95 protein-coding genes and 5 pseudogenes are annotated in these 113,973 nt (G+C 32.6%); 75 read left to right on the forward strand and 25 right to left on the reverse strand.

From position 1 onward, the window contains the following. The 16 genes and pseudogenes from COI44_RS01555 to pstA all read left to right on the forward strand — a co-directional run. Positions 1-215, forward strand: a pseudogene (locus tag COI44_RS01555) (DoxX family protein); the annotation flags it as partial. A 295-nt stretch (positions 216-510) separates the two neighbouring features. Next, positions 511-870 carry a LysM peptidoglycan-binding domain-containing protein gene (locus COI44_RS01560; RefSeq protein ID WP_179886971.1) on the forward strand — a complete coding sequence of 120 codons (360 nt, stop codon included), beginning with the start codon at positions 511-513 and terminating at the stop codon, positions 868-870. Between the two features lie 477 nt (positions 871-1,347). Continuing rightward, positions 1,348-1,476 carry a BA3454 family stress response protein gene (locus tag COI44_RS01565; RefSeq protein WP_098426346.1) on the forward strand — a complete coding sequence of 43 codons (129 nt, stop codon included), beginning with the start codon at positions 1,348-1,350 and terminating at the stop codon, positions 1,474-1,476. A gap of 556 nt (positions 1,477-2,032) precedes the next feature. Further along, positions 2,033-2,608, forward strand: a complete 576-nt coding sequence (locus COI44_RS01570) for a TetR/AcrR family transcriptional regulator (RefSeq protein WP_098426347.1) — start codon at positions 2,033-2,035, stop codon at positions 2,606-2,608. 291 nt (positions 2,609-2,899) lie between these two features. Then, the gene (locus COI44_RS01575) at positions 2,900-4,093 is read left to right on the forward strand and encodes an MFS transporter (protein ID WP_098426348.1); all 1,194 of its coding nucleotides are present in this window, start codon (positions 2,900-2,902) and stop codon (positions 4,091-4,093) included. 133 nt (positions 4,094-4,226) lie between these two features. Further along, a complete protein-coding gene (locus COI44_RS01580) occupies positions 4,227-4,925 on the forward strand; it encodes an SDR family oxidoreductase (protein WP_098426349.1) in 699 nt (232 codons plus the stop codon). Positions 4,926-5,270: 345 nt separating this feature from the next. Next, positions 5,271-6,626: an MFS transporter gene (locus COI44_RS01585; RefSeq protein ID WP_098426428.1), complete on the forward strand. Its 1,356-nt coding sequence runs from the start codon at positions 5,271-5,273 to the stop codon at positions 6,624-6,626. A gap of 200 nt (positions 6,627-6,826) precedes the next feature. Continuing rightward, positions 6,827-7,090 carry an ArsR/SmtB family transcription factor gene (locus COI44_RS01590; RefSeq protein ID WP_098426350.1) on the forward strand — a complete coding sequence of 88 codons (264 nt, stop codon included), beginning with the start codon at positions 6,827-6,829 and terminating at the stop codon, positions 7,088-7,090. A gap of 140 nt (positions 7,091-7,230) precedes the next feature. Continuing rightward, positions 7,231-7,359, forward strand: a complete 129-nt coding sequence (locus COI44_RS24415; protein ID WP_286163704.1) for a hypothetical protein — start codon at positions 7,231-7,233, stop codon at positions 7,357-7,359. 136 nt (positions 7,360-7,495) lie between these two features. Beyond that, complete coding sequence (locus COI44_RS01595; RefSeq protein WP_098426351.1) at positions 7,496-8,683, forward strand: MFS transporter; 1,188 nt, start codon at positions 7,496-7,498, stop codon at positions 8,681-8,683. Positions 8,684-9,254: 571 nt separating this feature from the next. After that, the gene (locus COI44_RS01600; RefSeq protein ID WP_179886972.1) at positions 9,255-10,067 is read left to right on the forward strand and encodes an SDR family NAD(P)-dependent oxidoreductase; all 813 of its coding nucleotides are present in this window, start codon (positions 9,255-9,257) and stop codon (positions 10,065-10,067) included. 654 nt (positions 10,068-10,721) lie between these two features. Further along, positions 10,722-11,546 (forward strand): phosphate ABC transporter ATP-binding protein PstB, encoded by an 825-nt coding sequence (pstB, locus tag COI44_RS01605; protein ID WP_098426353.1) that lies wholly within the window; start codon positions 10,722-10,724, stop codon positions 11,544-11,546. A gap of 25 nt (positions 11,547-11,571) precedes the next feature. Further along, on the forward strand, positions 11,572-12,225 hold the full coding sequence (gene phoU, locus COI44_RS01610; RefSeq protein ID WP_098426354.1) for a phosphate signaling complex protein PhoU: 654 nt from the start codon (positions 11,572-11,574) through the stop codon (positions 12,223-12,225). Positions 12,226-12,342: 117 nt separating this feature from the next. Next, positions 12,343-13,230: a phosphate ABC transporter substrate-binding protein PstS family protein gene (locus COI44_RS01615; RefSeq protein WP_098426355.1), complete on the forward strand. Its 888-nt coding sequence runs from the start codon at positions 12,343-12,345 to the stop codon at positions 13,228-13,230. Positions 13,231-13,318: 88 nt separating this feature from the next. After that, complete coding sequence (pstC, locus tag COI44_RS01620; protein WP_098426356.1) at positions 13,319-14,215, forward strand: phosphate ABC transporter permease subunit PstC; 897 nt, start codon at positions 13,319-13,321, stop codon at positions 14,213-14,215. Beyond that, the gene (pstA, locus tag COI44_RS01625) at positions 14,215-15,126 is read left to right on the forward strand and encodes a phosphate ABC transporter permease PstA (protein ID WP_098426357.1); all 912 of its coding nucleotides are present in this window, start codon (positions 14,215-14,217) and stop codon (positions 15,124-15,126) included. The genes pstC and pstA overlap by 1 nt, the downstream gene beginning before the upstream one ends. A 317-nt stretch (positions 15,127-15,443) precedes the next feature. On the opposite strand, the gene COI44_RS23990 is transcribed toward pstA, so the two are convergent. The 4 genes and pseudogenes from COI44_RS23990 to COI44_RS01640 form a co-directional block, all read right to left on the reverse strand. Further along, the gene (locus COI44_RS23990; RefSeq protein WP_353616000.1) at positions 15,444-16,253 is read right to left on the reverse strand and encodes a YitT family protein; all 810 of its coding nucleotides are present in this window, start codon (positions 16,251-16,253) and stop codon (positions 15,444-15,446) included. A 261-nt stretch (positions 16,254-16,514) separates the two neighbouring features. Further along, positions 16,515-16,676 (reverse strand): YtzI protein, encoded by a 162-nt coding sequence (ytzI, locus tag COI44_RS23815; RefSeq protein ID WP_142329207.1) that lies wholly within the window; start codon positions 16,674-16,676, stop codon positions 16,515-16,517. Positions 16,677-16,697: 21 nt separating this feature from the next. Further along, the gene (qoxD, locus tag COI44_RS01635) at positions 16,698-16,997 is read right to left on the reverse strand and encodes a cytochrome aa3 quinol oxidase subunit IV (RefSeq protein ID WP_098426359.1); all 300 of its coding nucleotides are present in this window, start codon (positions 16,995-16,997) and stop codon (positions 16,698-16,700) included. A 1-nt stretch (position 16,998) separates the two neighbouring features. Beyond that, a pseudogene (locus COI44_RS01640) lies at positions 16,999-17,268 on the reverse strand (cytochrome c oxidase subunit 3); the annotation flags it as partial. Between the two features lie 69 nt (positions 17,269-17,337). On the opposite strand from COI44_RS01640, the gene COI44_RS01645 reads away from it, so the two are divergent. Beyond that, positions 17,338-18,114 carry a GNAT family N-acetyltransferase gene (locus tag COI44_RS01645; protein ID WP_098426360.1) on the forward strand — a complete coding sequence of 259 codons (777 nt, stop codon included), beginning with the start codon at positions 17,338-17,340 and terminating at the stop codon, positions 18,112-18,114. A 238-nt stretch (positions 18,115-18,352) separates the two neighbouring features. Here the strand turns inward: COI44_RS01645 and COI44_RS01650 are convergent, their stop codons facing one another. Further along, positions 18,353-18,793 (reverse strand): PaaI family thioesterase, encoded by a 441-nt coding sequence (locus COI44_RS01650; RefSeq protein WP_098426361.1) that lies wholly within the window; start codon positions 18,791-18,793, stop codon positions 18,353-18,355. Between the two features lie 186 nt (positions 18,794-18,979). Here COI44_RS01650 and COI44_RS01655 point away from each other — a divergent pair, with 186 nt between their 5' ends. From COI44_RS01655 to COI44_RS01675, 5 genes are all read left to right on the forward strand, one after another. Then, positions 18,980-19,627 carry a TetR/AcrR family transcriptional regulator gene (locus COI44_RS01655; RefSeq protein ID WP_098426362.1) on the forward strand — a complete coding sequence of 216 codons (648 nt, stop codon included), beginning with the start codon at positions 18,980-18,982 and terminating at the stop codon, positions 19,625-19,627. Between the two features lie 180 nt (positions 19,628-19,807). Continuing rightward, entirely contained in the window at positions 19,808-20,893 is a 1,086-nt protein-coding gene (locus tag COI44_RS01660) for a GerAB/ArcD/ProY family transporter (protein ID WP_098426363.1), read from the forward strand. Then, positions 20,890-22,317 carry a spore germination protein gene (locus COI44_RS01665; protein ID WP_098426364.1) on the forward strand — a complete coding sequence of 476 codons (1,428 nt, stop codon included), beginning with the start codon at positions 20,890-20,892 and terminating at the stop codon, positions 22,315-22,317. The genes COI44_RS01660 and COI44_RS01665 overlap by 4 nt, the downstream gene beginning before the upstream one ends. Continuing rightward, positions 22,314-23,453 (forward strand): Ger(x)C family spore germination protein, encoded by a 1,140-nt coding sequence (locus COI44_RS01670; protein ID WP_098426365.1) that lies wholly within the window; start codon positions 22,314-22,316, stop codon positions 23,451-23,453. Before COI44_RS01665 ends, COI44_RS01670 begins: the two co-directional genes overlap by 4 nt. A gap of 630 nt (positions 23,454-24,083) precedes the next feature. Beyond that, on the forward strand, positions 24,084-24,488 hold the full coding sequence (locus COI44_RS01675) for a hypothetical protein (RefSeq protein WP_098426366.1): 405 nt from the start codon (positions 24,084-24,086) through the stop codon (positions 24,486-24,488). A gap of 136 nt (positions 24,489-24,624) precedes the next feature. Here COI44_RS01675 and COI44_RS01680 read toward each other — a convergent pair whose 3' ends face one another. Both COI44_RS01680 and COI44_RS01685 read right to left on the reverse strand, forming a co-directional pair. Next, positions 24,625-25,257 (reverse strand): LysR family transcriptional regulator substrate-binding protein, encoded by a 633-nt coding sequence (locus tag COI44_RS01680; RefSeq protein WP_098426367.1) that lies wholly within the window; start codon positions 25,255-25,257, stop codon positions 24,625-24,627. Positions 25,258-25,273: 16 nt separating this feature from the next. After that, on the reverse strand, positions 25,274-25,483 hold the full coding sequence (locus COI44_RS01685; RefSeq protein WP_098426368.1) for a LysR family transcriptional regulator: 210 nt from the start codon (positions 25,481-25,483) through the stop codon (positions 25,274-25,276). A 224-nt stretch (positions 25,484-25,707) separates the two neighbouring features. Here COI44_RS01685 and COI44_RS01690 point away from each other — a divergent pair, with 224 nt between their 5' ends. The 5 genes from COI44_RS01690 to wrbA (COI44_RS01710) all read left to right on the forward strand — a co-directional run bounded on the left by COI44_RS01690 (position 25,708) and on the right by wrbA (COI44_RS01710) (position 29,060). Continuing rightward, complete coding sequence (locus tag COI44_RS01690; protein ID WP_098426369.1) at positions 25,708-26,136, forward strand: MarR family winged helix-turn-helix transcriptional regulator; 429 nt, start codon at positions 25,708-25,710, stop codon at positions 26,134-26,136. A 57-nt stretch (positions 26,137-26,193) separates the two neighbouring features. Further along, positions 26,194-26,592 carry a DoxX family protein gene (locus COI44_RS01695; RefSeq protein WP_098426370.1) on the forward strand — a complete coding sequence of 133 codons (399 nt, stop codon included), beginning with the start codon at positions 26,194-26,196 and terminating at the stop codon, positions 26,590-26,592. Between the two features lie 90 nt (positions 26,593-26,682). Further along, positions 26,683-27,621, forward strand: coding sequence for a ring-cleaving dioxygenase (locus COI44_RS01700; protein ID WP_098426371.1), 939 nt, complete (start codon positions 26,683-26,685; stop codon positions 27,619-27,621). A gap of 118 nt (positions 27,622-27,739) precedes the next feature. After that, entirely contained in the window at positions 27,740-28,354 is a 615-nt protein-coding gene (locus tag COI44_RS01705) for an alpha/beta hydrolase (RefSeq protein ID WP_098426372.1), read from the forward strand. Positions 28,355-28,394: 40 nt separating this feature from the next. Continuing rightward, positions 28,395-29,060, forward strand: a complete 666-nt coding sequence (gene wrbA / locus COI44_RS01710; RefSeq protein ID WP_098426373.1) for an NAD(P)H:quinone oxidoreductase — start codon at positions 28,395-28,397, stop codon at positions 29,058-29,060. A gap of 155 nt (positions 29,061-29,215) precedes the next feature. Here wrbA (COI44_RS01710) and COI44_RS01715 read toward each other — a convergent pair whose 3' ends face one another. Further along, positions 29,216-29,635, reverse strand: a complete 420-nt coding sequence (locus tag COI44_RS01715) for an organic hydroperoxide resistance protein (RefSeq protein ID WP_098426374.1) — start codon at positions 29,633-29,635, stop codon at positions 29,216-29,218. Between the two features lie 439 nt (positions 29,636-30,074). Here COI44_RS01715 and COI44_RS01720 point away from each other — a divergent pair, with 439 nt between their 5' ends. From COI44_RS01720 to COI44_RS01745, 5 genes are all read left to right on the forward strand, one after another. Next, positions 30,075-33,323: an Ig-like domain-containing protein gene (locus COI44_RS01720; RefSeq protein WP_098426375.1), complete on the forward strand. Its 3,249-nt coding sequence runs from the start codon at positions 30,075-30,077 to the stop codon at positions 33,321-33,323. Positions 33,324-33,947: 624 nt separating this feature from the next. Then, positions 33,948-34,208 (forward strand): LysR family transcriptional regulator, encoded by a 261-nt coding sequence (locus tag COI44_RS01725; protein ID WP_098233770.1) that lies wholly within the window; start codon positions 33,948-33,950, stop codon positions 34,206-34,208. Positions 34,209-34,225: 17 nt separating this feature from the next. Next, on the forward strand, positions 34,226-34,549 hold the full coding sequence (locus COI44_RS01730; RefSeq protein ID WP_179886973.1) for a substrate-binding domain-containing protein: 324 nt from the start codon (positions 34,226-34,228) through the stop codon (positions 34,547-34,549). Between the two features lie 716 nt (positions 34,550-35,265). Then, the gene (gene nagZ, locus COI44_RS01740; protein WP_098426378.1) at positions 35,266-36,972 is read left to right on the forward strand and encodes a beta-N-acetylhexosaminidase; all 1,707 of its coding nucleotides are present in this window, start codon (positions 35,266-35,268) and stop codon (positions 36,970-36,972) included. Positions 36,973-37,236: 264 nt separating this feature from the next. Then, complete coding sequence (locus COI44_RS01745) at positions 37,237-41,610, forward strand: S8 family serine peptidase (RefSeq protein ID WP_179886974.1); 4,374 nt, start codon at positions 37,237-37,239, stop codon at positions 41,608-41,610. A 63-nt stretch (positions 41,611-41,673) separates the two neighbouring features. Here COI44_RS01745 and COI44_RS01750 read toward each other — a convergent pair whose 3' ends face one another. Beyond that, positions 41,674-42,075 (reverse strand): LysR family transcriptional regulator substrate-binding protein, encoded by a 402-nt coding sequence (locus COI44_RS01750; protein ID WP_098426380.1) that lies wholly within the window; start codon positions 42,073-42,075, stop codon positions 41,674-41,676. Next, positions 42,068-42,607: a LysR family transcriptional regulator gene (locus COI44_RS01755; RefSeq protein WP_098426381.1), complete on the reverse strand. Its 540-nt coding sequence runs from the start codon at positions 42,605-42,607 to the stop codon at positions 42,068-42,070. The genes COI44_RS01750 and COI44_RS01755 overlap by 8 nt, the downstream gene beginning before the upstream one ends. Before the next feature lie 789 nt (positions 42,608-43,396). On the opposite strand from COI44_RS01755, the gene COI44_RS01760 reads away from it, so the two are divergent. Then, positions 43,397-43,972 (forward strand): TetR/AcrR family transcriptional regulator, encoded by a 576-nt coding sequence (locus COI44_RS01760; protein WP_098426382.1) that lies wholly within the window; start codon positions 43,397-43,399, stop codon positions 43,970-43,972. Between the two features lie 414 nt (positions 43,973-44,386). Then, positions 44,387-44,602 (forward strand): Rossmann-fold NAD(P)-binding domain-containing protein, encoded by a 216-nt coding sequence (locus COI44_RS24420; RefSeq protein ID WP_353616001.1) that lies wholly within the window; start codon positions 44,387-44,389, stop codon positions 44,600-44,602. Here the strand turns inward: COI44_RS24420 and COI44_RS01765 are convergent. The 6 genes from COI44_RS01765 to qoxA form a co-directional block, all read right to left on the reverse strand. Continuing rightward, positions 44,589-45,410: a YitT family protein gene (locus COI44_RS01765; RefSeq protein WP_179886975.1), complete on the reverse strand. Its 822-nt coding sequence runs from the start codon at positions 45,408-45,410 to the stop codon at positions 44,589-44,591. The two genes, COI44_RS24420 and COI44_RS01765, sit on opposite strands and share 14 nt — an antisense overlap. A 360-nt stretch (positions 45,411-45,770) precedes the next feature. Continuing rightward, positions 45,771-45,932: a YtzI protein gene (gene ytzI, locus COI44_RS01770; protein ID WP_098426384.1), complete on the reverse strand. Its 162-nt coding sequence runs from the start codon at positions 45,930-45,932 to the stop codon at positions 45,771-45,773. Positions 45,933-45,987: 55 nt separating this feature from the next. Further along, the gene (qoxD, locus tag COI44_RS01775; protein ID WP_098426385.1) at positions 45,988-46,272 is read right to left on the reverse strand and encodes a cytochrome aa3 quinol oxidase subunit IV; all 285 of its coding nucleotides are present in this window, start codon (positions 46,270-46,272) and stop codon (positions 45,988-45,990) included. Between the two features lies 1 nt (position 46,273). Beyond that, positions 46,274-46,870 (reverse strand): cytochrome aa3 quinol oxidase subunit III, encoded by a 597-nt coding sequence (gene qoxC, locus COI44_RS01780; RefSeq protein WP_098426386.1) that lies wholly within the window; start codon positions 46,868-46,870, stop codon positions 46,274-46,276. A gap of 3 nt (positions 46,871-46,873) precedes the next feature. Beyond that, on the reverse strand, positions 46,874-48,811 hold the full coding sequence (gene qoxB / locus COI44_RS01785) for a cytochrome aa3 quinol oxidase subunit I (RefSeq protein ID WP_098426387.1): 1,938 nt from the start codon (positions 48,809-48,811) through the stop codon (positions 46,874-46,876). Positions 48,812-48,860: 49 nt separating this feature from the next. Continuing rightward, positions 48,861-49,757 carry a cytochrome aa3 quinol oxidase subunit II gene (gene qoxA, locus COI44_RS01790; RefSeq protein WP_098426388.1) on the reverse strand — a complete coding sequence of 299 codons (897 nt, stop codon included), beginning with the start codon at positions 49,755-49,757 and terminating at the stop codon, positions 48,861-48,863. A gap of 429 nt (positions 49,758-50,186) precedes the next feature. On the opposite strand from qoxA, the gene pdxR reads away from it, so the two are divergent. The 7 genes from pdxR to COI44_RS01815 all read left to right on the forward strand — a co-directional run bounded on the left by pdxR (position 50,187) and on the right by COI44_RS01815 (position 56,454). Beyond that, a complete protein-coding gene (gene pdxR / locus COI44_RS01795; protein ID WP_098426389.1) occupies positions 50,187-51,617 on the forward strand; it encodes a MocR-like pyridoxine biosynthesis transcription factor PdxR in 1,431 nt (476 codons plus the stop codon). Positions 51,618-51,904: 287 nt separating this feature from the next. After that, positions 51,905-52,576, forward strand: coding sequence for a deoxyribose-phosphate aldolase (gene deoC, locus COI44_RS01800; protein ID WP_098426390.1), 672 nt, complete (start codon positions 51,905-51,907; stop codon positions 52,574-52,576). A 16-nt stretch (positions 52,577-52,592) separates the two neighbouring features. Then, positions 52,593-52,715, forward strand: a complete 123-nt coding sequence (locus tag COI44_RS24920; protein ID WP_483295453.1) for a hypothetical protein — start codon at positions 52,593-52,595, stop codon at positions 52,713-52,715. A 64-nt stretch (positions 52,716-52,779) separates the two neighbouring features. Then, entirely contained in the window at positions 52,780-53,211 is a 432-nt protein-coding gene (locus tag COI44_RS01805; RefSeq protein ID WP_483295454.1) for a zinc-binding dehydrogenase, read from the forward strand. A 564-nt stretch (positions 53,212-53,775) separates the two neighbouring features. After that, positions 53,776-55,716: a fructose-1,6-bisphosphatase gene (locus COI44_RS01810; protein ID WP_098426391.1), complete on the forward strand. Its 1,941-nt coding sequence runs from the start codon at positions 53,776-53,778 to the stop codon at positions 55,714-55,716. A 7-nt stretch (positions 55,717-55,723) separates the two neighbouring features. Beyond that, positions 55,724-55,816 carry a hypothetical protein gene (locus COI44_RS24795; protein WP_353615999.1) on the forward strand — a complete coding sequence of 31 codons (93 nt, stop codon included), beginning with the start codon at positions 55,724-55,726 and terminating at the stop codon, positions 55,814-55,816. A 392-nt stretch (positions 55,817-56,208) separates the two neighbouring features. Continuing rightward, positions 56,209-56,454 carry a nuclear transport factor 2 family protein gene (locus COI44_RS01815; RefSeq protein WP_286163706.1) on the forward strand — a complete coding sequence of 82 codons (246 nt, stop codon included), beginning with the start codon at positions 56,209-56,211 and terminating at the stop codon, positions 56,452-56,454. A gap of 193 nt (positions 56,455-56,647) precedes the next feature. On the opposite strand, the gene COI44_RS01820 is transcribed toward COI44_RS01815, so the two are convergent. Together COI44_RS01820 and COI44_RS01825 are read right to left on the reverse strand one after the other, a co-directional pair. Further along, positions 56,648-57,478, reverse strand: a complete 831-nt coding sequence (locus tag COI44_RS01820) for a M15 family metallopeptidase (protein WP_098426392.1) — start codon at positions 57,476-57,478, stop codon at positions 56,648-56,650. A gap of 108 nt (positions 57,479-57,586) precedes the next feature. Continuing rightward, the gene (locus COI44_RS01825; protein WP_098426393.1) at positions 57,587-58,735 is read right to left on the reverse strand and encodes a CapA family protein; all 1,149 of its coding nucleotides are present in this window, start codon (positions 58,733-58,735) and stop codon (positions 57,587-57,589) included. Between the two features lie 1,096 nt (positions 58,736-59,831). On the opposite strand from COI44_RS01825, the gene COI44_RS01830 reads away from it, so the two are divergent. Then, positions 59,832-60,209 carry a response regulator transcription factor gene (locus COI44_RS01830; protein WP_179886976.1) on the forward strand — a complete coding sequence of 126 codons (378 nt, stop codon included), beginning with the start codon at positions 59,832-59,834 and terminating at the stop codon, positions 60,207-60,209. 770 nt (positions 60,210-60,979) lie between these two features. Here COI44_RS01830 and COI44_RS01835 read toward each other — a convergent pair. Beyond that, complete coding sequence (locus COI44_RS01835; protein WP_098233972.1) at positions 60,980-61,699, reverse strand: hypothetical protein; 720 nt, start codon at positions 61,697-61,699, stop codon at positions 60,980-60,982. A gap of 202 nt (positions 61,700-61,901) precedes the next feature. Between COI44_RS01835 and COI44_RS01840 the strand changes: the two genes are divergently transcribed. The 3 genes from COI44_RS01840 to wrbA (COI44_RS01850) all read left to right on the forward strand — a co-directional run bounded on the left by COI44_RS01840 (position 61,902) and on the right by wrbA (COI44_RS01850) (position 69,396). After that, positions 61,902-62,876, forward strand: coding sequence for an NAD(P)-dependent alcohol dehydrogenase (locus tag COI44_RS01840; RefSeq protein WP_098426395.1), 975 nt, complete (start codon positions 61,902-61,904; stop codon positions 62,874-62,876). A gap of 1,751 nt (positions 62,877-64,627) precedes the next feature. Further along, positions 64,628-68,170, forward strand: coding sequence for a S8 family serine peptidase (locus tag COI44_RS01845; protein ID WP_286163707.1), 3,543 nt, complete (start codon positions 64,628-64,630; stop codon positions 68,168-68,170). A 614-nt stretch (positions 68,171-68,784) separates the two neighbouring features. Beyond that, the gene (gene wrbA, locus COI44_RS01850) at positions 68,785-69,396 is read left to right on the forward strand and encodes an NAD(P)H:quinone oxidoreductase (RefSeq protein ID WP_098426396.1); all 612 of its coding nucleotides are present in this window, start codon (positions 68,785-68,787) and stop codon (positions 69,394-69,396) included. A gap of 157 nt (positions 69,397-69,553) precedes the next feature. Here wrbA (COI44_RS01850) and COI44_RS24925 read toward each other — a convergent pair whose 3' ends face one another. Next, the gene (locus COI44_RS24925; protein WP_483295456.1) at positions 69,554-69,946 is read right to left on the reverse strand and encodes a tyrosine-type recombinase/integrase; all 393 of its coding nucleotides are present in this window, start codon (positions 69,944-69,946) and stop codon (positions 69,554-69,556) included. 575 nt (positions 69,947-70,521) lie between these two features. Here COI44_RS24925 and COI44_RS01860 point away from each other — a divergent pair. The 8 genes and pseudogenes from COI44_RS01860 to COI44_RS01890 all read left to right on the forward strand — a co-directional run bounded on the left by COI44_RS01860 (position 70,522) and on the right by COI44_RS01890 (position 76,469). Beyond that, positions 70,522-71,097, forward strand: coding sequence for a TetR/AcrR family transcriptional regulator (locus tag COI44_RS01860; RefSeq protein ID WP_098426397.1), 576 nt, complete (start codon positions 70,522-70,524; stop codon positions 71,095-71,097). Positions 71,098-71,610: 513 nt separating this feature from the next. Continuing rightward, positions 71,611-72,783, forward strand: a complete 1,173-nt coding sequence (locus COI44_RS01865; protein ID WP_098233969.1) for an MFS transporter — start codon at positions 71,611-71,613, stop codon at positions 72,781-72,783. Between the two features lie 405 nt (positions 72,784-73,188). Then, the gene (locus COI44_RS01870; RefSeq protein ID WP_176525975.1) at positions 73,189-73,620 is read left to right on the forward strand and encodes a universal stress protein; all 432 of its coding nucleotides are present in this window, start codon (positions 73,189-73,191) and stop codon (positions 73,618-73,620) included. A 175-nt stretch (positions 73,621-73,795) separates the two neighbouring features. Next, positions 73,796-74,110, forward strand: coding sequence for an iron-sulfur cluster biosynthesis family protein (locus tag COI44_RS01875; protein ID WP_098426399.1), 315 nt, complete (start codon positions 73,796-73,798; stop codon positions 74,108-74,110). Between the two features lie 107 nt (positions 74,111-74,217). Continuing rightward, positions 74,218-74,328 (forward strand): annotated as a pseudogene (locus COI44_RS24930) (hypothetical protein); the annotation flags it as partial. An 803-nt stretch (positions 74,329-75,131) separates the two neighbouring features. Further along, positions 75,132-75,281, forward strand: a pseudogene (locus tag COI44_RS23995) (Organic hydroperoxide resistance protein OhrA); the annotation flags it as partial. Between the two features lie 422 nt (positions 75,282-75,703). Beyond that, a complete protein-coding gene (locus tag COI44_RS01885) occupies positions 75,704-76,003 on the forward strand; it encodes a hypothetical protein (protein WP_098233963.1) in 300 nt (99 codons plus the stop codon). 205 nt (positions 76,004-76,208) lie between these two features. Further along, on the forward strand, positions 76,209-76,469 hold the full coding sequence (locus COI44_RS01890) for a cytochrome P450 (protein ID WP_098426400.1): 261 nt from the start codon (positions 76,209-76,211) through the stop codon (positions 76,467-76,469). Between the two features lie 152 nt (positions 76,470-76,621). Here the strand turns inward: COI44_RS01890 and COI44_RS01895 are convergent, their stop codons facing one another. After that, the gene (locus COI44_RS01895) at positions 76,622-77,521 is read right to left on the reverse strand and encodes a tyrosine-type recombinase/integrase (protein ID WP_098426401.1); all 900 of its coding nucleotides are present in this window, start codon (positions 77,519-77,521) and stop codon (positions 76,622-76,624) included. Between the two features lie 856 nt (positions 77,522-78,377). Here COI44_RS01895 and COI44_RS01900 point away from each other — a divergent pair. From COI44_RS01900 to COI44_RS01935, 7 genes are all read left to right on the forward strand, one after another. Beyond that, positions 78,378-79,490, forward strand: coding sequence for an SAVED domain-containing protein (locus COI44_RS01900; RefSeq protein WP_098426402.1), 1,113 nt, complete (start codon positions 78,378-78,380; stop codon positions 79,488-79,490). A 13-nt stretch (positions 79,491-79,503) separates the two neighbouring features. Next, entirely contained in the window at positions 79,504-80,691 is a 1,188-nt protein-coding gene (locus COI44_RS01905; protein WP_098426403.1) for a nucleotidyltransferase domain-containing protein, read from the forward strand. Between the two features lie 21 nt (positions 80,692-80,712). Then, positions 80,713-81,357 carry a hypothetical protein gene (locus COI44_RS01910; protein ID WP_098426404.1) on the forward strand — a complete coding sequence of 215 codons (645 nt, stop codon included), beginning with the start codon at positions 80,713-80,715 and terminating at the stop codon, positions 81,355-81,357. Between the two features lie 537 nt (positions 81,358-81,894). Beyond that, on the forward strand, positions 81,895-82,158 hold the full coding sequence (locus COI44_RS01920; protein ID WP_098426406.1) for a hypothetical protein: 264 nt from the start codon (positions 81,895-81,897) through the stop codon (positions 82,156-82,158). Positions 82,159-82,638: 480 nt separating this feature from the next. Continuing rightward, the gene (locus tag COI44_RS01925) at positions 82,639-82,887 is read left to right on the forward strand and encodes a hypothetical protein (RefSeq protein ID WP_098426407.1); all 249 of its coding nucleotides are present in this window, start codon (positions 82,639-82,641) and stop codon (positions 82,885-82,887) included. 404 nt (positions 82,888-83,291) lie between these two features. Further along, a complete protein-coding gene (locus COI44_RS01930) occupies positions 83,292-84,206 on the forward strand; it encodes a P63C domain-containing protein (protein WP_098426408.1) in 915 nt (304 codons plus the stop codon). A gap of 259 nt (positions 84,207-84,465) precedes the next feature. Next, the gene (locus COI44_RS01935; RefSeq protein ID WP_098426409.1) at positions 84,466-85,296 is read left to right on the forward strand and encodes a GIY-YIG nuclease family protein; all 831 of its coding nucleotides are present in this window, start codon (positions 84,466-84,468) and stop codon (positions 85,294-85,296) included. A gap of 593 nt (positions 85,297-85,889) precedes the next feature. Here the strand turns inward: COI44_RS01935 and COI44_RS01940 are convergent. Beyond that, positions 85,890-87,188, reverse strand: a complete 1,299-nt coding sequence (locus COI44_RS01940; protein ID WP_098426410.1) for a hypothetical protein — start codon at positions 87,186-87,188, stop codon at positions 85,890-85,892. Positions 87,189-87,377: 189 nt separating this feature from the next. On the opposite strand from COI44_RS01940, the gene COI44_RS01945 reads away from it, so the two are divergent. Further along, the gene (locus COI44_RS01945; protein ID WP_098426411.1) at positions 87,378-87,563 is read left to right on the forward strand and encodes a hypothetical protein; all 186 of its coding nucleotides are present in this window, start codon (positions 87,378-87,380) and stop codon (positions 87,561-87,563) included. Between the two features lie 1,354 nt (positions 87,564-88,917). On the opposite strand, the gene COI44_RS01950 is transcribed toward COI44_RS01945, so the two are convergent. After that, the gene (locus COI44_RS01950; protein ID WP_098426412.1) at positions 88,918-90,018 is read right to left on the reverse strand and encodes a helix-turn-helix domain-containing protein; all 1,101 of its coding nucleotides are present in this window, start codon (positions 90,016-90,018) and stop codon (positions 88,918-88,920) included. Between the two features lie 531 nt (positions 90,019-90,549). Between COI44_RS01950 and COI44_RS01955 the strand changes: the two genes are divergently transcribed. The 7 genes from COI44_RS01955 (at position 90,550) to COI44_RS01980 (ending at position 104,615) form a co-directional block, all read left to right on the forward strand. Beyond that, positions 90,550-91,236, forward strand: coding sequence for a hypothetical protein (locus COI44_RS01955; protein ID WP_098426413.1), 687 nt, complete (start codon positions 90,550-90,552; stop codon positions 91,234-91,236). A gap of 16 nt (positions 91,237-91,252) precedes the next feature. Next, positions 91,253-93,106, forward strand: a complete 1,854-nt coding sequence (locus tag COI44_RS01960; protein WP_098426414.1) for a hypothetical protein — start codon at positions 91,253-91,255, stop codon at positions 93,104-93,106. Beyond that, a complete protein-coding gene (locus tag COI44_RS01965) occupies positions 93,093-94,046 on the forward strand; it encodes a type I CRISPR-associated protein Cas7 (RefSeq protein WP_098426415.1) in 954 nt (317 codons plus the stop codon). The genes COI44_RS01960 and COI44_RS01965 overlap by 14 nt, the downstream gene beginning before the upstream one ends. Position 94,047: 1 nt before the next feature. Then, positions 94,048-94,806 (forward strand): Cas5 family CRISPR-associated protein, encoded by a 759-nt coding sequence (locus COI44_RS01970; protein WP_098426416.1) that lies wholly within the window; start codon positions 94,048-94,050, stop codon positions 94,804-94,806. A gap of 122 nt (positions 94,807-94,928) precedes the next feature. Next, complete coding sequence (locus COI44_RS01975; RefSeq protein WP_286163712.1) at positions 94,929-97,340, forward strand: CRISPR-associated endonuclease Cas3''; 2,412 nt, start codon at positions 94,929-94,931, stop codon at positions 97,338-97,340. Positions 97,341-99,195: 1,855 nt separating this feature from the next. Further along, positions 99,196-99,414, forward strand: a complete 219-nt coding sequence (locus COI44_RS24935; RefSeq protein ID WP_483295455.1) for a hypothetical protein — start codon at positions 99,196-99,198, stop codon at positions 99,412-99,414. 2,285 nt (positions 99,415-101,699) lie between these two features. Beyond that, entirely contained in the window at positions 101,700-104,615 is a 2,916-nt protein-coding gene (locus COI44_RS01980) for a GTP pyrophosphokinase (RefSeq protein WP_098426418.1), read from the forward strand. A gap of 182 nt (positions 104,616-104,797) precedes the next feature. Here COI44_RS01980 and COI44_RS01985 read toward each other — a convergent pair. Then, positions 104,798-105,375 (reverse strand): annotated as a pseudogene (locus COI44_RS01985) (transposase); the annotation flags it as partial. Positions 105,376-105,551: 176 nt separating this feature from the next. Between COI44_RS01985 and COI44_RS01990 the strand changes: the two are divergent. Both COI44_RS01990 and COI44_RS23825 read left to right on the forward strand, forming a co-directional pair. Next, positions 105,552-105,743 (forward strand): hypothetical protein, encoded by a 192-nt coding sequence (locus tag COI44_RS01990; protein WP_098426419.1) that lies wholly within the window; start codon positions 105,552-105,554, stop codon positions 105,741-105,743. A gap of 18 nt (positions 105,744-105,761) precedes the next feature. Then, positions 105,762-105,974, forward strand: a complete 213-nt coding sequence (locus tag COI44_RS23825; RefSeq protein WP_142329208.1) for a hypothetical protein — start codon at positions 105,762-105,764, stop codon at positions 105,972-105,974. A 435-nt stretch (positions 105,975-106,409) separates the two neighbouring features. On the opposite strand, the gene COI44_RS01995 is transcribed toward COI44_RS23825, so the two are convergent. Continuing rightward, positions 106,410-106,679 (reverse strand): hypothetical protein, encoded by a 270-nt coding sequence (locus tag COI44_RS01995; protein WP_098426420.1) that lies wholly within the window; start codon positions 106,677-106,679, stop codon positions 106,410-106,412. Between the two features lie 747 nt (positions 106,680-107,426). Here COI44_RS01995 and COI44_RS02005 point away from each other — a divergent pair. The 5 genes from COI44_RS02005 to COI44_RS02025 all read left to right on the forward strand — a co-directional run bounded on the left by COI44_RS02005 (position 107,427) and on the right by COI44_RS02025 (position 113,407). After that, positions 107,427-107,888 carry a hypothetical protein gene (locus tag COI44_RS02005; RefSeq protein WP_098426422.1) on the forward strand — a complete coding sequence of 154 codons (462 nt, stop codon included), beginning with the start codon at positions 107,427-107,429 and terminating at the stop codon, positions 107,886-107,888. Between the two features lie 414 nt (positions 107,889-108,302). After that, positions 108,303-108,977: a TnsA endonuclease N-terminal domain-containing protein gene (locus COI44_RS02010; RefSeq protein ID WP_098426423.1), complete on the forward strand. Its 675-nt coding sequence runs from the start codon at positions 108,303-108,305 to the stop codon at positions 108,975-108,977. Then, the gene (locus COI44_RS02015; protein WP_098426424.1) at positions 108,958-110,919 is read left to right on the forward strand and encodes a hypothetical protein; all 1,962 of its coding nucleotides are present in this window, start codon (positions 108,958-108,960) and stop codon (positions 110,917-110,919) included. Before COI44_RS02010 ends, COI44_RS02015 begins: the two co-directional genes overlap by 20 nt. Positions 110,920-110,938: 19 nt before the next feature. Beyond that, positions 110,939-111,949, forward strand: a complete 1,011-nt coding sequence (locus tag COI44_RS02020; protein ID WP_098426425.1) for an ATP-binding protein — start codon at positions 110,939-110,941, stop codon at positions 111,947-111,949. Then, complete coding sequence (locus tag COI44_RS02025; RefSeq protein ID WP_098426426.1) at positions 111,950-113,407, forward strand: hypothetical protein; 1,458 nt, start codon at positions 111,950-111,952, stop codon at positions 113,405-113,407. It begins immediately after the preceding gene. Positions 113,408-113,973: the final 566 nt, after the last annotated feature.

Raw genomic sequence — 113,973 nt, forward strand, 5'->3', positions numbered from 1 at the left:
TTGGTATATTGTTCATCGGGCATGGTGCTCAAAAATTATTTAGTTGGTTCGGTGGATATGGATTGAAAGGAACAGGTGGATGGTTTGAATCTATTGGCATGAAACCAGGAGTAACAATGGCTCTAATCGCGGGTTTAGCAGAATTTATTGGTGGAATATTGTTTGCTTTAGGATTTTTAACCCCTGTAGCAGGAATTTTGATTGCTGGAACTATGTGAATGGCGATAATCGATTAAACCATCATCTGATTTAACACTTCCTTCACGACCACAAGAGATGCAGTAGCTTTCGATGTAAATAATACGACCATACATAATCACCTCATTTAATTAATTGTACCTTTTACATAACGATAGTATTGATATTACATACTTGAACTATTCTTAAGATTAGATTTTAAAGATTTTTATATAATTTATCCAATACATTAAGTAAAATTTTCAAATTAAGCAAATGATAAAAATGGAAATTTATATTTATCCTATACTTAGAAGACGTAAGGTGGTATACATGCATAAGAGAATTTTATTAATACTATTTACTTTTTTATTTTTATTCTTACTTCCATCCATTACATCTTTTGCAATAGTAATATATGAGGTTAAACCCGGAGATAGTTTAAATAAAATTTCCGCACAGTACAAACTTAATGTAAAAACTTTTGCTCATTTAAATGGACTTGAAAAAAATGATAAATTAGTTATCGGCCAAGCATTGATTATACCAGGGTCAACATATTATGTCAGAGGATATGAATCGTTATGGGATATTGCTTACAGACATTCGATTAGTGTTGAGCTATTGAAATCCAAAAATAAGCTTAAAAATGACAATATAATTCCTGGTCAAATAATCCGTCTTAAAATATAGAACGTTCAAAAAATGGTCTAAGAGCGTTTAAAGTAAATCAAAAGTTAACTACTGTATCACGAATATAATCAAAAGAAATGACATATAAAAAATATTTTAACATTAATAGTCCAAAGTATGGATCTCCATTTAGTATGATGAAACATTTTGGTATCACCTATCGATATGCAGCAACAAAAATTGCGAAAGGTCTCAAAACACCTGAAGAAGTAGTAAGTGCTTGGATGTAAAGCTTTGGTGTTCGTGCAAATATCTTAAATAAAAACTTAGACCAAAGTTGGCGTTGGTTACGATTCACGCTCGAATACATGTACTCAAATGTTTATGTCACAATAAAGAAAAATCTCGAATTCTAAGTAAATTACAGTATTCCTAGTCAGCACTCGTAGAATAAATAAATTTTAAAGGAACCACTATTAGAAAATAATCTACCATACAAATTATAAACTTAGTTTTAAACTCAAAGGGGTGAACAATATGCTAGAGGTGACGGTAAACCTTAAATATAATGGAAAAAATTATCAAACCAATGTACTTGCTAAGAAGGGCACATCACAAAAACAAATATTACGCCTAGCACTAGAACAAATTAAAAAACAATGGTAGCTATCTTTGAATATAATAAGTAACTGCTAAAATATAAAAAGTGAAGTAATTAAGTCTATTTGGCATCATTGCTATTGATATGAAAACTAAATACAATTGAAGAGGCATTTTCAATTTAAATATTTTAAGACCACAATATGAACTGGACCCCAATTGTTAGACACAACTAACAATCGGAAGTGTAGTTCATAATGTGGTCTTATTTTTTATTTGGTTTAAATTAACTTTAACAAAGCTGTTTGTTTTTTATGCTAAATAAAAACACTAAATTGAAATAACAAATACTAAAGCAGCGGTGGAAAAATTGCACAATCTTCTGTTCTAGTGGTGAATTTCAAATCTTTTTGGTTTTCACAATTAATAAAAGAGTATTGAATTTTTAGTAAGCCTATTTTTATTTATGATTAAAAGGTTAAATTTATTTTCTTTTTACTTCAAAATCAATCATTAGTTAGTTTAATTAGTAAGATAGAGCTAGTTTTTATAAAGAGTGTCTTATTGAATACTCAAAGTTTATTTGTAAGTATGCTATAATCTTTCAAAAGGAGGTACGAACGTGGCTAGAAATAGAGAATATGATGAAAAAGAAGTCTTACAAAAAGCAATGGAACTATTTAGGTACCAAGGTTACGAAAAAACCTCATTGCAAGATCTTGTTTCTCATATGGGGATTCATAGAAGAAGTTTATATGATACATTTGGTGACAAACATACATTGTTTATAAAAGCATTAGAACTTTATGATAACAATATGAAGAAAAAAATGAATTTACAAGTTAAGCAATCATTTTCTGTGAAAGATGCTATTAGAAGTATATTGGAATCGGTAATTACTCAAGATAATGAAAAATCAATCGGATGTTTGACAGTGAATACTGCCACTGAGTTGGCTTTACATGATAAAGAAGTGGCAGAAAAAATTGAACAAAATTTTGCTAAGACAGAAGAAATTATTCATGAATTACTATTGCGTGGTCAAAATACAGGTGAAATTCCGAACCACCATGATTTAGAAAAATTATCACAGTTTATTCATAATTCTTTTGTAGGTTTAAGAGTATTAACAAAAACAACTAACGATAAAAATAAGCTAAAAAATATAATTGATATGACACTTTCTATATTAGATTAATTATTTAATTTTTATGTGAATGAAAAGAGTTAACTGATACAAGTTAATTCTTTTTTGTTATTAATTTTGCAATGAACATTTAAGAACAAATGGTAAAAAAAATTATTTGCCATTCGTTCTCAATATGTTATAAATAAATTCATGAGGTGGTGAAGAAGTAATACTTACTTAAGAATAGCCATGAATATACATTCTTAAATTATACAAATGATAAGGCATATAGAGTAGGGAAATTATTAACCTTATGTTTTTTTTGAGAACGAACAGTAAAAAATAGAAAGGAATATGAATATGAAAAGAATGTTATTAATTATATTATTGATGTCTTGTGGTGCAACTTTTGTTACACCGATGTTTTCATTGTATAGCGAATATTATCAATTAAGTAGTTTGCAAATTACAATTTTATTTGCAATCTATGCTGTTTTTCTTTTGCCAACTTTACTAATTGTAGGAGCAAAAGGTAACGGATGGGGGTTAAAAAGAGTAGTCCGAGTTAGTATCTTGATTTCCATTGCTTCTACCTTATTCTTGCTTGGTAACACTGGTGTGTGGATGCTATTTACTGGAAGAATTATAGAAGGAATTGCATACGGTGCCTTTACAGGTACAGCAGTAGCTTTATTAATGAGACAAACTTCTCCAAAGGAAACGAGTACCGCACTCAAACTATCAGGAGTTACAGTACTCGTTGGTTTTGGGGTTGGACCATTAATCGCTGCTTTCATGTTGCAATATATCCCTGTTCTACCTCTTAGATTACCATTGTGCATACAACTCTTTTTATTAATTATTTCGGTCGTCTTACTTGAAACGATTTCTAAAGATAATCTAACACCTGAAAAGCGTGCAAATAACAACATATCACTAGGTGTTCCGAAAAAGATCCGCTCACATTTTTGGGCTATGTCAGCACTTCCTATTTTTACAGTTTTCACGTTACAAGGAATTGCATTTGCTCTAATTCCTACATTTGTCAAAAATGTAATCCAAACGTCTAATCACTTTATTTCTGGTTTGATATTTTTTGTGCTTTTATGTGGATCAGCAACAGCCCAGTTCATACCTAGACCGACTCAACCAGTTACTCGTATTCGATTAGGGATATTGTTTCTAGTTATTGCTACATGGCTTATTGTCACCTCAGGTTTAACATCAAGTTTACCATTGTTATGGATAGGTGTATTCATACAAGCTCTAGGTGGCGGATGGACTTTTCAGAATGCGTTATTTTTTGCAGGAAAACTACCAGATCCTGAAGCTAGACCTCGTGTAATTTCAGCTTTTTATTTTGTTGCTTATATCGGATTTATCGTTCCGGTTATAGGAGTTGGAGTACTTACAAAATTTTTCAATTTAAACATAGCACTTGTATTTCTTAATTTGTTTGCAACGATTATTGTTATCTATATCTTGTTGTATTCAATTAGATTTAAACGTGACATTTCAAAGCCTATAGTTCAAAATCATGGAGCAAAATATTGATATGCTATGGATTAACAATTATAAAAGGGAAATACCCTAACATTCCCCCCTTTTTCGAACGTTTAAGAATGATTATTCTCAAATGGGTAAAACAATTAATTATAAAAAAATACAATATGAGGTGAATACATAGATGGAAATTTCAAATCAAACAGCACTAATTACAAGTGCTAATCGAGGACTCGGTCGTCATCTAGCACAAGAACTACTTGCTAGAGGAGCGAAGGTTTATGCAGGGGTTAGAAACCTGGAAATGATGGACCTTCCTGGAGTCATCCCGTTACAGCTAAATATTACAGATGAAAAGTCAATTGCTGCAGCAGTGAAAATTGCGAAAGATGTAACATTATTAATCAATAATGCTGGATCTAATACAGAAGCCGCGCTTATAGACGGTGAAATGGAAAAAATTCGTTTAGAGATGGAGACACATTTTTTTGGCACTCTCTCGATGATTCGCACCTTTGCTCCGATACTTGAAAAAAATGGGGGAGGAACAATCCTTAATATTCTATCAGTTCTATCTTGGTTGAGTTTGAACGGAGGAGGAGCATATCAAGCGGCAAAATCAGCGGAATGGAGTTTGACGAATACGTTTCGATTAGTTTTAGCGCAAAAAAATATTCTTGTTTCTGGTTTACATGTTGCATATATGGAGACGGACATGACAGCAAAAATTAAGGCTCCAAAAGCTAACCCTGCAGACATTGCTAAGATTGCAATCGACGGTATAGAAGCCGAAAGTTATGAAATTGTAGCAGACAATTTGAGCAAAATGGTACAGCAAAATTTATCTGGTGGTGTAAAAGCAATATACCCACAATTGTTTTGACAATAAAAAGCATTGGCAGTATTCAGTTCTAGAATAACAAATTTAGAAGATACTTCTACAAGAAATTGTTTGTCTCATCTTTTAGTAGTAGGTCCAATAACTGATAGGAGTATGCTTCTTATCCATTCTACACTACATGGGGGACCTTGTGGATAGCTGATGCTGTTATGAGATAACATTTTATTGCACTCTCACTGAGGTGCATTTGCAAATTTTTTTAACAAAAAGCTGAACTTAATGCAGTTCTTTTAAGAAGCAGATTAGGAAACAACTGTAAATATTTATGGGCTTAGAACCACCAATTTAACAATGGATGGAGTATAGCATTTTATGGGAGCTAACAACATGAAAGACAAAATCGTAATGCCGTTATGGACGTTTGGACTGTTCATCGTCGTAATGAACACGACAATGTTTAACGTCTCCATTCCAAGCATAATTAAGGATATTGGGGTTTCGACCTCTTTTGGATCTTGGATTGTTTCAAGCTACTCAATCGGTTATGCATTATCAACGCTGATTTACAGCAGGCTTTCAGATGTATTAACAATTCGAAGATTGCTGTCGATAGGACTCATAATATTTGGAGTTTCTTCCATTTTCGGCATCTTCGCGACAAATTTTCAAACTTTGCTAATTGTTCGAATTGCGCAGTCCGCCGGAGCCGGCGCGATGCCAGGACTTGGACTTGTTATAGCTAACAGGTATATTCCTTATGAAAAGCGAGGAAGAGCAATTTCAATGATTTCGGCTGGATCTGCAATGGCATTTGGACTTGGACCAATTTTCGGTGGCTTGATAAGCGAGTACATCGGATGGAATGATTTATTTACTGTTTCTTGCATTGTACTTGTTCTTCTCCCGATTCTGTTTCGTCTGATCCCTAAAGAGGAGTTAAAGCCGTTCCAGTTTGACATGACTGGTGCCTGCCAGACCGTCGTTAATGCGGTGACACTTTTGACCGCCGTCACTCAGCGCTCAACCGCTTGGCTGGCAATCGGATTGTTATCCATTGCGGCCCATTTCTGGTACATCAAACACAAGAAAGGCTCATTCATCAATCGGGAACTCTTTACAAAGCCAACGTACCGAAAACTACTTATTGTCGGTTTCTGCATTCTGGTGCTGAATCTTGGTAACTTGTTTTTAATGCCATTGGCACTTGCTAATTTATTTGGCAAAACTCCGTTGGCTATCGGACTTACAATCGCACCAGGAGCCGTTTTATCAGCTTTACTCATGCTCTTCGTTGGACGTTGGATTGACCAGTTCGGAAGTGTACGATTTCTGATTCTTGGCCATGCCATTTTAGCTCTCGTTTTGATAGCCTTTTGGGCGGATCTCGGCCATTCGCCGACTGTCCTCTTGTTTGGGTATTTATTTTTCTCGCCTGCGCTTTCTGTAACGTTAGCTTCGTTAAACTACGAAACGTCACGCATTTTGCCATCTAAGTTGATTGGTTCAGGCATGGGACTCATGCAGCTCATTCAGTTTTTTGGAGGTGCTTTTTCAGTTGCAGTTAGTGGTTTATTACTCGAATTTCAAAAAAAGAATCCGCTGGTCAGTTCCTACGAAAATGTATATGGCGTTTTAATTGTTGTATGCATTTTCTCGTTAATCACGCTTCTCTTATACATTAAACCCGTCCGTCAGTCGGGGTCTTTAAAGAATAAGCTAGCTGAAAAAGAGAGGGCACAATAAAATTTAAAGGAAGAAGAATCAGGCTGAACTGAGCAAGGGATGAATTTTTAGAGCACTCTAATTTTTGTTACTCTTTATATTGGAGATATTAATCGAGAATAGCTTTGATTTAAAAAGCTCACTTGACATAGCAACTCTTTCTAATTACTATATTTCTAGAAACACTGAAATAATAAATTGCCGAAAGGAGTTTTTTAAAGGTGAATGATGATATTGCAGTAAAAGTCTATAAAGCACTAGGTGAATCGACTCGATTACAAATTGTAAAATTACTAGTTCAGCAAACAGAGTTAGCTTGCCTTGAAATGGCAAATCAATTAAAAGTTCCTGCCAATTCTACATTGACGCATCATTTAAAACCATTACTTGAATGCGGATTATTAGCAGTTCGCAGAGAGGGAACCTTCAGATATTATAGTTTACAAAGAGAAGTCCTTGCACAATATGCTTCCGCCTTACTTTAATCATAAAGCGGATTAATTTTAAATTTAAATTTCAGTATTTATAGAAATACTGAATAACTAAATATGAAAATGCAGATGGAAAAACGATGCATCAATTAGTCCGAAAGTACTGAGTTAGTGTCATTATTGGGGTAGGAGATTTGAACCAAGAAACGGCGAATCAAGCGATTGAAGAAGGAATAATTGATGAAGCTGCTTTCGGTCGTCCATTTATTTCTAATCTTGATTTAATTGATCGTTTAAAAAATGGAAATGAATTGGAAGAATAAGATGTGAAAAAGCATCTTAATACAATAATATAAATAACTAAAATAGTAAGAAGCTTAAATAGCTTCTTTCATTTTGAATTTTATTTCGATATTTATAGAAATATTCAAATTAATAATATTTAGGAGGAAATTTCACTTGTCAAATACAGCAAAGATTTATATTTTAGCACTGATAAGTTTTTTAGTCGGTACTTCACAACCCATCATCTCAGGTATTTTGGATAAAATGGCAGAGGCTCTAGGAGTGTCAATTGGAGCGGCTGGTCAATTAATTACAGTTTTTTCATTAGCCTATGCCATCGGTACACCTATATTACTGGTATTAACGGCTAAAATGGAAAGACGAAAATTACTGATCTATGCGTTATTTGTTTTTATTATAGGAAATTTACTTTCAGTGATTGTTCCAGGGTATGGATTATTTATAATTGCTCGCATTATTATGGCTTTAAGTACTGGTGTAGCAGTCGTTACAATTTTAAATATCGCAGCAAAGATTGCACCTGCTAATAAAAAGGCCAGTTCAATAGCAACAGTTGTCATGGGATTTACCGCATCATTAATCATTGGCGTTCCTATTGGACGTTTTATTACATCCACGTATAACTGGAAATTTGTATTTATCGGTACCGCAATATTAGTTTTACTTGTCATTTTTATTGTTTTCAATACAATACCAAAAATGAATGGTGATGCTTCAATCCCTTTAATGAGACAAATTGCTATGTTCAAAAAACCAAAAATTACTTTAGCATTATCAATCACCTTCTTTTTAATGACCGGATACGGTATTCTTTTTACTTATTTATCTCCATTCCTTGTAAAAAATGTAGGTATGAGTGATTCTCTAGTAAGCATTACTTTACTAGTTCTTGGAGTTGCAAGCTTATTTGGTTCTAAACTAGGTGGATTAAGTGCAGATAAGAGAGGCGTAATTTTCACATTAAAAATAGGGTTACTTGTAAACGTAACATCTTTAATCGTGCTTTCATTCATATCACATTCAATTATTGCTGTATTTGTTATATTGACATTCTGGTCATTTGCAGGCTGGTCATCAGGTGCAACTCAACAATATAATTTAGCAACGCTATCACCTGAATCCTCAGATGTGTTGCTAGGTCTGAACCAATCGATGATGCAATTTGGCTTTGCGGCTGGTGCAGGTTTTGGTGGAATAATTGTGGGGAAAATATCATTGTCTTCTATTACATGGTTCAGTGCGTTAAGTATTTTGTTTGCAATTATTACAACATTTGGATTATCACGTTTCTTAAATAAAAAGGTGGTCAACCAAGGTTTTACTGTACAAAAGGGAGCTTGATCAAATCGGTAGTCTTAATTCGATATCTTTGTATTTATCTTCAATAAATTAATTCTCGTTTAAAGATAGAGCTAACAAAATTCTAATTAATTTTTGTTGTTAATTTTCAAATGACCATTTGAGAACAATTGGTAAAAAATTATTATTTATCGTTCGTTCTCAATATGGTATAAATATATAAATGAGGAGGTAATAAATGATTTTATATGTAGCCATATAGAATAACTAGAGAATATTCATTATTATTAATATAGAAGTATGAGAGTTTGTTTATTTTAGAATAAACATTCTCAAAAGAGCTGCAGCATTAATTATTATGAGCAAGCAAAAAGAAAGAAGTTGGGTCATAAGTGATTAGTTACGCTAAAAGCAACTGCAATTATATATTTACAGATAGGACAATCTCCCCTATGATGTCGCGGTCAATGGAAAAGTTGCGCGTACAATGGGAAATTTTTGGGGGATTTTATCAAAGATTATCAAATTAAAATATGTTACTGATTGATCGCCGTCAAGTGTTGTCATCAAAGCGGGATCAAATCTGAATAATTAAAAAGGAGAAATGATAAAGATGAGTAAAGTATGGTTTATTACAGGAACTTCAACAGGATTTGGTAGAGAATTTGTGCAGCAGCTTCTTCAAGCAGGAGACAAAGTGGTCGCTACGGCGCGCAATCTTAAAGCTATACAGGATTTTAAAGAACTGGCACCGGAGCGTGTTCACCTCGCTGCTTTGGACGTGACAAACAAGGCGCAAATCCAATCCGCTGTTCAAGAAGCGGTTGACGTATTCGGGAAAATCGATATTGTCGTGAATAATGCCGGATACGGACTGTTCGGTATGCTGGAGGAGTACACAGATGAACAAATCAGAAATCAGTTCGACGTCAACGTATTCGGTGTACTAGATGTCATTCGAGCGACACTACCCGTTTTTAAACGTCAAGGATCGGGACATTACGTTAATTTTTCATCTTTTTTCGGAACTTGGTCAATGCCTCCATACAGCCTGTACGCTGCATCCAAGTTTGCAGTTGAAGGGTTCTCTGAAGCGTTCGCACAAGAGTTTGCAAGCTTTGGGATCAAGACGACAATCGTTGAACCATCCGTGTATGCAACTGAGTTTTTAGGCGAATCAATGCAACATGCCGAGAAGAAACAAGAATATGCTCCGTTGTATGAAGCAATCGAGAAAGGAATGACAAACATCAAGATTGGCGACCCAGCAAAAGCGGTGCAATATATCATTTCCATGATAAAAAGCGATAATGTACCACTGCGAATTCCTGTTGGTTCTCATGCTGCATATACGATACGCGAAGCATATAGTAAACGCCTTGAAGAGGTGAACACATTGTTAGACCGTGCTGCTGAAGCTGACTGACAGGCTGAAATAGAAACGTTAATCTAAGACTTTCTTTTTAGAAACTTTAAACGACGCTGCTTCTTAATAATGGAACAGTCTAAAAATACTAATTTAATAATTTACCTGTTCAACTATTCCATGCATTAATCGAATAATTTAAAGGAGCTGATGATTAATCAGCTTCTTTTTCGCAATTTGGCCAGCTTTTTGCAAAAGGATTTTATTATCATAATAGAATAGTGATAACATCATTTAAATTAGGGATGCATAGATAATGGATTATAATCAAAATGAACAAGTAATGAAATCAATATAATTTGATCCATTTAAAACAAACTATCTTCTTTAAAAGTTATTTAGAATATATTTGTACATTCATTTTATTTGAGAATAATACTTTAAAATATTTTCTATACCAGTTTCAACTTTAGATTTTACCCTTATTCAATTTATGAATAAGGGTTTTTATATTATAAATTATAAAAAGTCAGGTTCTACTTAATAGAATCCAACTTATTTGAGATAACATCTTGATGTTAATGTTGCTAAAATTTGAAAGAGCAAATGACAACTAAATAAATTACATTTTGGTGGGAATATTAGAAATAATAGGTAATAAGAGTTGGATTAAGAATTGTGATTAAACTTCAAAACGGAAGGGTATCGGAATAAATGACTAATACATTGATTAAAGAAAAACATGATATAAAACATACGATCGAAGAGCAATCTGATTTAAAAAAATCAATTGTTTATGATACACAGAATTTATCTCTTTGGTATGGTCAAGATAAAGCATTAAAAGATATCAATTTAAGTATTTATGAAAATGAAGTGACAGCAATCATCGGACCAAGTGGTTGTGGTAAATCCACCTATTTAAAAACTTTAAATAGAATGGTTGAATTAGTACCAACCGTTAGAACTGAGGGTAGTATATTATATCGTGATCAAAATATTTTTGATAAAAATTATCCCGTTGAAGAATTAAGAACCCATGTTGGTATGGTATTTCAAAAACCAAATGTGTTTCCTAAATCGATTTGGGAAAATGTAGCTTATGGACCAAAAATTCAAGGTATTAAAGATAAAAAAGAGCTAAATCAAATAGTTGAAAAAAGTTTAAAGGGTGCTGCAATTTGGGAAGAGGTGAAGGATCGTATCCATGAAAATGCTTTTGGCCTTTCAGGAGGTCAGCAACAACGATTATGTATAGCACGATGTTTAGCAATTGAACCAGACGTTATTTTAATGGATGAGCCCACATCTGCTTTAGATCCTATATCTACATTAAAAGTAGAAGAGCTTATTCATGAGCTGAAAAAAGAATTCAGTATTATTATCGTTACTCACAATATGCAACAGGCTGCTCGGGTATCTGATAGAACTGCGTTTTTCTTAAGTGGTGAAGTAATTGAATACTCTGATACGAATAAATTATTTTCTACACCAAAAGATAAACGAACTGAGGATTATATCACTGGACGTTTCGGTTAATGGAAGGATTATGGGGTGATCATTAATGAGACATAAATTTGAAGAAGATTTAAGAACCTTACAAGAATTAATCATCGAATTAGCTGAGAAAACGAAAAAGGCTGTTATTAAAAGTATGGATGCATTTCGAAACGAAAATATTGAAAAAGCATTAGAAGTAATTGATGAAGATAATCGTATTAATAAATTAGAAGAAGAGATAAATGAATTAATCGTTGTAATAATTACTAGACAACAACCTGTAGCAGTAGACTTGAGAAGGAATTTAACAGCTATTAAAATTTCACACGATCTTGAACGAGTTGCTGATTATGCTGTAAATATCGCGAAGTCGACGATTAGGATACGTGACCGACAAGAAAATTTACCATTAGAAAATATTGAAAAAATGCATGAATTAGGGATTGATATGTTATCTAGAGCAGTAGACGCATATCGCACAGAGGATTTATATGCGGCTAAAGAGATTGGCGAAATCGATGATCAAGTAGATGATTTATATGGAGAAACAGTTAAATTATTAATGAGTAGTATCGCCGATTCACCTGATCACGTTACTAATTTAATGCAGATGGCATTTATTTGTAGATTTCTTGAAAGAATTGCAGACTATGCAACGAATATAGCTGAGAATATTTATTATCTTGTAAAAGGTAAATACTATTTCTTAAACCAATAAAAACGAAACGATAAAATTTATAAAAAAGCATAGCAGTTTTTTTAAAGCACAAACTATTTTTGTATATTTAAAGTGCAAAAATTTGAAGGTTAACTAATTTTTCTTTGGAGGTATCTTATGAAACGCAATTTTAAACTAATATTTGCATTTTTATTAGTAGCAGTCTTTTTAGTAGGATGTAACACTCAAAAAAATACAAATAAAAAGAATCAAACTGGTGGCGGAAAATTAAGTGGTACGATTACAGCAGCTGGTTCAACTGCGTTACAGCCTTTAGCTGAGGAAGCTGCTACGGAATTCATGAGTAATAATCCAGGTGTTTCCATAACTATTCAAGGTGGAGGAAGTGGAACTGGGGTAAACCAAGTAACATCTGGAGCGGTTCAAATTGGGAATTCTGATGTACCTGCTACTGAAAAACTTAGTGACCCAGCTCTTGCAAAGGGTTTAGTTGAAACAAAAGTCGCAGGAATCGGTTATTCGATTATTGTTAATAAAGAGGTTACAGTTACTTCATTAACGTTAAAACAAATTCAAGATATCTTCTCAGGGACAATTACTAATTGGAAAGATGTTGGGGGCAAGGACGAGAAAATAAATGTGATAAATCGTCCTGCTGCTTCTGGGACAAGAGCAGCTTTCGAAAAAACAGTTATGAGTGGTGTGAAAATAAACGATTCAGTCGGTACAGTTCAAGATTCAAATGGGGCTGTTGAACAAGCAATTAATAGTACTCCAGGGACGATTTCTTATTTAGCAAATTCATATCTAGTTGGGGATAAAAAAAATGCTTTAACAATTGTTCAAATAGATGGAAATGATTCTTCAATCGATAATATAACAAATGGAAAATATCCATTCTACTCATATGAGTACATGATTACAAAAGGTGATTTAATGGACCCTGTAAAAAGTTATATAGATTTTGTTAAAGGCGATGATTTTTCAGCGAAAGTAGAAGAAATGGGTTATATATCGATGTCCAAAATGGGTAATTTAAAATAATGTTCTAACTCTAAAAGGGTGTTCTATTTCAACTTATGTTTGATTAGGCACCCTTTATTAGCACTTAAATTTTTATTAGGAGTTATTTATGAAAATAAGAAAAAAAAATTATTTTGCAAGTGAATACTTAGGAAGAACATTAGTAACTTTCTGCGGTATTTTAATGGTGCTTACTACGATTTTAATTATTATTTTTATTGTTAGTAAAGGAATTCAATCATTTACTCAGAGTAATATTTCACTATTTGAAATGCTATTTTCTCCTGGTTGGAGCCCAAATGATGCTCAAAATCCGAGGTTCGGAGCACTTATATTTATTACTGGTTCAATCGTCGTATCAATTGGGGCTGTCATAATTGCAGCACCAATTGCAATCGCATTAGCTATTTTTATGAATTATATTTCACCTATCTTTGGAGATAAAATATTAAAACCTGTTTTAGAAATACTTGTCGGTATTCCTTCAGTTGTCTACGGATTTCTAGGTGTAACAATTCTAGTTCCGATTATTCGTAATCATATAGGTGGAGTTGGTTTTAGTTTAATTGCAGGAATAATTGTATTGAGCATAATGATTCTTCCAACGATTGCAAGTATAGCATCAGATGCGATTAGAGCAGTTCCAAAAGATTATTTAGAGGCTTCTTATGGATTAGGTTCTACTCGGTGGCAAGCAATTAGTAAAGCTATTGTTCCTGCTGCTACCATTAATGTATTGACTGGTGTAGTACTGGGTTTAGCTAGAGCTTTTGGCGAAGCTTTAGCAGTTCAGATGGTTATTGGTAATACACTTCAATTCCCTAAAAGTATTTTTGCTCCTACTATCACATTAACTGGTATATTAACAATGGATATGGCGAATACGATGAATGGAACGCCATGGAACAATGCATTATGGTCATTAGCAATGATTTTACTATGCATTTCATTTTTCTTTATTTTAATTATACGTTTAATAGGTAAAAGAAAGGGGGGACAAGTATAATGAATGCTCGAAGTATTGATAAATTATGGACAATCATTCTCTATGTCGTTTCATTATTAATTGTTTTACTACTTATTTATCTAATATGGGAAATTATTTCAAAAGGATGGGGATTTTGGGATCCAAACTTTTTATTTGGAATACCAAGTAATACTCAAGCCGGGGGTGGAATTGGTCCTCAATTATTTAATTCATTTTATATTTTAGTATTAACATTGGCTATTTCAATACCACTAGGATTAGGTTCAGGAATCTATTTGGCAGAATATGCAAAGCCAGGTAAGTTTCTAAGTTTTGTAAGACTTTGTATAGAAACTTTAGCTTCTTTACCATCAATCGTAGTGGGATTATTCGGATTACTTGTATTTGTTACAATGACTGGTTGGGGCTATTCTTTAATTGGAGGTTCACTCGCGATTACAATTTTAAATCTACCAAGTCTTACCCGTGTATCAGAAACAGCACTACTAGATGTTCCGAAAAATATTAAAGAAGGTAGTTTTGGTTTAGGAGCTACAAAATGGCAAACGATTGTTAAAATCAGTATTCCTACAGCAATTCCACAACTCATCACTGGAATTATTCTATCCGCAGGCAGAATTTTTGGTGAAGCAGCAGCACTTATCTATACAGCAGGATTAACAACGCCAGTTTTAAATTCGGTTGCTCCAATTAATAGCCAAATGAATCCATTTAATATTTTTCGGCCTGCAGAAACATTAGCAGTTCATATTTGGAAACTGAATTCTGAAGGAATTGTCCCAGATGCTCAAGAAATTGCTGCAAAATCGGCTGCAGTGTTGATCGTTATGGTCCTATTATTTAATCTATTAGCTCGATTAATTGCTAATTTTATTCATAGAAGATATACAGGTACTAAAAGAAAAGTAAAAGTAAAAGAAATTATGTAAATTTAATTCAATTGTCATGTACTTCAACGCTTTCTAGTGAATTAGAAAGATTTACTAAAAATAAACGAGGACAGATAGGGCAAGACTGTGGCATCGACTTACAATTGGTGAGAAGACCTTATTTTCGGGAATCCAATAGAAATTGAAAAGTTCATTTGTGACAGGGCTTACTGAAATAGGAACTTAATGATCAATTGAAGTGAACCCAAAAAGTTAGACAAATCGATTTTATACAGCTAAGAGGATTGACTCTGTAATGAACAGAAGACAATCCTCCAACCTTTGGTTTATATTTAAACTTTACTGTCAACAATCACTTATGTTTTCCTGAATCGTCCCATCACTTCAAGGGTTTGTGATATGTTTACAAAAGCATTTGGATCAACCATTCTGATGGCATGTTTTGTTTCATTCAATTCGAATCTTGTAATGACAGTTGTAAGGACTTTTTTCGGTTTATGTGAGTAAGCGCCTTCAGCATTATGTACTGTAATCCCTCTTAGATGTAAATGGATAAGGGCTTCTATTAATTCGTCCCCCTTGTCAGTGACAATTCTTAAGGTTAATTTGTTTTGTGTTGTATATACCATATCGACTGCACGACCAGCTACGTAGATCGTGATAATGGTATATAAAGTGATTTTCCATCCAAATATAAACCCAGAAATACAGACTACCAATAGATTCATACATGCACTCAAAAATCCCACCTGCATATTCTTTTTTTGAGAAAGAATCAGGCTGACTATATCCGTTCCCCCCGTTGAGCCGCCATTCCTTATGATCAGTCCGACAGAAACTCCATAAAGAGCGCCTCCTATTATAGAAGAAAGAAGAATATCATTGGTTATTGCATGGATGGGAATTATTTTTAAACTAAAAGATAAAACAACAACTGAATAGATCGTAAAAAAGATAAATTTTTTACCTAGATTTTTAAAACCCAAAATGAATAAAGGAATATTGATAATGAAAACAATCCAACCCGTATTAACATGTATATAATGATGAATGAAAAATGCAATTCCAGTAACTCCACCGGATGCCAATTTATGAGGGATAAGAAAAGTGTTATAGGCATATCCAAAAAGTATGGAGCATAAACCAATTAAGATGACTTGATATATTAGTCAATAAGCACCCTCTAAAAGTTTCTCTTAATGATAGTATGGATTATTTAATTTTTTTTAATAAAAAACAAAAAGCGTGTGCCTGTTTTATTAATTCAATCTGTTATCAATTTACTTATCGAAATATCATTTTTCTTATTCAACTATATTTCCAGTTAGCACAAAAAAGGGGCTACTGAAGTAGACCCTTTCAGTGTGTATACAAAGTCCAAAACGCTTGGAAAACATCAAACAAATACTACCATTTATTGGTTACAATTATTTATCATTTTTATCTTTATTAACGTTATTAATATTTATTTCATCAATTTTATCAACTTTATGTTTTACTCCATAACCTTTATTTACTGAAACAATAAAGGCACCAAATACAACACAGATAATAATTCCACCTACAACATATACAGCTGTTATTGACATAAAATCACCTCTAAATTTATTTTAAAGCTTCAGATCATAGACATATCCCCAAATCATACAGAGTAAGGTACCGAATACGGTAACTAGTGCGATTGATAATGCGTAAAAGATATTTGTATAAATTGCCCCTTTTTCTGTTGTTTCACCTGCATGCATAAACACTACTAATTGAAGACTCGCTTGTAAAAATGCTGTTACAAGCAATATTGTCATCCCAACAGTAAATGACAAATTAAAGAAGTATACAACTATTGCAATTCCAGTTAGAATAATTGAAAATGCAAAGCCTTTAACTTGCTTAAGAGGAAATAATTCTTTCATGCTACATCAATCCTTTCAGATAAACAAAGCTAAAAATGAAGATCCATACTACGTCTAAAAAATGCCAGTAGAGTGAAAAGATAAATGTTTTATTAGCGATTTCTGGAGTGATTCCTCTTTTTCGAATTTGTAACATGATAAATAATCCCCAAAAAAATCCAAGTGTAACATGAGCCCCGTGTGTACCTAAAGTTGTTAATAGAATTGCAGTAAATGCGCTAGTTTGTAATCCTGCACCAACATGCACATAATGTACGAATTCTGAAATCTCAAAATTTTTATAAGTGATTTTATTACAAAAGTATTAAGAAGTTGATTAATAAATAGGAGATGAAATGAGATGGATTTTTATGTTAAAGAATGTAAACAAGGTGATGTTGAACATTTAATCCGAGAATATGTAAGTAACTTGAGTTCTCCTATAGATTCCTTCTTAGAGGATCACATTTTAAATTCAATATTTTATAGTATCAGTTACAATTTTGTAGTAGTAGGTTATTATGCCATTCATAATAACCAGTGTCTTACACAATTTTATATAGACTTACGATATTATAATGAATCTCAAAATACATTTAAATATGTTCTTAGGAAGCATTCTATACAATCTATACTAGTTCCAACATACGACGAACTTTTTTTAAGCTTGGTATTAGATCATGATTATAAGATAGAAAAACAAGCTTACATTTTCCAAGATAATAAATTAGACATTCCAAAAGAGAAATTATATTTAAGTGGGGAATTCAGAGCAGCTGTCCATAACGATGCTATAAAAATAAAAGAAGTGTGTCAGGACTTCATTGATAAATTGGAGGAACGTATTGAAAATGGAGAAATATTCATTTTTGTTAAAAGAAATACTCTACTCGGAATTGGAAGTGTAGAAAGAAGTATGCTACTCGACAAAATTGCAAGTATCGGCATGTTTACAAATGAACAGTTTAGAAAACAAGGAATAGGTAGAACGCTAATTTACCATTTAAAGAACTGGTGTTATGACAATAATCTAAAACCTTTTTGTGGCTGCTGGTATTATAATATTGAGTCGAAACTAACTATAGAAAGTACTGGTATGGTTTCTAGAACTAGATTATTAAACATCAAAGTCCACTAAATTATTCAATTTTTATTAATAATTAAGAAATTAACTTTATGGTATATCTAACTCCTTTGGTTTTAGTGCCCACAATTCAGCTATTGTATTGAAAAAGTATAAATAAATTTCGAATTAAGAAGTTAAAAAAGAGGGACTTTAATTCCCTCTTTTTATTAAGGTAAGGATCTTAATTTACTAAATACCAAATAAATTTATAAGTTTTTACATCATATATTTATAGGCTAAAATTGTAAACCTATCTTCCTGTTGATTTTTCTCCTCGAAGAATCATACAAGTGCTTAAAGCATGGGCGACTAAGGAACCTCCTTCATCAAAAACATCACACTTAATCAATCCTATAGTATTTCCTCTTTTCATTACCTCTCCTTTTGCTATAATTTTTTCGTTCCAAACGGGTTTTAAATAGTTAATTTTAAGTTCAACGGTTGTAAATGTTTCATTAGTTTCTAATGTACTCGCAAAGGCTACACCCATCGCCATATCTGCAATATCGCATAAAATCCCACCGTGGATTGTACCCATAGGATTTGCATGTTTTTCTGTATTACATTGTAATTCAAAAACTGCTTTTCCTTCTTCGACATTTACAAGTTCAGTCCCAATTAATCTTGCAATAGGTGGTGTTGGAACCTCACCATTCATAATTTTTTGCATATCAAAAACTTTTTTACTCATTTTAACACCCCTCCATTATAAAAATATACAAAACGGTCTGTTTTTATTATATAGTTTAGTAGATATGATTTGTCAATAAAATTAAAATATTCAGATAAAACAACGTGATTGTGTAGACTTATAGAGTTATACTAAATATAACAAACCATTCAGTTTGAAAAATCAGTCAGAAAAGAGGACAAAAACATGCGTAAAGGCGAACGAACTAAGCAGATGATTATTGAAAAAGCCTCTGGACTATTAAATACACAAGGTTATATGAGTACTCCTATTACTACTATCATGGAAAAAACCGGGATGGAAAAAGGAGGAATATATAATCACTTTAAAAGTAAAGCAGAACTTTCATTGGATGCATTTTCTTACTCAATTAAAACCATGTCCATGACTTTTCAAAAAGCAATTGAAAACCAAAATTCTACTATTGATAAGCTGAATGCTTTACTTGATGTATTTTTGTTTTTAGTAGAAGGTAAGCCTATTCCTGGAGGTTGTCCGATCTTAAATGCAGCGATAGAATCAGATGATGCACATCCCGATTTAAGGGAGGCGACAGTAAGGGCCATGAATGATTTATATTCAATGGTCCTTCGAATAGTTCGAAATGGGATAAAAAACGGAGAAATTATCCCTACGATAGATTCTGAAACTTTAACAACTATATTTATATCCACAATTGAAGGATCTCTAATGATGACAAAGCTATATTATGACACCATTTATATAAACCGCTCTATTGGCTTCTTAAGAGATTACCTTACTAAACTTGAAACGACGAATAATAAAGAACTAGAGAAAGAAAAAGAGATAGCCAACAAGAAGCTATCCCTTTGAAACAATCAAATTAATAAAGTAGTTGATTTAAATTCTGATAACTATAAAACTAAACTGCAGCTTTTACCAATTCTCTTGGATGGTATGGCTGCAGTTTTTTGATGAATAGTTTGTTGTATCAATGGAAAATATATACATGTTCATGAAATAAATTACCAGAATATAAAGGAGGTATTGCTCATGAATAATGATAAAATTTTCACTAGTGCAGCATTAATCCTCGTCCTCCTTTCCAGTATATTTATGAACCATTTTATGTTGATGTCAGTATTACTTGACATAGCAGGTAGAGATGCATGGATATCGGTAGTTATCGCTTTCCCAGCTCTATTAGTCTGGCTTTGTATTTTATATTACATCATGAAAAAAACAGAACAAAAATCAATAACCCTTCTTATAAAACAGCGATATGGTAATTTAGCTTATTTTATAATAGTAACTCCCATATTAGCTTTTTTATTGATAAATTCCTATATTACTTTAAAAAGCACCTCTGATTGGATCACATTAATGTATTTACCGAAAACTCCACCAGCTATTATTGGAGTATGTCTATTATTGATTTGCTTTTATTGTGCTAAAGCTGGTATAACATCAATTGCTTTCATTTCAGTATTTCTATTCCCTTTTATATTATTATTCGAGCTTTTTCTAGATGGAGCAAATATCCAATTTATGCACATTAATTGGTTGAAACCGATGTTACAAAATGGATGGAATCCAATTTTTAAAGGGAGCTTATTTATTGCAGGAGGATATATCGAGATCTTGTTTTTACTACTAATTCAACAACATATTAAAAAGCGAGTTAAATTTAAGTATTTATTTCTTATAGGGATATTGATCTTACTATCATCACTTTTTCCATTGTTTTATTCAATCACTTTATTTGGTCCTCAATTATCAGAAAAAATGCGTTATCCTGTTTATGAGCAATGGAGACTTCTTGGCATTGGTCAATTTATTCAACATGTAGACTTTATCTCTGTTTATCAATTTATGTCATCAGCTTTTATTAGAATTTCCTTATGTATGTACTTATGTGTAGATATTTTAAATATTAGAACAAAACATACGCTAAATAAATTGTTATGGTCTTTAAGTTTTGTATTATTAGTAGTCGTATGTATACCAGTTACGGATATAGGTTTTCATACTATTTTGAAAAAAAATTATATCCCTATTTTTGTACCAGTTATTTTTTGCATTTCAATTTTACTAGTACTCTTTGTTTTAAAATTTAAGGTGAAACCAAAAGGGGTGTGATTCCCATTTCGAAAATAAACGAACAAAAAATAAGAAAACTCTTTAGCAACTGTGCCGATGTACAAATAAAAGTTCATTTCTTAAATAATGGTATGAAAAGTGAACGAGTGCTTTTTGTCTATTCTAGTGGAATGATTGATACCATCCATATGAACCAGTTTGTTTTACCTAATCTCCAAAATAATACTTTACAATTTACACAAATCAATTGTAGTGAAATAAATCCAGAACAACAAATCACAATGAAAGTTTTTTCTGGTGAATTAATTTTATTTTTCGAAAAAACTGGTGAGCTGTGTTCATTAAATATATCCAAAATACCACAACGTCAAACTGAGGAATCTTCTTATGAAGTTTCAATTAAAGGTGCTCGAGATGGATTTACAGAATCTCTAGAAACAAATGTGGCATTAATTCGAAAACGAGTACCTAGTATTACTCTATGTAATGAATTATTCACGATTGGTAAACGAAGTAATACTAGCGTTTCGTTACTTTATCTATCGGATGTAATAAATGAGGATATTATTGAGGAAGCAAGAAAAAGACTTAATTCAATCGAAGTAGATATTCTAAATGGAGTTTCTCCTCTTGAGGAATTTCTATCAGAATCTCCATATTCGATTATCCCATCATTAAATTATAATACTAGGCCAGATATGGTAGTCGAGTCACTGCAAAGAGGACGCTTTTGTATATTAATAGATGGTGCTCCAGCGGCATTAATAGCACCTATAAATATACATTTATTACTAAAATCTGCGGAAGATATGTACATGCCTTATTATTTTGTGACACTTGAAAGAGTTTTAAGATATATAGGTTTATTAATTTCGACCTTACTTCCCGGTTTTTACATAGCAATGGCAACTTATCATCAAGACCAAATTCCATTTCCAGTACTTGCAACAATATCACTTAATTGTAAAGGTATGCCATTTTCTGCAGGGATGGAGTTAATATTATTAATTATTCTATTTGAAATACTACGCGAGGCAGGTATGCGATTGCCGAAATCGACAGGTCAAACTGTTACGGTGGTAGGAGGATTAATAGTAGGAGAAACGATGATACGATCGGGACTTTCTTCTCCAAATGGAGTTGTTATTGTTGCAATTACATTAATGTCTCAGTTCTTAATTGTAAACCAATCTTTTGGAAGTGCTGTTATTTTAATGAGAGCAATCTGTATTACAATGGCTTGTGTATTAGGTTTGCCTGGTTTAGTTCTAGCTCTTTTTCTAATATTAATCTATATCTCAACTTTGAAATCTTTTGGAGTGCCATATATGTCAACATTTAATAATCCAATTGATAGTGACTACATAAAAGGTTTTATTCAAGTTCCCAAACCATTTATGAGAAAAACTCCAAAATTTTTAAATACGAAACTTGGACGACAACAGGGAGATGAGTCAAATTGAAACGGAGGTTACTACTACTATTTGTTCCAATTTTACTTTTAACAGGATGTTGGGATCAAAAACAATTAAGTCAACTAACATATGTTTCAGCTCTAGGAGTAGATTATGTAAATAATGAATTTGTTTTATATTTTCAAGTATTGGATTTTGCAACTATTGGTAAATCTGAGCAAGGAAGTAGTGGAACAGAAGGTCCTAACATTTGGATTGGTAAAGGAAAAGGCTCAACATTTGCAATGGCTTGGAACGCAATATACAATAGTACCCAACAAAAGACGTTATTTGGTCAAATTAGTTCGGTTGTGTTTAGTGAAGCAGCTTTGGGTAAAAAACAAGTTGCGGAATCATTAGATACAATGGAGCGTTTTATAGATGCCAGAATAACACCTTGGATTTATACAACAAAAGAACCAATTGATAAAATTTTTACTGTAGAACCTATGCTTCCTAATTCTCCGATTATGACTTTATTACATTTACCGAATGGAAACTATGAACAACATTCATTAATTTCACCGATGAAAGTCGTTGAATTCGCTGCACTTATTAATGAACCTAGTGCATCAATTATCGTTCCAACAATTGGCATACAAGATAAACTTTGGAAAAAAGATGATGAAAATATGCCGATGACGAATGTAAATGGAGCATTTTTGTTTTATAAAGGAAAAAAACCACAATGGATATCAAAAGACGATTTAATAGGATTGCGGTGGGTTGATCAGAATACAGAGATTACACCACTTTCTCTTAACGAAAAAAACGGAAAATTAAAAGCATTGCTTCCAATTAAAAACCCAAATTTTAAAATTCAAACTAAGATTAGCAAAGCTGGTGTTCCAAAATTTAATATGAATATACAAGTAAAGGCAACTGCAGATCAGTTAAATTCTCAATTCAGCAATAAAGTATTAAAAAATGAAGTAAAAAAACAGATAAAAAAAGAAATTTATAAATCATTTTCGATAGGTATAAGTAAAAATGTGGATATATTTCATTTAGAAGAAGAATTGTATAGAAATAATTTTAAATCTTGGAAATCAATTACTAAAAAAAATAATTTTCCACTAACATCCCATTCTCTTGGTACTATAAAAGTAAAGGTTACACTCAAAGATAGAGGAGAATTAGAATAAAGAAAATTATTTAATAAGAACCAAATACTAAAAGAATAATCTTCTCCTAAAAAGAATCAAAATATATTAAAATTGGATCATTATTCAATAAATAATCCCAAAAATGCTAATAACAATATAAGTAAATAAAACGGTAATTTGTCTTATGAAAATAACAAGCTTCAAACCTGTTCAAAATCAGAGCAGGTTTTTTAATTTTTTTGGATTTATTATCAAAAGGATCTAACTCTCAACACAATTTCTGAGGTTTTTAGTATTTAGACAAAATGGTTTGATAAAGTTTTATCAGAAATAAAGAAGGTCTATCCTTTAAGAGAAGAGTAATTACAAATTGTTAATTTATCCTATTCTTCCTTTAATAAAGAACTATTCAATTCTAAAAAATAAATTTATTTTTCATCAAAGAAGCTTAAAAGCATAAAGTTAAATTTATTTTCCTGATATAGTTAAATATTTTATTTCTTTTTATTAATAACTAAACTGAATCATTATGATAACAAGAATGTCATTTACCAGAAAAATATATCACCATATAATAACCTTAACATTTAGAATAGTACAATTTTTCCGTTTTTTAATAGGATAATTCTTCTGTCCTGAAATGTAATTTGTGATAAAGGTGATGGAAAAATGAAAAAACGAACTAAATGGTATAAGGGAAGGACTGCAACTGGTATGGTTGCTTCAGCCCTAGTAATCTCTAATGCTAAATTTATTTTTGATACTCCATTAAGTAAGGCACAAGGAACTAGTCCCGATGATGCGATGACACGTGTTGTGGTCGAAATGGAAGGAGCTCCTGCCATTCAAACCATGCCTCATTTGGAACAAATTGGAGCCGTTTCTAAAACAATAGAAAAAAAGATAAAAGATCAAACTGAGAATTTGAAAAAATCTCACGGGAAAGTAATACAAGAAATAAAAGAAAAGAAGATTCCTTTCAACAAATCTAACGAATATACGTTCACATTTAACGGTGTAGCATTACAAGTACCAAAAAAAAAATTTATGAACTGCGTTCTCTTCCTGGAGTAAAGGCTATCTATCCAGATCAAGAATATCACGCAGAATTAGACAACAGCGTTCCTTTGATAGGTGCTCCGGATGTCTGGTCTAAGCACGATCATGAAAATCAAGAAGTTACTGGAAAAGGTGTTTTTTATATGAACTTTTATGAATTAATCAAAATATTTTCAGTTCCTCTTACATCAAGACTTGTCAAATTCACATATGCAACCAACAAGTCAATAAAATTTCTAGCAGCAGACCCAATATACTTTTCTTTATGATGTACATTAGCAATTTCCTTAGTAATTACAGGATTCACTATTTTAATTACTTTAAGGGTTTCAGAATTCTCAGAAGTGAGAAGAGTATTGGGAAGTATTGTAGCTCCAATACCTGCTTTTACTATACTCAAAATGGAATTAACATCAGTTAATTCTATGATTGGCTTGAAAACAAATCCCATAGATGTAGCGGCATCATCAATTAATTTTCGGCAATTGTGGTTTTTAGGACTTAGGACAAGTTGAATGTCCTTAATCTCTTCAAAATCAACTTTTTCTCTTTCAGCTAAATGATGGTCAAAAGGAACAACTAAATAAAATTCTTCATTATATAAAGGGATATTTGTTAACTGTTCATTCTCTAAAGGCATGTGTGTCAATGCTATGTCGATTTCATTTTGAATAACTCTATCCTCAATATTATCTGACATAATGATCTTCATTTGTAAATAGGGATGCATTCGATGAATCTCTAGGAAAATTACAGACGCAAGCTGACTTAACTCTTCCGACATTGCACCAATGATCAGATTACNNGGATTCTTCTTGTAGAATTTTACCAGCTTCTGTAATGGCGATTTTTTTACCTAAACGATCAAATAAACGTACTCCTAATTTATCTTCAAGAGCTATTATTTGACGGCTTAAAGCAGGTTGTGATATTCCTAATTTTTCTGCTGCCCTTGTAAAATGTAATTCCTCGCAAATGGCTATAAAGAATTCTAATTCTCTTAATTCCATAATTTCACTTCTCTCTATTCTAGATGATATTATTTAATGTACTAAATTTTTACTTAATGTAGATGTTATCAAAACATCCCAAAATAGCTTATTAGGTATCTGGCTTAATAATTTTTATTTGACCCCAAAAATTTAAAAGCTTATTGACAAAAAAAATAATAAGTATTAATATTATCTCATATTCAAGATATTTTAATTCAAAGTAATTTTCGGAGGTGAAATTAATGGAGAAGAAATGCAAAAATCTACCTTTTCTACTATTAATGCAAACATCTAAAGCAATTCATGACCGAATAAAGGACGAAATGGCAAAATATAAGTTAAGCATAACTGAGTTTTCTGTTTTAGAAGTACTATATCAAAAAGAGAAACAAACAATTCAACAAATTGGAAATTCAATATTGGTCTCAAGTGGTTCGATGACATATGTTATAGATAAGCTAGAACAAAGAGATTTATTATGCAGAATGCCATGTCCAGATGATCGCCGAGTAATTCATGTGATATTAACTGATGAAGGAAATAAATTGATGAACGAAATTATGCCGAAATACAATGACTTCATTAGTAATATGTTTGATTCATTAGATTTTGATGAGTCTGATACTTTTGCTAAGCTTTTGAATAAAGTCAGAAATAAAGTTTATTCTTAAATTTTTTTTACTATTTTATCTCGATTTAAAGATATATATATTTTAGGAGGAGTTAATATGATAAATATAGGTTTATTATTGATTCGATTGGTAGTTGGTATATTGTTCATCGGGCACGGTGCTCAAAAATTATTTGGTTGGTTCGGTGGATACGGATTGAAAGGTACTGGTGGATGGTTTGATTCTATTGGCATGAAACCAGGAGTAACAATTGCGCTAATCGCGGGGCTAGCAGAATTTATTGGCGGAATATTGTTTGCTTTTGGGTTTTTAACCCCTGTAGCAGGAATTTTGATTGCTGGGACTATGGCAATGGCAATTATTAAAGTTCATGCGCCAAACGGTATATGGGCGACATCAAATGGATATGAATATAACTTAACTTTGCTAGTAGTGGCTATTAGTATAGTTTTAACCGGTCCTGGTAAATATGCTTTAGATACAATCTTATTCTAAAATATATTGAATTAATAATTCTTAATATAAAAATAATGTTACTAAGTCTTTTAAAACAGCTAATCTTTAATTTAAAAGGAGAGTTGAAAAATGAGTAAGAAAACAATGGGTATTCACCATATCACAGCAATAGTAGGGGATCCACAGGAAAATGTAGATTTTTATGCAGGAATATTAGGGTTGCGTATGGTTAAGCAAACCGTCAATTTTGATGATCCAGGTACTTATCACCTTTATTTTGGTAATGAAGGTGGAAAACCAGGAACAATTATTACGTTTTTCCCTTGGGCAAGAGCTCATCAAGGAACCATTGGGGACGGTCAAGTAGGAGTTACTTCATATGTTGTTCCAAAAGGCTCTATGGAATTTTGGAAAAAAAGACTAGAAAAATTCAATATTCCTTTTACAAACATGAACCGCTTTGGAGAACAATATTTGCTATTCGATGATCCACATGGTCTTCACTTGGAAATTGTTGAAAGAGAAGAAGGAGATATCAATACTTGGACATTCGGTGAAGTAACACCTGAAGTTGCTATCAAAGGTTTTGGTGGAGCAACTTTATATTCAACCCAGCCTAACAAAACAGCTGAATTGTTAGAAAAAGTAATGGGACTTGAATTAGTTGGTAGAGAAGGTGACTTTGCTCGATATCGTTCTACTGCGGATATTGGAAATATTATCGACGTAAAAATAACTCGCAGTGGACGTGGGCAAATGGGTGTTGGAACAGTACACCACATTGCATGGCGAGCTAGTGATGACAAGGATCTATTGGATTGGAAAAAGTACGTTTCATCCAATGGATATGGTGTCACTCCTGTTCAAGACAGAAATTATTTTAATGCCATTTACTTTAGAGAACATGGTGAAATTCTATTCGAAATTGCGACAGATCCTCCAGGGTTTGCTCATGATGAATCTCAAGAAGCAATGGGTGAAAAATTGATGTTGCCATCACAGTATGAACCTCATAGAGCAAAAATTGAGCAATTTTTGCTACCGATACAAGTAAGAGAACTTGACTGATTATATGGAGCTGGAATGAGATCCATATACAATGTTTGAAAGAGCATTTATAAATTACAGGTAATAATTAAGTAATAATTGGTGATAAATCGAAAAACCTAATGGAGGGAAATAATTAATGAAACATCTATTCAATAAAGGTCAAGATCCAACAAAACCAACATTTTTATTACTTCATGGTACTGGCGGTAATGAATTAGACTTATTACCTCTTGCTGGAATAATTGACGATGAAGCTTCTGTATTAAGCGTTCGTGGAAATATATTGGAAAATGGAATGCCGAGATTTTTCAAAAGATTAGCTGAAGGGGTTTTTGATGAAGAAGACCTTATTTTCCGAACAAAAGAATTAAATGAATTTCTTGATGATGCTGCAGAACAGTATGGTTTCGACCGATATAATATTATTGCATTAGGATACTCAAATGGAGCCAATATAGCTGCAAGTTTATTATTTCACTATCAAAATGCATTAAATGGTGCTATTCTTCATCATCCTATGGTACCAAGAAAAGGAATTGAACTTCCAGACTTATCAGGTAAAACAGTATTTATTGCTGCTGGTACAAATGATCCAATTTGTTCTCCTATGGAATCTGCTGAATTAAAATCTTTATTGGAAAAGGCTAATGCGGATGTAGAACTTCATTGGGAGAATAGAGGTCATCAATTAACCATGCAAGAAGTCGAGTTTGCGGCAAACTGGTATCAGAAGATAACTTCGAATAAATGAATGTAGAAAATAAAAGAATGGCATAATAGGTGGTGTATATATGGGTTTCTTATCCAAATTATTTGGAAATGCATCTGATAAGGAGAATAAAAAAATGACTAATGTAAAATTGGCTGTAATTTATTACAGTATGGGTGGAACTAATTATCAGCTTTCAAAATGGGCTGAAGAAGGAGCGAAAGAAGCTGGGGCTGAAGTAAGAGTATTAAAAGTCCCAGAACTTGCTCCACAATCAGTAATAGAAGGCAATCCAGCGTGGAAAGCTCATGTTGAGGCTACTAAAGATGTACAAGAAGTAAAGTTAGATGACTTGGAATGGGCTGATGCTATTATATTTAGTGTACCTACTAGATTTGGTAATATGCCAGCACAAATGAAACAGTTTTTAGATACAACCGGTGGGTTATGGTTCAATGGAAAACTTGTTAATAAAGTTGTTAGTGCAATGACTTCTGCTCAAAATCCACATGGAGGTCAAGAAGCAACAATTCTATCACTTTATACAACAATGTATCATTGGGGTGCAATTGTCGCTGCTCCTGGATACACTGATCCAGTTACATTTGGAGCAGGAGGTAATCCATATGGAACTAGTGTTACTGTTGGCCAAGATGGAAAAATGATTGAGGATGTAGAAGCTGCTGTTAAACATCAGGCAAAACGAACCGTTACAGTGGCAGAATGGGTTAAAAAAGCAAATCAATAAATGGAAAAGAGCTAATCGACAGGTGTTGATTAGCTCTTTTATTTACCTGTAAAAAATTATAAGGAATTTTTACGACGGCATGTCTTTAAATTTTTTAGTCAATTTCATATTGTTTTATATAACAAGTTTTTGGAAAAGATCTTGTTACTATTGACCTATTCAATAACTTTAACTTTCAACTTTACATCAACATTACCTTTTAAAGCTTTTGAATAAGGACAAAAACCATGCGCTTCTTTCACAAGCTCTACAGCAACATCTTGTGGAACACCTTTAATTTGTGCATTTAACGTAACTGCTAGGGAAAAAGGGTTTTCTGTATCATCTTTTAATAAACTAACTTCCGCTGTAATTGATGATTCAATTTTCTGCTTATTTTTATTTGCGATAAAGTTTAATGCACCATCAAAACATGCTGAATATCCAGCTGCAAATAATTGTTCAGGATTAGATCCAACTTTGTTAGTATTTGCAGAGGGCGTTGTTAAAAGTAAATCTATTAAACCATCATCTGATTTAACATTTCCTTCACGACCACCAGAAGCAGTAGCTTTCGACGTAAATAATACGACCATTCATAATCACCTCACCTAAAAATTATTAGTACCTTTTTCATATCGATAGTATTGATATTTCATACTCTAACTATTCTAAAAATAACACTTTAAAAAGAAAATCATAATGGGTGAATATACCATTGTACAAATTAAATTGTTTTGTCATCAAAGAAACTTAAAAAACACAGACTTCTTTTGATTTTCCTCCTATAATCTTGCCTCATTCTTCTTTATTGATAACTGAAATGAATCATTATGATAACGAGAATGTCATTTCCAAAAGAAAAATATCACCATATAATAACCTTAACATTTTGAATAGTCTAAATTTTACCGATTTTATAATGGTTTAATTCCACTATCCTAAAATGCAATTTACGTTAGAGGTGATGCATAAGAAAACATTAGATTATCTGAAAAATAGAAACAAACAGCAGCAAAATATGGAGGTTAACAAATGAGAACAAAAATGACAAAACGTATTACATCTTTAACACTCGTACTAACCCTATTCATGTCTCTATTCAGTAGTTTGGTTTTTGCCTCAACTGAGAAGGCAGCTGGAGCAACTAATAGCCCAACAGCGAAGGAGATTGTAAAACTTATTCCAAGTGAATCAACGGTCTCGCTTTCTCTTTCTCAAAGTCAACACGATTTAAAGGTTGAAGCAGAGTATAAAGATGGTAGTAAAGCAGACGTTACAGCGGAAGGAAAATGGACATCACTAGATAAAAAAGTTGTAACTGTTGAAACTGGAAAACTAACAGCAGTAAATGTTGGATCTACAAATGTACAATTCAGCCTTGGTAATGCAGTTTTAAAAGTAGATGTAAATGTTACGAAAAGTGCAAAAGTGTTAAGTCAATTGTCAAATCCTTCAGAGAGTAAAAAAATTGTATCGCTTGTATTAGAGGCGAATCAAGTTACATACATAGATGAGGGGAAAGAGCGTCCTATTTCTTTGAAAGCGCTTTATAGCGATGGCTCGATGGAAGATGTAACGAAATTAGCTAATTGGGAATCAAGAGATCCTTCAATTGCAATGGTTGAAAAAGGGGTATTAAAAGGAATATCACCAGGTAATGTTTCAATGAAGGTAACTTACGCAAATTTTCCACAAATAAACTTCTTTGCTTCTATAATAGATATTCCTGATAATGTATCGGCGCTATACCTTTCGGCTGACATGTTGAGGTTAGAAACCTCTGATAAGCCAGTTCAAGTAAGAGCTGTGACAAAGAACCCCATGTTGGGGAGTACAGAGGTTACTTCTTTAGGAAGTTGGACAACGACAGATCGAAATGTAGCTACGGTAAGTAAAGATGGTCAAATAACCCCAGTTGGGATCGGCCAAGCATATATTTATTTTAAATATGATAAGTTGGTTGGTGCTGTACTTGTTAATGTTGTTAAGCCTACAAAGCTTATAACTGATGAACCTACAGTTGAACTACTACCAGGACAAAATTGGCCTGTTAATTTAACCGAAGTATTCACAAATGGAATATCAGAAGGTGGTATGACTTTAGTTGAAAATGTAAATCCTTATGATGTCAAATGGACAGTCGAAGATAACAGCATTGCAACGGTTACTGATTCAGGATCTATCATTGGACGTAAGACAGGTAAAACGTTTGTGACAGCTTCCTATCGTTCAGATGTTCTTCCTCCAGTTAAAATTGAGGTTACTGTCACCAATAAGCTTACAACTCCTAGAGTTATTGGTTTGACAGCTTCTCAACCAAACCTCTCTTTAGGATTAGGTGAAGAAACGCCTATTAAAATAAATGCGATTTATAGTGATGGGAGAACTGAAGATGTAACAGGTTCCGTTGAATTGTACTCCGACAATTTCCACGTAGCTTCAGTTTCCCGAAAATATGGTGGTGAATCAAAAGTTATTGGTCAATTAAGTGGCACAACTGTCTTGCATGCTATCTATAATAATTTTCGTTACTTTGTAGATATCCCGGTGGCAGTCACGGATAAAGACGGTCAGAAGCAGGCTCCAAATCCTGAATCAATTTCTGTTACACCAGATATGAAAAATATGGTAGTAAATCAACAGCAGCAATTAGAGGTAAAAACGACCTATTCAGACAGATCAAATTCAACTTCTTATGCGGTATATAAATCATCTAATCCTGATGTTGTTAAAGTAAATAAAGATGGTCTGCTTACTGCTGTAGGAACTGGTACAACAAAGATTACCGTAGATAGCTCTGGATACTCAAAGCAGGTTTCAATTATCGTTTCAAATGAACCTTCTAAAGATTTTGTAAACAAAATTGTTGATCTGATTCCTAGTGAAAATGACATCTCCTTTAATTTATCTGAGCACACGCATTCGTTCTCTGTAAAAGCAAAATATAAGGATAGTTCAACATCTGACGTTACATCAGACACAAGATTCACATCATTAGACCCAGACATAGTTACAGTTAAGAATGGTGTTCTTACAGCAGTAGCAGCAGGAACAACACAGGTACTTATCGACTACGGCACAAGTACTAAAATCTTGAATGTTTCAATTCTTTCTGGGAATGAAGTATCAATCAAAGATTTAAAAATTGAGTCCTTACTTGTTTCCTCATTGAATGTTGTTGTTCAAAAAGATAAGCTTTATCCAGTTCATGTTTTTGCTCAATACAATGATGGAACTCAAAGGGAGATATCGAATTCAATCCAGTGGACAACAGAGGATCCTACAGTTGTAAGTGTTAAAGACGGGAAATTTATTGGAATGAAAACTGGAAAAACGATGGTTAGTGCAACAATTCCAGGTGTTTCTTCTATTAAAATTCCAGTAAAAGTACAAGATCAAGCTGGACCAGTAAATTTAGTAGGAATTGTTGGCTCGGGGATGATATTACAGCCTGAAGCAGGTAAGATAGTAGAAGCGATAACTACTACTAGCAATGGGATGATCTTACACCCTGAAGAAGGAACTATTGATGCGAACGCGTTTGCTGAATATACAGATCATAATATCGTTCAGGTTGATACAGAAGGGAAATGGGAATCTTCCGACGAAAGTGTAGCAACTGTTGACCAGAACGGAGTCATTACATGGGTCGGCCCTGGTGAAGCATACATCTGGTTCAATTATTATGGTTTGAGAGATGCTATTTGGGTAAGAAACACTAAACCTGTAGATTTATATTGGGCTGAAAACAATAAATGGACAACTAGAAATGTAATGTTAGAACCTAATAAGTCCACTGACATCTCAATTAATGGATTCTTTGGTCGTCCTGGCAGAGATGGAAATTGTGATTGTTATAATCTTAATAGCAAAGCAAAATTGACTGTGGCGGACGAATCAGTTGCAACAATTTCTGCTGATGGACATATCATCGCTCACTCTATTGGAAAAACGACAATAACTGCTACAGTTTTTGGAATGTCCAAGACAATTGATGTTGAAGTTGTAGCAAAGTATCCTACATTTACTAGGGGTATAAGTTCCTCGCCTAGTTATATCGTAAATTCAGCAGGTTCAACAAATGATATAGTCATTAATGCTATGTCAAGCGATGGAACGATAAAAGACGTTACAGCTGATGTCAAATTTTTTAGTTCCAATTCGGAAGTAGCGGAAATGACCACTGATCATAAGATCCTAACGAAGGCTGAAGGAACCGCTGTTATCATTGCGGAATATGATGGATTTAAAATAATTATACCTGTTATTGTAAAACCATAAAGATTACTTTGTATAATTGATATTTAGATAATCGTGTCAGATACAGAATAGTTATGTTTTTAAGGTCTCCCCCGTAAGTTAGTTTCAATCTAACATTACGGGGTATTTTTATTGCCAAATTTTATGAAAGAATTTAAAAGGAAAAAAAGATTAAAGATTTCCAGAAAAGTTAGAGTTAGTCCAATAGAGAGAGGGGAATATTTACACTGGGTTCAATAATGGGTCCAAAAGTGAGTTTGTCCTTTTTACCTTCGCAAAAGTCAAATTATATATATTATTTTTAAATCATCTAATTTATTAATCATTATCATCTAAAATATTATATTGTTAATTTATCAGAATAGTTATAACATAATTGCATGATTGAGAATAATTAGGAAGTCGATTAGGAGTAAATATAATTTACGGTGGTATCTTTTGTGAATTGCCTTTTTTTGAGAAATTAAGAACTAATATGATATGTTTAAAATAGAAATATCATAGTTTTTACAGAATTTATCAGATATTAATATGACTTTTAAAAAGTTTATAAATTTAAGTTATTAAGTATTTGCAGATTGTAAGAAAAACAAGAAAAATCGTTCCATATACAGAATATGAAAATGACAAAGATGGTGAAAAACTATGGAATTGAAACAATTAGAATATTTTTTGGCAATTTGCGATGAAATGCACTTTACAAAAACAGCAGAAAAGCTAGGTATTGGACAACCTACCTTGAGTTACCAAATAAAAATTTTAGAAGATGAAATAGGTGTTCCTCTTTTTGATCGAATAGGTAAAAAATTTCACATACTGAAGCAGGTACTATATTATTTGAGCATGGTAGAAAAGTATACGATACGCTTACTAGTGCAAAGAATCAAATTCAAGAACTTCAATTAATGAATAGAGGAAAATTAGTGATAGGTGCCTTGTCTGGTGATCTAAGTCATATAGCATCCTCGGTTTTATTAGAGTTTCATTCTATGTATCCTCATGTACAATTACAGTTTTATCAATTTCATGAAGTACTAGAAAAAGTAAAACAAAATAAATTAGACTTAGCCTTGACTATTATGACACCTCCGGATGAAAAGTATAATCAAATATTTTTATATAAAGAAGAATTTTTCATGGTTGTACAATCAGATCATGTTTTAACTAATCAAAACGAAATTGATTTAGACGAAATTCAAAATTTTCCACTTATCTTATATCCTTATGGTCACTGTTTTAGACAGTGATTAGTTGACGTTTTGGTTCTAAAGGAATTGTACTCAAGCCTTTGATTGAAACTACTGATACAAGGCGATAATTAAAGCAGTGATTGCAGGGAAGGTAGCTTCCATTCTTTTTGCTACTCTTTTCAATCTTGATAATAATGGACAATTGAAAGCAATAAGAATTAAAAATCCCTCTATTTTTAAAGTAATCATTGTCTATCATAAGCAAAAATATATTGGGAAAGCAGCAAGAGGATTTATTGATTTATTAATATTGGTGAACTAAACTAAAAAACTATTTGTAGATAATAAATAAAAAATATTTATTGAACAATTATTAACCCGAATTATAGATAGATTAAAAAATGCTTATTATTTATTATTTAATAATTAAGAACGAATGAGAAAATTTTTAATTGCGTTCTTTCTCAAAATGTTATAAATATATTCATGAGGGGAGAATAATTGCAGCTATTTCTAGAATATAGAAAAATAGAGAAAATCCTTTCTTTTGTAGAGGGTTAATGGAGTTTTTCTAATTAAGAACGAATATTCTCAAATAGCCACAGTAATTGAGATGATGTGGTGCAACTTTTATTACACAGTTTCTGGATCAAAGCTTTGTATTAAATGATAGATTTGATACAAAAAGTTTATAATTTTGAAACATTTATGTGCTATGATTTTTTCGAAGACAATATTGACATTTTCATCATATTGAATTTAGAGGTGAAATTATGAAAAACAATATTAAAAAATTATCAATGATTGCTATTAGTAGTTTCATATTATTATCTGGTTGTATAGAAGTTAAAGCTAAAAAAAATGAAAGTACGGCAATTGAAAGTCAGAATAACACAGTATCTAAGTTTAAGAAAAATGTAATTGTTTCAAAAACTGACCCGATACTTGATGAACTAAATAAACTAACTCTTAAAGAAAAAATCGGACAAATGATTATCGCAGGTTTTGATGGAACAACATCAAGTAATGCAGATACACTTTTAAAAAATTATAAATTAGGCGGCGTCATACTCTTTGGAACAAATATAAAAAGTCCAAGTCAATTAGTAAATTTAACAAATGACATAAAAACATATAATAAAAATAACAAGGTACCTTTGTTTATCTCTGTCGATCAAGAAGGCGGTAGAGTAAATCGAATGCCTTCAGGTGTTTTAAATACACCTTCTGCTAGAACGATTGGAAATAAAAATAATATGCAATACGCATATAATATAGGTAATATGATTTCAAAAGAGCTATCATCCTTTGGATTCAATACTGATTTTTCACCAGTATTCGATATACAAAGTAATCCTAAAAATACAGTAATTGGAGATCGTTCTTTTGGTACAAATTCAAGTATCGTTTCAAAAATTGGTGAGGGAATGATGGATGGAATTCAAAAAGGAAACACAATTCCTGTTATTAAACATTTCCCTGGGCATGGGGATACTTCAGTAGATTCTCATTTAGAACTTCCTATAGTGAATAAAGACTTATCAAGTTTAAAAAAATTTGAGTTAGTTCCATTTAATAATGCAATCAAAAATCATGCGGATATGATGATGGTAGCTCATATATTAGTCAAGAAAGTAGACTCTAAGTATCCAGCTTCGATGTCAAAGTCAGTGATAACAGATCTTTTACGAAAACAATATGGATATAATGGGGTAGTAATAACTGATGATATGTCAATGGGCGCTATAGCTAAACACTATAACTTAAGTAATGCAGCAGTAACTTCTATTAATGCCGGGAGTAATATTATATTGATAGGACATGGAAATGAAAATGTTAAAACCATTTACAATAGCATCTATACAGCAGTTAAAAATCATAAAATATCAGAAGACACAATAAATAAAAGTGTCTATAAAATTCTATCTTTAAAACAAAAATATAAACTTAACAATAATAAAGTTCAAACTGTAAATGTGACAAATTTAAATAAACAAATTAAGAAAGCTGTTACTTATAACAATGAAACTAGTAATAAGCAGTACTTACTTTTAAAAAATATTTCGACGAAGGCTAATGAAGGAAAAATAATCAATGCAGAATTTAATGTAATGAATTCCAATATTGACCAGGTAAGAGAAAAATGGGGAAAAGAAGACAGTAGTGTATATGTGGCGGCTGCCAAAGGAACATACAACACATATACAAAGAGAAATGTAGTAGTTGGCTATCAAAAAGACCATTTAATATTTGAATTACGCTCTTTTGATCCTCAGTTAAAAAATTTATCTATTAATAATATAAAAATTTATTTTGGTTCACCTAGTTCAGAAGTTACTACCTCAAATAAGGAAAAAATACTTACTTATTCAATTGGATCAAAAAAGCTTAAATTTGTTTTTCCATTAAAAAAACAAATTGTATTGGATCATTATTCGATTTATAATCCAAATAATGTAATTAATAATATGAGTAATTAATTCTGGATTTATCAAATAAAACTAACAGTCTTTAAACCTGTTCCTGTATCAGAACAGGTTTTTTTGTTTTGCTGAAATAGTTTTGTTACCAAACTTTTTTATTGATAACAAAAATGAATCGTTATGATAACTAGAATGTCATTTACCATAATAATATATCACTATATAATTATCTTAACATTTTAAATAGTCTAAATTCCCCTATTTTTATAGGTTTAATTCCGCTATCCTAAAATGAAATTTATGTTAAAGGTGATGCAATCGATGAAAAAAAGAACTAGGTCGCTTAATGTAGGAACTTCAACTTGTATTTTTGCTTCAGCTTTTTTAGTCTTAAATTCCCAATTTACTATTGATCCTAATATCGGTAGGGCGCAAGAGACTAATCCAGATGATGCGATGACACGGGTTATAGTTGAAATGGAAGATACGCCTGCGATTCAAATTATGCAGAAATCAGATCAGATAGGATCTTTATCCAGGACAACAGAAAGAAAGTTAAAAGATCAAATTGAAAATTTAAAACAGTCACATGGGAAAGTGTTAGACGAAATAAAGGAAAAAATGATTCCATTCAAAAAGACTAACGACTATACGTTCACATTCAATGGAGTTTCATTACAAGTACCAAAAAGTAAAGTGAATGACCTACGTTTACTTCCAGGTGTAAAAGCGGTTTATCAGGATCAGCAATATCATTCAGACTTAACCAATAGTGTCCCATTGATTGGTGCTCCTGATGTTTGGTCTAAGCATGACCAGAATAATCAAGAAGTTACTGGAAAAGGTGTCACAGTCGCTGTGATTGACACAGGTGTAGACTATGATCATCCTGACCTTGGCGGAGCGTTTGGTCCAGGGCATAAAGTAGTTGGTGGATATGATTTTGTCAACAATGATAATGATCCTATGGATGACTATGGACATGGTACCCATGTCGCAGGCATCATTGCTGCGCATGGGAAATTGACAGGTGTGGCACCTGACGCCTCCATCACAGCCTATAAAGTCTTAGATAATAACGGATCAGGAACTACATCTAATATTATTGCAGGAATTGAAGCGGCTATTTCGCCAGACAATCCATTTCCGGCTGATGTCATAAATATGAGCTTAAGTGGACCTGGTGATGGAAATGATCCAATCTCACAAGCTGCTCAAAATGCTGTTGATGCTGGTGTGGTTGTTGTCGCTGCAGCAGGGAATGCGGGCCCTGATTATGGTACCATTGGTGCTCCAGCTATGGCTGAAGGTGTACTTGCTGTCGGTGCAAGTGTAAGTGGTATTAAAGTACCTGACGCGAAGATCGTAGCACCAATTGACGAGAATTTATCCGTAACTCGCCTTGGGTTTACAGCTAATCCTCCTGAAACAGCAATTACTAGCGATTTGATAGATGTTGGAAATGGTGGAGTCGAAAATTATAACGGGGTAGATGTAAAAGGAAAGATTGTCCTAATTCAATTACCTCTAGGTTCAGATGGGCGTACAGAGGCAATTACTGCACAAGATAAAGGGGCTGCCGCTGCGATCTTTTTCGAGCCCGTGCAAGTTGGGCCTGTTTTTAAATTAGGGGATACACTTCCAAGTCAATATACATTCAATTCCTATGAAGAGTTACAAACACAACATCAATTCATGATAGGTTCTACTGATGACGGCCAGTTAGAATCGTTAGTTTCTATGAAAATTGATGGAACAAAAGCTGGTGAATTAAAGTCTTATCTGGCAAAAGGACCTGTTAAGATTACGATTTCAGGCAAAGACATAACGGATAAGATTGCAAATTTTAGTTCGCGCGGTAATTCTGAATTACAAGCTAAACCTGATTTAGTAGCTCCAGGCGTCGAAATTAATTCGACCTACATTAAGACAGATAGTAATGATTCAGGTTATACAAGATTAAGCGGGACAAGCATGGCTGCTCCTCATGTGGCGGGTGCAGCTGCACTTATGAAACAACTTAAGCCGTCATGGAATGCTAGTGAAATTTCAGGCGCATTAAAAGAGACTGCTAAGCCACTAGCATCATATGATGTGCTTACACAAGGGACAGGAAGACTTGATGTAAAGGCGGCAGCGGAAACCAATGTAATAGCCTCACCTAATGTATTAAATTTAGGATTAGCTGATTTAAAAGACTCGGAGATTAATAGAAACGCATCATTAACTTTAAATAATCCAGGAGATGTACCCGTTGATATGGATTTCTCCATTAAAGAGGATACAAAATCCGGAGCTAAAGTAACTGTGAACCCTTCACATATTCATATTAATCCAGGTCAACAGGTCAATGTTGGGTTGAATATTAATTTGAAACGTCCGGATCAAGATGCGAATATCTCAGGTTGGGTAGAAGGTAATATCCAATCTGCAAAAGGATCGCAGCATATACGCGTGCCATACAAGTTAATTGCAAGACATTTCAAAATTACTGCATCTCCGGATCCTGTTGGATCAACAGTAGAAGACACAACAGCCTATATTTACAGCCCGGTTAATCTGACACAAGCTCCAAAAGTCACAGTATATACTCCAAGTAGGAAAACAATTGAAGTGGAAGCTGTATTAGATCATGACCGTTGGTGGAAAGCGAATGTTCCAACAAATGAAGTAGGAATATATCGGATTGATGCAAGTACCATTGTCAAAAATTCTACAAATGATAATTCAACAATAATAGGTTCTAGCTTTTTGGAAAAATTACCAAAAGAAAATGAAAACGCTTCAACCTGGAATTCTATTGGGCCATACTCTAATGCAGGACTGATGAATATAGATTTGAAAAATTCTAAGAACATGACAGTTTTACCTTCATCTACTCTATCTTTATTCCATACTGAAGATAGGGCAGAAACTTGGCATGAGTATCGAAATTTCCCTGTAGCTGGAGGAGTAGCAACTAATTTAGTGGTTGATCCTACAGATGAAAAAAATATATATGTGGCAATTAATTCAAAATACAATGATCTAACTTATACTGGTAAAATAGTAGCCAGCAAAGACGGAGGAAAATCATGGAAGACATTATCTTTTCCGGATATAGAAATATCTGATTTAGAAATTGATAATAGTGGGCAAAAGTTGATTGCTACTTCGAGGAATGAAGTTTATGTCAGCACCGACAGAGGATTAAATTGGGTGCAACTACCAGGATGGTGGGGATTTCTTACTAAAGCAAAACTTCTAAATAACGACTTATATATTTCAGCAGGTTATCAAGGTCTATACGTATTTAAGGATGTATTCTCTGGTTCAGCTACATCTGAACTATTGTATCAGCCACCATTTCCTTATAGAAGTACTAAAGAGATTGTAGGAGATGATGATTTCTTAGTTACTAGTACTTTCGGTGGTGGTTTGTATGCCTCATATAATAAAGGTAAAGATTGGAAAGAACTTACTCACTCCGATCTACCATTTAATAATGTATCTCGTTTAGAAATTATTGAAGGGGATATTTATGTAGGGACAGCCTATGATGGAATATTGGTTAGTCACGATAAAGGAAAAACTTGGGAAACATGGAAAAAACCTCTTCCTGGGTATAATTCATTTGAAATCGATTTTGCGTTAGGTGGTAAGTCTTCTCCTAAAGGTAACCGACCAATTTATGTATCCTCTGATCAGGCGGGAATATATGGAACTCTGGATAAAGGTGAATCATATAAACGAATAGGGATACCTGCTGCAACGGTTTACGACTTAGCTATTTCGCGAAGCTCTAAAGGATATCAGTTAATTGCTGCAACTGACTCAAACACGTATATGACAGCATTACCTCTTCAAAACAAGATTGATTCAGAATGGGGTGCTGCGGAAGGTGAAGGTAGATTTGGAGAGCAAGTGTTTAAAATTGCTACTTCTCCAACAGAATCGAATGTAGTTTACAAAATACGCTATAGTGCGATTGGGACTATGAATGTATATCAAAGTAAAGATGGCGGAGAAAAATGGGATCAAAAATTTGTAGATAGTGGACTCCCAACTGCTATGCTGATTAACCCGGCCGACTCCAAGCAAATCGTTATTTCTTATACAATTCCAGGAACTAATGAATTAGGAATCTATATTAGTAAAGACGCTGGAGAGACTTGGAAAAAGATTAAGCAAGAACACAAATTTACAGCTTTAACATCCGCTGATTCTCATGATCCAAACAGAATTTGGGCAGGTGGAAACGATGGTCTATTCTTGTCTAAAGATATGGGTCAGACATTTGAAAAAATTCAAAACGTTCCTATAAGCAGTATTGCAATTGATTCACACAATCCAAGCCATCTAATACTCGGAGGAAACCATCTATATATTAGTAGTGACGGTGGAAAAACTTTAGAAATGGCAAAAGGTGCGGGTACTGCTGAACTCAACATGTATGTAAATGATATTATCGTTTCACCTACTCACCATAATATTGTTTATGCAGCCTCAGGTTCTTTTTATGAATCAGGACTACTTAAGGGTGGACGAGGTGTGTTAAAAAGTATGGATGGAGGAAAAACTTGGACAAATCTTTCCAAGGATCTCGAGAATAGAAATGCTATAACACTTCAACTTTCTCCGGACGAGGAATACTTGTTTGTCGGCACACAAGGTGGCAGTGTTCAGCGATTGAAATTACCTAAACATCAACAGTAAGAAACTTCATTAAAAAAACATTCCTTACTTCATGAAGTGGGGAATGTTTTTTTGTATAAGCTGTCAGGATTTTATTAAGGAATCTTCAGTATCTCCTACATAAAGACCTTTTTCATTCAAATGTGAAAGCAAAAAGTCTATGAAATTTCTAGCTGCAGCGCCAATATACTTTTCTTTGTGATGTACAATAGCAACTTCCTTACTAATTATAGGATTTACTATTTTAATAACTTTAAGTGAATCAGTATTCGCCGAAGCGAGAAGAGTATTAGGAAGTATAGTAGCTCTAATACCTGCTTTCACAATACTCAAAATAGAATGAGCATCATTTAATTCTATGATTGGCTGAATGTCAAATCCTTTAGACGTAGCGACTCCATCAATAAATCTTCGGCAACTGTAGTTATTTGGACATAAAACAAGTGGAATGTCTTTGATGTCTTTGATTTCTTCAAATTCAACAATATCCCTTTTTGCCCAATGATGGTGAAAAAGAAACTGCTAAATATAATTCTTCATTATATAAAGGGATACTTTTTAACTGTTCATTCTCTAAAGGTAAGAGTGTCAAAGCTATGTCGATTTCATTTTGAATAACTTTTTCTTCAATATTATCTAACTTAATGATCTTCATTTGTAAATAAGGATGCATTCTGTGAAGCTCTAAGAATACTAGAGAAGCTAACTTACTTAACTCCCCAGACATTACTCCAACAATCAATTTTCCTCTTTTTACTTTTTGAAGCTCTCCAATTTGTTCATAGATAAATTCTATATTGGAAAATATTTTATCGGATTCTTCTTTTAAAATTTTTCCCGCTTCAGTAATAGCAATTTTTTTACCTAAGCGATCAAATAAACGAACTCCTAATTTATCTTCAAGAGCTCTCATTTGACGGCTTAAAGCAGGTTGTGATATTCCTAATTTTTCTGCTGCTCTTGTAAAATGTAATTCATCACAAATAGCCAAAAAGTATTCTATTTCCCTTAATTCCATTAATTTTACTCCTCATTAGTGTTTGAATGTATTAGGTTTTATAAATGCTTTTAAAATAAAGTGAAAGAAACATTAAATGAAAAAGGTTATTGACAATAAAACCACATTTTCATTATAAAAATGATGTGAAAATTTAAAACATCCATTTTAGAATTTTTTACCCCATCCACTAATTTTCGGCTATTGTGTTTATTAGGAAATAAGCCAAGTGGAATGCAATTCAACAATTTTTTCTCTCTTCAGTAGCAATTTTTTTACCTAATCGTCAAATAAAGGAACTTCTAATTATATAAGTTAGTTATTTAATAGTTTTTTTTGAGAATGTTCGTTCTAAAAAAAGGGAATCTTTCCTAACTCCTCTACAAAAAAGCTAGCGATAGTCTCTATTTTTCTATACGTTATAATTTAATTTCTTCTCATGTATATTATATAACATATTGAGAATGAACGGTAAATAACTACTTTTTACCATTATTACAAAGCTGGTTTGCTTTCAAAAAGTTAAAATAGTTATTGAACTTATTGGCAACTTATTCTTCGGTGCGTCTTGTTCGTCCCATTGATCCATTAAAATCTCAACTTTATAATAATGGAATTGTCCATTAATTTTATTATTAACCTCAAAATTGAATCGTAATGAATCTCTGTAAAGATGCTATATTTTGATAAAATAGTAAGCATTTTACTAAAAAACAATTAGTAATTAATTATAAAATTTAAATATGGTTTTATTGAATATATAAAGATTATTTTTAAATATGCTATAATCTTTCAAAAGGAGGTACGAACGTGGCTAGACATAAAGAATATGACGAAAAAGAAGTTTTACTAAAAGCAATGGAGCTATTTAGGCATCAAGGTTACGAAAAAACCTCATTGCAAGATCTTGTTAATCATATGGGAATTCATAGAAGAAGTCTATATGATACATTTGGTGATAAACATACTTTGTTTATCAAAGCATTAGAACTTTATAATAACAATGTAATGAAAAATATGAATTTACATGCTAAGAAATCATTATCTGTGAAAGAAGCTATTAGAAGTATATTAGAAATAGTAATTACTAATGATGATAAAAAATCAGTAGGTTGTTTAACAGTGAATAGTGCAGTTGAGTTGTGTTTACATGATCAAGTTGTAGCTGAAATGATTGAACAAAATTTTTCTAAAACTGAAGAAATTATTTTTGATTTACTAGTTCTTGGACAAAATTCAGGTGAAATTGCTAAACATCATAATTTAGAAAAATTATCTCAGTTTATTCATAATTCTTTTGTGGGATTAAGAGTATTAACAAAAACAACTAACGATAAAAATAAGTTGAAAAATATAATTGATATGACACTATCTATATTAGATTAATTCATTCTCTAATTGATAAGTGTATAAAAAGAATTAACTAATCCCAGTTAATTCTTTTTCAGTAATCAGTTTGCAATCAAAATTTTAGAACGAATGGTAAAAAATGATTATTTATCGTTCGTTCTCAATATGTTATATTAATATACATGATAAGAAAATAAATTTTAACGTATAGAAAAATATGAATTATCGCTTTTTTGAAGAGAAGTTAGAATTCAAAAAACTATAAATTTTTTTTGTTTATTTGAGAATGATTGTTCTTGAATAAATAAAAAAATTATTATTACTAATTATGTAGACAATAATACAAAATGAGGAGATTACGATAATGGAAATTTCGAAACAAATAGCATTAATTACAGGAGCAAATAGGGGCCTAGGTCGTCATCTTGCACAGGAACTACTACATTACTAATCAATAATGCTGGATCAAAAACTGAAGGTACATTACTAGATGGTTCAATTGATAAAATTCGATTAGAGATGGACACTCATTTTTTCGGCACTCTTTCGATGATAAGTGCATTTGCTCCGAAAATGGAAAATAACGGCGGAGGAACAATATTCAATTCCTTGCCGCTCCCATTTTACTACTCACATTTTGAGCAACAATCACTTATGTTTTCCTGAATCGTCCCAGCACTTCAAGGGTTTGTGAGATGTTTACAAAAGCATTCGGATCAATCATTTTGATGGCATGTTTTGTTTCATTCAATTCGAATCTTGTAATGACAGTTGTAAGGACTTTTTTTGGTTTATGTGAGTAGGCACCTTCAGCATTATGTACTGTAATCCCTCTTAGATGTAAATGGATTAGGGCGTCTATTAATTCGTCTCCCTTCTCAGTGACAATTCTTAAGGTTAATTTGTTTTGTGTTGTATAGACCATATCGACTGCACGACCAGCTACATAGATTGTGATCATGGTATATAAAGTGATATTCCATCCAAATATAAACCCAGAAGCACAAACTACAATTAAATTCATACATGCACTTAAAAATCCCACCTGCATATTCTTTTTTTGAGAAAGAATCAGGCTAACTATATCCGTCCCACCTGTAGAACCACCATGCTTGATGATCAGTCCGACAGAAATTCCATAAAGTGCGCCTCCTATAATAGAAGAAAGTAAAATATCATTGGTTATTGGATGGATGGGTATTATTTTTAAACTAAAAGATAAAACAACAACTGAATAGATAGTAAATAGGATAAATCTTTTACCAAGATTTTTAATACCTAATATGAATAAAGGTATATTAATAATGAAAACAATCCAACCTGTATTAACATGTAAAAAATGATGAATCATAAATGCAATTCCGGTAACACCACCGGAAGCTAATTTATGTGGGATAAGAAAAGTGTTATAGGCATATCCAAAAAGTATGGAGCATAGACCGATTAAGATGACTTGATAAATAAATCGAAACAACATAAACACCTCTAAAAATTTCTCTTAAAGTTAGTATGGATAATTTACTTTTTTATAATTAAAAAAATAGGAATAGCATAATTAGCCTAAAAAGAAATAATTGATATAGCCTTAAAAGGAAGGAGATGGGAAATTGGATTTCTTTAAAAAGATTTAGAGGAGATTTATTACAAAAAATGCAAGTATTCCAGTGATAATACAACTAATCTTACCTATTAAACATATAAAAGTGAAAAAGGTTTGAAATAATCTTAATTAGATCAAACCTTTTCCTTTATTAAAAGTATTTATTATATTCTAGTTATGAACAAACTGTTGAATAGAAAACTTCAAACAATAGCTGTCTTTTATTAGTTATAATTATTTATTATTTTTATCTTTATTAATGTTATTACTATTTATATCATCAATTTTATCAACTTTGTGTTTTACCCCATAACCTTTATTTACTGTTAAAACAAAAGCACCGAATACAACAAAGATTATGATTCCACCTATAACATATACAGCTGTCATTGACATAAAATTACCTCCAAGTTTATTTTAATGCTCCAGATCATTAATCATTTATATTGTATTAGGCATATCCCCAAACCATACAGAGTAAGGTACCGAATACGGTAACTAGTGCGATTGATAATGCGTAAAAGATATTTGTATAAATAGCTCCTTTTTCTCTTGTTTCACCTGCATGCATAAACACTACTAATTGAAGACTTGCTTGTAAAAATGCTGTAACAAGCAATATCGTCATCCCAACTACAAATGACAAGTTGAAAAAGTATACTACAAGTGCAATGCCAGTTAGAATCATTGAAAAAGCAAAGCCATTAACTTGCTTAAGCGGAAATAATTCTTTCATGTTACATCAATCCTTTCAGATAAACAAAGCTAAAAATGAAGATCCATACGACGTCTAAGAAATGCCAATAGAGTGAAAAGATAAATGTTTTATTAGCAATTTCTGGAGTGATTCCTCTTTTTCGTATTTGTAACATGATAAATAATCCCCAAAAAAATCCAAGTGTTACATGGGCTCCATGTGTACCTAAAGTTGTTAATAGAATCGCAGTAAATGCGCTTGTTTGTAATTCTGCACCCATATGCATATAATGTACGAATTCTGATATCTCAAAACTTACAAATACTAAACCAAGAATTAGTGTAATCGCAAGAAATGAGATTACTGCTGTTTTTCGTCCAATACGCATCGCATGAATAGCTAGTCCTATAACAAAGCTACTCGCTAATAGAACAAACGTTTCAATTAATACAGGAGTAATCTCGAAAATTTCTGCCCCAGTAGGGCCATGGCCAGTACGATTGACTAGTGTAAAATAAGAGGCAAAAAGGGTTCCGAAAAGCATGATTTCTGCACCTAAAAAGATCCAAAAACCTAATATGTTTATTTGATTTTGCTCGGTACTATATTCTAATGGGAGTGAATTTATTAATTTCATCGTTTACGCACCTCGAGATTCATTTTCTATAATTTTTTCTACAGGAATATAGTGGCCCTTATCAATTTCAAAGGATCGAAGCCCCATAAAAATAAATATTCCTATTGCAGAAACAATTACAGGAATCCACAATGAAAAGACAAATGAGAATCCAAAAACAAATATGATGCAGCTCATGATAAAAGGTGCGCCACTATTATTTGGCATATGAATTTTGTCATATTGCCCTCTAAAGATCGGTATTCCTAATTTCTTCGCATCCCAAAATGCTTCAATTGAATGTACTTCAGGCGTAATGGCGAAGTTATAAGAAGGAACAGGACTATGAGTAGCCCATTCTAAAGTACGAGCATCCCAAGGGTCTGAGCTAATATTTCTAGATGCGTAACGAATACTATAATAAATGTTAAATACTAGTAAGATAAACCCGATTGCCAAACCGATTGCTCCAATAAAGGATAATAAGTTCAAAGGACCAAACCCTGTTGACTCTGAATAAGTATACATACGACGAGCTTGTCCATTTAATCCTGTAAAGAACATTGGGAAAAATGTTACGTTAAAACTAATTGCGATAAACCAAAATGCCCATTTTCCAATTCTTTCATTTAACATAAAACCAAACATTTTAGGCCACCAATAGGTAAGTCCAGCAATCATGGCAAAAACGACACCAGGAATGATTGTGTAATGGAAATGGGCTACTAAAAACATCGTATTATGGTATTGGTAATCTGCTGCAGACATTCCTAGCATCACACCAGTAACCCCACCAATCGTAAAGATCGGTATAAAGCCTACAGAATATAACATTGGAACAGTAAAAACGATTTTACCTCTCCAAAGGGTAAACAACCAATTAAAGATTTTAATTCCAGTTGGAATGGCAATTGCCATTGTTGTAATCGAGAATATACTATTTGTTAATGCACCTTGACCCATTGTAAAGAAGTGATGAGTCCAAACTAAGAACGATAGAAACGAGATAATTAACATGGAAAATACCATTGATTTGTATCCGTATAAGTTTCGACGTGCAAATGTGGAGATGATCTCACTATAGACACCAAAAGCAGGTAAAACTAGGATGTATACTTCTGGGTGTCCCCATATCCAAAAAAGATTTGCCCAAAGCATGTCCATCCCACCATTTGTCGTTGTAAAGAAATTTGTACCGAATAGTCTGTCCATCGTACCCATCAAAAGAGCCACTGTTAAAACAGGAAATGCAAATATTACAATCACATTTGTCGTTAGAGCAGACCAAGTAAAAATCGGCATTTTAAAGAGTGTAATACCTGGTGCTCTCATTTTTAAAATCGTTGTGACAAAATTAATTCCAGAAAGTAAAGTACCAAGTCCAGCAATTTGCAGTGCAATCATATAATAGTTTGTACCAACGGATTTACTTAGTTCATTTCCAGCTAGTGGGAAATATGATGTCCATCCTGCATCCGGAGAGCCACCAATTACAAATGAGATATTTAATAACATCGCCCCCATAAAAAACAACCAGAAGCTTAGTGCATTTAAACGTGGGAATGCTACATCACGTGCACCAATTTGAAGGGGTACAACAAAGTTCATAAGAGCATAGATAAATGGCATAGCCATAAAAATAATCATGACAAGCCCATGGGTCGTAAATATTTCGTTATAATGCTGTGCATCTAATAGCGTATTTTCGGGAACGGCCGTCTGAGCCCGCATCAAAATGGCATCGACACCACCACGGAAAAGCATTAGCAGAGCAGATAGTAGATACATAATCCCAATTCGTTTATGATCAACAGTTGTTAACCATTCTCTCCATAAATAACCCCATTTTTTGAAATAGGTTAAACCAGCTACAATAGCAATTACAGTTACCCCAATAGCGATCATCGATGCATAAATAGCAGGGTTTGGATGTGGAATCGCAAATCGATCGAAAAATTCCATAGTATATGAACTCCTTTAACTACATTTAAATTTGAAAATAACCGAAAGATTAATGACTAGAGTGTTTTGAATGCATATCCATTTCAGAGTCCATTTGATTTTCACTAGAGTGATGTTTATGGCCTCCTTCATTTGGAGGTAAGTACTCCAAATGAGTTCCAGTAAACGTTAATTCACCAAGGTGACCTGGTTTTAACAACTGTGTGAACTTTTCTTTCGTTAGAGGTGAAGCGGTTTTCTTAACATCTTTGACCCATTCATTAAATTTGTTTTCAGGGACCGCTTCGACATTAAACGTATTTTCAGCAAATCCTTTACCACTGAAATTTGCATTACGTCCCATATATTCACCTGGAACATCAGCAGCTAAGTATAATGTATTGACCATGTCTGACATCGCGTATTTTTGTCCCCCCAATTGTGGAATCCAAAAACTTGTGATTGGTCCATCTGAATATAATTTAAATTCTAGTGGTCTATTTGTAGGAATATATAAATAGTTTACGGTCTCAATATTTTCTTCAGGATAGCTGAAATGCCATTTCCAATCAGATGATGTAGCGTAAATTATTAAAGGTTTTTTATTTGCATATCCAGTTGGGGCAGACTCGACCTTATTGTTGCTTTGTACCGAAACGATTGAAAGAAAAATAATGATCAATACTGGAATCCCGACACAAATCATTTCAACCAATACACTACCTTTAATTTTAGGAGGATCATAATCACTACTTTGTTTAGATGAACGATATTTAAAAAGCATATAACCTAAAATAAGGAAAACGACCAAGACAATAAATGACATAATCCAAATGGATAACATAATATCTTTAGCTTGAGTTTGAGCTTGAGGTCCTTTAGGATCTAACACCTTTACTGGCTCGCAACCAGATAACAAAATGAGAATAGAAATAAAAAAAGTTTGTAAGGTCCATTTATTCTTCATGAACAAAATCCTTTTCAATTTTTATTTTCATAACGTAATTATTGAGTTAATTTGATTCACAATTGGTTAAAATATAGAGCCATAAATATTTAAAGTCAACGAAATTACAATTTCTGTCAAAAAATGTTCACAATAAAAAAAAAGTGAATTTAATAGTATTTGAAGTGATTTTTGATTTCAAAATTACGTATCATCAGTTGATAATTCTGGTTTTTTGCAGAACGTCTAATTAACTATATTCGATAGAAATTTTGTTTTTTTCTGAAGTGGATGGGAAAACTATAGGATAATTGGATGAGTAGGAAAGAAGAGAATTAATCTATAATAGATGAATTATTTTATTATTATAAATTCGTTAAAATAGATAACATAGGAGTTTAAAAATAAGAATTAAAGATATATTTTTGTAAATTGCGAGGAATATTGTCAATGGAATGGAAACCTGATCGTGAAGCGAAAAAAGCTATCTATAAACAACTTGCCGAGTACATCGAAGAAGGAATCGTTAACGGTACTTTTCCACTTGATAAACCCCTTCCTTCTGAAAGGCATTTAGCAAAAGAATTTAACATTAATCGAAGCACAGTAGTTGCTGCTTATGATGAATTGGAATCAAATGGGCTTATTGAAAGAAATAGAGGAAGCGGAACAACAATCAGTAAAGATATTTGGGGGATTACTAAGAAGCGAATACCAAGTTGGAACAGATATGTTGAAGCCGGCTCTTTTCTACCAAACTTGCCTGTAACTCAAAGAATTCGTCAAAAGACAGCAGAAGATAAGCTAATTAATTTAGCAAGTGGAGAGTTGTCAGAAGATCTTTTTCCAATTAAATCATTAAGAGAAATTACTTCAACAAGATCATTTATTGGAAGTCTTGGATATGATCATCCACAAGGGTACAAAATATTAAGAGAAACAATTGCAAAGCATGTTAAACAATATCGGAAAATTGAAACGGATTCTTCATCAATTTTAATCACATCAGGTGCTCAACAAGCTTTATATTTAGTTGTTCAATGTTTGCTAAACCCTGGAGATTCAGTAGCTATTGAAGACCCTTCATATGCATATAATCTACCGATTTTTAAATCAGCGGGGGTTAAGACTTATTTATTACCGGTAGATGATAATGGAGTTAACCCAGCCGACATAATCGAATTACATAAAAAACATCGAATCAGAATGCTATTCTTAAATCCAACCTATCAAAATCCAACCGGTACCAATCTTAGTCTTGAACGTCGTAAGACTATATTAGATATATCTTCAGAACTTGGAATTCCTGTCATTGAAGATGATCCGTATAGTTTAACGTCTTTTAATGGAGAAACGATCTCTACATTAAAATCACTAGATGAAAATGGAAATGTATTATATATAAGTTCATTGTCAAAGATTGTGGCTTCTGGATTAAGAATTGGTTGGATTATTGGTCCAAAGCCTGTAATTGAGAGATTATCTGATGCTAAACAACAAATAGATTTTGGTCACTCTGGATTTACACAGTGGATTGCAAATGACTTTTTAGAAGCTGAAGATTTTCATTTGCATATTAAAAATTTAGTTAAGCAACTAGAAAAAAGAAGAAATCAAATTGTCAAAAGTCTTCAATTTTATTTAATGGATCAGGTAGAATTTACTCAGCCACAAGGAGGTATCCATATTTGGTGCAAATTAAAAAAAGAAGTTAATGAAGTACAATTACTAGAAGAATCAATTAAAAGAGGGGTAATCTTTGCACCGGGTTTAACAATGGGGTCTAAAAAAGGGTTTGTTCGTTTTACCTTTGCAAGAGAAGACGAAGAGTCAATAGATGAAGGGATAAAAAGATTTTCTAAAGCACTTAAATCTATCTGAACTAGGAATCATGTACTAATTATGATTCCTTTTTAATTCATTTTTTAAGTGGATGGGGTAAAAAGTACTACAATGGATGGTTTAAATTTTTACAGATTTTTTATAATGAATAGGTGGAAACAATCCACGAATTCATAACGGTATAAAATCTATTATCGAGTGAATTGATTCACAATTATCTTTCACTTTCTAACATACTAAAAAAATGAAGTCGATATAAAATTTGGCAGATTCAATCAAATCAGCACAGAGTTAAACACAAAATAATTTATAAGGTGGAGTAAAACATGGAATATACAAATATTATTGATCACACATTATTATCGCCAGAGACTGATGATGTAGCCATTATTAAGTTATGTAATGAAGCGATGGAATACGGATTTGCTTCAGTAGTTGTAAATCCTACTTGGGTAAAATTAGCCTCAAAACTCGTGAGACATTCTGATGTTAACGTATGTACTGTTATCGGATTTCCATTAGGTGCTAATACAATCGAAACAAAAGTATTTGAAACGAAAAATGCGATTGAAAATGGGGCTACAGAAGTCGATATGGTTATAAATATTGGTGCTTTGAAAAGTGAAAATTATGATCTAGTCGAAAAAGATATTAACGCTGTAGTGGAAGCTGCAAGCGGAAAAGCTTTGGTCAAAGTGATTATAGAAGCGTGTCTTTTAACAGATAAAGAAATACAATTAGCATGTGAACTATCAGTAAAAGCAGGGGCTGACTATGTAAAAACATCGACTGGCTTTTCTTTACATGGAGCAACACTTAAAGATGTTGCCTTAATGCGAGAAACAGTTGGAGAATCGGTTGGAGTAAAAGCGTCTGGTGGTGTTCGTAGTATAGAGGATATAAAAGCTATGGTTGAAGCAGGTGCAACCAGAATTGGTACAAGCTCAGCAGTTCAAATTTTTACTGAAAATACAACTCTTAATTCAATTAAATATTAAAGTAGATGAATAATTCTTGACAGCTTATCAAACTCTGTTTTGGTTTGGTGAATTAACTGATCAAGATACTGTATTGATCCATGCAGGAGGAAGTGGTGTAGGTACTGCAGCAATACAATTAGTAAAACAAATGACTTAAGCGAAAGTCATTACCACGGCTGGCTCACAAGAAAAATTTGATTTCTGCCGTTCATTAGGAGCAGATGTTTGCATCAATTAAAGAACAATCCTTTGAAGAAGAAGTATTAAAAGCTACAAATAACCAAGGAGTAGATGTGATTCTAGATTTTATTGGGGCATCCTACTGGGAGAAAAATCTAAAGAGTTTAAAAACCGATGGGCGTTGGATCATGATTGGCATTTTAGGTGGGTCTGAAGTTAACAAAGTGAATTTAATGGAAATTCTTCAAAAGAGAGTTCAATTAAAAGCTACGCTATTAACTCCTAGAAACGATGAGTATAAAAAAGAATTAACAAAAGAATTTGTTCAAAACGCAATGCCGTTATTCGATCAGAACAAAATTAAAGCTATTGTTGACCAAGTATTCCGATTTGAAGATATACAAAATCCTCATAAAGTACCTAAATATCAAGATTTGATATGGACCAGATTTCTGGTCCATATTTTTGTTTAGCATATATGGAATTTGATGAAAGTAGGGAAGGAAATGAATTAAATCCATGGACACTTTCTAGTACCGGATGTTCCTATTATTTAAGGATAATGGTTGTAAAATGAATTGGTAGCTTGCACGAATATGGCGCTGCCTCTTTGTGCTTCCTGTTACAAATAGTGAGTTTTTCTTTACAATTCTGACTAGTATGTTACTTCGTTAATAGGGGAATCTAACTAATATTAATATTTATAGGTTTGTAGAATTGAATTGACGCTTGTTAAGCAAGAAGTAAGTAGACAATATAGTAAAAAATAAGGGACATTAGTGACTGGAGGCGATTTGTAAATTAAGAGTTGGATTAAGAATAGTGATTAAACTTTAAATAGAAGGGTATCGAGATAAATGACTAATATTAACTTTTGTAATCATTCAATACATTTTGTTTAGTAAAATGTATATATTTCCTCTAAAAATGTAATCTACTATTATTAAATACAATCGAGTTTTCTTTTATCATGTAGGTATTAATCCCAATCTTCGCTCGAAAAATAAATGAAGAAAATTTAAGGAGAAATCATAAAGTTGGACATAAACTATTTAGATTTACTTGCTCATAAATATGATAGTGAAGAAAAGGTGGTAACTGAGATTATTAATCTTGAAGCCACCCTTAATTTGCCAAAGGGGACAGAGCATTTTGTCAGTGATTTACACGGGGAGTATCAAGCTTTTCAACATGTGTTAAGAAATGGATCGGGTAGAGTAAAAGAGAAAATAAGAGACTTATTCCAAGATGAACTATCTGAAACAGAACTTAATGAATTTGCGACGTTAGTTTATTATCCTGAAGAAAAATTAAAGTTAATTAGAGATAAGTGTGTAAATAAACAAGTATTACATCAATGGTACACAGTAATCATTGACCGTATGATAAAGCTAATTTCTTATTCGTCATCTAAATATACACGCTCAAAATTACATAAAGCATTGCCTCAGGAGTTTGTTTATATAATAGAAGAGTTACTTTACAAAACGGATGAATCCACAAATAAGAAACCATATTATTCAAAAATCGTCCAGCAAATTATTTCTCTTGGTCAGGCAGATAAGCTTATTACAGGTCTGGCTTATTCTACTCAGCGGTTGGTAGTTGACCATCTTCATGTTGTGGGTGATATTTATGATCGCGGACCTGAACCTGACAAAATTATGGATACTCTAATTAATTATCATTCAGTTGATATTCAATGGGGAAATCATGATGTCCTATGGATCGGCGCCTTTGCTGGATCAAAGGTTTGCCTAGCTAATATTATTCGTATCTGTGCCAGGTACGACAACTTAAGTATTATTGAAGATGTGTATGGAATAAATCTTATACCACTTCTTAATCTTGCGGATAAGTACTATAAGGACAATCTAGCGTTTAGACCCAAGAGCAATTCGGATAAAAAAAAGTCTGATCATGAACTTTTGCAAATCACTAAAATCCATCAAGCGATTGCAATTATTCAGTTCAAGCTTGAAATGCCAATCATAAAGAGACGCCCATATTTTAATATGTCAGAAAGGCTTTTGCTTGAAAAAATTGATTATGACAAAAATGAAATAACAATTAATGGGAAAACTTACCCATTAGAAAATTCTTGCTTTGCAACTATAAATCCAGATAATCCTAGTGAATTAATAGAGGAAGAAGAGCAAGTCTTGGACAGACTATTGTTTTTTGTCCAGCATTCGGAAAAGTTGTCCAGACATATGAATTTTCTCATGAAGAAAGGCAGTCTTTATTTGAAATATAATGGGAATTTATTAATACATGGATGCATCCCAATTGACGAAAAAGGAAATATGGAAAAAATGGTGATTGAAAATCAAACCTATGCAGGTCGCGATCTACTTGATATTTTTGAACATTATTTACGACATGCTTTTGCACATCCTGAAGAGACAGATGATCTTGCAACAGATATGGTCTGGTATTTATGGACAGGAGAATTTTCATCATTATTTGGGAAAAGAGCAATGACGACCTTTGAAAGGTATTTTATTAAAGACAAAGAAACCCATAAAGAGATTAAGAATCCATACTATCATTTACGTGAAAAAGAGGAAATCTGCTGTAAAATTTTAGCAGAAATGAATCTTAATCCTAACATAGGCCATATAATAAACGGCCATACACCTGTTAAAGAAATAAAAGGAGAGAATCCAATTAAAGCAAACGGAAAGTTGGTTGTCATTGATGGAGGATTTTCCAAAGCTTATCAATTAACGACTGGTATTGCTGGATACACTTTATTATATAATTCTTGCGGTATACAACTCGTCGCCCATGAAAAATTTAATTCAAAAAAAGATGTTCTATTAAAAGGGTCAGATGTTTTATCAGTAAAGAGATTGGTGGAAAAAGAACTCGAGAGAAAAAAGGTTCTAGAAACCAATGAGGGAGAGCGGTTATTACAGGAAATATCTGTTTTAAAAAGTCTATTAGAAAATCGCTATACTAATCCTCAGTTGTGAAGAGTATATGTTATTAAAAGGATCAAACTTCATCATTCCAATTGGATTTGGGGAATTTGTTTTAAATGGTGATTTTGAATTAATTGTTTCACATACTTAAGTGCATTGGTTGCATTTTCATTTAATTATTTGGCCGTTTAGTTACTAAGAATTGCAGATACGGCTGAGTGGGAAAAAAGAGGATTTAATAAATCTATTCAGAAAAGAGTAGGTACGAAAAATAGTACCTAATCACAAAATTCTACGTACTTATTAGTATAAATTTATTTAAATATTATAATTATACGAAATACATTTACTTGATAAATAAAATATTATATAAAGGAGAACGAACATGGAAAGACAGCTCATCGGATTTAAAAACGCCGAACCATTTTTTAATATCGTTATGGAAGGACTTAGAGGTGAAGTTGACGGAAACATTTTTGGGATGCTGTTGCAGATGATGCAGTAATTGATTTTTTGTACAACATTCCTGGATTTCCCAATAGAATGGAAGGCCGCTCTACATATATGAGTTGGTTTAGTAATTATGGTATAAAGCTGAATAATGCTGATAATCTTAAAGTTTATAAAGTGCAGGGAGAGAATATTATTGTTATGGAATATCAAGTTCACGGAATCGAACCACACACTGGTAGACCTTACGATAATAGATTTTGTTCAATAGTTACTATTAAAGATCGAAAGATTGTTTATTGGCGAGACTATATTGATTCACTTGCTGTTATTAAGTAAAGTTAGTCAATAGATAATTAATTTTATTTAATAAAACAATAAATTATTGATGGAGATTAGTTCAGACAAAATAGTAGATTCTAAACTAATTAACGTGTAGTAAGAAAGGATTTATAAAAATGAATACATAAAGAGGCTATGAATTTTAATCATAGCCTTTTATCAATAAGGGATACTATGTTCTTAGATTTTTTTATTTTGAAACTGGATAGACGTTTAAATATTCTTCTAAGGTTAAGTTTCTTTTTTTTATTTGTTTTGCTGTTGTTACTCCAACATACCGAATATGCCAAGGTTCGTATTTGTAACCTGTGATCTGCTCTTTACCTTTTGGATACCGAATAATAAAACCATAATTAGAGGAATTTTTTTCAAGCCATTTGGCTTCTTTAGTATTCGCGAAACAGCTTGAAGCCGCACATTTTCCAGTGCTACTACTTACATCAATTGCTAATCCTGATTGGTGTTCACTTGAACCGGGTAATGCACTATACTTTCTTGCATTAACATAGCCATCTTCTTTTACATATCGATTAAAAAGAACTTTCTGAGTCGCATAAGAGCGATATCCTGAAACACCACTTAAATATATATGATCTTTTTTTGCTCCAGCAAATAATTTCTTTAATGCTATCGCTGCTTCTTTTCTCATTTTTCGTTTTTCAAGCTTTTCTTTAAAAATGAATGAAACATTTGGATAAACTAGATCCTTTGGAACATAATTTTTAGGTAAAAAATATTTTTTGTCTACTAAAACTGTAATGACATCAGGGTGTGAAACAGTTCTAATTGCATTACTTTGTTTCGTTCTATATATAACATTTTTAGGTACATCTGTTGTTTTGTTATTCTGATTATTAGCATTTTCATTGTTTGTTTTGTTCATCTGATTATTAGTATTTTCTTTATTTGTTTGGTGATATTCTTTTTTAGGACTAGAATCATTGTGATGATGATTTTGGTTACTACAACCGTTTAAAGATAATCCAAAGATAATTAAAATTGAAAGAACTAAATATTTCATAAAAGTAAGTACCCCCACATGTTGGTATGTCTAGTTGTTAATGAATAAATGTGTCAAATATTTGATTTCATTTTTGAAATTCGTGTTCATTTAAAGAAAGATAAAAAGTTATTTTTCGTACATAGTCCAACTATTTCTTGAAATTTTTTCGGAAATATCAATGACTTTATTTTTAACTCTATCTTTTTCTGGGCCATCTAATAACTTTGGCTGATAGTTGTTTCTTGAAGAAACAGAGGATATAGAAAAGGGTATCACTTTCAACTCTTTTTCATTTGTCAATTTTCCATTTTGAAAGTGAAAAGTTTGCTGAAAAACAATTGTATCTTTATCACTAGGATTTCGATTCCCACCAAACATAAAGTTACCTAAACTATAGACAATAAATTTTCCATTATATTCTTCAATTCCCTGAAGTACATGAGGATGGTGCCCAAGTATTAAATCTGCTCCGTGATCAACCGCGTAGTGAGCCAAGCTTTTTTGAGTATTATTAGGTACATACTCTCGCTCTATACCCCAATGAAAATGGATTAAAATTACTTTTGCACCAGCATTTCGTAATTCACCTATATCATTAGCAATTTTAACTCTTAATTCAGGAGTATCATTCCAACCTTCATATCCTAGTGCTCCTATTTTTATCCCCTTAACAGTTGTTAAATAGTGATTTGAATATCCAAAATAACCTATCTTGTATTTTTTTAAGTTACTAATAGTGTCATCATAACCTTTTTTTAAATAATCATGACTATGGTTGTTTGCGAGATTTACTGCATCTATTCCGCCATATTTTAGAATATTGGCATAAGATGGATCTCCCTTAAATTTATATTTTTTAACTGCTTTATCTGTGGCATTTGTCAATGTAGTTTCCAAATTTACAGTAGTAAAATCGTCTTCATTAAAAATATTATTTAATCTATCAACAAAAAAATGTAAACCATTTCTTTTCGCTTCATCTACAAATGAATCAGAATAATTGAAACTTTCATCAGTACCAAGTGTAAAGTCGCCAGCAGCACTTATTTTAATGGTTTCCTCTATTGGTTTTTGAGGTGGTGCTTTAATTGTATTTGTATGTTTAATTGGTTTGTGTACATTTTTTTGAGGATTTTCCTCATTTTTAAATTCATTACCAAATGTTATTGAATAAACATTTTTACAAACAAATAAAATTACTAAAAATATAAGAAGAGAAAAGATTCTTTTTATTCGTATTTTTCTTCTAGAAGTTTTTTTCCGTTTCTGGCTCATTTTTTTATCTCCCTATACTATTACTGCTAAATATATAACCATATAAATCCTTTTTTCATTGTTATGAATTTTCATAAATAATGTTATAAGAGATTCTTTTTAGTAGTCTTATTATTAAAGATTTACATGTATTTATAATTAAATTTAGTTACTATAAATTTGATAATCTATACCAACTCCTATTACATATGATTTAAATTCATCTCCCTTCGAAACCTTATAAGAGAATAATAAGGTTTGGATGTTTCGAATTTAGACACAACTTGTATCTAAGTTGTAAATAAAAAAAATTGAGCATTTTTCATCGGAAGCATCTATTAATAATTTTTTAAGTTAGAACGAATAAGTTTTTCTTAAAATCATTGGAAGTATATTAAGATATATTATTTTTGTCGATTACTTAATAAATCGAGTTTTAAAAGAGTAACTTGTAGAACTATGAGAATATTTAGAATTTTGGAAGATATCGTTTGAAGTCTTAGAAATTCTATTTGATATACATAAAAGGTGTTACTTGGGCTAAAGAAGAAATTGATTTTTATTAAAAGATATTAGGGAGTAATACATGTAATTTTTGACAAAGTTAGTTTTTAATAGGTCTGATAAAACTAGTTGGAGTTAAACCTGTTTACGATGTTTATAGGGCAGGTTAATTAGTTATGTTTTCTTTTGTACGATAGTTAAAATAAACGAAAAATATTTCAGGTGAGAAAATATCACGTACATTAAACAAATCCTATAAAAGATCTAGTGAAATATTATATTTTTAATAGGTCATCACTTTAGTGTTTTAGCTTTTTAGAATTTTACGAAAGTTTACAACTTAGAAACAACTGATGGTTAAATTTGAAATAATAATTCAATATTATTAAACCATCAAGAAGAAAGGAGTAATTTAAATGATTGAAAATGACAACACAATATCAACAATCTCACTTTTTTTTACTGGGCAGTTGTTTCTTATAAAGAAACAATGTTATGCAAATATAACTTAATTGATCTAAAAAGAAAGTGAGATTTACTTCTATTAATTTTTATTTATATTAAAACAATATTTAATATAAGTAATAAATTAACAATGAATTTAGGTGAGTCCATGAATGTGAAAATATTAATTGTAGATGATGAAAAAAGTATAGTAGAATCCTTAGCATATGCTTTTCGAAGGGAAGGATATAATGTAGAAACAGCATTTAATGGCAAAGAGGCACTCGAGAAAATTTCTGTTTTTCAACCAGAAATTATGATTTCCGATATTGTGATGCCTGTAATGAATGGTTTAGATTTATGCAAACAAGTTGGAAGTAAATATTGCATGGGCATTATTTTACTAACCGTTAGGGATGACATTATAGATCGGTTATTAGGATTAGAGTTTGGTGCTGATGATTATATAACAAAGCCTTTTGATATTAGAGATCTACTTGCAAGAACAAGCTTACTATTACAAAGACTAAAAAAGGAAATGAAGTAAATAAAAAAACAATGTGATAATTAATGAATTGAATTAATTTTGGCGAAAAGAAAATATTATGAGAAGTTAATTGAATTTACACCAAAAGAAGTTTGATTTAATATTATTACTGACTGCATTTACCGTCGTGATGAATTACTTGATTTAGTATAGAGAATTGAATACATGGTGTAACTCGAACAGTCGATATTCAAATTCAAGGCTGCACCAAAAGATAGATATGTAGATTTTCACATGATTGTTGCTTGTATATAATTTCTTTTGGAGCACTGAAATTATTTCTGACTATGTAGGAGATACAGAGGAAATAGAAGTAACACATGTAGGTGAGATTTGGTTTATCGGTGAATTAGATTAAAACCTAATAATCTTTTTTCAACTACTATGGGAGTACGATTTAAAACTCCCATTCACTGTTGTGAATACTCTGACTCATGGATGGCTAACGAGCGCGTTAGTTGTATAATGATAGGCTGCTACGGCAGTCTATTTTTTATTGTGTTAAATGGCAGTATAGTTGAACAAGGAATTACTAAAAAAACATAGAATATAAGAAAAAGTAATAGGTGATTGGAAATGGGGAACCAGGAAAACTATTGTGAATGACGATGACATAGCGATGCAGCTTGATCAGTTTGCCAAGCAAAAACGGGTGAATAAATCGGATTTACTGGAAGTCACCATTTTGGATTTGTTTGAACGGTATCAATAAAAAAGGGTGAAGCTTACTGCTCCACCTTTTTTGTGATATAAGAAATTATATGATCGAGTCAACTAAACCGGATGTTGCTTATATCGATCGCAACGAACAGCATATCGCGAACTGGTTCCATATTGGGTCCGCGTAAATAAGCGCGGCGTTTTGTAGGATAATGAAAGCCTTCAACCTCGATGTAGTCGTCGATATATTGCGCCGCCGGAAAGCTGCCTGCGACATCAACATGATAGTCGTGTCTGCGCAGGTGTAAATCAGCGTCAAAATAGAAGTCCTGCTCCTTACTGTGACTAGCAATGTTATTGGGAAACCTTACACGCAATCCTCGCCAAGTCTCATTGCCTTCTTGCCAGGATGGGATTTCGCTGACCTCAAACCCCGGCATCATCATGAAAAAAGGTGTAGTCAGGTATGTCCACATTGCGTATCCATTGAAATAGGCTCGATGAAGTGGATTCCATGGTGTGTTCATCGTATGATTCGCAAACGAGGTCCTAGGATCGTCCTGCTCGCGAATGACTTCCCCGGACAGGGTTTCAATCGCAATACGATCGGGGCTGAAGGAAGTCCGCCAATCCGGTTGACCGAAGGGAGTGAGAGATGCGACTTCAGAGTGAAGCGCGACTGTCATCTCACGAGGATTAGAGTCTTGAACGAGCCCTTTCAATGCCCATAAACTACCACCGGTGACGATCGTGGCAGTTAATGAATTATATTTTTCCCAACGGTTTAACCCGCCATGCGCTTCTATTACTTGTATCAACAATTCGTTCATATGTTCCTCCTTGTTGCGGATTGAGTTACGTCTATTTAAGTATTGCCTTTTATTCAAAGTTTAGAAGTTTATTTTCAGGATAGTTGAACAAGGAATTAACAAAATAATGGAGAAATAATATAATGTTCAACATATATTTTAGAATTGGTATTCATAAAATTTTTTATTTTTTACCAAACCTAAATGTAAAGGAGAACACTTAATGAAAGCGATGGTATACAATAAATATGGAACAAATAACGTTCTTAATTTAAAAGAAGTCGAAATACCTGCTTTAAAAAACAATGAAGTATTGGTAAAAGTTTATGCTGTATCTGTAAATTCTTGGGACTGGGATCTCATGAGAGGTAAACCATTCCTGGCTCGTCTTGGGGGACTGCTAAAACCAAAATATAAAATACTCGGTGCTGATATAGTAGGGAGGGTTGAAGCAGTTGGCAAAGATGTAAAACACCTCTTTGAAGGAGATGAGGTATTCGGAGACATTTCCTGGTGTGGTTGGGGAGGATTTGCGGAATATGTATGCGTTCGTGAAGATGCATTGACGTTGAAACCAGCTAATATGACATTCGAGGAAGCAGCTGCCATTCCACAAGCAGCAGTCCTGGCCTTGCAGGGGCTTCGTGATAAAGGACGGATTCAGGATGCACAAAAGGTTTTAATTAATGGTGCTGGTGGAGGTGTTGGTACGTTTGCATTGCAAATTGCCAAATTATACGATGCTGAAGTAACATGTGTGGACAGTACGAGGAAATTGGATACCCTAAAATCCATTGGTGCAGATCATGTTATTGATTATACTCAAGAAGATTTCACCCAAAACGACCAGTTTTATGATCTGATTCTCGATGTTGTAGGAAATCGGTCGATTTTCGATTACAAGCGTTTATTAAATCCTGAGGGTACATATGTCATGGTCGGAGGTTCCTTGACTCTAATTTTTCAACTTCTGTTCCTTGGACCCTTGATTTCTAAAACCGAGAATAAGAATATGTCTATTCTTGTTCATAAACCAAACAAAACTGATCAAAATTTTTTAATGGAACTTTTTGTGGCAGATAAATTAGTACCAGTTATAGATAGACGATATTCGTTAAGTCAGGTGGCAGAAGCTATCCGGTATCTTGGAGAAGGACACGCCAAGGGCAAGGTTATCATCTGTGTAGAACATATTTGATACTATATAAATTTTAGATTATATGTTATTGCCAACTGCAACCTACGTTAAGCAAAATGGAGCCGTTTCGTTCATTATGACTAACTGGCGCGATAGTTACATAAGTAAAAAGGAACTTCATTTCATGTGAAGTTCCTTTTTTCTTTTTTCAATCGGTCGCTCAGCTAGGGAATCGATTGAAGTATTTACGCACTAAAATTGTAATTTGAAAAGCTGAAACTCTACTTTTATATACCAGTTAAAAATCAACTTTTAAACAAAATAAATGAGTAAAAAGAAATCACAGAGATAGAGAACATACTAATTTTCAAATAAAATAAGTGTTAGACCTCTTAGCTCAAAAGATAGATTTAACTCTAATGATTCTATTACTAATTTAAAAAAACATTAATTTATTATTTAATTTATTATCATCTAAAATATCAATCACTATCATTTAAAATAAAGTATTGCTTGTTTTTGTGAATACTTATAATATTAAGACCAGTTTCGTGGTTTTACTTAAAAGAGGATTAGAAAATACGATTCAATATTGGATAAAAATTGTCAAGGCGTTCAGAAAGCAAATAAAATTGTGTCCCTCATTTTATCTTCGAATAAAATTACCTACATAAATAAAGTAGAACAGCGTGCTATTTCTTTGAAAGGGCTTTATAGCGATGACTAGATGGAAAACTTAATTAAGTTAGTTAAGTAGGAATTAAGAGATCAGTATTGAATTTTGAAAATGGCGTATTAAAAGGGATATCACCAGGATTCTATCATTATGAAATTCTATTACTATTTTAGGAGGAAAGTGGAGGATGAGGAAGAAAAATGGTTTTCTTACAGTGCAAGGCTAAGGGGTGTAGTAGAATTAGCGATCAAGAAATTAAATGTATCTATCGTGTTTTCAAAATGTGACAATTTATCTATTTTTTATTAAGTAGCTAACTATTCAAGTTACTATACCATTTTACAAATTAAATTATTTTGTCAACAAAGAAACTTAAAAACATAGACTTATATTGATTTTCCTCCTATAATCTTGCCTCATTCTTATTTATTGATAACTGAAATGTATCATTATGATAACGAGAATGTCATTTACTAAAAAAAAATATTACCATATAATAACCTTAACATTTTGAATAGTCTGAATTTTTCTGTTTTTTTAATGGTTTAATTCCACTATCCTAAATGCAATTTATGTTAGAGGTGATGTATAAGAAAAAATTAGATTATCTGAAAAATAGAAACAAACAGCAGCAAATACTAAGTTAATGATTCGTTCTGTTGATATTATCAGCCAGTATTTACAGGTTGATCAATATAAAAAAAATATAGAGGCTAACAAATGAGAACAAAGATGACAAAACGAATTACTTCATTAGCACACGTTCTAACCTTATTCATTTCTTCTATTTAGTAGTTTGGTTTTTGCCTCAATTAAAAAGTCACTAAATGCTACAAAGAACCCACCCATGTGAATCACCAGTCTCGCTCTCTCCCATTCTCAATAGACACTACAATTTAAAGGTTGAAACACAGTATAAGGATAGTTCCAAAGCTGATGTTACAGCAGAAGGAAAATGGACTTCACTAGAATAGTAATTTGTAACAGTTGCTAGTGAGTGTTAACTGCATTGAAAGCAGGGTCTACACATGTACAATTCAATCTTGGAACTACTGTTTTAAAGGTTGAAGAAATATTACTAAAGATGCACATGTTTTAAGTCAAATGTCAAGATGAGCTAAGAGGAGGAAAGTGGATGATGAGGAAGAAAAAAGGTTTTCCATACAAAGTAATTACTACTACAACTTTAGCAGCATTGTTGTTAACATCAACGGGTTTTGCAGAAGAAACAGAAAGTAACATGGTTCCAGCTCCAAGTATTGAGGACATTGTAAAACAAGGTCAAAAAATTTTCTTAGATGAAGAGAAGCATTTAAATGAGAATCAAGTAGATGAACTAGGTTATAAGGATTTAAGTGAAAATGGTATTGTTAAAGCTTATAACCCAAATGAAAAAGTACGATTAATAGTTGAAGTAGAACAACCAGATTCTATTGATATTTCTCCTAAAGAAAAAAAGAAGCAACAAAAGCAAAAGCAAGATGACGTATTAACAAAAATTTCAAAGCAAAGATCAGCTTCCAAGGTAAAAAATCGTTTCTTTGAAGGCTTTAATGGGTTTAGTGTTGAAACAGAATTTCGTAAGGTTAAAGAAATACAAAATACACCTGGGGTTGCAAATGTACATATTGCAAGAACTTTTGAACCATCAATGGGTGCAAGCAAAGAATTGGTACAAGCTCAAAATGTATGGCAGCAATTTGGTTATAAAGGTGAAGGGTTACTAGTTGGGGTTATAGATTCCGGAATTGATTATACTCATAGAGATATGACACTTAGTGAAAAAGGTAAAAAAAAGGAAAAATGGACAGAATCAAATATCCAAAATAAGTTCGCTGAAACTGAAGTAAATGAGAAATGGTACAGTGACAAAGTACCTACAGGTTATGATTGGGCGGATGATGATACTGATGTAATACCTCATGGTCAATATGGAAGCCCACACGGTACACATGTAGCAGGTATAGTAGGAGCAAATGGTGACGAATCAAATGATGGCGTACAAGGAATTGCGCCGGGCGTGCAACTTTTAGCTGAAAAAGTGTTTTCTGATAATGGCGAAGGAGCATATGAGGATGACATTATCGCTGGTATTGAGCACGCAGTAACTATGGGAGCAGATGTTATTAACATGAGTTTAGGAACTGATGCTGGATTTGTTGGTGAGGACAACGATCCGATTCAGAAGGCAATCCACGTAGCAACAGAACATGGCACACTTGTAGTAGTTGCTGGTGGGAACTCTGCTTACAGCACTAAAAATGATCTAATACAATCTTCTTTACAACCTTATGCCGAAAATCCAGATATTGGTACAGTGAGTGAACCAGGGGTAAGTCCATATGCAATTTCTGTTGCTTCATATGAAAATTCGAAAATACATGTGAGCACACTTGTAGAAGAAAATGGACTTCAGCTTCCATATCAAGATCAAACTCAGTTTAACTTTAAGCTGTCTAAAGTATTATCTCCATTTGAAAGTTACGAGATGATTTATGTAGGTGAAGGTAGAACTGAAGATTTTAATAATAAAGATGTCACAGGTAAAATTGTTATTGCTAAACCAAACCAAATATACGGATCATACAGTTATATTCAATACGAAGCAAGTAGGAAAGGTGCTAAAGCTGTTATTTTAGTACCGTCGAATACAGATGTTGACTATCCAATTACAGACTTTAGTCCTTATTTTACTCCTGCGGCAACAACAAGCAAAGCAATCGGTAATTCGTTAATTTCTAAGTTAACAAGCGGATATATCGTTAAAATGAAATTATCAAAAGGAATTTATATTGATAATCCAAGTAAAGATACAATGTCATATTTCTCTTCTTATGGAACACCACATACATTAGACTTTAAACCTGAATTATCAGCACCAGGAGGTAATATTTATTCAACTGTTCCAGGAAATGAGTATGAGATTATGAGTGGAACATCAATGGCGACTCCACATGTATCAGGTGGGTCTGCACTTTTATTACAATCTTTATATGAAAAAGGTTTAGCACATTCAAAGGAAACAGTTTTAAAAGCTAAAATTGCTTTAATGAACACATCTAAAATTATAGAAGATCCACGGACAAATACTGAAGCTCCTTACTCTCCACGAATTCAAGGGTCTGGATTGATGCAAATACAAAATGCAATTAAAACACCTATACTCGTAACGAGAGAAAAAACTTCTCTAGAACAAGCAGGATCAGTTGCATTAAAAGAGATTAATGGGAATAAAGTCAATTTCAAATTGAATATAGAGGCACTTCAAAATAATAAAGTAAAAGGAAAAGATAAAGAAGATTTCGAATACAAAGTTTATGTAGATGTACTAACAGACGGCAAAGAAAAGAAAGAATTTGACTTAGACAATGATGGTACATTGGATTCAAAAGAGTATTTAACGTTAAAAAGTGAGCGAATACTGGGTGCTTTAGCTTCTGTGAATGGAGAAAAAGTATCTAACTCTCAAGGAAAGATATTAAAAATTAAGACAGGACAAAACAAGAATCTCGATATTCAAGTTGAATTTCCTTCCAATTTAAAGAAGGGAATTTTTGTTGAGGGATATGTACGACTAGTTCCCACAGGTCAAAACGCAGATTTAGCTGTTCCAATTTCTGTACCATATATGGGCTACTACGGAAAATGGGATCAACCACATAATATTGACCCTGTGGCATGGGATAAAGATGCTTTCTTAGGTTACACAGCTCTTTGGAATGATGAACCAGGTTCAGAAGGTACATTCCCACTAGGTTATGATCCGAAAACAGGAACATTTAACAAAAGTCGAATGGTTATTTCTCCGAATGCTGCCTTTAAAAATGTTTTCTCAACTTTTACGACACTAAGAAACTTACAAAAAACTGAAATGTATGTTGAGAATAAAAATGGTGAAATGATTCAATATCTTGGTGACTTTAGTGAATACACTGGAAAGCCATGGAAATTCCGTAAAAATATTATGTCTTATCGTAACTATTTAAATGGTGGTTATTTGTGGGATGTAAAAGACCAAAATGCCCAAGTAGTCAAAGATGGTAATTATAATTATGTAATAAAAACAACACTAGATTATAAGGATGCTAAACCACAAGTTGTAAAACTACCAATTCAAGTAGATTCTGTTGCTCCAGTCGTTTCGGATATTAAAGTACAACCGAAAGATGGACAATATGAAATTTCTTTCAAAGCAGTAGACAATGAAAAAGGTAGTGGATTTAAAGTCGGAATTATTTGGTATAACGGTAAATATAAGTCATTACAGATTGGACAGACATCAATCCTTGTGAATGAAGAACCAAAAAGCGTCGTCGTACTGGGCTCTGATTATGCATATAATCATGGATATTCAGTGTGGGGAGACCCTTCATATATTAATGAAGAAATGCTAGTTAGCTACTTTAGTGTATGGCCAAATGAAGATATTAGTGCAAGTATACCTGCTGGAATCGATGGATTTGCTAATAACAATGTAAATTGGACAATCACTATAAAAGATATAAATGGAAAAGTAATTGATTCTTTTGTAGTTGAAAATGAAAACGAAATCCATATAAAGTGGACCCCTGAATTAGATGTTCCAAATGGTAAATATTTTGTTTCAGCAGACGTTGTAAATAAACAAGGCTTTAAAGTAACGACAACCCCACAAACTGTTACTGTATTACAAAAATAGTAATAAAAAATGCCTTTCTCATATTCCATGGGCTGGCATTTTTTATTTAGTTATATTATTCTCTAATAAAATTTAATTCTTACTTATTCTAATATCACATAGATTAATAGATCGAATTAATTCACTTAGGCCATTACAGAAACCAGATAGTTCATTCGAATTTTTTTGATAATTTCCATACATTCTAGCAATTTTCCTCTTACCATTTGGTTTAAAATGGGATAACAATAAAACAGCTTTATGGGAATTGAATCAGAGACATTTAAAACTTATTAATAATTAAAAAAGTATTCAAATTTAGATAATCGTAATTGAACTAACGAGAGCGTTAGTTCAATTACGTTCGACTGTTTCGGCGGTCTTTTTTCTTATTCGACTAACCTGACCTGTAATAGAGCAGTCACTGGAAGTAAGTATTATCAGTTAGTCAATTGATTTTTCAAAAAGATACCAATGGGATAAAAAGATCTGCGTAAAAATGTATGTAAATTCAGATAGTAAGAAATAATGTATGTAGATTTAAATAGCAAGAAATAATAGGTGGTGTATTAAAATGGGTTTCTTATCCAAATTATTAGGAAATGGAAATTCATCTGACTAAGGAGACAGAAAAAATGACAAACGTAAAATTAGCAGTAATTTATTACAGCATGGGTGGAACAAATTATCAATTATCAAAATGGGCGGAAGAGGGGGCAAAAGAAGCAGGTGCTGAAGTAAAAATATTAAAAGTGCCTGAACTTGCACCACAATCTGTTATTGAAGGAAATGAAGGTTGGAAGGCACATGTCGATGCAACAAGTCATGTACCTGAAGTAACTTTAAATGATTTAGAGTGGGCAGATGCAATTATATTCAGTGTACCTACTCGATTTGGAAACATGCCAGCACAAATGAAACAATTCCTTGATACAACTGGGGGACTTTGGTTTGGTGGAAAACTTGTAAATAAGGTTGTCAGTGCGATGACCTCAGCACAAAACCCTCACGGTGGACAAGAAGCAACAATCTTATCTCTTTACACTACTATGTATCATTGGGGAGCGATAGTAGCAGCTCCTGGATATACAGATCCTGTCACATTTGGAGCTGGAGGTAATCCATATGGAACGAGTGTTACAGTTGGACAAAATGGAAAAATGATCGAAGATGTAGAAGCAGCTGTTAAACATCAGGCAAAACGTACCGTTACAGTGGCTGAATGGGTGAAAAAAGCAGATCAATAATGATGATAAGCTAATCAACAATTAGTTGGTTAGCTCTTTTTTTTTACAAACATTTAAGAATTAAAAGAAGTGATTAAATGGAATGTGATTAAAACTTATGTTGTAATTTATAATGTTTAATTCCGATTTGCTTATTGAACTGATATGAACGAAACTGTCAAACCACTACCCCAAAATTATACTTAAAGTAGGTTTCATTACGTCTATAGCCTGTCGTCTCATTGTTTACATGACCTAATAAACTTTGAATAACTTCAAGAGGAGCACCATTATCCATTAAATGAGTTGCATAACTGTGTCTAAGTTGATGTGGGGAAATTTCTTTATTATACTCTAAACGTAAAGAAACATTTTTAATGATATATCGTGTTTGTGCGATACTTAATCTGTGAGGGGCTCTTTCTGTTACAAATAATGCGACATCTTCATCTTTTCGCTCAATTAAATACCTGTTTATCCAAATTTCAGTACGAATATTGAAGTAAACTTTTCTTTCATTATCACCTTTCCCTCGTACAACAACGGAGTTATTAGACCAATTTATATCTATTCAAATTATTAACACAATTTCACCTATCTTACATCCTGATGAATACATAAATTCAATTATTGCATGTTCTTTTGCAGTTTGAATGCTTCGCGAAGGTGTTCAATTTCTTTTTCAGTTAAAAATTTAGGGATTCGAATTTCTGACTTCGGTTCTTTTAGTTTTGAGGAAGGATTTCTTTGGATTGTACCTTCTTCATGCGCCCACCGAAAAAAAGAATTAATAAAACGTACGCGATGTGCCAGACTTGCAGGCTTTAAGGTAGCACCTACCCTAAGGATAGCAAATCAGGTGTTCCAAAATTTAATACGAATATAAAAGTGCCAGCGTATATAACCCAGTTAAATTCCCAAGTCAGCAATAAAGGATTACCTGTTTCACAGGGGATGGAAACTAACAAAGACGCCTTTTAATCTAGAAAATACTTAATCGTTTAACATAATTAACGAACACTTATTAAACCGCAATTTTGAATTTAGAATCCTTTATCTGTCAAACTCCTTTTAAAAAGTGTATTGCTGATTATACAATGTTTTTATTTTTAAGTATGCTATAATCTTTCAAAAGGAGGTACTAGCGTGGCAAGACATAAGGAATATGATGAAAAAGAAGTTTTACAAAAAGCAACGGAACTATTTAGGTATCAAGGTTACGAAAAAACCTCATTGCAAGATCTTGTTTCTCATATGGGGATTCACCGAAGAAGTTTATATGATACATTTGGTGACAAACATACACTATTTATTAAAGCATTGGAACATTATGATCACAAAATGAAGAAAAAAATGGATATACAAGTTAAGAATTCATCAACTGTGAAAGATGCTATTAGAAGTATATTAGAAATGGCCGTATACCAAGATAACGAAAAATCGGTTGGTTGTTTGACTATTAATAGTGCAGTTGAGTTGACTTTACATGATCAAGAAGTAGCAGAAAAAATTGAACAAAATTTTTCTAAAACAGAAAAAATTATACTTGAATTACTATTACGTGGACAAGATTCAGGAGAAATTCCTAAACACCATGATATAGAAAAACTATCTCAGTTTATTCATAATTCTTTTGTAGGTTTACGAGTATTAGTCAAAACAACTAACGATAAAAATAAACTTAAAAATATTATTGATACGACACTCTCTATATTAGATTAGGACCGTATTTCTATTTTTATAGTGAATGAAAATAGTTAACTAAAGACAGTAAAGACAGTTAACTTCTTTTGTTGCTATTTATTTTAATAATCATTTGAGAACAAACGGTAAAAAATTCTTTACCTTTCGTTCTTGATATGTTATAAATATAAACGTCGAAGGAAGTTAATAATTGCATTGATGAATAGCCAATAAACAATTAATAGTATCTGAAACTAATATAAATAGCTTTTATGTATTGAGTTTCGAAAACAAGCGTTAATTAAAATACAATTATCGGAGCATGAATCCAGCCTGAAATTTTTATATTAATTGATTTAGACTGCGATTCTTTACAGATCGTGATATTCCCGAAACGTGAGTATATCCTTTTGGATAATCACGGAGTTATGGAGGTTTGCATATTTAAGAATGAGTATTCTCAAAAGATGAACGAATGGCATATAGAGTAAGCAAATTGTTAATAATGTTATAAAAGATAAGAATTAAATTTTAAGTATTAGAGAGAGGAAAATGAATGTGAAAAGAATGTTATTAGTTATATTATTGATGTCTTGTGGAGCAACTTTTGTAACTCCATTATTTCCGCTGTATAGCGAATATTATCAATTAAACAGTTTGCAAATTACGATTTTGTTTGCTATCTATGCTGCATTCCTGTTACCGACTCTACTTGTTGTGGGGGCAAAAGGAAGTGCTTGGGGACTGAAAAAAGTTCTTAGCATTAGTATTTTGATTTCAATAGTTTCAACTTTGCTCATGATTGGTAGTACAGAAGCTTGGATGATATATGTTGGAAGAAGTTTAGAGGGAATTGCGTATGGTTCGTTTACTGGTACGTCTGTGGCTTTTCTAATTAGACAATCAGATCCAAAAAAAATTGGTAAAGCTATTAAATATTCTGGAGTTACTGTACTTGTTGGCTTTGGACTTGGACCAGCAATTGCGGCTTTCATGTTACAATATTTACCTATTCAACCACTTAGATTACCTTTTTGGATATTAATTGGATTATTAATTATCTCGATTTTCATACTAGAATCTCTACCAAAGGATGTAGTTTCAAAAGAACAAAAGCTTGCAAAACATAAGATATCACTTGGGGTTCCAAAAAAAATACGTTCTCACTTTTGGTCGATGTCTGGACTTTCTATTTTTACAGTATTTACGATCCAAGGAACAGCACTTGCTCTAATTCCTACTTTCGTGAAAAATGTTATTCAAACATCTAATTTATTTATTTCTGGTTTGATCTTTTTAATTCTATTAGGTGGTGGTGCATTCGCACAGTTTATTCCTAGACCTACTCAACCTGTTACACGTATTAGATGGGGGATCTTGCTTTTAGCTATTGGTTCTTGGTTGATTGTTATATCTGGTTTTATAGCAAGTTTACCATTATTATGGATCAGTATATTCATACAAGCACTTGGTGGTGGGTGGACTTTCCAAAATGCACTATTTTTTGCAGGGCAACTGCCTGAGCCTGAAGCGAAACCACGTGTGATTTCGGCTTTCTGGATGTGTGCGTATATAGGGTTTATTGTGCCTCCAGTTTTTGTTGGAGCACTTACTCAATTTTTCAATTTAAACATTTCTCTTGTCGTGCTAAATCTGTTTTCTTCCTTGATTGTCGTTTATGTATTGTTGTATTCAGTTAGATTTAAACAAGTCACTTCCAGTTAAACGTGAGACATATAGTACAACAGTTCCAAATAAAGGAGCTTCAAGATGATATGTAATAATGAACGGAGAGGGGGAATGCAAACAAACCATTAATTTTTATTTGGATAATTGAGAATGAACGTTCTCAATCGGGGTCTTCAGCTATTAGTTACGATTAAAGCAACTGCAAATATGGTTTTATAGATAGGAGAATCTCCTCTATGATTTCGCGATCAATGGAAAAGTTGCGCATACAATGGAAAACTTTGAGGGATTCTATTAAAAAGCATCAAATTAAAATATGTTATTGATCGACCGTCAAGTTTTTTCATCAAAGCGGAGGATCAGATCTGATTAATAAAAAAGATAATCACCGTCATGAGTTTAATCATAAAAATAAGATTTTATAAAAAGGGGAGTAACAATATGTATGAACGATTTTTGGTTCCAGTTGACGGATCCGAACACTCTAAACATGCATTGAAATCGGCAAAAAAGTTGGCGCAAAACATGGGGATAAATGCCCGTATAACGCTTCTTAATATCATTCCTAGTAACAATATCAACAATATCAATACATTTGCTTACGGAGTGGATATTGAACAATTGCAAGTAGAGGAAGTTAGGAGGATTTTAGATGAATCCGCACAAGTCCTTTCAGGATCATCTATTCAATATGATAGCGAATACCATATAGGAGATCCTGCAGAAATGATATGCAAGAAGGCAAAAGAGGGAGATTACGATCTTATCGTAATGGGTAGCAGGGGACTTAGCCTCTTTTCAGAACTGCTCTTGGGAAGTGTAAGCCATAAAGTTGTCCAGCATGCGAATTGTGCTGTAATGATTGTAAAGTAAATAAGAGGTGATCGTTACCCCAAGTACTAAGAGAAAAAGTACAAGAAGTAAGCCAGGTTTTATTATAGAGTTTTTAAATGGTAAATTAATTAAGCAAGCTAAATCGTATGGATATGATTAGTGTTATTATGGTTTTTTGTTAGAACAATATCCTTACTGTAAGGAAGGTATATAAGTGGATTTTCAAATAACTGATTCTGCAAAGGAAGTATTGTGCAATAAAATGGATGAAAATCAATTTATTCAATTGTCATTTGATCGTGGAAGCTGTGACATAGTAAATAATATTTACGAAATGAAAGTTATTAACAAAAGACCAAATGACGCATATGAAAAAATTTTAACAGTAAATAACATTGAATTTCTAGTTAATAATGACTTTGAAGAAGTGTATCATAATCAATTAGTAATAGATTATTCAAACGGATCATTTATCTTTAAAAATAAAAACCAAATATTTAATAATAAAATAGGCCTTAGATATGTTTAGTATTAAACACGCGCCATAGGTAGTCATTAAATATTAAGGTTGAAAAAAAGTTGAAGAGGTAAAACCTGGAAGGTGATTTAGCATCCTAATGGAGAGGGTAAGTCCCACTCTCTGGATTAAAATATCTTGTTGGTAAAACAATGGATTATGTCAATAAGAATGCTTTTCAAGGTACCGTTTTAGCCCATGTAGATGGAAATGTTCCAAATCTATCTGTAGAGTTCTTGGTAAACCTGGTTATGAAGCTGAAAAAGCTGAATTACTAAAACGTATTAATAAATAAAAGCATCATAAAAGCACCTTTATCCAACTGATTATAGAATAAAGTGAACCCTCTAAGTGGGACACAAGAAAAAACACCTTTTATGTCGTATAGTTAAACTATATTTCATAAAGGGTGTATTTTTTATGGGGATGATTCAGATATTAAGTGGAAAGCTGTAAAAATGAATGAGGATGGCTTTACGAATAAAGAGATTATGGAAACGTTAGGAATAAAAAATGTTTCACAAATTAAAAGATGTATGAGGTGGTACCGAGCCGGGGATATACATCGATTTAATCAGCCAGTTGGTAAATAATATACTTTTAATAAAGGTATAGAAGAACTTTCGGAAATTGAAGCACTTAAATTAAAAGTTAAACAACTTGAGATGCAGAATGAAATACTGGGAAAGTTAAAAGGGATATCAAAAAATTAACGAAAACAGGTATTGTAAAGGTATTAGAAGCACTTTAAGTAAGAAACCCAATTCGAGAAATGTTAAAGTTTCTTGGGTTCCCAAAAAGTAATTATTACCGTTGGAAAAGACAAAAGTGACAATACTTAAGGATGAAACGAAATACAGTGGATTGGGTAGTTTAATAACATTAAATTGTGTCAATCAATTTACATGATGCCAAATTCTAGATTTGGGATTGTCTTAATAAATTTGAATTCCTTAATTAGGATATCAATAAAGATAGATGGAAATAATAGGTAGAGAAAAATGAAAATTTACACAAAAGGAGAAAATAACAAATGAATCAACAACCATTATTTACATCTACAGCAACTGCTGCTGGAGGAAGACAAGGCAGAGTTGAATCGAGTGATGGAAAGATAAAATTTGATCTCGCAATGCCAGGAAGTCCAAGAGCAAAAGAGTTACCAAACGCTACCAACCCGGAATTAGCTCAATGTTGAGGAACACAGGAAAACTATATAGGAATTTAGAGTATATATATATTCCAAATGTATCATTTCAAGCTTTATTCAGTGTGTCTAACACTAATTTTAAATTGTTCCTTTCGCTTACTTGATAAGCTATAACCTCGTTATTGTAAAGATCCATTCCTAAACATATTGAACTAACTGGCGCGTTAGCTCAACAACGATGGACTAAAAATAGAATTAAATTACATGCGTATTCTTGGAATGAAAATGCTAAAAGATTATACGAAAGATGACATTTGCAATCCCTCCTTTCCTAAGCACTATTGTTTTCCTATTCATAAAATATTATCATTCAACGTGCTTCAAATAGGTCAATATAAGCATAATTCTACACTTTTAAGGAAAACGTAATAAAAAAATGAATGGAGGAAATCCAAATGAGCACTGAAAATCCTAATGACAGTTATCCATTTCCAATTTCAGGAGTAGATTTAGATTCTAAGAACAGTGTGAAATTAAATGAGGATACATATGAAGTGTATGTAAATGATGAGCTTGTCGGACATAAAACATTAAAGAGCGCTGGAGAAAAGCTTTCTGATATTGAGGACTTTTTAAGTCATCAAGGAATTAATGATTTTTCTTCTGCAGTGAGAGGTGACCATTACTTAATTCATACTAGTGGAGACTTCGAACATTTGAAAAATGCATTATCCGTGTATTTTGAAAATCGATAGTAAGCAATTTGTTAAGCGAATTCTTTATAATATAATTTGAAGCCCCTTAAAGTAGATTTTTTAAGTAATCTACTTTAAGGGGTTTTTTATTTAACTATAAAAGGATAAGTTACTAAACATTCTTATAGATAGCATGAGTTATTGCATACCGTTAATATAATAAGAATATCTTGTGACTAAACTTTCTTGATTGGAGTGAAACGATATGCTTGAAGTGAAAGGACTGGCTTCTTTTTCACCTTTAGGACATTTAAATGAGTTTCGAAAAGACCCTCTTCTATTTTTAAGTGATCTTTATAATAATTATGAAACGATTGTCTCTTTTCGACTTGCTCATCGTAGGATTCATTTGCTGTTAGAGCCAGACCTTATTAGAGAGGTATTAGTGACTAAGCAAAATTCTTTTCATAAATCAAGGCCATTTCAAGAAATGAAAACCTTGCTTGAGAAGAGGGGAAAAGAGTAAAAAATTCGTTACTATTAAATGAAGAAACTTTATTAAAACTACTTGAAACACATCCGCATCTTGCATTATCAATTATTGAAAAAGGATATGGGAATATAAATGAATAAAGCTATCCATCACTTTGAGACGGACAGCTTTTTTTTTGAATTCAATTATTTTAAAAACGATTCAATTGCTTTTTTCTTTTGTTCTAAATTTATATGTGTATATATTCCTGTTGTTGATAAACTAGAATGCCCTAATAATTCTTGTAATGTTTTTAAATCCACTTTTTCGTTACCTTGTAAGAGTAAAGTGGCAAATGTATGACGTAGGTGATGCAATGAAAAACGTTGAGCGGGTAAACCAGCTTTACTGATTAATTGCTTAAATATTAAATGCAAGGATCTTGCATTCAACTCCTTAATTAACTTACTCTTAAAAACTGGTTCTGACGAATGTGTATGTTCGATAAAAAGATTACTTTTAAACTTATGAAATAAAGTTATTATAATTGAGTGAAGAGGGAGAAGACGTTCCTTATTTCCTTTACCATGGATTAATATTGTTTTGTTTTCAAAATCCAATTGTTCCCAAGTTAAACTAACAAGTTCTGATCTCCTCATACCTGTTGTTGCCAATAACTTAAACATAACTTCATTCCGCAGCGAATAAGGATGATTATCGTGTTCTAAAAAATTAAAGAACAATTGAAGTTCACTTAATTTCATATAATTAGGTAATTTCATATCCGATTTAGGAGAGTCAACTCCAGCCATAAAATCAAAGTTTATGAAATGATCTTTGACACAGTATTTACTAAATGACTTTAGACAGGAAATGCGGCGTTGTAGTGTTCTAGGTTTAATATTATTGTGTATGACTTGGTCCTGTATAAAACGACGAACAATAGAGCTTGAAATATCCGAAAGAACAAGTGATCGACTATGATTTTTTAAAAACTGAACAAAACAATGCAAATCGTACTCATATGAGATAAAAGTATTGTTTGATAAATTTCTCTCAATTTTAATGTAAGATAAAAACTCATCAACGGCATGTTGAATATTCATTTGCAAAATACCTTCTAATATTTTTGTTATAAGGATGCAACCGAGAATTATGTACCGAACCAAATAATTATTGGTATGACCTGAAAGATTATTGGTAATATCCGTTACTTATTGTGAAGGTGATACCGAGAACTGCCTAATAATGATGTACACCGACACAAATGTGTTTACTCTTAATTATCTAATTACGTTGGTATATCAAGGATAGGTAACATATTTATGTCGTTGATTTGCGACACAAATGTGTTTACTCGAGAAAAGTGCGACACAAATGTGTTTACTTGAAATACTGTTCTTTCTTTTCCAAAACGACACAAATGTGTTACTTCAGAAAATATTCCCCTAATTGAAATTGACATTCAAAAATTTAAATAAACACTATAGATATAAAATACACATTAAAATTTTAAAATATAAGTTATTAATAAATGTGCACTTTCAATTGAAAATAATATATAACAGTAAAGGATGATCCAACTATGAATCTTCCTTTTATTATTGAAAAGTAGGTTTTTGCATTTATTGAAGGACTTTGTCAAACTACACATTTTTATTAGCATTCTTCAAAAAATAGAGTCGTATTAGCTATTTAAAATAAATTTTTCAAAAACAGAAAGTAAGTAATAATAAAACTTTAATATAAAATAAGAAGAATTAAATAATCGAATTTTTATTTCTAAAAAATGGTATAATTTAGTAGATATATATTTTATTGAAGAAAGTAAGTGAGACATCTCTTATTACGGTGGACATGCTATCTTCAATATGAAAAAAGAATTAATAATACTAATCATTTTTTGAAATTATCGAATACTGTTTATCAATTAAATTTTTAAGAAAAATGGAGGGGGTAAGCGTGTCAAGAACAAGTATACCTGAAAAAGTGAAAATAAGATTATGGGGTAAGGCCGCTGGAAGGTGTCAGTACGAAGGTTGTAACACGCCTTTATGGTACGATTCAATTACCAAATCTGAATTTAATGCTGCATATATTGCACATATTGTCGCAGATAGTCCTGATGGACCAAGGGGAGATTCGGAACGATCAGTGCTTTTAAGTAAGGATATTGCAAATCTAATGCTATTGTGTGATGTCCATCATAGATTAATAGACCGTGATCAAGTAGAACAGCACCCAGAAGAGCTTCTTTTAAGAATGAAGAAAAAACACGAAGAAAAAATGGAATTGTTAACTTCATTAGTTGATGATAAAGAATCACAAGTCCTTCTTTACGGAGCAAATATTGGTTTAAATGGCTCGAAAATTAGTATGGAAAAAGCAATCTATGCTATGTTACCTGAAAGATATCCAACTGATAAGTTAGGGTTAGAATTAAGCTTTGGAAATAGTAAAATTAGAGATGATGAAGATTTATACTGGATGATTGAGAAAGAAAATTTAAAAAGACAATTTAATGATAAGGTACTGCCTCGCTTGGAAGCCGGTGTAAATCATTTGTCAGTCTTTGCATTAGCCCCGCAACCACTTTTGATAGAACTAGGTAGACTACTATCAGACATACAAGCCACGGAAGTATATCAATTACACCGTGAACCGTCAGATTGGAAGTGGCAAGAAAGTCCAGAAAATTTTGAATATCATATTCTTCATCCAGACAGAAAATTCGAAAAGGTTGCACTAAATATTTCATTAAGTGGAACAATCGATAAGAGTCGAATATTTGACGTAATTGGTAGTGATACATCAATTTGGACACTTACTATAGAAACTCCGTACAACGATTTCTTAAAAAGTAGGGAGCAATTAAAACAATTTAGGGAAATATTCAGGAAACTTATGGACCTTATAAAGGCAGAACACGGTCATCAAAATGAGATTCATTTATTCCCAGCAGCTCCTGCTTCGGTCGCAGTAGAAATTGGAAGAGTTTGGATGCCAAAAGCTGATTTACCATTAAATATATATGATGAGAATAATGGATTTTCACTTGTAATGAAAATTGAATAAGGAAGTGATTTTATTGAAAATAGAAAAGGAAGCTATATTAAAGTCCCTGGTAGAACAATTAGACTTACCTGATTCTGCGTATGAGAAAGCAAAGAAACGCTATGAGGATTTAGGTGAGTGGTTTAATCGAGATGATTCTCTACTTAAGAATAATGAAGTTCATATTTTTCCACAAGGTTCTTTTTTGTTAGGTACAGCATTACGTCCCGTTAATAAAGAGGAAGAGTATGATTTAGATCTTGCATGCAAATTAAGAAGTGGAGTAAATAATTTTACCCATACTCAAAAAGCAATAAAAGAACTTGTAGGAAAAGAACTTGAAGCGTATAGGACTGCTAGAGGGATAAAAGAAAATTTAGCCTCAAAACATCGTTGTTGGCGCCTTGAATATCATGATAGTATCAGTTTCCATTTGGATATTGTTCCTGCAATCCCCGCTGATGATATTCAAAAATCAATGCTTTTCGAAGCAATAAATAAGAATGGCACATCAGAATTTATTGCAGATAAAGCTTCAAATTCGGCAATGTTGATAACTGATGATCGAGATCCGAACTATAATGATATTGTAAGTAATTGGAACATTAGTAATCCGACAGGTTATGGGATATGGTTTACAGATAGGATGAATATTTTTGAGGGTCGTGCTTTATACGAGAAAGCATTAATTTCCGAAATTCCAAATTATGAGAGAAAAACGCCCCTACAAAGATGCATTCAACTTTTAAAAAGACATCGGGATATTATGTTTGGTGATAATGAATCCAAACCAATTTCAATTATTATTACCACGTTAGCTGCAAAAGCATATAGTGGAGAAACAAACATCTATACTGCTTTAAATAATATTTTAGAAAAAATGCCAAGACTGATTTATCCAAGAACTCCACGAGTTCCTAATCCTGTAAATCCTGAAGAAGATTTTGCAGATAGATGGGAAATGCCTGAATACAAACATTTAAAATTAGAACAAAATTTTAATATTTGGCTTCAACAAGCAAAATTGGATTTTAATGTTACAACTTCTATTACGGATCCAATACTCTTGAATGAAAACTTCAATAAAAAATATTCTGTATCTGTTGGTCAAGAGGAACTTAATAAGAATTTAGGGCTAGTAGGGATGAATATAGGATCCTCAAATATAAATAAACCAAAAATGCATAATATTCATGATCCAGCTAGACCTTGGAAAATATAATTTCAGGAGATACGAAATAAAATGAAATTACATGGTGCCATTGAGTTTCTTAAAGATTATCCAGAGATGTCATTTAGTCCATTTAAAGAGGGACAACTAACTTTAAAAGGAACTTTTAGTTTTATTGCAAAATATGATAATGGACCAGTTATAGAAGATAGTTATAAAATAGAAATCATGGTCCCTGAAACATTTCCATTTGATCTACCATTGGTTACTGAATTAGAAAAAAAAATACCTAGGGATCTTAAACACCATATTAATCCAGATGATTCTTTGTGCATAGGATCACCTTTAAGAGTTATTATGAAGCTTTATGATTCTCCAACTTTAAACACATACGCAGAAAGGTGCCTGGTTCCTTATTTATATGCTATATCACACAAGCTAATTTATGGTGGGGCATTTGTTTTCGGTGAGTTAGAACATGGAGTTGATGGGATTTTTTATGATTACTGTGACATTTTTGGTTTAACTAAACCTAAGCAATTAATTGGTGCACTACTCGTCCTTTCTAAGAAAAAAAGAGATGCAAATAAAAATCAATGTCCTTGCAATTGTGGGAATAGACTAGGAATTTGTAAATTTAACATTAAGATTAATAAATTACGAAAAGTAGCTCCAAGATCATTTTATCGAAAACAGTATGAAATACTTACATATTAACATGAAGTGAAATGAACACTTTACTTTATAGTAAAGAAATCGATGTATTTGGCAAAACTTATTTTTAAAGGACTTGTTAAAAAAACAGTTTATGTAGTTGCTAGTTCTCAACCTTCTACGAAGAGAGGATGACCACGCGGGGGCATCCTCTTACTCGTCTTACGGTTAGAGCTGATTTACGTAAGGATCACATTTGAGCACGACCTCATCGGTTCAAGCTAGGCGTCTTCGACTGTTTTAATAGTGATGGCGATTTGATTAGTATATGGGATCCATTGTGGTTCGTGCCCGACACAAGTGACAAAACAACCGGTTGCTGCACCTATGACTGTAGGAATGGCATCGGATAGCCCCGCCATCGTGGCAGGAGTGAGGAACGGTGCGATGACTGCTATAGTAGCGTCTTTGGCGTGTTGCATACAATGATCGAGGGTGCGCTGGATTGGATTCGCAATCTCCTCAGGCACTATTAATTCAAAATTAATTTTTACTTGAATTAATATGAATAATTAAAATTATAATAATGGGAGAATCTTAATGAGTGGATTTAACAAACTTAGGTGGGAGTATTTAAAAGAACTAAAAGAAGCTTTAGATATGGGGATTCCATTGGAATCAATGGACAATACAAATTTAATTAATATGTTTAAACAACAAATTGATAGATATAGAGCTGCTAAAGAATTATGTTCAACAATTGAACGGATAAAAGAAGGATTTGAACAGGATTTTAAGAAATTTGAAAATGAATTATTTTGGGAATTACTTGATAAAAATGCATTTGGGGATCATATTTTATAACCAGATTCTTTTATGCACTTGTCTTAATTCCTAGTTAAAATCCCAATAATATTGATAGTGATGATAAAACTAGAAATATCTTGTTGAGCTATAAAGCCATTGTTAGCAATCTATAACCACAATAATCGGCGTGCTTTACAACAGTGAATGAAAATCTATTCGAAGTTTCTATTCTGGTACAGATTTTGATCAGGTCAACTGTAATCAATTGGCTATTAAGTTAAACCCTACTCATTTAAATAATTGAGCAGGGTTTTCTTAAGTATTGTCATTTATCTATTTTAGAAGAAAGTTATATACATGGTGGTGCGTATCCATGTATTAGGTGCTGTGGATTTAGTGGAAGTAGGCAGTATTATTTAAAATTAATATCATATTTACTACTAAAAGAAACTAATTCATATGGCGTAGAGGTATTTGGCTATACGAGTTGGGGCTGTATTGATATAAAAACTACAACAAGCCAAATGTAGAAACGACTTGGATATTTTATTTGATCATTCAACTATATCCATGATGGATCGACTTGATAAAACACCTTTTCTTGGAAAGAAGATATTGTTGATTGGTTTGGAAGGGAGAATAAACGATTTTAGACAACTACTGGATAAAGGACGAGAGATTGATTTTACACATTTAAGTGGCGATGAGCAAAAGCAATTTATAAAACATGAAATAAAGATGGTTGGTTTGCTACTTTTCCAACGACACAAATCTGTTTACTCTTAATTATCTAAAAACGTTGGTATACAGAAAGTAGGAAACATACTTTGATTTGAAGTTTTATTTAATAAATAATTTTTAGGAGAAAGAAACAACATCCGAAGATTTAGGATTCCAAAAGGGAATTAAATTTCTAAATTTCAGAAAGAAAAATGCATTTTTTAACGAAGGTTATGTAATCAATGAAATACTGATGGATGCAGAGTTTGTACCAACAATTGAAATTAGTGAAGAAGATGTGAGCGGCCAATGAATGGCTTTTTTTTGTGAAAAATAAAATTATTAGATTTTTTAAAAATTTCTATTTATTTATAATCATCTCCATGTTATGATGGTCACATAAAAAAGTAATGTCACATGACATGCGTGATTGTGTTAGTAACTAAGTGACCAAAAGGAGAGGATTTGTAATGGAAATCATAGATAAGACATCAATACCTAAAGAGACTCACCCTGGTACAGTGAATATTGGTGGCTGGGGAATTAAATGTGCTGTATTAGAAAATAAAAAAAGGATCATTACTCAAGGTGGACTTTTTGATGCGTTCGGTAGACCAAGAAAAGGTGAAAAAAGGATCGATGGTCTTCCTTCAATTATCGGTGCCAATAATTTATCAGAATTTGTTTCAGATGAATTAAGAGAACAAGTTCAACCAATTAAGTACGTTACTAAAAGAGGGAGAGTAAGCGAAGGGTATGATGCAGAAGTAATCGCTTCAATTTGTTATCTTTACATAGATGCAGATGATAAAGGTAAGCTCAAAACAAATCAACATCACATTTTGGAGAAGGCCAAAATTTTAATACGTGCTCTTGCAGTAACAGGGATAAATGCTTTAATTGATGAAGCAACTGGCTATCAGAAATTTCGTGACGATAATGAATTAGAAAAAATATTTGAAAAGTATTTAGGAAAAGAATTATCAAAGCTTCAGAAACTTTTTCCTGAAGAATTTTATGAAGAAGCATTTCGTCTTTATGGTTTTGAATATACAGGAAAAACTCAGCGCCCTATGCAAATAGGAAATTTTACTAAGAAGTATGTATATGATTCACTTCCTCTAGGTGTTGTTGAAAAGTTAAAAGATGTAAAACTAAAACATGAATCAAATCGAAGTAGTAATATGTGGAGGTATTTATCAGAAGATTTTGGTGTGCAAGCACTCAAAACCCAACTCGACAGAGTAACTACTACAATGCAACTTTCAGATGACCTAGCCATGTTCAAGAAAAATTATCAAAGAGCATTTGCTAAAGAAATAGCAGCTAGAGCTGAACAAGAAAAAATTAAAGAGTACAAAGACACATTGTTACCGATTGAATAGGAAAGGCAGCCGTCTTGAAAACAGAGCGGTGTACAAATTGAGGTTATTTTGGTGAAATACATAAACTTCGAAACTTAATGTATTTTACAGATAAAGGGCGTAAGAAAACTATCTGGTTAAAAGAACGGGAAAGCTATGCACTTCTTGTCTGTACGACAAAAAAGAAAAATTAAAATTAGGAATTAAAGATTAGTCTTTATTAAGGGCCAATGAATGGCTCTTTTTTGTGAAAAAATGTAGAAATGGTAGGTGTTTTATAATGATATACAGTGTTTATTTTCATATTAACAAAACTAACAATAAAAAATACTGTGGTTTTACGAATGATCCAGTCAGAAGATTTAGAGGTAATGGTATAGAATATAAACCCGACAGGACTGAAAATCAAAATAGACCTTTTTGGAACGCAATTTGTAAGTACAGTTGGGATGAGTTTGAACATGTTATTGTTAAAGAAAATTTAAGTTTTGAAGAAGCTTGCGAATTAGTGAAACATTATATAAAAACCCTTAGGCTGCAAGAAAAAGAATTTGGTTACAACATTGCTGAAGGTGGAAATGGTGGGAGGATCTATCAGGAACACCCTAAAGGAATGAAGGGGAAGTCGCAAACTGAAAATCAAATTAATGCAATGCGCGAATTAAGAAAAAACTTTAATCCAATGGAAGGTATTAGATGGGATGTAGATATGCCACATCCAAGAGGTTTTAAAGGAAGAAAGCAGAGTGAACATCAAAAGCTTGTAGCAAGTCAAACTCATACGGGTAAGATAGTTACAGAAGAAATTAGAAAGAAACTATCTGAAGCTTTACAGGGAAGAGTGTTTTCCGAGGAAACTAGAAAGAAAATGTCGGATTCATTAAAAGGAACCCGAACAGGTGTAGATAATCCTTTTGCTAGAAAAGTAATTGTTCGACAAAATGGAACCAATGTCATTTACAATACAGTAAAAGAGGTAAAGGAAAGTTTGGGCATTTCATCACTTTTATTTTATAAGTTAGTTAAAAGTGGAGAAGAATACGAAGCGAAAGGTAATGCCAAATTCAGATACGCACACCTAAATGGAACTTCTATTAGGTATTTGGATTAATCTTGTGAAATATACCCATTGATTTTCCGCTCTAAACTGCTTAATTTATCCGTATAAATATGGCGACTGAAGACAAGTTAGCTGCCCCAGCTATTTGTTCACATTTAAAGCTAACTGGATCCCTGATCAAAACGGTAATTTGTGCGTGATTTAAAATAGAAATTGCAGATTGGCGAATCGTTAGGCTCATCAACTCGGTTGTTTTTCAATTTCTGGACACAATCAGACAGACGTTGTGTCAGTATATAAGCGTGTGTGATTAGCTCATATTACGTGACTTATTAAGGCGGCCGGTCCAACGTATTATACGAAAAAATGATTTTTCTACAAAAATCCTGGTCGATATATAACGATCAGGATTTTCGATTTGTGTCTATTTTTAACTGCAGCTCATTTTGGCGTTAACGATTATTAATTTATTTGAAGGTTTTTACCAATATCGGTAGAATTCTTGACGGGAATTTACCTTCAGCCACTCGCTTTTTAACCTTTTCTAGTTCCTCCATGCGCGGTTTACATCGAAAATCCGAATTTCGTTCTATCTTAAATGCTTGAAGAACTTTAAGTATAAAAATAGCATTGATAAAACAATGCTATTTTTTATTAGTAAATGAACTTAACAATTCTATTAACTTTGAGATATCTACACTACTTGTAAATTCTTGGTTAGCTTGGTTTGACGCATTATTTTGAACTGGTTCATCATTTTTATTGCCAAAAAATTGTTCTGCCATTTTAGCCAGAATGTCTTTTCGTTGATCATCATCTAATTCAACAAGATAAGGACTTAATGTCGTGAGCTCCAGTTCCATTCTTCTATATCTTCTCTCGGCATCTAAATGAACTTTAGCTTGCCTTGAAGCATATCCAGCAACTGTTGCTAATGTTGCTGCAATTGAAATTCTTTTTACAATTGCAGTCCAAATTGACAAATCTCCAATTGGAACAAAGAAACTATAGATAGATGCTCCCACTAGTAAAATCATCGCTATCATGGTTACCCATCGCCAAAATTTTAGTGATGACTTTTCTTGATCAGCTACTTGTTTATAGCCACCAGCCATACTAGTATTTGAAATAATATTTAGTAATTTTGCTGCTTTAATTTTATATTCCTCAAGAAGTTGAAGAGATACTTCTCCTTGATTATGATAATTTTCCTGTAAATCATTTCCTTTTTTATTTAAAGATATTAAAAAACTTTGTAATTTCGTATCAGTGGTTTCAAGTAAATCTTGAAAATTTGCATTCCAATCCTTTTCAGTTAGTTCAAAGCTACTTTTTCTTTGATCTTCTGATTGAGTAAACTTATTTCTTCTAGAATCTTCAGCGCTAGAAAATTGCTGTTGAAAATCAGAAATTGCAGTATCTAATCGAGCTTTTTGATTTTCTACTGTTACAGCTACTTCACTAAAACCTTGTTCCAATTCAGATTTTGCTGCCTCTAATTTATTATATTCATCCTCCATATGTCGTAAATGCTGAGCAGCTGAACGACGAAAAGAAATTACAGAGTCTTTGATTCCATCAACATCTTGAGGGAAAATAGTTGTAGTAACGCTTGTCATACTGGTTATGTAGCTGTCTAAATGATTATTTGCTGTATGCAAATGTGTTATATTATGTTCATTTCTGAAATAATTCAGATATGTAAAAATATTATTTAAGCAATTAGTATCGAGAGTGTCTAAATACCCTATGTAAACAAGATTCGGATCGCAATTACCTAGTATTCCTTTCAAGTGAAACAATACTTGTTTGATTCTTTCTAGTTCAATAATAATATTTGAATCATTTTCTTTTTTTTCTAACAAACTTTCCACTAAATTAATATTAGTTTGAAGGCTATTATGAAGAGTGTGATTTTCAAATCGATCAATAAACCTTGTCATTTTCTTCCCCCTTTTGCTTTACAAATAAATATTATACTACTAATTATTTATTCTTTCATTTGGAAATTTTCATTTTCATCATAGTGCACCACTAAAATGGATCAATGTCATACTGTAGTACTAAAAGGGTCTAATGTAGTGATAAATAAATAGACATGTTCTCCTTATTTTCTAGTAAAGGTGAATAAATTGAACAATGAATCGTCAAACCAACATCAGGTGCAAGAAAAACCATTCAATATCAAATTGTTCACAAAAGACCAAATTTTTGCATTAACAGACGAGCAAATCCAGCAGTTAAAATTTAGTGAACTGATTTGGACCAAGAAACCTCCCCCTGAAGAATTCGATGTTTATTTGGGAGCAGAAATTTGAAAAGCTTAAATAAGCGATTAAACAATCAGGCGAATGAGTTAGAACAACAATGGAGCAATTAAAAAATTCGAGATTCCTAAGCTGAACCTATCCATATCAAAGGAATCGATCCAACTCTTTCAATCACTACAAACATCCTTTGACCAATTAGCAAAAGCGATTTCGTCTGTGATTCCTCCGGCTGAAGAATGGAAAGAAAAAGCCAAAAGAGCAGTTGATTCCGAGTTTGATTTATTTCAGATTGAAAAAGAGTTGATGGAACAAATTCAATTGCATTATCGGATGCGAGGTAATAAAGAATGAGATCAAGATGGAATTGAAATACTATCAGAAATGATAGGTTACAATAAAGCTCTTTCATTTATTTCAAAAGTAATTAGTTTAACTGAAGCTGAGATTATATTACTAATCCAAAAATAAGATTGATGATTTAATAAATTTAAATTAGGGGAATCTGATATCTGCACGATTGACATATAGGGTGTTGATGATGACGTATGCTACGAATATGTAAATGAGGACTTTTGTTCAATATGATATTCACATTCATTAGCTGAACAACAAGATCGTCTGTATAGTCGAATTTTTTTAAAGAGAATTTCCTATTCGAGTAATTTTAATTTTAGTCCATCCAGGAAGACACTCAAATTGTTTTTTTACTAATCATATTAAATCAGAGTCACATTTTTCGTTAATCTAACAAAGATATTGATCATTTTAATACTATTCCCAGCATAACCAAATCCTCATCTATTGGTACTTCTTCTATTGTTTTAAGTAATTCCTCAGGTTGCTTATTTCCTTGTGAAATAAACTTAATTTTTTTCTCTTCTTACAACAAATTGATTTTTGAAGGAATCATGTTTAGCACCATTATATCGATCATCAATGTATATCCAGACGGCATGAGTCTACCATGGAAATAACGATTTAAACTTCCATTCAAGGTTATAAATCTTAGATTAATGGGTGTCTAACGCAAGTGATTGTGTGTCTGTACTTAAAGTACAAATGAAAGAAATGAATCTGTGATAATTTTCTCAGGTTTTAATAATTGCTAGATTATTGTATAGAAGGTGGACATATACTGAACCATAACGAATAACAAGGGGGAACCAATGGTAAAAGTGTAAAAAGGTACATCACTTCAAATTAGACCAAATATAATTAAAACGTAATGAATAACAATAGCATTTGACGATAATACTGAATTTATTGTAATGGTTGCTAGAGTCAAATAATGCAAAAAAGCCTTCTTGAAATTATAAGAAGGCTTTTTTATTGGGACATCAAATAACAAAAAAACCGACTTCTGTATTTGAATTCTACTTTGAAAAAGTCTACTCAAATCATTTTAAATTTTTGTTATTAAAGTAAAGACAGATTCATACTTAGGAGTATATATTGAGCTTTCATAAAGTAAATTGTTTGTATCCGAGTTCTTTAACCATGTATTTGAAGGAACTAGACCTTCACTTAGCACTTGTTCATTACTATTTAATGTTAATAGTTCAAAAGCTTTACTGTTCTGATTCACTTCTTGATTTACTTCAATCATTATGTTTCCAGAAAGCACTTTATTAACTTTAAATTTACTTGAACTTACAACTGCAAATCGATTCTTATCATATTCTACTAGTCGATTACATAGCACATTTAAAGATACTTTATATTTATTTTTAGCTAATTCATCTAACTTTTTTAAGCTGATATTTCCTGAAGAAAATTTTGATAAGTCTTTTTCTAATATTTCAGGTGGCGCAATTAAACTAGTTGCAAAGGCCATTGCTTCCATTTCTTCAACCTCTTCTGTTGAAAGAGTAGATTTCCCATCTTTTCGATAATAATAGGTTGGTTGAGTATGCCAAGGAATTAAATAGTGACCAATTAAATTAGCTATAGTTAATTTTATCCTTGTCAAGTTATCTTGTATATCTTTTTGATTAAGTTCAAGTATAATTGTATTACTATTCTTTAATAAAAGTCCTTCAGCTTTACCTTCTAAGTTACCCCATATAATAGATAAGTTTAGTTTTTTAGCAAGATCATAAATATCTACAGGGAATTGTTTATCTAAAATTACATTAAACACATGTTGTGCATATTGTTTTGGTTCCGCTGCAAAAATACCTAAAGTATTTTGATAACCTAAAGTCAAAAAAACATAATCTAGTATCTGATGTCTTTTTTCATGATTTAAACTAATAAATACTTTTTGAAGAACTTTACTCATTGGCTCATTGATTTGTTCTTCCGGTCCATTACCTGACACTAAGTAGTCAACAGTAACGTGTAAAGCATGGGAGAGTTTGACTAATGCATCATATGAAGGATTTCTAAGACCGGATTCATACTGACTAATAGCAGGTGCTCGTAATCCAGCCCTTTTAGCTAATTCGGTTTGATTTAGATTTAACTCCTTCCTCTTTTTAATAATTCTCTCCATTATTGACATTTGAATTATCCTCTCTTTTATAAAACTGTTATTTTTAAAATAACATATGTAATTTTGTATTGACAAGAAATATAACGATTGTTATTCTGAATATAACGAGTGTTATTTTATTTGTAGTCAGTGTTATTTTTTATATCGTTATATTCTTAATTAAGAACAAAAACCAATTATATTTTGTAATGTTTTAGTGGTATGAATTTTTAGGCAAATTCGATAAGTGTAAAAAATTAGTATAATACCTAATTATTTAAGATCGATAAGAATGGAGAAAAAAATGGTATGTCAACCGAATGATGATGGGTACCAGCTTAGTCCAGTAACATTTGAAGTAATATATCAAAAAAATTAAAGAAAAAAATTCCGAAAATTAGCATGATCAGTAACGAAAGCACTTGTCCGGTCTTGTTTAGCAAGTCGAATTTTTGGTGAAACAAAACGTGTATAAAACTTACAGTAAAGACGAAAAGGTCTTATCATGGATGGCGGTAATAGACTTACCGTTAAGATTTGAAGAATGGAGGAGAACTGAACATGTTTCGACTATTTGTATCCGTTTCACCAAAGAGACCGATTACGCGAAAAGAATCGTATGAAGTAACAGCGATTTTAATTCGAAAGTTTATCGATCTTCATAATGGTGACATGAAAAAAGCGCACTACCAAAAAACATTTTCGCATTACAGTTTTAGTAACTTGTATCCGATGGAAGGTAATTACGTTTACCAACAAGATCGGGCATACACATTTGAAATTCGCACCTTAAAACGAGAACTCTTGGACTTGCGTTCGTATGTTGGTTTAGAAACAGAAGATGTAGTGGTGACAAGCGTGAGTGCATCAAAAATACTCTATGGTTCAAAAGGGATGTTACAAAGTGAAACTCCCGTTTATGTCGCGAAAGAAAAACGAAAGAAAAAGTCAATCGAAGAATACATACGTGAAAATATTTTGTATCGATACGTCAAAAGCGGATGTAACTCTTGCGATGATCTAGATTGGCTTCGCGAGCACGTCATCAAAGAAATTCGGGTAAACGAAGATACAATCACCGTACCATTTAAAACAAAACGTTTGAAAAATGGTGAAGCCTATCGGTACCACTGCACGAACATGACAATTGTATTCCAACATAATGACGTAGCAAAAGAAGTGGAAAAAATCGTGTACATATCTGGGCTAGGGCAGAACACGAGTAATGGGTTTGGTTTTATGAAATAGAGGAGGAGGGGATGGAATGTTCCTTAAGGGAATGGAGCTGCAAAAAGAAATTCCGTCTACAATAAATGGGCTCATCGGCTACATTGATAATTTTATGAAGGAAGACGAAAAGAAAGAGGAATTTTATAAGCGAAAATTTACAACAAAAGGTTCGACCGAATTACGAGTGCTCGAGTTTATAAATTTGGAACCGATTACATTTCGGTTGATCACTTATAAATGGGATGAACTATCCATCACATTACGAGTGAATAACGATCTCTTTCACCCTTTGTTTTTCGGAATGGGCATTTCCAATGGACAGTATCGTAAGTTGGTTGGTCCAGCGACTGGTCATTTATACAAAAATTTGAATTCAGGCTCCTATTCTGATTACTACATTACGCGTAAATATACTAATAAAACGGGACCTAAAGATTTTCAAGATTTAGTCATAAACGGTTCAAGACCACTTGAAGTAAACAGTGAGATCCAGAATGAGTCATTAAAGTTCCAAATTCTAATGGAGTTCTATCAAGTGGTATGTCAGGATTTGTCAGATGCGTTAGGCAATGAGCCGAGTGAATTAGGATATGAATATTTCATTAATTTTAATAGTTTGTTATCGCTTAGTTTGAAAGATAACGAAATAGAAGCATTTTTAACGAAACTGTTTCACGAGACTGGTCTATCCATTCCGTTTAATTGGGAAGAAATTAAACAAAAGAAAACACTGAACGCTTTGGTCTACGCGGTGGAGAATGCTTTGTTTTTATGGGAAAAAGTCTTCAAACGACAAATACCAGAAACACCAAATTATTCGATTAACAAATTATTGACCGAAAGAGTTGAATTGAATTTTGAAGTGCCGACACCAGAAAAACCATTGTTAAAAAATGCAAGATCACACTCGACGTCGAGTCAAGATGAATTTCCAACCGCAACATTTCTAGAGATGTTTTTAAATCGCACATTAGTGGCGATTGTAAATAAACAAGGTGATACCGATGAAAGTGGCTATCGTTTTTTAATCAAAGATGAAGTGGTTGAAATCGAAAGCCTAACAAAAGAAATGCAAATCGTTTGTGACAAAAATGGAAATTTTTCAATGCGAGAAATAGCAATCATCGACATTCGGGAAGAGAAGAAGATGAACCAACGGATGCTCGTCAATTATGAAGGGTACTACCCGAAGGATCCTTATACTGGGAGATCTGACGAAATAACTGCTCTGTTTAGTAATAAGTTAAATCGAGTGCTGGACGCCTTTTGCATACGGCAACCAGATGAACGTTCAAGTATTCTTGAATACTATAAAAAGCGTTTGTATAAAAAAGCCGGGAAGAGATTGGAAGACGGCGTTTATCGCAATTTATCGCAACGAATCGCTGCTTATGCGGTCGAAAAGAAAGAGATTCCTCCGGTCAAACTTTTGCTTGATTTGTTATTTGTGCAAGATACATTGTTAGGCACTCTACACTACAATCGAAAGGTCGTGAACGTATTGAATCAATCAGAAATGTTGAAAGAAAATTTGAATGAACCGATGACACCAGAAGAAACGCTTTATTATTTAGGGAAAATTGGAGGGATCGCTGCACGTTCGTCTCGAAACAAAGAAAGTTTGGTGAAGAAGTTGCTTCGTCAATCGACAGTTGATGGCATCTTAGCAGTCATCAATCACCGAATTGAAAGTGGATACGACGATATTGAACAGGCAAATGTGGTTGGATTACTTAGTTTTTTAATGGATAAGCAAAGAGAAAATCTTGCTATTCGTGGACAATCAAAATTAACGAATTTTGAAAAGTATAGTTACATTGCTGGCGTGTTGAAAGAAGTGCGTACACCAAAAAAAGAAGCGGAGGAAATGAAAAATGATGCAAAATAAAGTGTTTGGTTTAGCAGTTGTGGTTGCAAAAAATAGTTCGTGGAACAGTGATTTTGATCATTCGCCAAAACAATATGAAAACACCTTTTTTGCGAGTGATCGTGCACTAAAATATGCAGTACGAACAGTCTTTGAACAAAACGGAAAACCAGTCTTAATCAAAAAATGGGTGAAAAATATTATCGGTGGTAAAAAAGTGGAAGATAACAGCTCATTTGAAGTCATGAATGCGAAAGAATTAAAAGGCTGGATGGAAAAAGAAATGGGCGGGCGTTTTCATGAAATCTTCTGGACTTTCGAAGATGTGCGTCACTTTGGGATGGTATATGACAATTTAAATTTACATGGTGTTTGCCAAATTTCACAAGGGATTGATGTGTACGGCCAAGGAACTGTATATAACGATGATGGTACTGGTCGCATGGTGTTTGAATCAAAAGCGAAGGCGGATAAAGAAACAAGAGGGATGTATTCACGTGAATATGTGACAGAAGCCCATTATGCATATGATTTTTCGGTGAATCCACTAAATGTTCAGTTTTTACAAACGATTAAAGGGTATGAAGAATGTGTCTACACTGAGAAAGATTACGAGGCATTTTTAGAAGGAATCGCAGTTGGACCTTCAACCGTTGCATCCACACAAAAATTAAATTGCGCAACTGACTTTTTAGTCACGGTTGAAATGGTGGATGGTGAAAAAACATTACTATCCGACTTAAAGTCAAAAGTAGCGTTAAAACCAGAAAAAGTAGAAAACAAAGTGGTGTACGATGTATCGGAATTGATCAACTATTTGGAGACAAAAGAAGCGTTAGCAGGTCGTTCGATTTACAAGCAAATAACGATTTCGTACGATGCTTTTGGGATCATTTTACAAGGAGCGCAGTCGGATGTGTTAACTTCGATTGTAGTGAACGAAGCAGTTCAGGTGCTGTAAGATGGATGCAATGAAGGGTTTCTCATTTGAATTAAGTGGTGATTTCGCGTTTTTTCAATGGGAAAAGACAAAGGGTGATAATCGATTCACGAATTTATTCGTATCAAAAACCGATATACTCGGTATTTTAGGAGCGACAATTGGTTTGAGTGGGTATGTAGTAGAAGGGATGCGAGCAAAACTCGGAGCCGAAAAACAACCTACTTTTTATGAAGAGTTGGGTGGGTTAAAGATCGCGTTAGTACCACTTGTAAAACCAAGCTTTTTCGAAGATCATCTGATCCACCGTCATATGATGACTGTAAATGCAAAAGGTGCATTACAAGCCGTAATTACAGGTTTGGTTCGTCCAAGATACCGAATCCATGTTGAGCAAGGAAGTGTGTCGGATGACGTTTTTGCCAAACTGTCGATGTATATCAAAAACGGTTGGAGTGAGTATATCCCTTATCTTGGGAAAAATCAGTTTCCCGCAACCATCGAAAAATACACTGCGGAAACACTTGTGAAAATTGAAGAAGAAGAGAAGATTGTTTCATCTCTTTTCTTATATGAATTGTTACAAGAAGAACCTGATGTCGATCTCATTGATCTCCATGAGGAAGATGATGCGCATTATTATATCGAATCGTTAAAATTTTATGAACCGATTGGAACAGCATCCATCAAAAACAAGTCGATGGTGTGGAGCTCATTTCCTGTCCGATTAACGGAATCTATCTATCAAACAACAACGGGTGATGTAGTAGTTTACTCGTAAGAAAGGAGAATGAGGTGGAATGTTCTTATTGGAATAAACTTGCAAAGCCAGACCAAACGATTCGGGAGCATACAGATCGTTTGCATAGCATGCGTTCGTTCGTTATTGAGAACGAACGCATCATGTGTGTGATCGACCGATTCGTCGACTGTTTGCCGGATCAGTTTTTTCAATTAACGACGATTGAGGAACGAAAGCAGGAAGTCCTGGCATTCATCTGGGGAATGATTGAATATCATGACGCGGGGAAATGCAACCCAGCTTTTCAAGAGTACCTAAAGACAAAGAAAAATAATGGAGACACGCGTCACAGCGTGTTTTCATTTTACATTTGGTGTCTGGAAAAAGGGAAAGAGAAACCGATGCTGCAGGCGATCTGTTCGTATGGCATTATCGGTGGGCACCATGGGGAACTAAAAAACTTTCTTCTTAAATTTAGCGGTTCAAACGGAATTGAAAAAAACGTATTAAAAGAAATACAAAGTATGGAAGTTGAATGGAAATTGATTTCAAAAGACGAACGGAAACGAATCGTTCGCCAGTTGACAAAGTTACTGAAATGGGAGAAAGAAACATCAAATGGTAACTTGCTAACGTTTTGCAAATTTGTATACAGCGTACTGGTTTTTTGCGACAGCATAGCATCTAGTCGTACGGAAACAACGCAGTTTGAGAAAATCGCAAACGAATTGTTGTTTCAAGACATTCGAACATCCGACTTTTCTGGGAAATTGTTGACGAATGACGTGATTCAAAAAACGAATGCGTCGGAACTTACGCATAAAAGTGCTTTTTCAACCGTAAAGACGATGGATGATGTTCGCATAATAAACAATAAAAAAGTGGTGCAAGCTTATGAACTAGGTACGTTAATTTATTTAATCGAATCACCAGTAGGTGTCGGGAAAACGATGAGCTCACTATCTCTTGCTCAAAAAATTTGCGAATCGTCGAAAAAGCGAAAAATTGTGAATGTGTTTCCGTTGAACTCTGTGCAAAGTCAATTTGTACATACGTTATTAGAAGAAGTGAAGGTTGGTAAACAATACGTCAATGTGATCAATTCAGAAATTCTTTTCACACCTGATTTAGGTCTTTCACAATTCGAAAGGCATGATGCATGGTTACAACATCGAAATTGTTTGTCTGAACCAATCATTATCACTAGCCATGTACGATTTTTCGAAACACTCACAGGGATGACACGAAGTGGTTCATTAGGGATATTAAGTTTAATCGATGCCGTGGTAATTATAGACGAGTTTCAAAACTATCCTTCTCATTATTGGTTAACCATCTGGGGTGAGTTGATCCGCTTTTCTGAACTATTTGGGACAGTTTTCATTTTCACGTCGGGTACCTTACCGATTGAACACAACCAGTTAGAGAAATTATATGGACAACAAATCAAACGCATCTTCACGGAAGAAGAGCAAGAAGAGTTGTTTCAACATCCTGTAGTCAAAAGAAGGGTAGAATTTACGTATTCACCGGTTCCAGCATTGGTAACCGAAGAAATCTACGAGTATAAACCAGACGAATTAACCCGTTTAGCAGATGATTTGAGTAGCTTTATCGATGCAAATCACACGTTCAATCAGTGCAATCAATTTTTGATTTGTTCGAATTATGTTGAGCATACACGGTTGTTGTACGATAAATTGGTAGAGCTTTATGAACCAAAAGGGTTTAAAATATTCTATTTATGCGGTCGATTTAATGCGGAGTATAAAAAAAATCTTCGAAAACAAGTCAAAGCAATCAATGAGAATCGTTCGATAAAACTGATTCTAGTGACCACCAAAACAGTGGAATGTGGGATGGATTTTGATTTCCATGCAGCTGCAAAAGAGTTTGATCGATTTGACGCTGTTGAACAACTTGGTGGCCGTGTCAATCGGCATGGGAAGCAAACCGATCCAGCACCGGTCTTTTTGTACCGAATAAAGCGTTGGTTAAACGAAGACGAAAAATATTTTGAACTCCAACCAGACACCCTTTCGTTAGTGAATGAGAAACAATTTGTCACTTTAACAAGACGATTGTTCGAAAAGAATAAGATTGAATACGATCTGGAATCGGAACAGATGGTGGAGGAGTGTCATCTTCCGTTAACCTTTGGGACGTATCGAGAAAAAATGACGATTATTCCAGAAAATGACTATATGCTTTCGTTTTATCTCGTTCTTGAACATCAAATAGATGATTTTGAAAGGTTGATTCGTTCGGTTGATGTTGCAGGAGATTATGCAACTACTGTATTCAATCAAATGGCGTTAAGAGAAAAACTCGAACCATATAAAATGACGGTTCGAAAAAAATGGTTTGATATAGTATCTTCGGGTTATTTGGTGGAGCATAGAGGCGGAAAGGATGACTTTTTATGCTATTACACACCAACAGATGAAGAAGGTTTTTTTGCGGAATGTGCAGAGCGGTTTCGTTCGTTTGATCAAGAACAAAAACTGATTGAATCGTATCTTGAACGAACGTCTTTTCTAAAAAGTGAGCGAGAAACGTATGTTGTCTATTAAATAAGAGCTTAAAAAATATTTCTGTTTAATGATTGGTTTTCCAACAAAAAAGAAACGGTCTTATAGTAAAGATGAAAATAATATTTAGACAGCGCGTAAAGTGTTTTGGCTAGGTAGTAATATCTTATAGTAAATATGAAAATTGTTTGGTTTGAAAGTCTGTGAAAATCTCTTCTGTAGCAAAGTATCTTATAGTAAAGATGAAAATGAAACTAGAGCAATCGGTAGAGCATTACGATTCGTAGTAAAGCATCTTAAAGTAAAGATGAAAACATGGTTTCCGATATTGGGCAAGACCAAGCCTTTGTAGTAAAGCATCTTATAGAAAAGATGAAAATATCCAATTCACATCGGTGGTGTTAGTATTCGTTTTAGTAAAAAACATCTTATAGTAAAGATGAAAATCAGTGTGAGCGAATTATTTACGAAGTGGAAAATCGTAATAAAGCATCTTATAGTAAAGATGAAAATTTTCAAGAAGCGTGCATCCATTTAGCAAACATACAGTAACAAAGCATCTTAAAGTAAAGATGAAAATGTAAAATTCGTAACCAAATGAAGTTCGCAATTCGTAACAAAGCATCTTATAGTAAAGATGAAAATTTTCCATACGGCTTTTTATCCATATCAAAATAGGTAACAAAGGTTCTTAAAGTAAAGATGAAAATGATACTGAGGCGTTAATATGAATTGAACAAATAGTAGCAAGGCATCTTATAGTAAAGATGAAAATTTGCAGACTTATGAAGATATTTGAGGGGACTTGAAAAGAAGCATCTTATAGTAAAGATGAAAATCCGAGTGAAGAGGAAGCGGATCAATTGTTTGAGGTAACAATGCATATCTTATAGTAAAGGTGAAAATTCACTAGGTTCGATTATGGTAGAGGTTGGTGCTGAGTAGCAAAACATCTTATAGTAAAGATGAAAATGGAATTATTTTATTCCATTCTCGTTCTGTAATTTAAAAAAACACCTTATAGTAAAGATGAAAATCCGAAAGTGGTTGGTGCTGCTCCGAGTGGATCCAGTAGCGAAGCATCTTAAAATTAAGATGAAAATTAGTCCTTGTTTTCTAAGTTAGTCGTAGGTGGAGCAGTAAAGCATCTTATAGTAATGATGAAAATAAGAAAAATGCTCGTCTATCTAGTCGTTCCTCCAGTAGAAAAGCATCTTAAAGTAAAGATGAAAATTCTCCTTGAAGGAGTTCCAATTAATTAGCAAGAATCTTATAGTAAAGATGAAAATGTAGGTATTACACGTGTAGGTGGAATGGCTGTAGTAGCAAAACAACTTATAGTAAAGATGAAAATTATGTTGTGATTGAAAATTTGTTTTTAAGCGAAGTAACTACGCATCTTATAGTAAAGATGAAAATGTTCAAGTTACTGAGAGACAAATCATCGCTGGTAAGTGTAGCGAAGTATCTTATAGTAAAGATGAAAATTCCGTTGGGATGGCACAGGGTTCAATCTGGATCCTGTAACGAAACATCTTATAGTAAAGATGAAAATACATCCCATTGTGATGAAGTTTTGATATATGTAGCAAAGAATCTTATAGTAAAGATGAAAAAGATGTTTCACAGTTTTCAAGTGCAGATGTTTTGTTGTAACAAAGTATCTTATCGTAAAGATGAAAATCAGGCGACGGCGACGGCAACGGTAATGAATGAATACTTAGATAACAAAGCATCTTAAAGTAAAGATGAAAATAGGAGTCCGAGAGTTCCTCGTGACAACTGGATTAAATCAAAGCAATTTATCGTAAAGATGAAAAACTTTGTACGGGAATTATTCCCAATCAAATTTTGTGAAAATGTAGCTTATAGTAAAGATGAAAATTTGTGTACGGGAATGATTCCCAATCAGATTTGTAGAAAAGTATCTTATAGTAAAGATGAAAATGATCATATAGAGTCGTTCATTCACCATCACACATGTAGTAAAGAACCTTATAGTAAAGATGAAAATATTGAGTATGCAGAAAAGACAAACATAACGCTGAGTAGCAAAGCATCTTATAGTAAAGATGAAAATATTATTGATATTGGGCTTGGAGCATTTAACATGTAGCAAAGCATCTTATAGCAAAGATGAAAATTGTCGTGTGTAAAGTTGTTTAGCTAGTTCTATGGAAGAAAGCATCTTGTAGTAAAGATGAAAACAAACCAACGTACCACTCAATACGAGTACCAAAGGTTCTTATAGTAAAGATAAAAATTTTGATCAGGTAGGTGCAGAGACAACAGTTTTTGTAACGAAACATCTTATAGTAAAGATGAAAATACTGGTGTGATCGTCACTTTTCCACTTTGTAAATTGTAGCAAAACAACTTAAAGTAAAGTTGAAAATGAGGCTACTTTGTCGTTATGGGATGGACAGTTGCGCAATCTTAAAGTAAAGATGAAAATTAATATGTTGGAATCGAAAGGAGCAACCTAAGACTTAGAAAAGCATCTTATAGTAAAGATGAAAATGTTACTTCGATTAAAAACTTCTCCATTAAATTCATTTAACAAAGTAACTTATAGTGAAGATGAAATGTTGTTGTGTTTAGACCACCACGAAAATCTGAATGTAGAAATGATTCTTATAGTAAAGATGAAAATCCGAAGGTGACAGGCGAGAACTCAAATAACTTCGTAGTAAAGCACCTTATAGTAAAGATGAAAATTCGATCCAGATACGCTCTAGTTTTTCACGATCATAGCAGCAAAGCGCCTTATAGTAAAGATGAAAATTTTGTTACGCCAACTTATTACAACTTCCTTAAGCAGCGAGCATCTTATAGTAAAGATGAAAATTGTGAACAGATTAATAAATTGTTTGGGTTAAAGTAAAGAAGCATCTTAAAGTAAAGTAAGGTACCGACGGACTGGACTGTTATGGTAATGGACTACTGTCAGAGCTAACGCAACAAAGCACCTTATAGTAAAGATGAAAATTATCAAGGAACGCTGATTGAGACTAGAGACGATGAGTAACAAAGCATCTTACAGTAAAGATGAAAATCATGGTTCAATCTGAATCGCTTCTGCATAATAGTGGTATTAAAGCATCTTATAGTAAAGATGAAAATTCGACTAATCTCTCTTTTTTCTGTTGGTTAAAGTAACAAAACATATTAAAGTATAAATAAAAATGGGGAGTGCAATCACATTGTAACCTTTCAAAAATGAAGCAAAAGCATCTTATAGTGAAGATGAAAATCCGATGAGGGTCATGCCTTTAGGGGTTTCTAAAAGGTAACAAAGCATCTTATAGTAAAGATTAAAATGAATGTACTGCAGTAATTTCCAGCGCGTTTTTTGTAGTAAGTGTCTTATGGTAAAGATGAAAACATGTATGATGCATAGCAACAGCAACGGTTAGCGTAGTGAAGAATCTTATAGTAAAGATGTAAATCAACAGTTAGCACAGCAACAGATGGATCCAAACGGATTGATACATCTTATAGTAAAGATAAAAATGATATGACTGCTTTTACACCTCAGAACGGTAACTGTGGCGAGGCATCTTATAGTAAAGATGAAAACGTGTCCGTTTGTGGTGCTGTTACAGGTACATTTGTGTAAGAAACCATCTTATAGTAAAGATGAAAATGATGTATACCACCAAAATTATGGACGAATGCTGTAGCAAAGCATCTTAAAGTAAAGATGAAAATATGCCATAAATATCTTCTATCTCACAAATATGCTTAAGAAAGCATCTTATCGTAAAGATGAAAATCCGATATACTTACCAAAAAGAATTTATATTCTAATTAAAGCATCTTATCGTAAAGATGAAAATCAGGTTAAGAGTCGACAGGGAGCGTATACCGTTTTAGTAAAGCATCTTATCGTAAAGATGAAAACATGGCTTATGAAGTCGCATTTAATCAGTTGATCGCAATGAAGTATCTTATAGTAAAGATGTAAATTTGTCATATTGGGTTTCGAGGTTGTTCATTGCGTAACAAAACATCTTATAGTAAAGATGAAAATGTTTGCGACTGTAAGATTGGGTTACGGCTAACGAGTAGCAAAGCAACTTAAAGTAAAGATGAAAATATTCCGAGGTAATTTAGTTGAATGGTTAGAAGTCTTAGCAACGCATCTTATTGTAAAGTTGAAAAACAGAGCCTATTTTTTAAAAATTTTGTATTTTGACTCATTCTATTTGCATAAATTTTAAGTGTTTCCAAATAAAAGGGTTTTAATCAGTTTTATTGAAAATAAAAGCCTCTCATTCTTGAGAGGCTTTTATACTTGATTAATGGGTTATCAATGTTTTTAGTATTCATGTTTAGTATAATAAGATAAATCACCTATGATTCTAGATCATCAATCTTTTTTATATTGGGGGAAACGGAATGGATGGGCAAATAAAAATAGATAAAATTGAAGAGTACGAAAAAGACTTAAAAATTTATGAAGCATTTTGTAATAAAGTAAAAACAAAACTAGTAAATATACTTTCAAAACATTCGATTCATTATCTTACGACTTGTTCCAGAGTTAAAAAAATCGATTCAGTCATTCAAAAATTACAATTGTTTAAAATAGAAGAGAATCAAAGTATAAGGAAAATTGATGATTTGATTGGCTGTAGAGTTATCTTTTATCTAGATAGTGAGATAACTAAATTTTTCCAATTCTTACATAATGAATTTGATATAGTCAAAAGTAATATTCGTCACTCCGAAGATGGGTACAATGCTCATCATTTAGTAGTTAAATTAAAAAATGAACAATTGAGCGCTACTGAATGGACTCTATTTGAAGGTATTTTATGCGAAATTCAGTTAACAACAGTCTTATTTCATGCATGGTCTGAAATTTCACATAAAATTACATATAAATCAACCGCTGAACTGAAACAATTTAATCCTGAAACACTTAATTCTATTGATTATCAGTTAAAAGATATTATGAAAAATTTTATTAAACCCGCTAATTATCGCTTTGAATTTATCAATAGCGAATATGTTAATTTGCAAAACGGAGTAAAAATATTCGATATCAAATTTTTAAATCTAATTTTAGAATCAAAGGACCTGAATGAAATGTATGAACGTTTATCATTATTAGCACAGAATGTTTCAAAATATGGTGATAAATTCCCATTGGAAATAAAATCCATTGATTTTTTGAAATCCGTTATAGTGAGATCGAAAAAGTTAAAATCAAAGATTGATCGCACGTTCGGATTTGGATATGAGCATCATCACATTATTAACGAATGTATAGAAATGTCCAATTATATTAAATACAAATATCCTCAACAAGTTTTTGCTTTGTTAGTAGATTTAGCATTAAATAAAAATAAACAAATAAAAGATAAAGCTGAAAATCATTTAAGAAATATGTGTAAATACTACTTAAAGGTTCTACAGCAGGTAGGAATTTCAGTTCAATGCCTCATTTTAGATGAAGTGAAAAAGTGGAGCAAAGTAAAAAAACTAAATAGCCTAAGATTACTTAAAATTATTTTTAGTGAAATTTTAAAATTAGAATACGAAGATACATCCATGAACGATTATAATTCAATCAGTTATGGGCATGGTTTATTAAAGGCTGAAGATCAATTAAAAAATATTAGAGATGAAGTAATTCAGTTTTTAATGGATTTGTTTAGTGAAGCAATTGATGTAAATAAAATGATATCCATTATTGAATTACTAAATGAATCTACAAATACTCCGTATCGAGGAAATTATGGCGATGAAATCGAAGAAATGGTTAAGAACAATACTAAATGTCTCATTCAATGGTATCTATCCATCCTTGACCAATACAGTTTACCGTTTGAAGTAATGAAGGAAATCGATAAACAGGTAAAGTGGTTTAAAAAAAGACATGGTACTATTAAAGAAATATTTGAATTAGAAAGAAATTTACATTCAAATTACAATTATAATGTGTTTAGGGTATTAGTTGGATACGATCATGATTATTCTGAAGAAATGGAGTGGAACGAAGCTAAAATAGATAGAACCATTCAAATTGAAAAATTTTCAAAAGACATTACAAAAGAAAACCAAAAAGACTGGATGGAAATTATTATTCGAATAATGAAAAGTTGGAATATAAGTAACCAAGGAGAGTATGTATACTTTCATAAATTCTTATATTCTACCGCATTAGTAAATCCAGAATTTGCGAAATTGTTAATTGAAAATATGGAGAATTTATTAAAAAATGTAATGCATCACCTTATAGCTGGATTATGGGATTCTGAAATTAATTATGCAAAATCTAAAGTAAATCAGTGGATTAATGTTGGAGAGAACTTGTTAGATTGTGTGGGGATTTATTTTTATTCAGATGTTATAGAATTACCTATTTCAATTTTAAGTGAAATAAGTGTAAAGGCAATTGAAAGAAAAAATACTGCTATTTTAAACGAAATAGTTAGGATCATAACAAAGTCAAAATCAAATTCAAGTGAAAATAAGCAAATTTTCCTAATCACGATTAATTCATTGTCAATTCTAAAAAACTATTGTTGGACAAATTATTTATGGCTTGAAAAGGACTCAATATTAAACTCATTTGATGAATCCGAGGAACAATTGGTCCTGATTTCGCTTTTAAACTGCCCTCAAATTGATTATCATGTGGAACAGATTTTAATTCCTATTGCTGAGTCTAACCCAATTAAAATATTGCAGTTTTTTGAGAAACGAATACAAATTGAGAATCGAAAGAAAAACGTCTGGAAAAAAAACTATGATGCATTGCCTTATAAATTTGAAGCGATCGGTGAAATCTTAAGGAAAAAAGGAGATATTATTATCCCAGTAATCTTTTTATGGTTTAAGAAAAGACATTGGAAATTTCAATGGATAGCAAGTAACATATTGCAAAAAATCTTCCCAACTTTTGATGTAAAATTAGAAAAATATCTTCTAAATGTTCTTTCATCAAAAAAAGCTAAAGATGCTAAAATCATATTAAATATCTTAAAACAATATAATGGAGATCATTCCATGCATAAAGTTTGTCAAGAGTTTGTAGTAGTTTTTAATAGTAATTCTGAGTTAATACATGAACTTATGATAATTATGTCAGGTACAGGGATTTTGCAAGGTGAATATGGTTCCGTTGATGCATATAGTCAAAAGAGAAAAGAAATTGGAAAATGGAAAAAATCGAAAAATATACACATTAAAGCTTTTGTAAAAGAATATTACGATTTCTTAAATAAACGGATAAATTCGGATAAGAAAAGAATTGATGCGGAAGTTCACTTAAGAAAATTAGAATTTGATTTTGAAACACATTAACAATGATTAAAAACTGAGAGAAGTGATTTTCTCCTTTCGCTGTATATACATAGATTAAGAAAGATCCTTAAAGAGATGGATATCAGATTGTCGACAAAAGGTGTTCGGAATGGTCTTATTCCGAACACCTTTTGTCATTTTTTATATTTTGAGTGAGAATTGTCCTCTATTACCCTCATTTTTCATGATGTTTTTGGACTACTCGAAGTCCAAGTGGCCATCTTCTTTAAGTTCATAGATGCAAAAGTAAGCATCGCCTGCATCGACAATTTTTTTTAGTCCCCTTAAAGTTGTCCATCGCATACCTTTCTTTTCTTTTGCGTCTGCGAAAACACGTTCAATCGTTTCTTTTCGCTTCGCATAGATCGGTTTTACTTCTTCATGATGACGCCAGATGTTCTGCTTCCTCGATATATTCTGGCCAAATATGACGAGTCACCACTATTTGATGATCTTTCCTCTCCGTACATTGAGCTAAAAAAGGGAATGTCGCACAAATCTGTTTAGGTGACTTGAATTCACGATCGCCTTCTTTTTTAGTTGTCGAATAAGTCAAAACTTCTCCTTCAGGACAAAGATAACAATCAAAGTGCTCATCATAAACATATTCGTATTTTCGGAAAAAACCTTCTTTTGTTCGTGCTCGTGTGTAAGGTAAAGCTGGTGTCATTTCATTATCAATCAAGAATTTCGAAATATCTGGCGTTTTGCACCCTGCGGCTGCCGCAACCGCAGTAGGCTTTCCAACTCTTTCAATCACTTCAAACGTCCTTTGATCAGTTAGCAGAAGTAATTTCGTCTGTGATCCCACTGGCTGGAGTATGGAAAGAAAAAGCCAAAAGAACGGTTGAATATGAGTTTGATTTGTATGCCTAAGCCCATCAATTTCCGCCTTGTAGCACCGAATTTACATTTGAAGAAATTGTTGGTTCAGAAATGAGTGGAATAGATATTAATAGAAGCGAAATTGTCATGAAACCAATGACAGAAAAATTCGAAGCATTCCTATCTGAAAAATTCACTCATGAAACAATGATGAAAATAATGAACGAATGGCAGAAAAAAGAATTTTTAACGAAGCGATTCGGAGAGTTGAACGAAGCGAATGAGATGTTTAAAATCAGATAATACCGTTCAGTTATTAACTTGATATTGAATCAATTTGAAGGAATCATCGTCGACAAGTTGCTAGAGAATGATAAAGTTGAGCGGATTTCGCAAAAGAAAATAAAAGACACCGCCGAGTGGATTTTTACAAACCCTTTATTGTTCAAAAACTATGCAGAAAATGGTTTTACAAGGAATGAAAAACTAGAATTCCCGCTGAATCGAAATGCGATTAGTCATGGAACGGTTTAGCACTACGGGTCAAAGTTTAATGCGATCCGCTGTATTTGGTCCGTTTGTCTTTGCTGACGGCGACAAACAAATTATATTCTTCTTGTGACTTCGTTAAGGCCATCTCATCACTCCTTTCTGATATTGATTCATTTAACCGTATGATTGGAAAACCGAAGACATTCCTATACTTAGATAAAGGGAACGAAAAGTGGCGTAAAAAAATTGGTCAACCAGTAATTTAAGTGGATGACCCTACAATACGAACACAAGCTCTAGTTGAATAACATGATTGACGAATCGTCGGTCTTTCTTTTAGAAGAATTGACAAGAAACGGAATTGTCATCAATTTTTAACCTAGAAGAAATTGAAAATTTAGATATATAACAAGAAAAAACTAAATATTGTTGTGCAGGGAGAAAAAAACTAATCGTAACAGAATAGTCTCTTTTTATTTAAACTTTTGTGAGATTCCTAATCCAGTCCATAAACGCTTCAAATGTAAAAACTTGCGGTAAGTGTCCATCTTGTAAAAGGGTGTATTCCGAATCGAGCGCATTCACTTGGAAAGCAAATCGTTTGTTTGGATGGCACTCAATGCCATATAAAAATTTGTGGAACATGAACAACTGGATGTCTTTTTCAACGAGCACATTTTTGATAAGGTACAGGTTCACATAAAATAGTGGATCCATTGAGCTTCGGTTCTTCTTTTTCCAGTTCATGTTTCATCTCCCGGTCTTGTTTTCTATAGTTTGAGCATTCTGAAGCTAGGTGATACCAAGTAGATATTTCCAATGAAATGGTACCTTTATTTTGAATTAGGGAAGATCGGATTCAAAGGAACTTTTCATGATTATGTAACAAACAGAACTAATGAGTTCATTCCAATTCGCTGGGTTAGATATTACTCAAAAATAATGAGTAAAACGTCACCGAAAGCGCGTTCATTTTTCGGCCCGAAGCAAGAGCTTGTTATGAGGTGCAAAACAGAAAATGACATGGAAAATGGAGCGAAAACTAGCAACATTTTGGCGTTCCATTTTTGTTGTATTTACTGGGTTTTTAGATTCATAAGATTTAATTTATTATTATTCTATATTATACAATCAGTAAATCTAGATCATGTATTAACGCTGGATGAATTAACCCAAGTTTATGAAAGGTAAAATCTAGATCGACATAAAGGAAAGTTTTTTTCGTAGAATTAAAAAGTATTGTTTCATTGAAAAAGAATATTACGATGAAGCTGTGGAAAATACAAAAACTATTAATTTTACTTCAAAAAAGAAACATGATTTAAGGTTATTTGTTATGTCAATAATTATCACAAAAAAGTTACTAATCAATGTAATAGTAAGCCAGTAGTTTTTAATATTTATTATTTGACTTTGTTATACCGTTTAAATTAAAAGGTATTTTACCTTAATAAGGAGAATAAGTAATCATTCTAATAAGAAGGAATGATTACTATGTATTTTGATAAGCTAAGAACTAAATTAAATTTTTTGGATGAACATGATAAATATAATCTTGCATTAGATATTAAAGAAATATTAAAATCAAAAAAAATTAATGATAAAGTGCGACCTGTTGAAGTATTAAAGAGTTTACAAAATTTTATTGAAAATAAAGACACGTCTGTAAAATATCTTGAAGTATTTTTACAAGCAATAGATGAAAAGTATTATAATGACTATGCAATCTTAATGATAAAAGGAGAAAAAAATTATATAAGTGATCCGTCGTGGCGAGATATCATAATAAAGATTACTAGCGATACCCCGGTTCCTAAATTAAGTAAGCATAATAACAATTCGGCAGTATTATTGCAATTTAAAAATCTCTTTTCTACGTTAGCTGAAAGATGCATTGTAGATGATGAAGGTGAAACCTTAGAAAATTTAGAAGCTTTAAATAGGATATTTAGATAAGAAGAATTTAACGATACATTATAAAATGTATCTTTTTTTTGTGTTTAAAAACAACAATTTTTAGGTAGCATGTATAGGAATGTTGTTTTAAAACAACGGTATATTTTCAAAATATATTACTTTATTTCTAAAAATAGCTTTATAGAATCGTTTTTATATTCTATTTTTTTTAAGAAGATTGAATATTCAGTTAAATAACCTGAAGTACCTTAACTTAAATTATCAATGATAAATATTTTTAATTTCGATATACTTTCTATTTGAAGGGGGGAATTTTGGCAGAAAGGGCGATGCAATTTAATAAAAAAGTAAATAGGAATCTGAATTAGAAAGAAATGGAAAGGAGCGTAGGAAGGTAGTTCAACTCAAATAATAAAAATTAATTTAACCGTTCAAAATGGAAGGGAGATTACTATGTATTCACCTATTAAAATGCCCAGAGCTACAAAATACGGAAATAACTATTGGATAAGCAATAGTTACAAAATAAAACGACCGGTAGAGTTATATAGTGATCTTGAAAATGACCATCATTTATTTGTTGAGTGTGATCCAGATATAGCTGACTTTTGTGAACAGCCATTAAAACTGGAATTTGAAGTCGATGGAAAAATACGCACATCCATAATTGATATGTGGGTAAAATACCGTGATGGTCGTGAGGAATTTCGTGAAATAAAATACGAAAGCCTATTACAAGAAGATGATCCAAAATACTACGATACAATGCGTCAAATTCAAATTCAAAAAAGTTGGTGTGAAGAGAGAGGTTTTATACATCGAGTTATTACAGATAAAGATCTACGAGACAATCAAACATTGCTAGACAATTATCGCTTGATAGCAGCATTTGCACGTTCGTTTGATACGTTACATTCCGATGTAATAGAAGTTATCACTAAAAAACTATTGGAAAATGAATCATTGACAATAGGTGAGCTAATTATTTACTTTAATAAATTAGAACCATCAGAAGTTCAGACTACTGTTGCATACCTTGTATATCATGGTATAGTAACCGCCAATCTTGAAAAACTTTACTTTGGCAATCGAACGGAGCTGGATATTAATGAATCGTATTTTTTTTGAAAAACACAATATTGAGCCAGAACTTCTAAATACTCACGATTGGCCAGTAGTAGATGACCTTAGTTTATCAGAGGAAATACGTGAACTTTTTTGGAAAAGGAAATATGCTATCGATGATTTTATATATACTGATAAATCATTAGCTGAGATTCAAAATGAACATGGTGTACATAAAGTTTTATTATACCGACTAATAAATGCATGCTTACAAACAGATAGAGATGGGGTAATACTGGGTTACAAGGCTCTTATCCCATATACGATGAAAAAACAGGAATATACTCGAAAATCAATGCCTAAATTTTCTACTAATTCTACAGGTGGATTTCAAAAGTTATTACGAGAGCATCCTGAACTCAAAGAATTTATTATAGATAAGTATCGTAACAAAAGAAATCAAAATATTATAGATTCAAAGATTAAAATAAAATTTTTGCATAAACAATTTTTAGAACAATGTAGGTTGTTAGGTTTAACTGATAATGACTATCCTTTCAATACTGAAAATGTTGCACGACGTTCACTCGAACGATATGTAAAAAAAATTCAAAACGAACGATTTCTTATCGCTGCTGCACGTAATGGTTCACAATCTTATCAGCATGCCAAATCAACTGGTAATGGAAAGCGAAACCAACCGATGATCATCAAACCTTACCAGCGTGTACAGTTTGATGGACATAAAATAGATGCATGTATTGCAATCGAATTCACAACACCAGAGGGAGATGTAATCGTTGAAGTAATGAATCGTATTTGGATTCTAGTGATTATAGATGAAGCTAATCGTACAGTTCTTGGTTATCATCTATGTTTAAATAAAGAATACAATTCGGATGATGTAATGAAATGCATTCGTAATGCAGTTATCCCAAAAGAAAAAATGAATTTAACGATACCTGCACTAGAATATCATTCAACAGCTGGATTTCCTGATTGGGGTTTTAAAGAGTGTCAGTGGGGTGTTTGGGAAGAATTCTCTTATGATAATGCTAAAGCAAACCTAGCACAAATTGTAAAAGATCGACTAACAAATTTAATCGGTTGTTCAGTAAATGCAGGTCCCGTAAATTCTCCTGAACGAAGAGGTATTATTGAACGTTTTTTCGGAGTACTTGAGGAAAACAGTTTTCATCGTTTACCAAATACCACTGGAAGTCATTCACACGATCCACGACGAATGAATCCAGAAAAAAATGCAAAAAAATATTGCATTACTGAAAGTGAAATACATCAACTAATTGAAGTTGTGATTGCTAACTACAATGGTACACCACACGAAGGTCTTAATAATCTTAGTCCACTTAGTGTATTGAAACAACGACTAGATCGCGATTTAACAGTTCGTACACTACCAAAACAACATCGAAATGAAATCTTATTTTTTACTAAACGCGTAGAGCGTAAAGTATGCGGTAACGTAAAAAAAGGAATTAGACCCTATATAAAATATGAAGGGGTTAGATATCGAAGTGAAAAGCTCGCAAATTCATCAGCACTAATTGGCAAAACAATTAGTTTGTATGTTAATGTCGATGATTTACGTACAATACGTGCATTTTTACCAAATGGTGAAGATTTAGGTGAATTAACCGCAGTTGGAAAATGGGCAGAAGTAAAACATGATTTACGAACAAGAAAAGCCATTTTTAAACTAAAAAATCAAAAAGAAATACATTTCTTGAGTCATGAGGATCCAGTAGAAGTTTATGGCGAGTACTTGAGAAAGAAAGCAAGAATCAATAAAAATGCAAGAAATAAACTCGCACATTTAGAAAAAAGTAAAAAGGAAATTACCGAAAACAAGATAACAAAAATGCCTAGTACAATTAAACCTAACAAAGCTGAGGAACCAATGAAGTCAAAAATGAATATTCAAAATTCACCTCAGCGACCTGTACCACGTATTTTTACGAAACCAATTATTAATAATGGCTATTAATAGTTAGGAGGAAACTATATTGGCAATTACTGATCAAAACAATGAAAATCACTTGTTTGCACTTCGTCCTGATTTACCAAAAGATACACATCCTGTTTATTCAAAATCATATTTATTAGCAACAAATGAAATTGCTCGTATGTATGATACTGTTTGCAACTGGATACGTAATCATTCACCTGGAGGGATCATTTATGGGAGACAACGAATTGGAAAAACCCAGGCGATTAAATATTTAATCAATTTCTTACCTCATGAATTTGGTGAAGATTTGCCTACTTTTTTATATCTTAGTCAACGTACAGTAATTCCTAATGAGTTAGCTTTTTTTAATGATATGTTACGAGGATTAGGTCATCCTCTTTGGGATTCCGGTCCGAAAAAAACATTATTTAAACGAGATAAATTATATAAATTTCTTATTCAAAAAGGACAAGCGTCCTCTGCTAAACGTATTATTCTTATTATTGATGATGCCCAGCGCTTAATGGAGTTACACTATGAATGGTTAATGGATATTTATAACGAACTAGATCGTGTAGGCATTGATTTAACCGCGATATTAGTCGGTCAAGTGGAGCTAAAATTTACACGAGATGATTTTTTAACTGAAGGTAAAATGCAAATTGTTGGTCGTTTTATGTCACATGAGTATGTATTTACAGGGATTACGTGCAAAGAAGATCTTCACCAATGTTTACTCGGGTATGATGAATATGCTACCTATCCAGTAAATGATCCTTGGCCATTTACTCGATATTTTTTCCCAAATCTTTACGATAATGGATTTCGACTTTCTTCGATGACATCAGATATTTGGGAAATTTACCATAATTTATATCGTGAGAACAATATTCAAAAAGCAATCGAAGTTCCGATGGTTTATTTTACTCTTGCGATTAATTATTTGCTAACTAGATATGGAATAGATGGTGAAAATGCTGACATGGTAACAAAAAATATGCTTAGAAAGGCGATAGAATTCAGCGGTTTTATTGAAGCTGAAAAGCATATAAATGGAATTTCTTAAATGAAATTGTATCCTGGAATCATCATCTTAGAAAATCAAATCGAAGAATATTCCAAAGCAAACTTAGTTTGGAATAATAATTGGATAAAAGAATTTGAGTCACTTTGGTCAATACTTCAAAAAATGAACTTTGCCAATGGAGCCCATCAAGGTGAAATATTTGCAATATTAGGAAAAAACGAATCATGTGATTGGAATCCTTTTTTGTCTTTTAAAAAAGGAAATCTAATTAATCAGTTACACTTTGATAAAATTAAGCTTCAAAAATACGAATTAACTAAATTGTTTCAGGAAAGCAAAACCTTTATAAAGCAAATGGCATCAAGTGTTGGAATTGCTGCACATCATGTTTTTGAGAATGATGTGCTTCGTTTTTGTGAAAAATGTTTAGAATTTGGATATCATAGTAATCTTCATCAATTGAGGTTCGTAACAAATTGCCCATTTCACGATAAAGAATTAATAGAAAGATGTCCAGTTTGTTTCCGCCGATATGCTTTTAATTTAACAAATCCAAATTTAACAAAACCATATGTTTGTTTATGCGGACATTGCTACATGGATGTAAATCATTCTATAAAGATGTTTAAACTATTTCAAAAGAAATTAAAAGTGAAGGAGACATATATGCTTGATATAAAACTTATCACTGAAGACGCTTTTATGAGTCGCGTTGTATTTTCTGAAATAGGTACTCCACAGGAGCTAAAAAATCACGTTCACCGGGTTCTTCAGTTAAAACAAACAGGGAGTATAGGAGGTGGCTATGTAACCTCAATTTCAATCAGTAAACAGAATCAGTATGCAATTAAAAAACAAATAAATCCTTATCTTGAATCGAGTGAAACTTATAACGATCAAAGAGCAATCTATAAAAGTATAGCCCGAATGCTTCGTAATACCGTAATGAAGTGCCATAGAGGTTGTGTAAGAAATCTATCTTTAAAAGGAAGTTTCAGTGATGTGTGTCACTATGCACATGCATATGTATGCTGGAGAAAGTTCATTGAGGGGCTAAATGGATATCACAATGTGCAAAATGGATTTACTAATAAAAACCGATTCGCTACAACTCCTAAATCTTATTATTCACCGCTATTTGAAGATGCTTTAAGTTCTATTGTAAATCAGTGTGAAAAGGCAATTAGGAGAGAAATTGAAGAGATAGGGGATGGTCATTTTCTTGATATAGAGCGGTTATCTACATCTATACGTAATCGACTATTTGCGGATCTTATTATAAATAATTTTTATCATTGGGTAGAGATTTTTAATAATGTAAAAACTTATGAAGTTACTTATTATCACGAAATTCCGTTTGATCCACTTAAACCATTACAAGAAGTATATATTAATTTAAATAATTTTATTAAGAATCGCCAACTAACATATATTCGATACAAAGAGAAGTCTCAAAAATCAAATTTATGGTGCGATGTGGTTGGGAGATATATTTAGCAAGTTCATACTTGCTTTTTTTGATAAAAAAAACCTTTACTCGAGTAAACAGATTTGTGTCGCAAAAAGGCCTCAAGTAAACAGATTTGTGTCGCTACTGTGCCGAGAGTATATAGATTTGTGTCGTGAAAATACCCCAAGTAAACAGATTTGTGTCATTTAGGTATAAAAACTACGAAATATTGAATAGTAAGCAATAAAAAGAGGAGTAAATCAAGATTGAAATGTTCGGTTTTTAGTATACAAACAATCACCAATAACCACTATTTACCAAAAGTAACAGATTTGTGTCGCTAGAGTAAACACATTTGTGTCGGAGAACAAATGAATATTACCGGAAGTGAGTACCTGGAGTTATTGGTACTCTTTACTTTTTTCTAGTTTACATAATATATATTATAGGAAGTTGAAGTGAAAACACTATAATTAATCTCAAATAGCAAGTATTCTTATTGTTTTGAGATGGAACGGAAAAAATCATCAATTTGAATAATCAGATCAAAAAAATCAATTCAGTTTAAATATTAACTATTTTATATCATTTAAAACTTGAGTAAAAATAATTA

It is taken from the genome of Bacillus sp. AFS088145, from assembly GCF_002564465.1.
In the GTDB taxonomy this organism is placed as follows: Bacteria; Bacillota; Bacilli; order Bacillales; family Bacillaceae_G; genus Gottfriedia.

Bases quoted from the DNA above. Each gene is read 5' to 3' on its own strand.
- COI44_RS01560 (WP_179886971.1), top strand. From the start codon at position 511: ATGCATAAGAGAATTTTATTAATACTATTTACTTTTTTATTTTTATTC.
- COI44_RS01565 (WP_098426346.1), top strand. From the start codon at position 1,348: ATGCTAGAGGTGACGGTAAACCTTAAATATAATGGAAAAAATTATCAA.
- COI44_RS01575 (WP_098426348.1), top strand. From the start codon at position 2,900: ATGAAAAGAATGTTATTAATTATATTATTGATGTCTTGTGGTGCAACT.
- COI44_RS01580 (WP_098426349.1), top strand. From the start codon at position 4,227: ATGGAAATTTCAAATCAAACAGCACTAATTACAAGTGCTAATCGAGGA.
- COI44_RS01585 (WP_098426428.1), top strand. From the start codon at position 5,271: ATGAAAGACAAAATCGTAATGCCGTTATGGACGTTTGGACTGTTCATC.
- COI44_RS01600 (WP_179886972.1), top strand. From the start codon at position 9,255: ATGAGTAAAGTATGGTTTATTACAGGAACTTCAACAGGATTTGGTAGA.
- pstB (WP_098426353.1), top strand. From the start codon at position 10,722: ATGACTAATACATTGATTAAAGAAAAACATGATATAAAACATACGATC.
- phoU (WP_098426354.1), top strand. From the start codon at position 11,572: ATGAGACATAAATTTGAAGAAGATTTAAGAACCTTACAAGAATTAATC.
- COI44_RS01615 (WP_098426355.1), top strand. From the start codon at position 12,343: ATGAAACGCAATTTTAAACTAATATTTGCATTTTTATTAGTAGCAGTC.
- pstC (WP_098426356.1), top strand. From the start codon at position 13,319: ATGAAAATAAGAAAAAAAAATTATTTTGCAAGTGAATACTTAGGAAGA.
- pstA (WP_098426357.1), top strand. From the start codon at position 14,215: ATGAATGCTCGAAGTATTGATAAATTATGGACAATCATTCTCTATGTC.
- ytzI (WP_142329207.1), bottom strand. From the start codon at position 16,676: ATGTCAATAACAGCTGTATATGTTGTAGGTGGAATTATTATCTGTGTT.
- qoxD (WP_098426359.1), bottom strand. From the start codon at position 16,997: ATGAAAGAATTATTTCCTCTTAAGCAAGTTAAAGGCTTTGCATTTTCA.
- COI44_RS01645 (WP_098426360.1), top strand. From the start codon at position 17,338: ATGGATTTTTATGTTAAAGAATGTAAACAAGGTGATGTTGAACATTTA.
- COI44_RS01650 (WP_098426361.1), bottom strand. From the start codon at position 18,793: ATGAGTAAAAAAGTTTTTGATATGCAAAAAATTATGAATGGTGAGGTT.
- COI44_RS01655 (WP_098426362.1), top strand. From the start codon at position 18,980: ATGCGTAAAGGCGAACGAACTAAGCAGATGATTATTGAAAAAGCCTCT.
- COI44_RS01660 (WP_098426363.1), top strand. From the start codon at position 19,808: ATGAATAATGATAAAATTTTCACTAGTGCAGCATTAATCCTCGTCCTC.
- COI44_RS01675 (WP_098426366.1), top strand. From the start codon at position 24,084: ATGAAAAAACGAACTAAATGGTATAAGGGAAGGACTGCAACTGGTATG.
- COI44_RS01680 (WP_098426367.1), bottom strand. From the start codon at position 25,257: ATGTCGGAAGAGTTAAGTCAGCTTGCGTCTGTAATTTTCCTAGAGATT.
- COI44_RS01690 (WP_098426369.1), top strand. From the start codon at position 25,708: ATGGAGAAGAAATGCAAAAATCTACCTTTTCTACTATTAATGCAAACA.
- COI44_RS01695 (WP_098426370.1), top strand. From the start codon at position 26,194: ATGATAAATATAGGTTTATTATTGATTCGATTGGTAGTTGGTATATTG.
- COI44_RS01700 (WP_098426371.1), top strand. From the start codon at position 26,683: ATGAGTAAGAAAACAATGGGTATTCACCATATCACAGCAATAGTAGGG.
- COI44_RS01705 (WP_098426372.1), top strand. From the start codon at position 27,740: ATGAAACATCTATTCAATAAAGGTCAAGATCCAACAAAACCAACATTT.
- wrbA (WP_098426373.1), top strand. From the start codon at position 28,395: ATGGGTTTCTTATCCAAATTATTTGGAAATGCATCTGATAAGGAGAAT.
- COI44_RS01715 (WP_098426374.1), bottom strand. From the start codon at position 29,635: ATGGTCGTATTATTTACGTCGAAAGCTACTGCTTCTGGTGGTCGTGAA.
- COI44_RS01720 (WP_098426375.1), top strand. From the start codon at position 30,075: ATGAGAACAAAAATGACAAAACGTATTACATCTTTAACACTCGTACTA.
- COI44_RS01725 (WP_098233770.1), top strand. From the start codon at position 33,948: ATGGAATTGAAACAATTAGAATATTTTTTGGCAATTTGCGATGAAATG.
- nagZ (WP_098426378.1), top strand. From the start codon at position 35,266: ATGAAAAACAATATTAAAAAATTATCAATGATTGCTATTAGTAGTTTC.
- COI44_RS01745 (WP_179886974.1), top strand. From the start codon at position 37,237: ATGAAAAAAAGAACTAGGTCGCTTAATGTAGGAACTTCAACTTGTATT.
- COI44_RS01755 (WP_098426381.1), bottom strand. From the start codon at position 42,607: ATGGAATTAAGGGAAATAGAATACTTTTTGGCTATTTGTGATGAATTA.
- ytzI (WP_098426384.1), bottom strand. From the start codon at position 45,932: ATGTCAATGACAGCTGTATATGTTATAGGTGGAATCATAATCTTTGTT.
- qoxD (WP_098426385.1), bottom strand. From the start codon at position 46,272: ATGAAAGAATTATTTCCGCTTAAGCAAGTTAATGGCTTTGCTTTTTCA.
- qoxC (WP_098426386.1), bottom strand. From the start codon at position 46,870: ATGAAATTAATAAATTCACTCCCATTAGAATATAGTACCGAGCAAAAT.
- qoxB (WP_098426387.1), bottom strand. From the start codon at position 48,811: ATGGAATTTTTCGATCGATTTGCGATTCCACATCCAAACCCTGCTATT.
- qoxA (WP_098426388.1), bottom strand. From the start codon at position 49,757: ATGAAGAATAAATGGACCTTACAAACTTTTTTTATTTCTATTCTCATT.
- pdxR (WP_098426389.1), top strand. From the start codon at position 50,187: ATGGAATGGAAACCTGATCGTGAAGCGAAAAAAGCTATCTATAAACAA.
- deoC (WP_098426390.1), top strand. From the start codon at position 51,905: ATGGAATATACAAATATTATTGATCACACATTATTATCGCCAGAGACT.
- COI44_RS01805 (WP_483295454.1), top strand. From the start codon at position 52,780: ATGTTTGCATCAATTAAAGAACAATCCTTTGAAGAAGAAGTATTAAAA.
- COI44_RS24795 (WP_353615999.1), top strand. From the start codon at position 55,724: ATGTTATTAAAAGGATCAAACTTCATCATTCCAATTGGATTTGGGGAA.
- COI44_RS01815 (WP_286163706.1), top strand. From the start codon at position 56,209: ATGGAAGGCCGCTCTACATATATGAGTTGGTTTAGTAATTATGGTATA.
- COI44_RS01820 (WP_098426392.1), bottom strand. From the start codon at position 57,478: ATGAAATATTTAGTTCTTTCAATTTTAATTATCTTTGGATTATCTTTA.
- COI44_RS01825 (WP_098426393.1), bottom strand. From the start codon at position 58,735: ATGAGCCAGAAACGGAAAAAAACTTCTAGAAGAAAAATACGAATAAAA.
- COI44_RS01830 (WP_179886976.1), top strand. From the start codon at position 59,832: ATGAATGTGAAAATATTAATTGTAGATGATGAAAAAAGTATAGTAGAA.
- COI44_RS01835 (WP_098233972.1), bottom strand. From the start codon at position 61,699: ATGAACGAATTGTTGATACAAGTAATAGAAGCGCATGGCGGGTTAAAC.
- COI44_RS01840 (WP_098426395.1), top strand. From the start codon at position 61,902: ATGAAAGCGATGGTATACAATAAATATGGAACAAATAACGTTCTTAAT.
- COI44_RS01845 (WP_286163707.1), top strand. From the start codon at position 64,628: ATGATGAGGAAGAAAAAAGGTTTTCCATACAAAGTAATTACTACTACA.
- wrbA (WP_098426396.1), top strand. From the start codon at position 68,785: ATGACAAACGTAAAATTAGCAGTAATTTATTACAGCATGGGTGGAACA.
- COI44_RS01865 (WP_098233969.1), top strand. From the start codon at position 71,611: ATGAATGTGAAAAGAATGTTATTAGTTATATTATTGATGTCTTGTGGA.
- COI44_RS01870 (WP_176525975.1), top strand. From the start codon at position 73,189: ATGTATGAACGATTTTTGGTTCCAGTTGACGGATCCGAACACTCTAAA.
- COI44_RS01885 (WP_098233963.1), top strand. From the start codon at position 75,704: ATGAGCACTGAAAATCCTAATGACAGTTATCCATTTCCAATTTCAGGA.
- COI44_RS01890 (WP_098426400.1), top strand. From the start codon at position 76,209: ATGCTTGAAGTGAAAGGACTGGCTTCTTTTTCACCTTTAGGACATTTA.
- COI44_RS01895 (WP_098426401.1), bottom strand. From the start codon at position 77,521: ATGAATATTCAACATGCCGTTGATGAGTTTTTATCTTACATTAAAATT.
- COI44_RS01910 (WP_098426404.1), top strand. From the start codon at position 80,713: ATGAAATTACATGGTGCCATTGAGTTTCTTAAAGATTATCCAGAGATG.
- COI44_RS01920 (WP_098426406.1), top strand. From the start codon at position 81,895: ATGAGTGGATTTAACAAACTTAGGTGGGAGTATTTAAAAGAACTAAAA.
- COI44_RS01930 (WP_098426408.1), top strand. From the start codon at position 83,292: ATGGAAATCATAGATAAGACATCAATACCTAAAGAGACTCACCCTGGT.
- COI44_RS01935 (WP_098426409.1), top strand. From the start codon at position 84,466: ATGATATACAGTGTTTATTTTCATATTAACAAAACTAACAATAAAAAA.
- COI44_RS01940 (WP_098426410.1), bottom strand. From the start codon at position 87,188: ATGACAAGGTTTATTGATCGATTTGAAAATCACACTCTTCATAATAGC.
- COI44_RS01950 (WP_098426412.1), bottom strand. From the start codon at position 90,018: ATGTCAATAATGGAGAGAATTATTAAAAAGAGGAAGGAGTTAAATCTA.
- COI44_RS01955 (WP_098426413.1), top strand. From the start codon at position 90,550: ATGTTTCGACTATTTGTATCCGTTTCACCAAAGAGACCGATTACGCGA.
- COI44_RS01960 (WP_098426414.1), top strand. From the start codon at position 91,253: ATGTTCCTTAAGGGAATGGAGCTGCAAAAAGAAATTCCGTCTACAATA.
- COI44_RS01965 (WP_098426415.1), top strand. From the start codon at position 93,093: ATGATGCAAAATAAAGTGTTTGGTTTAGCAGTTGTGGTTGCAAAAAAT.
- COI44_RS01970 (WP_098426416.1), top strand. From the start codon at position 94,048: ATGGATGCAATGAAGGGTTTCTCATTTGAATTAAGTGGTGATTTCGCG.
- COI44_RS01975 (WP_286163712.1), top strand. From the start codon at position 94,929: ATGTGTGTGATCGACCGATTCGTCGACTGTTTGCCGGATCAGTTTTTT.
- COI44_RS24935 (WP_483295455.1), top strand. From the start codon at position 99,196: ATGATTCCCAATCAGATTTGTAGAAAAGTATCTTATAGTAAAGATGAA.
- COI44_RS01980 (WP_098426418.1), top strand. From the start codon at position 101,700: ATGGATGGGCAAATAAAAATAGATAAAATTGAAGAGTACGAAAAAGAC.
- COI44_RS01990 (WP_098426419.1), top strand. From the start codon at position 105,552: ATGAGTGGAATAGATATTAATAGAAGCGAAATTGTCATGAAACCAATG.
- COI44_RS01995 (WP_098426420.1), bottom strand. From the start codon at position 106,679: ATGAACTGGAAAAAGAAGAACCGAAGCTCAATGGATCCACTATTTTAT.
- COI44_RS02005 (WP_098426422.1), top strand. From the start codon at position 107,427: ATGTATTTTGATAAGCTAAGAACTAAATTAAATTTTTTGGATGAACAT.
- COI44_RS02010 (WP_098426423.1), top strand. From the start codon at position 108,303: ATGTATTCACCTATTAAAATGCCCAGAGCTACAAAATACGGAAATAAC.
- COI44_RS02015 (WP_098426424.1), top strand. From the start codon at position 108,958: ATGAATCGTATTTTTTTTGAAAAACACAATATTGAGCCAGAACTTCTA.
- COI44_RS02025 (WP_098426426.1), top strand. From the start codon at position 111,950: ATGAAATTGTATCCTGGAATCATCATCTTAGAAAATCAAATCGAAGAA.